The organism is Aequorivita todarodis (genome assembly GCF_028561335.1).
GTDB classification, from domain to species: Bacteria; Bacteroidota; Bacteroidia; order Flavobacteriales; family Flavobacteriaceae; genus Aequorivita; species Aequorivita todarodis.
Window position 1 is genome coordinate 1 of sequence record NZ_JAQQTG010000003.1, and the last position, 91,558, is coordinate 91,558.

The 91,558-nt window shown below is 40.7% G+C and carries 75 protein-coding genes, 2 tRNA genes and 2 pseudogenes; 36 read left to right on the forward strand and 43 right to left on the reverse strand.

What is annotated here, in order from left to right:
• The 6 genes from POV26_RS01355 to POV26_RS01380 form a co-directional block, all read left to right on the forward strand.
• Positions 1-1,956 (forward strand): hypothetical protein (locus POV26_RS01355; protein ID WP_272854700.1); only part of this gene is annotated, 1,956 nt, incomplete at its 5' end.
• A gap of 65 nt (positions 1,957-2,021) precedes the next feature.
• The gene (locus tag POV26_RS01360; RefSeq protein WP_272854701.1) at positions 2,022-9,533 is read left to right on the forward strand and encodes a DUF8202 domain-containing protein; all 7,512 of its coding nucleotides are present in this window, start codon (positions 2,022-2,024) and stop codon (positions 9,531-9,533) included.
• Between the two features lie 114 nt (positions 9,534-9,647).
• Positions 9,648-10,100 carry a hypothetical protein gene (locus tag POV26_RS01365; RefSeq protein ID WP_272854702.1) on the forward strand — a complete coding sequence of 151 codons (453 nt, stop codon included), beginning with the start codon at positions 9,648-9,650 and terminating at the stop codon, positions 10,098-10,100.
• Between the two features lie 183 nt (positions 10,101-10,283).
• Positions 10,284-11,414, forward strand: a complete 1,131-nt coding sequence (locus POV26_RS01370; RefSeq protein WP_272854703.1) for a T9SS type B sorting domain-containing protein — start codon at positions 10,284-10,286, stop codon at positions 11,412-11,414.
• Positions 11,415-11,429: 15 nt separating this feature from the next.
• A complete protein-coding gene (locus tag POV26_RS01375) occupies positions 11,430-12,359 on the forward strand; it encodes a PorP/SprF family type IX secretion system membrane protein (protein ID WP_272854704.1) in 930 nt (309 codons plus the stop codon).
• Positions 12,360-12,403: 44 nt separating this feature from the next.
• The gene (locus POV26_RS01380; RefSeq protein WP_272854705.1) at positions 12,404-14,341 is read left to right on the forward strand and encodes an OmpA family protein; all 1,938 of its coding nucleotides are present in this window, start codon (positions 12,404-12,406) and stop codon (positions 14,339-14,341) included.
• Between the two features lie 92 nt (positions 14,342-14,433).
• Here POV26_RS01380 and POV26_RS01385 read toward each other — a convergent pair.
• Positions 14,434-15,266: pseudogene (locus tag POV26_RS01385) on the reverse strand (transposase).
• A 73-nt stretch (positions 15,267-15,339) separates the two neighbouring features.
• Complete coding sequence (locus POV26_RS01390) at positions 15,340-16,929, reverse strand: helix-turn-helix domain-containing protein (protein WP_272854706.1); 1,590 nt, start codon at positions 16,927-16,929, stop codon at positions 15,340-15,342.
• 122 nt (positions 16,930-17,051) lie between these two features.
• Between POV26_RS01390 and POV26_RS01395 the strand changes: the two are divergent.
• Positions 17,052-18,059, forward strand: a pseudogene (locus POV26_RS01395) (IS30 family transposase).
• A gap of 450 nt (positions 18,060-18,509) precedes the next feature.
• On the opposite strand, the gene recQ reads toward POV26_RS01395, so the two are convergent.
• Both recQ and POV26_RS01405 read right to left on the reverse strand, forming a co-directional pair.
• The gene (gene recQ / locus POV26_RS01400) at positions 18,510-20,612 is read right to left on the reverse strand and encodes a DNA helicase RecQ (protein WP_272854707.1); all 2,103 of its coding nucleotides are present in this window, start codon (positions 20,610-20,612) and stop codon (positions 18,510-18,512) included.
• A gap of 74 nt (positions 20,613-20,686) precedes the next feature.
• Complete coding sequence (locus POV26_RS01405) at positions 20,687-21,022, reverse strand: single-stranded DNA-binding protein (RefSeq protein WP_272854708.1); 336 nt, start codon at positions 21,020-21,022, stop codon at positions 20,687-20,689.
• Between the two features lie 270 nt (positions 21,023-21,292).
• Here POV26_RS01405 and POV26_RS01410 point away from each other — a divergent pair, with 270 nt between their 5' ends.
• Positions 21,293-21,874, forward strand: a complete 582-nt coding sequence (locus tag POV26_RS01410; protein ID WP_272854709.1) for a TMEM175 family protein — start codon at positions 21,293-21,295, stop codon at positions 21,872-21,874.
• Here POV26_RS01410 and POV26_RS01415 read toward each other — a convergent pair whose 3' ends face one another.
• A complete protein-coding gene (locus POV26_RS01415; RefSeq protein ID WP_272854710.1) occupies positions 21,875-22,336 on the reverse strand; it encodes a CBS domain-containing protein in 462 nt (153 codons plus the stop codon).
• 272 nt (positions 22,337-22,608) lie between these two features.
• On the opposite strand from POV26_RS01415, the gene POV26_RS01420 reads away from it, so the two are divergent.
• Complete coding sequence (locus tag POV26_RS01420) at positions 22,609-24,972, forward strand: M28 family peptidase (RefSeq protein WP_272854711.1); 2,364 nt, start codon at positions 22,609-22,611, stop codon at positions 24,970-24,972.
• Entirely contained in the window at positions 24,969-25,778 is an 810-nt protein-coding gene (locus POV26_RS01425; protein WP_272854712.1) for an SDR family oxidoreductase, read from the forward strand. Before POV26_RS01420 ends, POV26_RS01425 begins: the two co-directional genes overlap by 4 nt.
• A gap of 52 nt (positions 25,779-25,830) precedes the next feature.
• Here POV26_RS01425 and POV26_RS01430 read toward each other — a convergent pair whose 3' ends face one another.
• The gene (locus POV26_RS01430; protein WP_272854713.1) at positions 25,831-27,897 is read right to left on the reverse strand and encodes a M13 family metallopeptidase; all 2,067 of its coding nucleotides are present in this window, start codon (positions 27,895-27,897) and stop codon (positions 25,831-25,833) included.
• A gap of 75 nt (positions 27,898-27,972) precedes the next feature.
• Positions 27,973-28,581: a hypothetical protein gene (locus POV26_RS01435; protein ID WP_272854714.1), complete on the reverse strand. Its 609-nt coding sequence runs from the start codon at positions 28,579-28,581 to the stop codon at positions 27,973-27,975.
• Between the two features lie 101 nt (positions 28,582-28,682).
• Between POV26_RS01435 and POV26_RS01440 the strand changes: the two genes are divergently transcribed.
• Positions 28,683-29,630 carry an NAD-dependent epimerase/dehydratase family protein gene (locus tag POV26_RS01440; RefSeq protein WP_272854715.1) on the forward strand — a complete coding sequence of 316 codons (948 nt, stop codon included), beginning with the start codon at positions 28,683-28,685 and terminating at the stop codon, positions 29,628-29,630.
• Between the two features lie 131 nt (positions 29,631-29,761).
• Here the strand turns inward: POV26_RS01440 and POV26_RS01445 are convergent.
• The 13 genes from POV26_RS01445 to POV26_RS01505 all read right to left on the reverse strand — a co-directional run bounded on the left by POV26_RS01445 (position 29,762) and on the right by POV26_RS01505 (position 45,732).
• A tRNA-Arg gene (locus POV26_RS01445) sits at positions 29,762-29,833 on the reverse strand.
• Between the two features lie 164 nt (positions 29,834-29,997).
• Positions 29,998-31,788, reverse strand: coding sequence for a ribonucleoside-diphosphate reductase subunit alpha (locus tag POV26_RS01450; RefSeq protein WP_272854716.1), 1,791 nt, complete (start codon positions 31,786-31,788; stop codon positions 29,998-30,000).
• Positions 31,789-33,063 carry a ribonucleotide-diphosphate reductase subunit beta gene (locus POV26_RS01455; RefSeq protein WP_272854717.1) on the reverse strand — a complete coding sequence of 425 codons (1,275 nt, stop codon included), beginning with the start codon at positions 33,061-33,063 and terminating at the stop codon, positions 31,789-31,791. It lies immediately after the preceding gene.
• A 210-nt stretch (positions 33,064-33,273) separates the two neighbouring features.
• Entirely contained in the window at positions 33,274-35,652 is a 2,379-nt protein-coding gene (gene hsdR, locus POV26_RS01460) for an EcoAI/FtnUII family type I restriction enzme subunit R (RefSeq protein WP_272854718.1), read from the reverse strand.
• Between the two features lie 162 nt (positions 35,653-35,814).
• Positions 35,815-37,260, reverse strand: a complete 1,446-nt coding sequence (locus tag POV26_RS01465) for an RNA-binding domain-containing protein (protein ID WP_272854719.1) — start codon at positions 37,258-37,260, stop codon at positions 35,815-35,817.
• Entirely contained in the window at positions 37,257-38,357 is a 1,101-nt protein-coding gene (locus POV26_RS01470; RefSeq protein ID WP_272854720.1) for a restriction endonuclease subunit S, read from the reverse strand. Before POV26_RS01470 ends, POV26_RS01465 begins: the two co-directional genes overlap by 4 nt.
• The gene (locus POV26_RS01475) at positions 38,354-38,761 is read right to left on the reverse strand and encodes an ORF6N domain-containing protein (RefSeq protein WP_272854721.1); all 408 of its coding nucleotides are present in this window, start codon (positions 38,759-38,761) and stop codon (positions 38,354-38,356) included. The genes POV26_RS01470 and POV26_RS01475 overlap by 4 nt, the downstream gene beginning before the upstream one ends.
• A complete protein-coding gene (locus POV26_RS01480; RefSeq protein WP_272854722.1) occupies positions 38,758-40,212 on the reverse strand; it encodes a class I SAM-dependent DNA methyltransferase in 1,455 nt (484 codons plus the stop codon). The genes POV26_RS01475 and POV26_RS01480 overlap by 4 nt, the downstream gene beginning before the upstream one ends.
• Positions 40,213-40,335: 123 nt before the next feature.
• Positions 40,336-40,409: transfer RNA gene (locus tag POV26_RS01485), tRNA-Asn, on the reverse strand.
• A 112-nt stretch (positions 40,410-40,521) separates the two neighbouring features.
• Positions 40,522-41,256, reverse strand: coding sequence for a tetratricopeptide repeat protein (locus tag POV26_RS01490; protein WP_272854723.1), 735 nt, complete (start codon positions 41,254-41,256; stop codon positions 40,522-40,524).
• The gene (locus POV26_RS01495; RefSeq protein ID WP_272854724.1) at positions 41,243-41,830 is read right to left on the reverse strand and encodes an RNA polymerase sigma factor; all 588 of its coding nucleotides are present in this window, start codon (positions 41,828-41,830) and stop codon (positions 41,243-41,245) included. The genes POV26_RS01490 and POV26_RS01495 overlap by 14 nt, the downstream gene beginning before the upstream one ends.
• A 302-nt stretch (positions 41,831-42,132) precedes the next feature.
• Positions 42,133-43,464 carry an RIP metalloprotease RseP gene (rseP, locus tag POV26_RS01500; protein WP_272854725.1) on the reverse strand — a complete coding sequence of 444 codons (1,332 nt, stop codon included), beginning with the start codon at positions 43,462-43,464 and terminating at the stop codon, positions 42,133-42,135.
• A gap of 336 nt (positions 43,465-43,800) precedes the next feature.
• Positions 43,801-45,732 carry a M1 family metallopeptidase gene (locus POV26_RS01505; RefSeq protein WP_272854726.1) on the reverse strand — a complete coding sequence of 644 codons (1,932 nt, stop codon included), beginning with the start codon at positions 45,730-45,732 and terminating at the stop codon, positions 43,801-43,803.
• A gap of 182 nt (positions 45,733-45,914) precedes the next feature.
• Here POV26_RS01505 and POV26_RS01510 point away from each other — a divergent pair, with 182 nt between their 5' ends.
• The 4 genes from POV26_RS01510 to POV26_RS01525 all read left to right on the forward strand — a co-directional run bounded on the left by POV26_RS01510 (position 45,915) and on the right by POV26_RS01525 (position 49,754).
• Positions 45,915-46,580 carry an SCO family protein gene (locus POV26_RS01510; RefSeq protein WP_272854727.1) on the forward strand — a complete coding sequence of 222 codons (666 nt, stop codon included), beginning with the start codon at positions 45,915-45,917 and terminating at the stop codon, positions 46,578-46,580.
• A 108-nt stretch (positions 46,581-46,688) separates the two neighbouring features.
• Positions 46,689-46,916, forward strand: coding sequence for a FeoA family protein (locus POV26_RS01515; protein WP_272854728.1), 228 nt, complete (start codon positions 46,689-46,691; stop codon positions 46,914-46,916).
• Between the two features lie 38 nt (positions 46,917-46,954).
• On the forward strand, positions 46,955-49,054 hold the full coding sequence (gene feoB / locus POV26_RS01520; protein ID WP_272854729.1) for a ferrous iron transport protein B: 2,100 nt from the start codon (positions 46,955-46,957) through the stop codon (positions 49,052-49,054).
• Positions 49,055-49,595: 541 nt separating this feature from the next.
• Positions 49,596-49,754: a hypothetical protein gene (locus POV26_RS01525; RefSeq protein ID WP_272854730.1), complete on the forward strand. Its 159-nt coding sequence runs from the start codon at positions 49,596-49,598 to the stop codon at positions 49,752-49,754.
• Between the two features lies 1 nt (position 49,755).
• On the opposite strand, the gene POV26_RS01530 is transcribed toward POV26_RS01525, so the two are convergent.
• The 10 genes from POV26_RS01530 to POV26_RS01575 form a co-directional block, all read right to left on the reverse strand.
• Positions 49,756-50,172 (reverse strand): hypothetical protein, encoded by a 417-nt coding sequence (locus POV26_RS01530; RefSeq protein WP_272854731.1) that lies wholly within the window; start codon positions 50,170-50,172, stop codon positions 49,756-49,758.
• Positions 50,173-50,273: 101 nt separating this feature from the next.
• Complete coding sequence (locus POV26_RS01535) at positions 50,274-50,642, reverse strand: hypothetical protein (protein WP_272854732.1); 369 nt, start codon at positions 50,640-50,642, stop codon at positions 50,274-50,276.
• 56 nt (positions 50,643-50,698) lie between these two features.
• Positions 50,699-52,579, reverse strand: coding sequence for an Nramp family divalent metal transporter (locus tag POV26_RS01540; protein WP_272854733.1), 1,881 nt, complete (start codon positions 52,577-52,579; stop codon positions 50,699-50,701).
• Between the two features lie 119 nt (positions 52,580-52,698).
• Complete coding sequence (locus tag POV26_RS01545) at positions 52,699-53,859, reverse strand: metal ABC transporter permease (RefSeq protein WP_272854734.1); 1,161 nt, start codon at positions 53,857-53,859, stop codon at positions 52,699-52,701.
• Positions 53,852-54,967 carry a metal ABC transporter permease gene (locus POV26_RS01550; RefSeq protein WP_272854735.1) on the reverse strand — a complete coding sequence of 372 codons (1,116 nt, stop codon included), beginning with the start codon at positions 54,965-54,967 and terminating at the stop codon, positions 53,852-53,854. The genes POV26_RS01545 and POV26_RS01550 overlap by 8 nt, the downstream gene beginning before the upstream one ends.
• A gap of 142 nt (positions 54,968-55,109) precedes the next feature.
• Positions 55,110-55,478, reverse strand: a complete 369-nt coding sequence (locus tag POV26_RS01555; protein ID WP_272854736.1) for a four helix bundle protein — start codon at positions 55,476-55,478, stop codon at positions 55,110-55,112.
• Positions 55,479-55,549: 71 nt separating this feature from the next.
• Entirely contained in the window at positions 55,550-56,290 is a 741-nt protein-coding gene (locus tag POV26_RS01560) for a metal ABC transporter ATP-binding protein (protein WP_045080508.1), read from the reverse strand.
• A 20-nt stretch (positions 56,291-56,310) separates the two neighbouring features.
• Positions 56,311-57,216, reverse strand: a complete 906-nt coding sequence (locus POV26_RS01565) for a metal ABC transporter solute-binding protein, Zn/Mn family (RefSeq protein WP_272854737.1) — start codon at positions 57,214-57,216, stop codon at positions 56,311-56,313.
• A 46-nt stretch (positions 57,217-57,262) separates the two neighbouring features.
• The gene (locus POV26_RS01570; protein ID WP_272854738.1) at positions 57,263-57,919 is read right to left on the reverse strand and encodes a metal-dependent transcriptional regulator; all 657 of its coding nucleotides are present in this window, start codon (positions 57,917-57,919) and stop codon (positions 57,263-57,265) included.
• Between the two features lie 144 nt (positions 57,920-58,063).
• A complete protein-coding gene (locus POV26_RS01575) occupies positions 58,064-58,795 on the reverse strand; it encodes a TerB family tellurite resistance protein (protein WP_272854739.1) in 732 nt (243 codons plus the stop codon).
• Positions 58,796-59,069: 274 nt separating this feature from the next.
• Between POV26_RS01575 and POV26_RS01580 the strand changes: the two genes are divergently transcribed.
• The 6 genes from POV26_RS01580 (at position 59,070) to POV26_RS01605 (ending at position 63,280) form a co-directional block, all read left to right on the forward strand.
• Positions 59,070-59,480, forward strand: a complete 411-nt coding sequence (locus POV26_RS01580; RefSeq protein WP_272854740.1) for a BrxA/BrxB family bacilliredoxin — start codon at positions 59,070-59,072, stop codon at positions 59,478-59,480.
• Positions 59,481-59,498: 18 nt separating this feature from the next.
• Positions 59,499-59,738 carry a hypothetical protein gene (locus POV26_RS01585; RefSeq protein ID WP_272854741.1) on the forward strand — a complete coding sequence of 80 codons (240 nt, stop codon included), beginning with the start codon at positions 59,499-59,501 and terminating at the stop codon, positions 59,736-59,738.
• 78 nt (positions 59,739-59,816) lie between these two features.
• Positions 59,817-60,560: a lysophospholipid acyltransferase family protein gene (locus tag POV26_RS01590; protein WP_272854742.1), complete on the forward strand. Its 744-nt coding sequence runs from the start codon at positions 59,817-59,819 to the stop codon at positions 60,558-60,560.
• Positions 60,561-60,674: 114 nt separating this feature from the next.
• Positions 60,675-61,337: an HD domain-containing protein gene (locus POV26_RS01595; protein ID WP_272854743.1), complete on the forward strand. Its 663-nt coding sequence runs from the start codon at positions 60,675-60,677 to the stop codon at positions 61,335-61,337.
• Between the two features lie 256 nt (positions 61,338-61,593).
• Positions 61,594-62,061, forward strand: a complete 468-nt coding sequence (locus tag POV26_RS01600; protein ID WP_272854744.1) for a toll/interleukin-1 receptor domain-containing protein — start codon at positions 61,594-61,596, stop codon at positions 62,059-62,061.
• Positions 62,062-62,113: 52 nt separating this feature from the next.
• Complete coding sequence (locus POV26_RS01605) at positions 62,114-63,280, forward strand: RDD family protein (protein WP_272854745.1); 1,167 nt, start codon at positions 62,114-62,116, stop codon at positions 63,278-63,280.
• 128 nt (positions 63,281-63,408) lie between these two features.
• Here the strand turns inward: POV26_RS01605 and POV26_RS01610 are convergent, their stop codons facing one another.
• From POV26_RS01610 to POV26_RS01670, 13 genes are all read right to left on the reverse strand, one after another.
• Entirely contained in the window at positions 63,409-64,479 is a 1,071-nt protein-coding gene (locus POV26_RS01610; RefSeq protein ID WP_272854769.1) for a PA0069 family radical SAM protein, read from the reverse strand.
• Positions 64,480-64,568: 89 nt separating this feature from the next.
• A complete protein-coding gene (locus tag POV26_RS01615; protein WP_272854746.1) occupies positions 64,569-64,802 on the reverse strand; it encodes a hypothetical protein in 234 nt (77 codons plus the stop codon).
• Positions 64,803-64,936: 134 nt separating this feature from the next.
• Positions 64,937-65,419 (reverse strand): Hsp20/alpha crystallin family protein, encoded by a 483-nt coding sequence (locus tag POV26_RS01620; protein ID WP_272854747.1) that lies wholly within the window; start codon positions 65,417-65,419, stop codon positions 64,937-64,939.
• 228 nt (positions 65,420-65,647) lie between these two features.
• Positions 65,648-67,468, reverse strand: a complete 1,821-nt coding sequence (locus POV26_RS01625; RefSeq protein WP_272854748.1) for a Xaa-Pro dipeptidyl-peptidase — start codon at positions 67,466-67,468, stop codon at positions 65,648-65,650.
• Positions 67,469-67,556: 88 nt separating this feature from the next.
• The gene (locus tag POV26_RS01630) at positions 67,557-69,137 is read right to left on the reverse strand and encodes a hypothetical protein (protein ID WP_272854749.1); all 1,581 of its coding nucleotides are present in this window, start codon (positions 69,135-69,137) and stop codon (positions 67,557-67,559) included.
• 106 nt (positions 69,138-69,243) lie between these two features.
• Positions 69,244-70,806: a hypothetical protein gene (locus tag POV26_RS01635; protein WP_272854750.1), complete on the reverse strand. Its 1,563-nt coding sequence runs from the start codon at positions 70,804-70,806 to the stop codon at positions 69,244-69,246.
• A 66-nt stretch (positions 70,807-70,872) separates the two neighbouring features.
• Positions 70,873-71,655 (reverse strand): enoyl-CoA hydratase/isomerase family protein, encoded by a 783-nt coding sequence (locus tag POV26_RS01640; protein WP_272854751.1) that lies wholly within the window; start codon positions 71,653-71,655, stop codon positions 70,873-70,875.
• 122 nt (positions 71,656-71,777) lie between these two features.
• Entirely contained in the window at positions 71,778-73,235 is a 1,458-nt protein-coding gene (locus POV26_RS01645; RefSeq protein ID WP_272854752.1) for a sensor histidine kinase, read from the reverse strand.
• A gap of 118 nt (positions 73,236-73,353) precedes the next feature.
• Complete coding sequence (locus tag POV26_RS01650) at positions 73,354-73,893, reverse strand: CopD family protein (protein ID WP_272854753.1); 540 nt, start codon at positions 73,891-73,893, stop codon at positions 73,354-73,356.
• Positions 73,894-73,976: 83 nt separating this feature from the next.
• Positions 73,977-75,056 (reverse strand): T9SS type A sorting domain-containing protein, encoded by a 1,080-nt coding sequence (locus POV26_RS01655; protein ID WP_272854754.1) that lies wholly within the window; start codon positions 75,054-75,056, stop codon positions 73,977-73,979.
• Between the two features lie 129 nt (positions 75,057-75,185).
• A complete protein-coding gene (locus POV26_RS01660; protein WP_272854755.1) occupies positions 75,186-76,529 on the reverse strand; it encodes an MATE family efflux transporter in 1,344 nt (447 codons plus the stop codon).
• Entirely contained in the window at positions 76,529-77,566 is a 1,038-nt protein-coding gene (hemH, locus tag POV26_RS01665; protein WP_062620141.1) for a ferrochelatase, read from the reverse strand. Before hemH ends, POV26_RS01660 begins: the two co-directional genes overlap by 1 nt.
• 90 nt (positions 77,567-77,656) lie before the next feature.
• Entirely contained in the window at positions 77,657-78,568 is a 912-nt protein-coding gene (locus POV26_RS01670; protein WP_062620139.1) for an AraC family transcriptional regulator, read from the reverse strand.
• A 192-nt stretch (positions 78,569-78,760) separates the two neighbouring features.
• Between POV26_RS01670 and hemA the strand changes: the two genes are divergently transcribed.
• From hemA to POV26_RS01745, 15 genes are all read left to right on the forward strand, one after another.
• On the forward strand, positions 78,761-80,020 hold the full coding sequence (hemA, locus tag POV26_RS01675; protein ID WP_272854770.1) for a glutamyl-tRNA reductase: 1,260 nt from the start codon (positions 78,761-78,763) through the stop codon (positions 80,018-80,020).
• 2 nt (positions 80,021-80,022) lie between these two features.
• Positions 80,023-80,997 (forward strand): hydroxymethylbilane synthase, encoded by a 975-nt coding sequence (gene hemC / locus POV26_RS01680; protein ID WP_272854756.1) that lies wholly within the window; start codon positions 80,023-80,025, stop codon positions 80,995-80,997.
• A 20-nt stretch (positions 80,998-81,017) separates the two neighbouring features.
• Positions 81,018-81,704, forward strand: coding sequence for a uroporphyrinogen-III synthase (locus POV26_RS01685; protein WP_272854757.1), 687 nt, complete (start codon positions 81,018-81,020; stop codon positions 81,702-81,704).
• A 53-nt stretch (positions 81,705-81,757) separates the two neighbouring features.
• Positions 81,758-82,786 (forward strand): uroporphyrinogen decarboxylase, encoded by a 1,029-nt coding sequence (hemE, locus tag POV26_RS01690; protein ID WP_272854758.1) that lies wholly within the window; start codon positions 81,758-81,760, stop codon positions 82,784-82,786.
• Positions 82,787-83,269: a DUF6973 domain-containing protein gene (locus POV26_RS01695; protein ID WP_272854759.1), complete on the forward strand. Its 483-nt coding sequence runs from the start codon at positions 82,787-82,789 to the stop codon at positions 83,267-83,269. It abuts the gene before it with no gap.
• Between the two features lie 48 nt (positions 83,270-83,317).
• On the forward strand, positions 83,318-84,088 hold the full coding sequence (locus tag POV26_RS01700; RefSeq protein ID WP_272854760.1) for an EI24 domain-containing protein: 771 nt from the start codon (positions 83,318-83,320) through the stop codon (positions 84,086-84,088).
• Positions 84,089-84,115: 27 nt separating this feature from the next.
• Positions 84,116-85,021, forward strand: a complete 906-nt coding sequence (gene hemF, locus POV26_RS01705) for an oxygen-dependent coproporphyrinogen oxidase (protein ID WP_272854771.1) — start codon at positions 84,116-84,118, stop codon at positions 85,019-85,021.
• 22 nt (positions 85,022-85,043) lie between these two features.
• Positions 85,044-85,607 (forward strand): type II toxin-antitoxin system antitoxin SocA domain-containing protein, encoded by a 564-nt coding sequence (locus POV26_RS01710; protein WP_272854761.1) that lies wholly within the window; start codon positions 85,044-85,046, stop codon positions 85,605-85,607.
• Positions 85,608-86,676: 1,069 nt separating this feature from the next.
• Positions 86,677-87,525 carry a hypothetical protein gene (locus POV26_RS01715; protein ID WP_272854762.1) on the forward strand — a complete coding sequence of 283 codons (849 nt, stop codon included), beginning with the start codon at positions 86,677-86,679 and terminating at the stop codon, positions 87,523-87,525.
• Entirely contained in the window at positions 87,526-88,515 is a 990-nt protein-coding gene (hemB, locus tag POV26_RS01720) for a porphobilinogen synthase (RefSeq protein WP_272854763.1), read from the forward strand.
• Between the two features lie 45 nt (positions 88,516-88,560).
• Positions 88,561-88,917, forward strand: coding sequence for a hypothetical protein (locus POV26_RS01725; RefSeq protein WP_272854764.1), 357 nt, complete (start codon positions 88,561-88,563; stop codon positions 88,915-88,917).
• A gap of 84 nt (positions 88,918-89,001) precedes the next feature.
• Positions 89,002-89,472 (forward strand): hypothetical protein, encoded by a 471-nt coding sequence (locus POV26_RS01730; protein ID WP_272854765.1) that lies wholly within the window; start codon positions 89,002-89,004, stop codon positions 89,470-89,472.
• 112 nt (positions 89,473-89,584) lie between these two features.
• Positions 89,585-90,688 carry a CNNM domain-containing protein gene (locus POV26_RS01735; protein WP_272854766.1) on the forward strand — a complete coding sequence of 368 codons (1,104 nt, stop codon included), beginning with the start codon at positions 89,585-89,587 and terminating at the stop codon, positions 90,686-90,688.
• Positions 90,685-91,161 (forward strand): methylated-DNA--[protein]-cysteine S-methyltransferase, encoded by a 477-nt coding sequence (locus POV26_RS01740; protein WP_272854767.1) that lies wholly within the window; start codon positions 90,685-90,687, stop codon positions 91,159-91,161. The genes POV26_RS01735 and POV26_RS01740 overlap by 4 nt, the downstream gene beginning before the upstream one ends.
• A gap of 123 nt (positions 91,162-91,284) precedes the next feature.
• Positions 91,285-91,449, forward strand: coding sequence for a Fic/DOC family N-terminal domain-containing protein (locus POV26_RS01745; RefSeq protein ID WP_272854768.1), 165 nt, complete (start codon positions 91,285-91,287; stop codon positions 91,447-91,449).
• Positions 91,450-91,558 lie beyond the last annotated feature (109 nt).

The following is a 91,558-nucleotide window of genomic DNA, read 5'->3' on the forward strand; positions in this document are numbered from 1 at the left end:
TCCATCTCGCAGGACACCGCTGCGGGGACGATTACCTATATAGATGAAAACGGAGACCCGACGGTATTGGACATTGCTGCCATTATCGCCCAGCACGAGACATTGACCTCGGCTACTTTCGATCCCACGACCGGTATCCTGACCTACAACGATGAGGATGGCGTGGCCACCGACCTTGACCTGGGGGCGATGATACCTAACTTCGAGACCGTTACCACATTGGTGGACAACGGCGACGGCACGTACACCTACACTTCGGAGGACGGCACCGTTACTACGGTTGATGTGCCCGCTGACATCGTCAACCAGTTTGAGGACATCGTGAACAGCGGCCCTGTTACGGTCAACGGCAATACGTACAATAGCATCGAAGAATATCTTGAGTATATGGTTACAGCCAACGAGACCGTTACCACCTTGGTGGACAACGGCGACGGCACGTACACCTACACTTCGGAGGACGGCACCGTTACTACGGTTGATGTGCCCGCTGACATCGTCAACCAGTTTGAGGACATCGTGAACAGCGGCCCTGTTACGGTCAACGGCAATACGTACAATAGCATCGAAGAATATCTTGAGTATATGGTTACTGCCAACGAGACCGTTACCACCTTGGTGGACAACGGCGACGGCATGTACACCTACACTTCGGAGGACGGCACCGTTACTACGGTTGATGTGCCCGCTGACATCGTCAACCAGTTTGAGGACATCGTGAACAGCGGCCCTGTTACGGTCAACGGCAATACGTACAATAGCATCGAAGAATATCTTGAGTATATGGTTACTGCCAATAGTAGCGACGACCAGCAATTAAGCTTTGATTCAGGAACAAACATTTTAACATTAGAAGATGGCGGTACAGTAGATTTGAGCGGTTTAGTAAACACCGACGACCAGCAAATTACAGATTTTAGTCTAGATGGAACCACAAACGTACTTACCCTTACATTAGAAGACGGAGGTACGCAATCGGTAGACCTATCTGGATATGTAGGTATAGATACAAACACCACCAATATAAGTTTAACCGAAGACGGTACAGATTTAATTTTAACAGATAGCGATGGCGGTGAAGTAAAAATTGCATTAGCAGATTTAGCTGCACAAATTAACACCGACGACCAGCAAATTACAGATTTTAGTTTAGATGGAACCACAAACGTGCTTACCCTTACAATAGAAGACGGTGGTACGCAAATGGTAAATTTAAGTGGTTTAAGTAGCAATCCTTCAGTAGTAACACCAGTTACAACAGCAGGAGTAACAGCGGGTCTTACACCGCAAACTATTGCAACACACGACGATGGTGCAGGTACTACAGAAAATATCCAAGAAACCGTAACAACCTTTAACGACCTTGATAATGATGGTATTTTTACATACACTAGCGAAGACGGTATAACTACAGATATTGCTGGGAAAGAACCTTGGTACAACCAAGATGCTGTTGGCACACAAGCTACACAAAACACCCAAAATATTTATCAAATGGGTAATGTAGGTATCGGCACAGACGATATGTTAGGGACAACAAACCCAGATGTGAAGTTAGCCGTAAATGGTTCTATTTTAACCACCAACTCTATCTATGCCGATTACGTTTTCGAGGATTATTTTGATGGTTACTCAGTTATAAATAAAGACTATAGTTTCAAATCATTAAAAGAGGTGGAAACCTTTATTAACAACAATCGTCATTTACCAGGTATAACAAATATCGACTCTTTAGCAAAAAATGAAAAGGGCGAATACCAAATAAACATTTCTGAATTGTCTGTTCAAGTGTTGGAAAAAGTAGAAGAATTATACTTGCACACTATAGACCAGCAAAAGTTAATCGAGTCCAAAGACAAGGAAATTGAGCAACTTAAAAAGAAACAAGAAGAAATGGAATCTAGAATGAATAGATTGGAAAGTTTGATGCTACAAAACAGCGATACCAAAAAATAGACAATCTTTCTTATTATGGCTTTTCTCCTTTTAAAAAAAGGAGAGAAGCTTATAAAATGAAATCTATGAAAAAATTATACTTATTACTTTTATCAACATTTTTCGCCTGTGTATTTATTCCTACTATGGATGCGCAGGGTCCGGGAGGAGTTGCTCCTGCAGCTTGGTATAAGGCGGATGCTCAAAACACTGTGTTTTCAGATGCAGGGGTAACCCAGGCTACGGACAATTCCAATATACAACAATGGAACGAATATCTCGGTGCTGTACACAACTTGAATCAATCAACTTCGGCTAGGCAGCCTTTATTTTCCGACCAAACTACATTGGTAAACTTTAACCCGACGATAACCATTAGTGGCCCAAATGATGATTATCTAGAGTATCAACCAGCTACAGGCGTTAATATTATAGACCGTACAGAAGGCACCCTATACGTTGCAGGTTATTTAAATGTTGTTGGCCCTGCGGGTATTATGGGCTTTGATGCAACTATGGATTATCCAGGGTTGCATACCTCTAATAATGGACAGAATAACTTGTTGTTTTTTACAGGTGGCCCTGGTTACCAAGGGTTGAGTACCAACTCATTCACCGATAACAACTATTTTATATCGGGAGCCAATTGGATAAATGGAGATGGGGCAAATTCTTCATATGCCTCCTCCATTGTTTCGTTGAATGGTGTTCGGTCATCGTACAACAATACTGAACTTCAAAATGCAATAATTAATAACGCTTCTCGTGACATTAGAGTTGGGCGTGATAGCAATTGGGGTGGTATGAACGGTCAGGTAAACGAGGTTATCATTTTCGAGAACGCCTTGTCTATGGCAGAAATGGACCGTGTAGAGTCTTATCTAGCCATAAAATATGGTAATACCTATGCACAAGGCGGTAGTGATTATGTAAACGCAGCAGGTGCAACGGTTTGGACAGCAGATGCTACATATAATCAAAATATTTTTGGTATTGCCAGAGACGATGCTTCTGAACTCTACCAAAAACAATCAAAAAGTACCAACCAAAACCAACAATTAGTTATTGGTGCAGGCAGTGGGCTATTCAATACCAATGCTGCAAATACTAATACGCTGACCAACGGTCAGTTTTTAATGGTTGGAGACAACGGTTTAGCACAAAGCTTAACTACGCCATTAGTATATTCAGGCGGAAACGGTGAGACCAATTTCCGTTTCGAGTCTATTTGGAAAGTACAAAACACCAATGGCGTAGGGCAAGTAACCATAGCTTGGCCTGCAGGTATTGATAATTTATATGCAGTACAGTCTAGCGACGAAACTTTTGACGGTAGCGACAATTTTACTGCTATGACTGGTACAGTGAATATTAACGGTGTAGATTATAACACCGCAACGCTTACCCTAACAAATGGACAGTATTTTACATTTACTGGTTACGCTCATGCACCAGGTGGTGTTTTATCCAATCTTTTAATGTGGCATAAAGCCGATGATGGTGTTACAACTCCTGGTCAAAAAGATATTTGGAAGGATGTATCAGCTAACGGACGTGATGTGTTTCAACCAAACAACAATGCAAACGAACCACTCTTGGTGACCGATGCTATGTATGCAGCCGATAGTAAAAACTATGGCTTCAACTTTAATCCGTTTTATTATTTTGACGGTACAAATGACTTTTTCTATAACGAAAACCAAGTATATTTCCCTACAACAGATAGCCCAGGTTCAGCCTATGGAGTTATGATGAATGCTGACGTAGGAGGTTGGAGAACGCCTTATGGATGGGGCGATGACGACCCTAATTTGGTCAAAGGAAACGATAATTATTACATAACTAGAGATAATGGTACGGCAATTAATGAAGATGTAGGTGCCAACTCTCTTCCAGCACACATTGGGGGGATGAGCTGGAGAGGAGCAACCAATGGAATTTACTTAAACGTTAACGGACAAATTTATGCTAACGAAACCACCAACATCGGTTCCATACAATCAGCAGTAAACTTTGCAATAGGCTCTGAAGGATTTGGTCTTACAGGTAATGGTAGCGAGGTATATCAAGGTGGTTTGCCAGAGGTGTTTGCCTACAGTGCAGATCACCAGAACGCTACAGGAGATGAAAAGCAAAGAATCAACTCTTACCTTGCCATTAAATATGGTATTACACTTTTAGATGACGCAGGAACAGCAGTTCCAGATTATTTAAGTAGTGCATCAGTTACGGTATGGGATGCTACAACAAATGCCAGCTACAACAATAATATTTTTGGTATAACCAATGATTATCTGTCTGATTTGCACCAAAAACAATCGAAAAGTATCAACGCAGGCCAACAATTAATTATTGGTGCAGGCGGCTCATTATTCGACACCAATGCAGCCAACACCAACACTTTAACAAACGGTCAATTCTTACTAGTAGGAGACAATGGTCTGGCACAAAAACTAACAACACCCTTAGTCTATTCCGGTGGTGCAAACGGCGATACCAATTTCCGTTTCGAAGCCATCTGGAAAGCACAAAATACAAATAGTGTAGGTACAGTTACTGTGGCTTGGCCAAAAGGCGTAAACAATTTGTACCTGGTACAATCTTCAGACGAGACTTTTACCAATACTGATACGTTTACATCAATGGCTACAGAAGTTACGATTAACGGTGTGGTATACAATACAGCTACAGTTACATTAGCAGACGGACAGTATTTTACTTTGGCAGGATTCCAATATGCGCCAGGAGGTGTTACATCTGCAGCGTGGTACCGTGCAGATGCGGTGAGTACTATGTTTACAGATTCTGGTACAACTCCAGTAACAGATGGAACAACGATACAACAATGGAATGAGTTCAACAACAAACCATTCCCATTATCACAAACCGTTAACCCTTCATATCGACCAGATTTTTCTGATGCTACCACTTTAGTCAATTTCAACCCGACGGTAACCTATACAGGTGGTCAAAAATGGTTACAGTATGACGGAAATGTAGATGGAAATATGATTGACAGAAGCAGCGGAGCACTTTTCTCAGCAGGAAGCACTACAAGCCAAGCTCCATTTATAGGGTTTGGAGTCTCAGGCGCAGGCAATGCTATGGATGATCCAGGTTTGTATAGATTCAATCCTGATAAACTTTTATTTTACCCTAGACTAGGTGAGTATGATCCAGTAAGTACTTACACCATAGATGGTCCATTTATTGGCGGAGGTACTTGGGAGAATGGCGCCGGTACTGATGGTAATAATTTAGTTGACATCACACTTGGTGGTTATCACGAAACTTTTGATAATGCTATAACTGATGTTCGTCTTGATGCCAACCGCAATGCCTTTATGGTAGGTAAGGCAGATGCAGGCTATCAGTTGGATGGCCAACAAAACGAAATGATTGTGTTTGACAGTAAATTATCTACTGACGAATTGAATCGCGTAGAATCTTACTTGGCGATTAAATACGGACAAACTTTGAGTGTAGATCAAAACAGAAATTATTTAAGTTCTACAAGTACTGTAGTTTGGGACGGAGCTGACGCCAATTATTACAACAATGTTTTTGGTATTGCCAGAGACAACATTTCTGCATTGCACCAAAAACAATCACAAAGTGCCAACGCAGGACAACAATTAATTATTGGTGCAGGTACTAGTGGTTTAGCCAATACCAATGCAGCTAACACCAATACATTATCTGACGGTCAGTTTTTATTAGTAGGAGACAATGGATTATCACAATCATTATCAGAATCGCTTGTTTATACAGGCGGTAGCAATGGCGAAGTAAATTTACGTTTCGCAGCTATCTGGAAAGCGCAAAACACCAATGGTGTAGGTGCTGTTACAGTGGCTTGGCCAGGTAATGTGCGCAATTTGTATGTGGTAAAATCTTCAGACGAAACCTTTGATGGTAGTGACAATTTCACCGAAATGACCACAGACGCGACCATTAATGGAGTAGCTTACAAAACAGCAACCATCTCATTGGCAGATGGTGAGTACTTTACCTTTGCTGGTTATGGATACGCACCTGCAGGTGTAATCAATAATTTGAGCTATTGGTACAGAGCCGATAAAGACGCTGACAATACAGGTGACGGTACAGATGTAACCTCGTGGACTGACTTTTTCTCAGGAACGGTAACATCACAACTGGGAAGTTTAGATTTACCTAAGTATGCAGAAGGGGCTGCTAATTATTTCAACTTCAACCCGGGTATCAACTTTACAGCAGTTAACCAGTCATTAGCAAACTTAAATGTTCAGACTTTAAGTAGTACCAACTTTGACATCTTTACACTTACCAAAGAAGGTCTAACCAATACCGGAGGAAATGCCTACTCTCGTATATTTAGTATAGGTATGGATAATACCACTTTTAATGGAACTAACTGGGACTCTCCTGGTCTAATCTATAATGGTAATTATATTTCGCGTAATAACACCGGAGGTGCTCCAACAGGTGCTGCTAGTGTTGGCGGAGTTGTTTTTGATGCCAATATACCTAGTATTATGTATCGATACAATACAGATACTTTTGTCAATCAAGGTTTAAATGGTGCTGAAAATGGTAGCGATTTAACTTTTTCAGCAAGAGGACAAATGATAGGAGGGCATATTTTTGGTGAGCAAAGAGATGCTGGAACCGCAAACGGTGATGACCCTGGATTTATTGGTAACCTAGGAGAAACCATCGTATATGGCGCTGGTAACTTAACAACCGAAGAAAGAAGACGTGTAGATTCGTATTTGGCAATCAAATACGGTATCACATTAGACAGAGTAGATACAGACCACTATTTAGGGTCAACTGCTTCTGCGACCTCAATTATTTGGGATGGTGCCGATAATACAGCCTTCAACAATAATATTTTTGGTATGGCAAGAGCTGATATTGGTGGCTTTGAGCAAAAAGTATCAAAAAGTGTCAATGCAGGAACTATTTTAACTCTAGCTACTGATGATGATTATACGGCAAGCAATATGGATGCTTCTAGAACAAGCTTTACCAACAACGAAGCCTATATATTGTTTGGAGATAACGAAGCAACTGGCGAATCCTCATTGGCTACGGACCCTTGTACGGGCGAAACATTAAACCCTGCTTTAATTACAACCAACAGAGTATGGCGTGTACAAAACACCAATGCAACTGATGCAGTGTGGTTACAAGCAGATTTAAGTGCCTATACATTCAATTCAGAAATTGAAATATGGATAGCAAATGATGATGCATTTACAACCAATTTAATTAGAGTTCCAGCAGCATCTTATGCAGCAGGTATTGCTAGCTTTAAGGCTAAATTCCCTAAAGATGCAGTAAGATACATCAAGTTTGCAGGTGTTGTAGGAGCAAGTAATTGCGACGTATGTACTGGCGGAAACTTTATCTTTAGAACAGGTAGAAGCTGGGATACACTTGCAGAAAGAACCAATAATGTTATTGATCAAGAAAACATAGGGTCAACAGACCAAGGAATCTTGTATGTAGATATGGATGTTGCTGACCCTGCAAATGTAGAGTACGGCCCTAACAGCACGCCAAGAGCTTACGGTAGATGGATGATTTCTAGACGTTATGATAACCAAAACGTAGCCCTTACCCATACCATTGAGCTAAACCAAGATGTGGCGGCTGCAAGTTTCCAAATTTCTAATATCAATACCTATTTAGATAATGCGAATAAATTTACCATTAAAGGGTACGATTGTGATGGCAACGAGGTAGCACCTATTATTACAGATGCATATCCGCGCTCTGCAACAACAACCTATGATATTAATGGTAATGAAGTAGTAGGTACCAAACCGTATAGAGGATTAACTTCACTATACTCAACGGCAAATGTTAGATTTAACAAGTCTATTAATAAAATAGAAATTATTGCCGAAGTAAACCGTAACAATACGAAAAACACCTTAAGATCGTTAAATATTGGCGACATCTCATTCGAGTGTATGGTGGCTTTACCACCTAACGAAGATGGTGTAAACATTGTTCAAGATTTTACACAAAGTGAAGATGTACCAACGTGTATGGACACTACTATGCGTTTACGTATTGTAAACTCTAGTTGTGAAGACAGAACCATAAATATCTCACAAACCTTACCAGCTGGTTTAGAGTTTGTAGATGATACCTATAACGATTCTGACTTTGGAGCAGGAACAACAGCTTATACCCACAATGCTAGTACATTTACATTAAATGGATTGGTGGTGCCTGCAGGTACTACAAACTACCTGTATGTTAATGTAAGAAGCACAGCAGGTACAACAACTACCTACAATACATCTAGTAGTTATACGGTAACATCCGGATCAGGAAACACCTATTCTAGTGTAGATCCTGCAGCAAACCCAGATAGTGAAGTTAGCTTTGAGGCTAGTACTTATACTACACCAGATGTAACAATTAACTATACGGCTAGCGAAACCTGTTTAGAAAGCGGTACGCCGGCAACTTACACAGTAGAATTTACAAATAACAGTGGAAGCGCTATTACCGGAGCTACTTTACAAGGATTCTATGCTTTAGGACAAGAAATTTCTTCTGTAACCCTAAATAACGGAATTACAGGAACACAAGAAATTGGCGCAGCGGGCGATAGCTATATTGAATACTCCAATGTAACTATTCCAACGGGTACAAGTTCTATTGATGTGGTATTAGATATCACCAGCGACATCTTTACCGATGCCCCTACGGCATCTAGTGTTTTCCAGCTAATTACAGCACCGGGCAACGCCTGTGCCGAAGAAAACCCAATAGTGTCTAATGTACTCACATTGGAACAATGTACTGTCGATCCTGATCTATGTGTGGAAGAAGTGGCGGGAAATACCTTTTCTTCTGAAGGAGGTGTTCCGGTAACCTTTAACCAACCAGCTACCAATTTTGGTTTCCAGTTTGATATTTATACTTTGGACAATTCCTTCAATATGGATATTAACGGCGTTCAGTTAGCTACTCAAGAAATTCAATTCCAGTCGGCTGGGACAAGTGGAATTAATGTGCGATTTGTTGATGGTGACGAGTATGAGACTAATACAGCTGCAATATGGCAGATGACCGGTAATGCTTCTGCACCACTAATACGCGTTGTTATTGCTCCTAATGGCGATGTGAGTATGTACGGAAGCAAGACTTCCGGTGGGGCATTGCACCCTTTGGAGTTGTTTAACGGCAACAGCTTTAACTCTATTGTTTGGAATGATGGAGCACCAAACACCATCGTGGCTACCCAATCGGTAGTGGGTACAACCTATATCAGTGGATATGGAAGCGGCTTAAATAAAATACCTTGCCCTTATTGTACCCAACCGGGAGCAACAGGAACGCCAACAGAGTTCACCAAAACAGGTATTTCAGACAGAGACGGCGCTGTAGGTACATGGCCAGGTAATGTGCCAAATGGTTTTATTGCCATACAATCTACAGACCAAGGGTTTGTCATTACACGTTTAACCACTGTACAAATAGACGCATTAAATGCCGTAGAAGGTATGTTGGTGTACGATACAGACGAACAATGTGTCAAACTATACAACGGTACTGTTTGGAAATGTATAGAAAGAAGTTGTAATAATTAATGCGCTATAAGGCTATAGGCTATTAGCATAAGGCCTAAAACCTACAGCATAAATCATAAACAAGAAATGAAAAAATCAATTTTAATAGCAATAGGATGTTGTTTCATTGGTAGTTTGGCTTATGCTCAAACCGCCATAGAAAAGCAAACCGTAGATGGCGATGCTGTTTTAGATTTTGCAGCAGGTACTACAAAAGGGATCATTCTCCCAGCAGTAGAAACGTTGCCAGCAACACCAGCTAATGGTACATTCCTTTTTGATAAAAACGACGCTACGGTAAAAGTGTACGAAAACAGCGGATGGATGAATTTAAGCGATGCAGGCGATGATACCAATGTGTTAGCATACACAGGCACGCCAAACAATAAGCAAACGGTAATAGGTAGCCAAAGCACAACAGTAGATGGCGTTTTGGTACTTGAGTCAACAAACAAGGCTTTAATACTTCCTAAAATAGCTTCGCCACATTTAAATGTGCCTAGCCCATATCCGGGAATGATGTGCTATGATACTGACGCCAAAGCACTTGCGGTTTTCGATGGTACTAATTGGAGCTATTGGAAATAGAATCAGAAATCAAAGTTCCTAGATTATGGAAAATGAAAGTTTTAAATAAAACAAAGTAATCTCAAAGGTAATATGAATAAGTATATATATACATTATTAACAATATCGTTCGTAAGTTTTCGATTGAGCGCTCAAATTACAAACCAAGGAGAGGCGACTGTTGCTCCGGAAACGATTGTTAGTATGGTCAGCGATTTCGACAATACTCCATCTGGCGAGTTCTTCAACGATGGAAACATCTATATTTACGGTCACTTTAACAATGATGGGGTTGTAGATTTTTATCAAAACACGGGGCTAACACAGTTTACAGGGGGTTCCGACCAGAACATTAGCGGGGCAAAAGTGAGCTATCTATACGATGTTTACTTTAACAATTCTAGCAATACTGTGCCTTTTAAAGTTTCTGGAAGTATAGATATTAGTGGCGAAGCAGATTTTTACAACGGTATTTTGGACAATGATAATTATGGAGGCAAAATAACTTTCAATACGGATGCTTTTCATATAAACACTTCAGATTACAGCCACGTAGATGGACCTGTCAATAAATTTGGAAATACAGAATTCACCTATCCCATTGGCGATGGTGGGTTTTACCGTTTCGCAGGTATTTCGGCACCTTCAAACACAGCTGCCATTTTTGAAGGAAAATTCTATTTTGAAAATTCCGACGTACTGTATCCGCACAAATTTAAAGCGGGTGTAATACAAGAAATTGACAACCAAGAATATTGGACTATTAAAAAAGAGTCCTCCACTAATGAGGAAATGTTAATTACCCTTTCTTGGCGCGATGTTACTACCCCACAACCTATGATAGATGCCGCCCAGCGCGATGCACTTACCATTGTACGGTGGAATCCAGACACCAATATGTGGGTAGACGAAGGAGGAGCCATAAATCTAGAGGCCCAAACAATAACCACAGCCGTAAACGGTTACGGCGTATTTACTTTTGGCCGTGTAAAAACGGATCTTGTCCTTTCAGGTGATATTGTGGTATATAATTCAGTAACCCCAAACGGCGATGGCAAAAACGATTATTTCTTTATTGACACCTCAAACAGCAAAGATATTTACAATCTCAATGTTCAGGTTTTCAACCGATGGGGTGTAAAGGTTTTCGAGTCTGACAATTACGGAATAGATGGCGATGTATTTGATGGGTTTTCAAAAGGAAGGATGACCGTTGACAAATCCGAACAATTACCTACAGGTACCTATTTTTATATTTTGGATTACCAATATGGCAACCCATCAGAAAATAAGCGACATAAACAAGCTGGTTTTTTATATCTAAGCGGCAATTAATAAGAAAGAAATCTCATGAATATTAAAATATCAAAATTATTTGTTTTTATGCTACTGGGATGTATGTTTTCAGCGGCTCCTGATGTTCAGGCACAGCAAGATTCACAGTTCACCCAGTATATGTATAACACCGTAAGTATAAATTCAGCCTATGCAGGTACCCGTGGCTCTTTAAGCATGCTCGGAGATTACCGAAACCAGTGGATAGGTCTTGACGGTGCACCAGAGACCTTAAACTTCTCAGTACACTCACCAATAGGTGTACAAGGTGTCGGACTTGGACTGGGTTTTACAAGTGATAAAATTGGGCCATCGGTCGAAAGTATTGTAACAGCAGACTTTTCATATACCGTAAATGTCTCGGAAGGAACACAACTATCATTCGGATTAAAAGGTGGTTTTTCATTTTTAGATATAGATCCAACCAAGTTGGTTATTTACGATCCTAATGATTACGACCTGTCAGAAAACAATTATCGCTCTCCAATTATTGGCGCGGGACTTTACTTGCACTCTGAGAATTGGTATCTGGGACTCTCCTCACCAAATTTTTTGGAAACAGATCACTATGACGATGTGCAAGTATCAACCGCGACCGAAAAAACACATGTTTACTTTATAGCGGGTTATGTGTTTACCTTGAATCCAAACCTAAAACTAAAACCTACCCTATTGGCAAAAGCAGTATCTGGTGCTCCTTTGGCAATTGATGTTTCGGCAAACGCCCTACTTTACGATCGCGTAACCCTTGGTCTAGCCTATAGATTTGATGCTGCAGTAAGTGCCTTAGCAGGGTTTCAGGTGAATGATAATATAATGATTGGCTATGCCTACGATTATGACACGACCCCATTAGGAAATTACAACGACGGATCTCACGAGATCTTTTTACGATTTGAACTAGGCACCAAGCTTAGAGCTAAGGTAAACCCGAGATTCTTCTAAAATCAAGTGATCCTTAGCCTAATAAAAATAAAAATTATCTACAGATGAAGAACAACATTACTATAACCCTCCTCTTTATATTTCTTTTGGGCTTCTTGGTGCCAATTAATGCCCAAGACCAAAAACTAACCAAGGCCACTTCCAGTTACGATCGTTTGGATTATGTGGATGCCCAAAAAATATATCTTGCCGTAGCTGAAAAGGGATATACTTCCGAAGAGCTTTTCTCCAAACTGGCAAATACCTATTACTTTAACGCACAGTATGGCGACGCGGTAAAATGGTATGGCAAACTTTTTGAACTCAATCAAAACCCAAAATCACCTATTGATTTATTGCGGTATTCACAATCCTTGAATGCCACCGGAAACCACCAAAAAGCAGCCAAATACTACGATATTTTTATCGCTAAAAACGGTACAGACCCGAAAGCCATAAAAGTTATTGACTATTTAAACTTAATACAACAAAACTCAGGAAGATATCAGTTGCATCCCATAGATGCAATTTACGATGAAGATAGAGTAACCTTCGGCCATACAAAGGTCGGCAACAAATTGGTTTATGCAGCAACCGTAGATAACCCTACTATACTGAACACTAAAAATGCTTGGGACGGATTGAGCTTTCTTTCTTTATACGAAATTGAACTCGACCAAGACAATGTTGCCACTGGGAAACCTACCAAAATAAGAGGAAAATTGAACAGTAGGTTCCACGAGTCGTCTCCTATTTACACCAAGGACGGAAATACTATGTACCTTACCAGAAGCAACCTTACTGCTAAAAACAGAAAGAACGATCAAAACTTAAAAATATACAGATCAGTAAAAAAGGATAATGTCTGGCAAAAACCCGAAGAACTTCACTTTAACAGCGATGTTTATTCTTCGGCACATCCCGCTCTAAGCCCAGATGAAACCAAACTTTACTTTTCTTCAGACCGTCCAGGCGGGTTTGGAGAATCAGACCTTTATGTGGCGAGCATTGCTACGGACGGCACCATTGGCAAACCCGTAAACCTGGGCCCAGACATAAACACAGCCGGGAAAGAAACCTTCCCATTTGTTTCGGAAGACAATGAGCTTTATTTTTCATCCGACGGACATTTTGGTCTTGGAGGATTGGATGTATTTTATGTAAAAATCAAGAATGGAGGATACGGTAACCTACTAAACGTTGGCGCCCCTATAAACTCTTATGCAGATGATTTTTCCTTTGGAATAAACAAGGAAACAAAAAAAGGATTTATAAGCACCAACCGTTCCCAGAGCGAAGGAACCTTCGTACACGATAACATATACACGTTCATAGAAACAGAACCGATTAAAGAAGTGTACCAAGCAAAAATTGATGGATACGTAACCGATAAACAAACTGGTTTACCAATTGCAGGTGCCACTGTTGCACTAACTGATTCTGAAGGCAAGCTATTTCAATCACTTACTACCAATGCAGATGGTTATTACGCTATTGAGACCAATAGGTATAATATTTACACAATCCGTGCAAGCCAGGAACTTTATGATACAGATGAAAAAATATCGAAATCTGGATTAGAACAACAGACAATAAACTTCCAATTACAAAAAAACAAAGCGCAGATTATTCCAGGGACCGATTTGGCAGAAGTGTTGAACATCCCGATTATTTACTTTGATTTTGACAAGTGGAACCTCCGCCCTGAGGCCGAGATTGAACTTCAGAAGGTATTGGAGGTGTTAAGAGAGCATCCTGCACTTAAAATAGATATCCGCTCGCATACCGATAGCCGAGGTAGTGATAGTTATAATATGACACTATCAAACAGACGCGCCAAATCCACTATGGAGTATTTTATAGCACATGGCATAGACAGGGATCGTTTAACAGCACGCGGTTTTGGGGAAACACAATTGGTAAACTACTGTGGTAACAACATTGAGTGTACCGAGGCCGAACACCAACAGAACAGAAGATCGGAATTTATTGTGAAGGAGTAAAATATTGTAAATGAGTAGAGATTAATATTTGGTTTGTTTAGGAAACTATCCCACTAAGTGTGTTAGTTTAAATTAACAGGGGTTGGACTTTTTTAAAGTCTGACCCTTTTTTCATAGATCGTTAGGAACTGATTTAAAATGATGCCCCAGTTCCTTATAGGCATTGTCCATTTTTTAGTTGCTTCACGTACTGCCAAATATACAGATTCCATTACAGCATCGTCTGTTGGAAATGAAAGTTTATTCTTGGTATACTTTCTTATCTTCCCATTTAGATTCTCGATAAGATTTGTGGTGTAAATAATCTTCCTAATCTCCACAGGGAACTCATAAAACACTGTAAGGTCTTCCCAGTTATCGCACCAGCTTTTGACGGCAATATAAATAGTCTTGTTGATGACCTTTGAATTCTCCCGTACCTTGAAGACTATACGTCCTTCCAGACAATGAGATATACGGGTTCCAATGGACGGTTCTGCTAAGCAACTATATCTCCAGATATCTTTTCTGCAATCCTTGATATGGTCGAGGTAGACACGTCAAAACCATAGACTTCACGAATCTGCTCCTCAATATCGCTGTTGCTCATTCCTTTGGCATAGAGGGGCACAATTACGTTTTCGATACCATCGACCATATTGCCCCGCATAGGTACTATCGTAGGATTGAACGAGGCATCCCGATCTCTGGGAACAGTAATCTCGGATTCGCCAATGGATGTTTTGATTTTCTTCTTGGAGTGTCCGTTGCGAACATTGTTACCTGTGGATTTTTGATGCTTGTCGTAAATCAAGTGGCCATCGAGCTCACCTTCGAGCATCTTTTCAATCCCACGTTTTTGAATCTGCTTCAAAAAGCTCGTAAGCTCTTCGTGATATTTGAATTGCTTCAGAAAATCATCTGAAATTAAATCGTCTTTCTTCATAATGTGTACATATTTAAAATTAAACAAAAAAATAGCGGGGGCCGGCCCCCGCTATTTTTTTAACTTACACGCTTTATGAGATAGTCCCTTTCTTTACTTTTTTAATAAAATAAGAAGGAGTAACATCGGTTTCTTTCTTAAACGCAATAACAAAAACTTGTGATGATGAATATCCACACTCTTCAGCAAGATAATTGATTTTGTATTCTCTATATTTCGGATCTTCAAAAAGCTTATTGGTTATGTAATTAATTCTTAACCCATTGAGATAGTCTCTGAAATTTTTCTCCGTTTTGAGCTTAATGGTTTGAGAAAGATACTTTGTGTTTGTGTTAAAACGGGTTGCTAACCAGGTTAGATTTACTTCCTTTTTAAGGTAAATATTGTTTTTTTCAAAGTTTTTTAATTTATCTAGTAAATAACTCGTAGCTTCATCATTTATTACAATGATCCCTTCTTCAGATTTCTCATCTTCATATAGTTTTTTAGCTTCTATTTTTTTTATTAAAGCTAAATATTTTTCATTGATTTTTTTATTTTTCCTTCTCCAAAAAATGAATAGTGCTATAATAATAGACAAGGATGCTATTGCAATAATGAGCGCATTCTTTTTATTGCTTTTTTTAAGAGATCCGCTTACTTCTGTTATTTTATGGGTCAATGGCACATCAATGCTGTTTTTTTCTGTAAGTGCAATACTGTCTTTTAAAAAAGTATATTTTCCTAGATATTCTTTCGATTTATCTTTCTCTCCAAGCTCTAAATAAGAACTGGCAAGAAACTCAAAAGATTCTACCCTATGGTAAGGTGCATTGTATTTTTTTTCTAGATTTAATGCTCGCTTTGCAAAGCTTATAGATTCTGAGTATTCGCCCTTTTCCATGTACAACCAACTCACCTGATTAAATAGCATGATTTCATTTCTGGGCAGAATATTGTAATTTTCATTGATTTTTAAAGCTTTGTCAAGGTATTCCTCAGCCAATTCTAGATAGCCATTTTCATCTACTAGTTCTAAAGAATGAATGGCCATGCGCATATATGCAAAAGCAATCATGTCATACTTTAAATCTTTAGATATAAGGTTGTTTCCATCTTCAATTAGATATGCTTTTTCTATACTTTTATCTAAATAAATCAGTGTAGAGTCTTTAGAAAACTCTTTGAAGTGTCTTGAATGGAATAATAAGGTGTAATTTTCATAACATAGTGAAAGAACGTAATTTTTTTGATTTACATCTTTTAAACTTTCGGCATAGTTAATGGCAGCTTTAAAATCTTTCCTACTATCATTAAGCATTCCAAGGTATCCAAACGCTAAACCATTAAGTTGATAGATGCGGGCTAATAGTAATCTAGAGGATTCATCATTTGCAGTTTGTTTTTTTAGCCGATTTCCTATTTTTATAACATTATCATTTTGCCCTAAATCGACATAGTATCGCATTAGTTTAAAGCCAGATTTTAAAATACCGTTATTGTATTCAAATTTTATAGACTCTTCCAATAACTTTTTGTACTCTATTTCTTTTTGAGCAGGATTTGTTGTGGTATCTGAAGAAATTTTAATGAATTTTTCATCGATTTTCTCTTCGCTACTTACTTCTTGAGAAAAAGTATTTGTATGAAATAAACAAAAAAATATAAAAAGTAGATAAGGCAATTTCAATATTTAAAATTTTTAAAGGTTTATATTTCCTATGTTCAACAGATAAGTGCAACTCAAAATAAAAATCATTGGGGGCTAGCCCCCAATGATTGGCCAAGTGCTAAATTTGCGTTGCAATGAAATATAAACAACTCAGCCGAGAGCAAAGATACCAAATTGGTGCATTGTTGGAGGCAGGAAACAACAAAAGTGAGATAGCCGATATCCTTGGCGTCCACAAGAGTACAATTGGCCGGGAACTGAAGAGGAACATCGGCAAACGCGTGCAGCACGCGGGCCTATACCCGCCCCGACTGGCATAGGGCAAGACCGAAAAAAGGCACAGGGCCAAGCACAAGAAGGTAAAACTGACAAAAGAGCTCAAGGACCAGGCAGCCGGGTGGCTCAGGAAGGAACGGTGGAGCCCCGAGCTCATTGCGGTCGAATGGAAAGTCCTTGGCATAGAAGGGGTTTCCCTGGAGTGCATCTATCAATGGATATGGGAATGCAAGAAAAGCAACCGAAAAGAGAACCTGCCCTATAAAGACCTTTACCGTTATCTGCGTCACGGCAGGCGGAGATCCAAGCGTGGCAACTATAAAAACAGCCGGGGCACGATAAAGGACAGGGTGTCGATAGAGCAGCGGCCAGAGGTTGTTGAGGGCCGCAGGCGCCTGGGCGATGTGGAAGTTGACCTGATGATGGTAAAGGATCACAAATCCGCCTTGTTGGTAATGACAGAACGGTCAACGTTGACAACCACGATGGATTTTTTAAAAAGCAAGGACTCAAAATTGGTACAGGAAAAAATAAATGCACAGATATCCAGAATAGGGAGCAGCTGGATAAAAACAATGACCTTTGACAATGGAAAGGAGTTTGCGGGACACACAGAAATAGCCAGCACGCACAATGTGAAGACCTATTTTACCAGACCGTACACCTCGCAGGACAAAGGCACGGTAGAGAACAGGATCGGGCTCATCAGGAGGTTCTTGCCCAAGAAAACAGACCTGAACCTAATAAGCGAAGACAGGATAAGGGAAATTGAAAGACTGATAAATAACAGAAGAGTGAGAAAGTTTGGCTACATTAGCCCAATAGAAAAATTAAAATCAACTTGGCCAGTTGCACTTATAACATGAACATGGCTTTTATTATAAGGTACGAATTTTTAAATTAGTGGCATAATTAAGTGTAATCAAATAACTTTTTAAGAAAGTTTAAATCAAATAAATTATTCTATAATACTTTTGCGCATAACCAAGAATAGATCGACTTGCTCACGGCTTACTTTTTTCTGTTTTTACAAACATACAATAATCCTGATTTTTTATCTGCTTTTAGTATTCAAATAGAAATATCTTAACAATTACCTTCAATTTTGGTTTGCTTCTACCAATCGTAATTGGGATCAAAAAGTTCAAAAATATACTAAAGTTGAAACCTACATTGAACAGATTAAAACGAATTAAATGTATTTATGCGATAGATAATTACAGCTTTAAACCCGTTGTGCTTTTTGGCCAAATAGATCAGAAATCGAATGGACATCGTTTTAACATTATGCACAACAGTTAACAATAGATAAAAACTTATCTATTGATCTCTGAATTGTTTAATAGATAAAGCCCCATTTTTATTTTCCAGTACGGCATCTTTTCCTCAAAATATTCAAAATAGGGTTTTAGTGTATCCAAATTTCCTAATTGATCGTTCGCCTCCAGGATTTTCTTAATTTCATCGGAAGAAATAAATTGTAACAGGTCAATTTCCGCTCCTCCTTCGTGCATTTTTAAGAAATGTCCATATATAGAATCTTCCGAAAGACCCCGTTTTTCAGCAATTTCAGAAGCAGAGAGCTTTTCTTCAACAAACATTTTAAAACTGCGTTCGTAGGTGGGAAGGTTGTTTTCCAAACCATCCAAATGCCGATTGATGACTTTTAGGAAATCATCTGCATATTTTTCAAGTTTCGCCTCGCCAACACCTGAAACTTCTGCAAATGCTTTACGGGTTCGCGGTTTTTTGTGTTCCATATCTTCCAAGGTAGCATCGCTGAAAACCACAAAGGCGGGCTTGTTTATTTCTTCAGCCAATTTCAATCGAAGTTTCCTTAGTTTGTCGAAAAGTTCGGCTCGTTTTCTCGACGCCCGTTCGGTTTTTACGGTTTCCACTTCTTGAATGATATTTGCCAAACGTACCTTTTTGCCTTCGAACAAAACTTTTTTGGCGAGGGGTGTGAGCAATAACCGGCCATTTTCGTGGAAGTAAATTTGCAAAACCCCTTGGTTTAAAAGTTGGATGGCATATTGCTGCAGATCGCGCCATGCAATGTTTTTGGCCGCTCCGTAGGTTTTTATGTTTTGATAACCCTTATCGTGAACCTGTGCATTTTGTGCGCCGCGGAGCACGTCGAGAACCATCCCAAGGGCTTCCTGCTCCTCTAATCGCGCCACTGCCGAACAGATTTTTTGAGCGATAAGCGTGCCGTCAAAATATTTGGGCGGTGTTTTGCAGATGTCGCAATTGCCACAATCTTCGGTGATGTGCTCACCAAAATAGCCGAGCAACGCCTTTCTACGGCAACTCAAGGCTTCGGCGTATTGCTGCATGCGCTCCAGTTTTGCCAATTGATAGGTCTCGGTTTCGGAGCCCTCGGCAAATTTCCGAAGCATAATGACATCTGCAAAACTATAAAACAGGATGGTGTGCGCGGGCTGTCCATCGCGGCCACTCCGACCAATTTCCTGATAATAGCCGTCTATATTTTTTGGCATGTTATAATGTATTACCCAGCGTACGTTGCTTTTGTCGATGCCCATTCCGAAGGCGATGGTCGCGACGATTATCGGTGAAATATCGTTGATGAAATTTTCCTGGATTTGCGTTCTTTCCTCGGAAGTCAAGCCGGCGTGGTACGCTTCCGCTTTATAACCTTTTGCCGAAAGGGTGGCCGCGAGTTTCTCGGTACTTTTTCGGCTTAGGCAATAAATGATGCCACATTCGCCTTTATGGTTTCTTAAGAAATCGAAAATCTGCTTATTGCGGTTTTGACCGGGGCGGACGTCCAAATAAAGGTTGGGCCTGTCAAAGGAAGCGATAAACGTTTCAGCGTTTGGAATAGCGAGCTGCACGGCAATATCTTCCCGGGTGGCGCGATCTGCGGTTGCGGTTAAGGCTATTAATGGAACGTTTGGAAATTGTTCCTTCAAACTTTTAAGTTGGGTATAGGCAGGCCGAAAATCGTGGCCCCAACTGGAAATACAGTGCGCTTCATCAACCGCAAAAAGACCGATTTTTATTGTCTTCAGAATAAAATTTAACTGCGGAAGACTCTCGGGCGCTACATATAGCAATTTTAAATTTCCGCTTTGTAATTCCCTTAAAACTTGCTGTTGTTCCTCGTAGGGTTGCGAACTGTTGAAAAACTGGGCCGGAACGCCATTTGCTTTTAAGGCATCAACCTGGTCTTTCATTAAAGCAATTAATGGAGAAATCACTATCGCCGTACCATCCAAGGCCAAAGCCGGCAATTGAAAGCACAACGATTTCCCGCCGCCCGTAGGCATAATGGCAATCGTGTCTTTTTGGTCCATTACATTATTTATGATTTCTTCCTGGTTGGGAAGAAAGCTGTCGTATCCGAAATGCGTTTTGAGCAGCTCGAACTTATTTAGCTGGGCAGTTGTTTCCATTTTTGTAAAAATAGCGATTCAAACTTTTAAAAATTAAGCCCCCACCAAAAGCGGGGGCTTGAATGGCCGGTCATTTATTTACTCCCCAGCATGACCAGCTCGTTGCAAACTACCTCGGTTACATAACGTTTGATTCCTTCTTTGTCATCATAGGATCTTGAGGTAAGTTTTCCTTCTATTGCCACTTCTTTTCCTTTTGTGACATAATTTTCGATGATCTCGGCGGTTTTCCCCCAAGCAACAACGTGGTGCCATTGGGTGTCCGTGATTTTTTCACCTTTTTGGTTTCTGTAGGTTTCATTTGTGGCGATGTTAAACTTGGCAAGTTTTTTTCCGCCGTCAAGATTTACGATTTCGGGATCGTTTCCCAAGTTTCCAATCAACTGTACTTTGTTTCTAAGTGTGCTCATGATTTCTAATTTTTAATGCCTGCCTGAGGCAGGCGGGTTAAACAATTGATACTATCGAATTTCATTTTATTCGACAGGACAAACGTACGATGGCTTCCAAATTTTAGTTGGTTGTTAAGTGCTTACTTTCGTTTATAGTTGTTTGTAAGCGTTTGTAAACGAATATATATTTGATAATCAAGTTTTTAATAAATGAGATAATTATAAAAATTTCTGTACTTTAAATTGTTGAAAAACAACTTCTTTTATAATTCACATAAAAAATCCGTTATGAACAGCAGCAGATTGGAAGCTTTTAGCGATGGAGTACTCGCCATAATAATTACAATTATGGTCTTGGAGTTAAAAGTGCCGCACGGAACCGAGCTAAGTGATTTGGTGCCCGTGTTGCCCGTATTCCTCAGTTACGTTTTAAGTTTTATTTATGTGGGAATTTATTGGAACAACCACCACCACATGATGCACGCCGTAGAAAAGGTAAGCGGGGAAATACTTTGGGCAAACCTGCACTTATTGTTTTGGCTGTCGTTGATTCCTTTTGTTACGGGCTGGGTGGGTGAGAACCATTTTGCCGAACTGCCTATGGCGATGTACGGTGGCGTGTTGTTAATGGCGGCGATTGCTTATTTTATTCTTCAGAATAGAATTTTGGCCGTTCAGGGAAAGGATTCATTGTTGGCAAAAGCATTGGGAAAGGATTTAAAAGGAAAGGCTTCGCCAATAATTTATATCATCGCAATCATTGGATCTTTCTTGAATCCGTGGATTGCTGGTATATTATACATATTGGTAGCATTCATGTGGTTAATTCCCGATAAACGGATAGAAATAATTTTTAGGGACAAGGAATAATTACCAAGTCTGTCCCTTTAGTTTCATAGCTGCTCGCAATACATCGCTTTGGCTAATTTGCCCCACCAACTTGCCCTTTTCCAAAATAGGAAAACGGCGGTGTTTTGATTCCAAAAATTTATTGGCCGCATCCAATACGTTCATTTCGCCATCAATAGTGTCCACATTTTTTATCATGTGCTGCTCCACTTTTACGTCTTCCATGGGATGGTTGTGGTAGCGGGCATCGCTCAGTTCTTTTAGACAGTCGCCTTCAGAAATAATACCTACCAACTCATTTTTATCATTTACCACGGGCCCGCCGGAAATTCTTTTCTTCAAAAGCACTTCCATTACTTCCAAAATAGATTGTTCTGGCCTGAATGTAACGAGTTTGCGAGTCATATAATCGGAGACCTTTATTTTTTCCGAAGAACCTTTTTGGGGCTTTGCCCTTCTGCCTATAAAACTTTTAATTCCCATAATATCAAATTTTTGCGAACTTCTAAGATAAACAATTTTATTAAATTAAATTATTGGACTATTAAGATATAAGTTAAAAGGGTTAAAACACTACTGACGGAATACTAATGAACCTTTTAACTTAACCCGATTAAAATCGTATTTTTAACCTAAATTTTTTCATCCCTGCCCTAAAGGGAGGAAAATTTCTTGAATTTTGACAAATACGTTATATATCCTGCAACCCTCAGGGCTGGGGCAACAGAATTTATAGCAAACAAAACTCCCCAACCATGAAAAAACTTGGCGCCATTCTTTCGCTCTTGCTCATAATTACATTAGTCTATTACAGCTTTTATGGATTGACACCACATTACGATGGAGACGAAACGGCTCCTGCCACCGAATTTTCCGTGGATAGGGCGCTTCAACCTTTAAGTGAAATTTCTAAAAAACCACATTATTTAGGTTCCGAGGGCCATGGGGAAGTTAGAAAGTTTTTGATTTCAGAAATGGGAAAATTGGGTCTCGATCCCCATATCCAAGAAGGATTTAGCCTAAATCCCGAATCGAAAACGCTAAACAAGCCCATAAACATTATTGGCCGAATTAAAGGTACCGAAGAGGGAAAGGCGCTTTTGCTGCTTTCACATTACGATAGTGCGCTTGTGCCTTCTTTTGGCGCCAGCGATGCCGGAAGTGGCCTGGTTACTATTTTGGAAAGTGTCCGTGCTTATCTGGCTTCGAGGGAACAGCCCCAAAACGATATTATAATCCTTTTTTCCGATGCCGAGGAAATTGGCCTGGACGGCGCCAAACTTTTTGTAAACGAGCATCCGTGGGCAAAAAATGTAGGCTTGGTGCTCAATTTTGAAGCGCGTGGCACCAGCGGCCCGAGCAATATGATTTTGGAGACCAACGGCGGAAATTCAAAATTGGTAAAGGAATTTATAGCGGCCAACCCAGATTTTCCGGTTGCCTCTTCGTTGATGTACAGCGTTTACAAAATGCTGCCCAACGATACCGATTCCACTGTTTTTAGGGAAGATGGAGATATACCCAGTTTTTTCTTCGCCTTTATTGACAGTCATTTCAACTACCACACGGCCAATGACAATATGTATCATTTAAACTGGAACAGTTTGATGCACCAAGGCAGTTATCTGCTTCCGTTGATCCATTATTTTGCCAATGCCGATCTCTCAAGCCTAAAGTCAAAAACAGATGATGTTTATGTAAACCTACCCTTGGTAAAAATGATAAGCTACCCGTTTTCGTGGATTTTGCCGATGCTCATTTTGGCAACGCTATTTTTTCTTTTTTTGATTTTTTATGGACTAAACAAAAGAAAATTGAATGGAAAAGCAATCGGCTTGGGCTTCGCTCCGTTTTTGCTTTCGCTGATTATCTGCGGGGGTGTTGGTCTTTTTGGTTGGAAATTGATTTTAATGATATACCCGCAATACGCCGAAATCCAACAAGGCTTTACCTATAACGGGCATTGGTACATTGCGTTTTTCGTCTTCCTTTCGTTGGCCATTACCTTTGCGGTTTATAAAAAATTCACTAAAAATTTCAGCGAGCCTTCCTTTTACGTTGCTCCTTTGTTTTTTTGGCTTTTGATAAACGCAGCTGTATTTATTATTCTGAAAGGAGCCGCTTTCTTCATTATTCCTGTGTTTTTTGGATTGTTGTCGTTTTTTGTGATGCTTCGGCAGGAACGCCCCAATCTTTTGGCGATGGCCCTTTTGGCGGTTCCGGCAATCTTTATTTTTGCGCCGCTCATTCAGTTTTTTCCAGTTGGGCTGGGCTTGAAAATGCTCGTAATAAGCTGCGTTTTCACCGTTTTGCTTTTTGCGTTGCTCTGGCCCGTTTTTGGATATTATAAAATGAAAGGGTTGCTTTCGGCTGTATGTTTGCTGCTCGCGGTACTTTTCTTCGGAATAGCCCATTCAAAAAGCGATTTTTCCGAAGAGCGAAGAAAGCCAAACAGCCTAATTTACTACAAAGATGCCGATACGGACAAAACCTATTGGCTTACTTACGACAAGGAAATTGACGAATGGACGCAGCAATATTTGGGCGAAAAGCCCGAAACGGCAACTGACAGTTTAGCTGAAGCACCTTATAATAAATATGGCTTTACCTATAGCTATATGGCTAAAGCGCCGGAAAAAAATATCCCGGATTTTAAGATAATTTTGGAAGAAGATACCTTGATCGAAAACCTTCGGAATGTCAAGTTCAGCATCGTGCCGCAACGGAGAGTGAACAAAATAGATTTGTACGGCGTAGGGAATCCAGCTTTTAAAACCCTGGAATTTAACGGTAAAACCATGCCGATCCCAAAAATTTCGAATGACTATCGGGGCACCAAAAATAGCGCCCTCATCAATTATTACGTTTCTGAAAACGATTCCTTAAAAGTGAAATTTTCCGTAGCGGAACATACACCAATTGTATTTAAAGTGATGGAATATTCCTTCGATTTAATGACAAACCCACAATTTGAAATAGCGAAAAGGCCAGACTATACAATGCCGAAACCTTTTGTAATTACCGATGCCGTGGCGGTAAAACGGACTTTTTCGGTAGATTCGCTTCCGATGAAAGCTCGCGATACGTTGCCGACTAATGCTGTAAATACTTTTAAATGACAAATAAAACAATCGCCATTGCGGGCCTGGGATGGCTCGGACAACCCTTGGGGTATCGTTTGGCTTCACTGGGGTACACCGTAAAAGGTTCAGTGACCACTGTTGAAAAAGCTACGTTATTGCAACAAAACGGCTTTGACGCTTTTCCCGTTGAAATTTCGGAAAACGGAATTGCCGGGGAAATTCAGGCGCTTTTAAACAATTCGGATCTTTTAATTATAATGATTCCGCCCGGACTTCGGAAAAACACGGGCGCAGATTATGTTTTAAAAATGGCCCATTTGCTTTCCGCGATAAATGAAGCTGCCGTCAGGAAAATTATTTTGGTGAGCAGTACTTCTGTTTACGCCGATTCACAGGGAAACGTTACCGAAATTGACGATCCAAGACCCGAAACCATCGCGGGAAAACAACTGCGACAAGTGGAAGAATTATTCATTAATTCGGAAGAATTGCAAACTACCGTTGTGCGTTTCGGCGGGTTGATAGGCGGCGGCAGGCAACCTGCAAAATATTTGGCGGGGCGAAAGGATTTGGCAGATGGCAATGCGCCGGTTAATTTAATTCACCGTGAGGATTGTATAAATATTTTGGTTGAAATATTAAAGCAGGATGCCTTCGGAAAAGTGTTTAATGCCGTAAACCCAAACCATCCCAAAAAAGCGGACTATTACATTCAAAAGTCGAATGAACTTGGTTTGGAACCGCCAACTTTTGCGGAAGCTGATTCAAATGAAATTTTTAAACAGGTTGATTCAGAGAATTTGAAAGCTATTTTGGATTATTCCTTTAAAACTTCAATATAAAAAAAGGAGCCTGTTACAGCTCCTTTCCATTTCAATAAAATACTTTAAAAAACTACCAAATACGAACCCTGTCTTCAGGGGCAAGGTACATGGGGTCGCCTTCCTTAATATCAAAAGCCTCGTAAAAAGCGTCAACATTCAGCAAGGGTTGCGTTGCCCGAACCATGCCCGGGGAATGTGGGTCTGTTTTCACTTGGTTGCGAAGTGCTTCATCACGAGATTTGGTGCGCCAAACCGTTGCCCAGCTCATAAAGAACCGTTGCTCTGGCGTGAAACCGTCAATGTTGTCGGGACGTCCGTTTTCCTTGTAAAAACGCTGCAAACCGTCATAGGCCCCAAGCACGCCACCAAGATCGCCAATGTTTTCGCCCAAGGTAAATTTTCCGTTGATATACACGCTGTCCAAAACTTCTACGTTGCTGTATTGCTCGGCAAGTTTATCGCCACGCTCGGTGAAGTTTTTAAGATCGGTATCCGTCCACCAGTTTACCAGGTTGCCGTTGGCGTCAAAACGGGAGCCGCTGTCATCAAAAGCATGTGAAATCTCGTGGCCGATTACCGCGCCGATGCCCCCGTAGTTTACAGCTTCATCTGCCTTGTAATCGTAGAAAGGCGGTTGCAGGATTGCCGCCGGGAATACGATCTCGTTGTTGAACGGGTTGAAATATGCATTGACCGTCTGTGGGCTCATTCCCCATTCGGTACGATCTACAGGCTCATCAATTTTATCAAGATTGTCCTTAAAATTCCAAGTTTTTACGGCAATCATGTTGTCATAAAAGGTATTGGCAGGTTTCACTTCCATGGAGGAATAATCTTTCCACTTGTCAGGATAGCCAACTTTTACGGTGAACTTGTCAAGTTTTTCAATAGCTTTCACTTTGGTGCTGTCGCTCATCCAGGTTAAAGCGTTAATTCGGTCTTTGTAGGCTGCAATCACGTTTGCAATCATTGCTTCTGCTTTTTGCTTTGCCTCTGGCGGGAACATTTCATCCACATACAGTTTGCCCAAGGCTTCGCCTACACTTCCGTTAACGGTTGCAAGGGCGCGTTCGTCAGCAGGTTTTTGTTTTTTGGTGCCTTTCAGCGTGGTTTCATAAAAATCGAAATTGGCTTTATCTATTTCAGTAGTCAACATTCCAGCGGAATTGTTCAAGGTGGACCAGCGTATTACGGTTCTCCAAGTATCAAAATCTGGCTTTGCGAATATTTGCTTCAAGGTTTCCATGTATTTTGGCTGCATCACGATAACGGTGTCCAGTTTTTTATCGATGCCCATTTGCTCAAATGCCTTTTCCCATTGAATCTGTGGAAGCATATTCTGCAATTCGGCAATGCTTCGTGGGTTGTTGAAGTTTCTGAAATCGCGGCTCGCAACCTTGTCCAATCTTGGCGTGGCAAGTTTGGTTTCAAAGGCAAGGATGGTTTCGGCCTGCTGGCGGGCAGATTCTTCAGTATCTCCAAGAAATTGAAGCATACGTGTAATGTGATCTACATATTGTTGACGGATTTTTACCGAAGCGGGATCAGTATTGGTATAAAAATCACGGTCTGGAAGGCCTAAACCGCCAGGTGTAATATAAGCCGAGTTCATCGCGCTATTGCTTGGGTTTGAAAAAGCCGCAAGCCCCAAAAATGGTTGTGAAACGGCAACGGCATCTTCGCTCATCAATTTTTGAAAATCTTCCATGCTGTTCATGGCTGCAATTTTTTCAAGCGTTGGCTTTATGGGGTCAATACCGGCCTTGTCCCTTGCAACGGTATCCAGCTTAGATTCATAGATCATCAAGGCTTTGGCTTGGTCCGTATCGGGAGCGTATTTTCCGCTTTTCTTGGCTTTTTCCAAGATGTTCAGCATGTCCTTGCTTGTTTTTTTACGCAGAATCGTGAACCCGGCCCAACTGGTTTCATCATCCGGAATCTCGTTGTTTTTCATCCAGTTTCCGTTCACGTAGTTGTAAAAATCTGCTTTCGGACTCACAGTGGTGTCCATGTTTGCAAGGATAATTCCGTGTGGTTCGGTGTCTGCTACGGCCACATCGGTTTTTTCCTTACAAGCGGTTGTGGCTACTGCAACTACTGCAAAAGCCAACACAGGTTTTAAAAAATTAGTCTTCATTATAGGGTTTTTGTTTAAGGTATTTATTGTTTTAAAATTATACTGAAAGTATAAGTTGCTCTTTCTCTTTGATTGTTACACTTTCTTGTTTTTTTTGTCCTGGAGCTCCAAGTCCATAATGGAATCTTTGTAGCGCTGTTGTTTTTTCAGTTCGGTTTCTTCATCTTCCCTTCTTTGGGAATCTATATTGTCCTTTTGAAATTTCTCGTTCAATTGCACGATCAGGTTTTTTACGGCAACGTTCAATTCTTCCATTGAATTTTGAACTTTTGAAGAGTCGATGGTGGCTTGGTGGGCAGCTTGGAACAATAATGCCGATCGGGTTTTAAGCACCAACAGCCTGCTGTTGATGGGTTTGGTGTTTAGGGTGTCGGGGATTTTTTTTAAAAGCGAATCGGAGTACTGTTTTAAAAGCTCGGAACGGTTGCGAAGGTCTTGGTAATTGCTGCCGTTGACATTTTTTGCTTCCAAAAGGAAATCTTCCAGAACGCCCCAATGTATAGCCTGCTCCTTTGCTGGCGCGGAAAGCGGCGGAAAGTCAAAACCTTTAGTGCCAAAAATTATGGAAACGTCGTTTGAGGAAGATTGGTTTTGGTTTTCTTCGGAAGAATTTCCGCAGGAAAAAATAAAACCGATACTCAATAAAAGAGGAATTATAAACTTCATAAAAAATAAAAGAGGCACAAAGATACTGGTTATTAAATAAATGGCACATATAATTTTTAAGTACCGAAAGAACTGATAATATGTATCTTTACACTTTATTTTTTGAAAACAGTAAACAAATGAAGAAGCGGATTCTTATTATAGGTGCTTGCGGGCAGATAGGTACTGAATTAACAATTTATCTACGCAATAAATTTGGAAAGAACAAAGTGATAGCAAGCGACATCCGCGAGGGCGACGAAGAGTTGATGAAAAGTGGCCCTTTTGAAATTTTGGACGCCATGGATTACAATGCGATTGAAGAAGTGGTAATTCGGCACGAGATCACGGATGTGTATTTGATGGCGGCAATGCTTTCAGCTACGGCGGAAAAATTTCCGATGAAAGGCTGGAACCTGAATATGAATTCGCTCTTTCATGTGTTGAATTTGGCAAAGGACAAAAAAATTGAAAAGGTATTCTGGCCTTCCAGCATTGCGGTTTTTGGCCCTTCGACCCCTAAAACCGATACGCCGCAGCACACCATTATGGAGCCCAGCACTGTTTACGGCATCAGCAAGCAAACGGGGGAGCGGTGGTGCGAATATTACTTCAATCGCTATGGCGTAGATGTGCGCAGCATTCGTTACCCCGGGCTTATAAGTTACAAAACCCTTCCCGGCGGTGGAACCACAGATTATGCCGTGGATATTTATCACAAAGCCCTAAAACATAAAAAATACATCTGCTTTTTAAATGCGGAAACAACGCTGCCCATGATGTTTATGGACGATGCCATAAATGCTACGGTAAGCATAATGGAAGCTGAAAGTGAAAAGATTAAAATTCGCAGTTCCTATAATCTTTCGGCCATGAGTTTTGATCCTGAGGAAATTACCCGAAGCATTCAAAAATACATTCCAGAATTTAAAATCAGCTACGAACCCGACTTCAGGCAAGCCATTGCGGATAGCTGGCCACAAAGTATTGACGATAGCGAAGCTAGAAAAGACTGGGGCTGGAAAAGTAAAATTTCTTTGGATGAAATGACTGAAATAATGCTTGAAAATTTGAAGGGGAAGTATTAAGGGGCTAATGGCCGGTAGCGATTGGAGGGTAGCATAGGAAGACTTAAGAAAGGCACGACCGAAATGAACCCTGGCTAAACTTAAATATTTAGCTCACTACTTTCCAAAGACGACCATTTACCGACTATTTGTAGCCTCACCAAGAATCGAACTTGGATCTAAAGTTTAGGAAACTTCTATTCTATCCATTGAACTATGAGGCCGTTGTTACTGGATGCAAAGTTATATATTTTTCATCTGTCTGAAGTTTTTCTGAAATAGTATCTCGTTAAAACCAATCTTAAATAAAAAAACAGGTTCAGCTATATTTGAACCTGTTTTTTATTTTTTTTGACGCTCTTTGAAGCATTATTATTAAAACTGAAAATTATGCCTCGCAACTTGCACAATCCTTTTTCTGGGCGAACTTTTGGGCGGCATTCATACTGTGTTGATAGTAAAGCGATTTCAATCCTAATTTCCACGCGGTCACGTGAATTTTATTGATCTCCTTCACGGGCATTTCAGGATGCACAATTATATTTACGGACTGGCCTTGGTCTATATGGTTTTGACGGTTGGCAGCTTGGTAAATTAAATCCATTTGATCTATTTCTGAATAGGTTTTAAAAACGTCCTTTTCCTCGTCGGTCAAAAAGTCAAGATGCTGAACGGAGCCGTCGTAATCGCGAATATTTCGCCATACCTCCAAAGTGTTCATCCCTTTTTCTTCAAGCAATTGCTCCAAAAATGGATTTTTGATAGTGGTTTTTATCTTGGCGATATCCTTCACATACACATTGGACCATATCGGCTCTATTCCCTGTGAAACTTGCCCCAAAATGAAAGCCGATGAAGTTGTGGGCGCAATGGCGTTGAGCGTAGCATTGCGCCGTCCGTAGCCTTTCAGCACTTCAGGCTCGCCAAATTGTTCAGCCAATTCTTCCGAGGCCTTATAGGATTTCTCCTTGATACGCCTAAAAATCTCGCTGTTCAAGTCATAGGCTTTCTGACTGTCCAGCGGAAGCATTTTCGATTGTAGGAGCGAATGCCAGCCCAAAACGCCAAGCCCCAAGGCGCGGTTGTCTTTTGCAAAGTTGTACGCCCTTTCCATAAACAGAAAAGTTTGGCGGTCCTCCCTACTTTCAGAGTCGCGATATGCTTCCAATTTTTCAATAAATTCGGTAATTACGGCGTCCAAGAAATAGACCATGGTTTCCACAGCATCGGTATCCTTCCACTTGTCATAATGCAACAGGTTTACTGAGGAAAGCACGCAGACAAACGACCAATTGTCATTTGATGGCAGCATTATTTCAGTACAAAGATTACTGGCATATATAGGAAGGTTTTTGTCCTTATAAACATCTGCGGCAAAATTATTGGCATTGTCCTTAAAGAAGATATACGGATAGCCCATTTCACCTCTTCGCTGGAGCACTTTTGCCCAGATGGCACGCTTTTCCTCATCGCCATCTACCATTTGCTGCATCCATTGGTTGGTTACGGTAACCCCGTGGGTTAACTCCTGGATTGGGTTTCCTTCGGTACCGATTTCCAAAAACTCCATAATATCTGGATGCTCCACTGGCAAATAGGGCGAGAAACGGCCCCGCCTAACCGAACCTTGGCTCACGACATCGACCATGGATTCAAATAATTGCATGATGTGGACAGCACCGGAAGCTTGCCCATTGTTTTTTACCTCAGCCCCGCGATGACGGATTTTTCCAAAATAGCCCGAAGTACCACCCCCAAGTTTGGACATCATGCCAACTTCAGATTGGGTGTATAGAATGTTCCCCATATCATCGTCTATATGCGATCCAAAACAACTTATGGGAAGCCCTCTTTTCTTTCCGAAATTAGACCAAACGGGTGATGCCAAAGAGAAAAAACCTTCAGACATATAGTTGTAGAACTTGTTTGAATATCCGGGAATCCCTAATATTTGTTCGGCTCTGTCTGCTATTTCGCGAATGCGTTCTTCCGCGCTAACGCCGGGGGCAATATACCCTGAGGCCAAAAAGTTGCGACTGTGTTCGGTAAGCCATTCAAAGCCAAGCTTTTCTTTTTCTCCAGTTTGATGTAGCGCTTCTTTTCGAGCGTTTACGAGGTTGTTGGTCTCTGAATTTGTTTTTGAAGTCTGGGTGTCGAGGTTTAGATTTTGTTCGTTCATTTAAAAAAGGTCATCACTGGTTATACTTTGGGTTCTTTTGCTGTAATTGATAGAGCGTTTTACGAAGAAATCGCCGTGCTTGGTGCCAATAATTTCATCGTCAAACCATTCGGTCTGTGCCAAAAGGCTTTCGTCTATCTCAAATATTTTTTCAATCCCTATGCTTTCAAGGGAATTGTTGAAGCGGTTTTTTATAAATTCATTTACGACGGCCTTGGGCAGGAAGTCAAGTTCGCCATCCTCAAAAATCCAATCCACGATTCTACTTTCAGCCGTAAAGGCTTCCCTGCAGATTTCCTGAATCATGCTGTTGTAGCCTTCGTCAAACCAATCTGGATTTTCTTCCTTGATTATTTTGATGACGTCAATTCCAAAATCGCCATGGATCTGCTCCTCTTTCGAAGTGGCCTCTACAACGTTCGAAATGCCTTTGAGCATATTTTTATACTTGTTAAAGGCCATAATGATCAAAAATTGGGAGAATAGGGAAACGTGCTCTATAAAGAGCGAGAACAGCAAGATAGATTCGGCATATTCCTTATTATCGTCGCTTTTGGCATTTTTAAGGGCGGTTTCCAAATAGTGGACCCGCATCATGATCACCGGTTTTTTCTTCAGATTCCGAAACTCCTCATTTAGGCCCAATATTTCGAGTAGGTGGGAATAGGCATCGTGATGGCGCACCTCGCTTTCCGCGAAGGTTGCGCCCACGGAGCCAATTTCTGGTTTTGGCATTCTGTGATAAATATCGCCCCAAAAACTCTTTACGGCCACTTCAATCTGGGAAATGGCGAGCATGGTGTTTTTAATGGCGCTTTGTTCCACATCCGAAAGGCGGGTTTTGAAATCCTGAATATCGCTTGTAAAGTTGAATTCGGTATGTATCCAATACGAATGACGGATGGCCGGCACATATTCGTAAAGCGCGGGATACTCATACGGTTTTAAATTTATCCGTTTTTCGAATATGTTTAACTTACGCTTTTGGGTCTGCTGATTTCGATAGAGGATGTATCGCTTTGCCACATCAAAAAACCCGCTTTCCATCAATTTGGTTTCCACAAAATCCTGGACCTCTTCAACCGTGGGAATATATTTTCCATCCAATCTTTTTCTTTCCAAAAGTGCTTTGTAAACATTCTCGGAAATGCGTTGCGCCTCTTCGGTCCCACCCTGTTTTGCAGCGGTCATCGCTTTTAAAATCGCGTCCGTAATCTTCTGTAAATGAAAGGGTTTTGTGGTTGAATCTCTTTTTATAACGTGGGTAATTTCCATGGCAATGCGAACTAAAAATTAGAATTAAATTTGAAGTATAAATATTAAAATATAATCGGCACAATTAAATGGGAGCCTAAAATTGTTGTCCAATGTTTATCAACAATTTTGAAAAAATCTGGAAAGAATGGGATCCGGTGGGTTTGTAAAGGAATTGTAAGGGATTTTTGGCAGAAGAGCGCAAGAGGCCCCAACGGATATCTTTAATAATTAAATAGCAGACGAATATAAATGCGACTGAAACCCGATAAATGCATTTCTGATTTCAGGAATACTGCCCAATTCATTTTTTGCATCTGTAATAGCGTGGTATTTTAAAACCAATAAGTTGCTCAATTTGCTTTCATCCAATTCTTCAACGCCTGTTTTTACGTATTGATCCAGTACAAAGTTGAGAAATTCCTGTTGGGCTGGGTTGTAATCATTAAAATGGATTTTTGCCTTTTCAGCTCTGTGCATTCGCAGCATTAATGATTTGTTGTAAGCTATATAGGCGAGCACGTCAAATAGATCGCTGTCTTCACCTTGTACCAATTTTCGTAAATCTTCCAACTGCGCCGTGGTATATCCCTTTTCTGACAGTTCTTCAAGTAGTTTTCTGCGCGTGCTTGGAAGGCTCCATATTTTCCGTAGCTCATCCTCACTTTTAAATAGTTGGGGGATGTCTCCAAATAAACTTCTGATAAATTCCTCGGCAGAAATAGGTTTTCCGTCAGAATTCCAGAAAGAGGTTTTTACCATTGAATCAATTTCCACTGCTTTTTTATCTGAGAGCCTAATTTTAATAAGGGCTCTTGGCGGTTTTTCGCAAACGCACGGGTCATTTTCGCAAGCATAGCAAATTGGGTCAGGTTCTTTGGCACAAATACAGGGTTTCTCTCCGCAATCCTTACAATGCTTGGATTTTCCGCCTTCCGTGGGTTCTGCGGGATCTAAAGGTTCGCCGTCCCATTCTGGATCTTGGAAATGTTTATGGGCTTTTACAAAATCATAAATGGTGAAATAATCCTTATTGTCAAACAATCGCGTGCCGCGACCCACAATTTGTTTGAATTCTATCATTGAATTAATAGGTCGCATCAAAACGATATTGCGTAGCTCTGGGGCATCTACACCTGTGCTCAACTTTTGTGAAGTAGTAAGTATGGTAGGGATGCTCTTTTCGTTGTCTTGAAAGTCCCGAAGGTGCATTTCGCCAATCTTGCCGTCGTCCGCCGTTACTCTGTGGCAATAATTTGGGTTTTTGCTAACAGCATACTGATTGATTAAATCTCTAATAGCAGCAGCGTGAATTTGGGTAGCACAGAAAACCAGAGTCTTTTGGGTTTGGTTGATACTCTCCATAAAAAGCTTTACACGATAGGCTTCACGCTCTTTAATCTCAATAATTCTATTAAAATCCGCTTCTGTATATACACGTCCTTCTTCAACTTCTCCAAATTCTATGTCATCATCATTGGTATATGTATATTCATCTAATGTTGTACTGATTTCCTTTACTTTAAAAGGGGTTAGGAAACCATCATTAATGCCTTCTTTTAAGGAATAGATATATACTGGTTCACCAAAATATTTATAGGTATCGCCATTAATATCACGTTTTGGTGTAGCCGTTAATCCCAACTGGACCGCTGGGCTGAAATATTCCATAATGGCACGCCAAGAGCTTTCATCTTTGTTGCCTCCACGGTGACACTCATCTATAATGATGAAATCAAAAAAGTCTGGCGGATATTCCCCAAAGTAGGGCGAATCGTCAGGGCCACTCATAAAGGTTTGAAATATGGTAAAAAAGATATTGCCATTTTTTGGCACCCGTTTCTTCTTGCTTATTTCAGAAGGAGCAATGCGTACCAAGGCATCTTCTTCAAAAGCGTTAAAACTATTGAAGGCCTGGTCTGCCAGAATGTTTCTATCTGCCAAAAAAAGTATGCGTGGGCTTCTGCTGCCATCCCGTTTTAAATTCCATTTGGCGTGAAATAATTTCCAGGCAATTTGAAAGGCAATTGCGGTCTTGCCTGTTCCTGTTGCCAGCGTTAATAAAACCCGGTTCTTTTTTTCGGCAATCGCCTCTACTACTTTTGTAATTGCGTTTTCTTGGTAATAGCGCGGTTGCCACGTACCGCTTCTATCTTCAAAAGGGATGGCGAAGAGACGTTCTTTCCAGTCGGCAATTTCAACTTTGTATTCTTCTTTTGGGGCGGGGAAGGTCATTTCCCATAACTCCTCTGGGGTGGGAAATCTTGAAACGTCGCCTTCCGTGGCCTCGTCCATATCTACGCCATATATTTGCAGGCCATTGGTGGCGTAGGCGTAACGGATGTTTAGGCGTTCTGCATAATCCTTGGCTTGCCCCAACCCGTCTGTATAGTATAGCTCTCTTTTTTTGGCTTCTACCACGCCAATACGCAGGTTTTTATACTCTAAAATATAATCTGCAAAAATGGGTTTGGCGCGCTTGCCGTGGCCTATTAAACGTCCTTTGGTTATGGGAAACTCCAAACGCAAGCGCGAGCCCTCAACAATGCCCCATCCGGCGGCTTGCAACGCGGGTGTAATTAGGTCGTGTTTGGTTTGGGCTTCGTTCATTTGTTTATGAAAATAATTTTCAAGATTTATCCATATTATAGGTGTTGATAACTGTAGTTAAATGTTGATAACTATCACATAACCGTCACATAAGAATACCCTTGTATATCAAGGCGTTTGAAGCCTTTCGACTTTTTAATACGTAAACGTATCACATAAAGATTATGCCCAAAAAGGAATGTAACTTGCATATTTTCTTGATTTATTTGTGGGATCTACTTCTTTAATTACGTTTTCTTCAAGGGCATCGCGGATTATTCTAGATGCAATGGAGTAATTTCTCGCTTCAATCTTAAAGCGTTCCCGAAGACTTTGGTTTGTCATTTTTTCATTGGAAACGTGTTTTAAACAAGCGTGTTGATAACAGGCTCTAATTTTTTCCTTTTTATCTAAATCATTTAACTTTTTGTAGCTGTACATTGCTACTGTAGTTCTATTTTCACTTGCTTCCACATTAATTGGTGGAAGCTGAAACAATTCATTATAATAAATTACTTTATCTAAGCCACTTCCTTTTTCCTCGCAAAAACCCAAACGACGCATCAAATCAGCTAATTTTTCATTTCTTGAACGATAGGCATCAATAAATCTATCGGGTGTTATTAATGGAATACCTGGATTAGAGATTTCAATCCTATCTGAGTAAACTTCTATCATCGGAAAACCTTTGACTGTGAAATCTTGATGTATAAGCGCATTTGCAATTAATTCTCTTATAGCGATTTCGGGATACATTCTACTTTCTGTACGTAAGACTTTCCCTATTTCTTCATTGGCGGGCAAATGGCTGTTTACCCAATTTACCAAACCTTCAAACCCTAATGCATAGCCCCGCCCTCCAATTTGTTCACGTTCTGTTTCAACTTTGTTCTTTCCTTTGTATAAAATTACTCGAACAGTTTTTCTATAAACCGAATCGAAATCCTGTAAATTTTTTGCAAACAAGACAGCTCCAAGCTGTGTGATGGCATATCCTTTATTTTTTATAACTAGACCTTCTTCAACAAACTTTTCAATTACTCCTTCTTGATTCGTTGGATACGGCAATTTCAATAAATCAAAATAGGTCTCTGTACTTAAAAGCCTTACTATATCTGCTATGGTTAAACCATCACTTGCTATTTCTTCTTCAAAAGGCTTGCTTTTTTTACGCCATATTTTAGCTTCTTTTTCTGGAAATTCTGATAGCTTTCTGGTTATGCTACCTATTCTTATATAGGCATTCTTCATAAAATCAACAGGCCTGTTGTGTGCTGCAGGAATTACAAAAACAGCAATACGCCTGTTCTCATCATAATTGAATTCGAAAATATTAAAGTCTATACGTGGATCGATACGCTGTGATAACCAATGCTCAATTTCTTCATTCCCTTTTTTATGGGTCTTGGGCTTAAATGTGGTGCCTAAAATAGTGTGTGTTTTATCTTCAACGCCAAAAACCAAATAACCAAAATCTTGATTGTGAATACAAGCACCGTTGGCCAAAGCGGAGATACGCTCGCCGATTTCCTCAACAGCGTGATAGTTGTGCTTAAACTCTACCCATTCACTCTCGTGGGGCTGTTTAACCAGCTCATTAATAAGTTCTATCAACTGTTTTTCATTCATACTTCAACTGCTTTATTTGTCAACTCTCCCGCAAAGGCTTTTTGGAGAATGGATTTTTTGAGTTCTTCTAATGCGGCTAACTTATTATTATAAGGAATTATAATTTTCTCTACTTCATTCTCTAAAAGACTTATTCTTTCTCTGATTTTTATTTGTGCTGTTATATTTTTTGGAAAATTTAATATTAAATCTTTTAGTGAAGAATTTGAAATCACGGGTTGGGCGGCTTGTCGGGCTAAACTACGAAGATTTTTATGATTGAGTAAGTATGTCAAAAACTGAAAATCAAAATCGTATTTCATATTTGTAATTTGAAAAGCGTTATCTGTAAGCCAAATGGGCTGTTCGAGGTATCGTACGTTTCCACAGAGAGCACCCACTCTACCAATAATAATTTGTTTGCCAGACAAGTTGTATTTATTGTGATATCCTGCAATACCATTACCGCCAAATACAGGATAATCGCCCTCGACCATATTTTTTGAGGTCAAGTTTTGCCCACTTTTCAATTTTATGACGTTTGCAAATTCTTGCTCCTCCCAACCTTCGCCACGCTGGCTAAAAACGGCATTTAGTTTAGACTGAAACAGCTCCTTGGCGTTTTCTATGTTTTTTTCAATATTGGCCTTGGCCTGGTCTATTGCCGCAAAGGCCTGGTCTAAAATGGCTACTATTTGGTGTTGTTCTTGGAGAGGTGGGATTGGGATTTGGATTTTTCGCATATTCCCTTGGTTCAATTTGGGAACAGTCATCCCGGATACAAAAGGTAATAAGTTCTGAAAATTTAAATTATAAATTAACCAATGATCATTTAAGATTTCTCTTTTTGGTCTCAAAACGTGGGCGTGATTATTAACCCAAGTTTTCCCATTAATAATGAATGCGCTCTTATCTCCAGATTCCCATTTAGCTCCATCTTCACCAAGCAATACGAGTTGCTCATCAAACAGATAATTTTTTACATAACTTAAAATGCCTGTTGCTCCATAATATGGATAGTCACCCTCAATCCTATCTTTTTTTGTTATAGGCTTTCTTTTATTATCGAGTATATCACACACATTTCCTAAATCTTGAATTTTCCAACTCTCTCTCATATTATTGTAAAGTCTTTGGATAATTGCAGCAATTGCTGATGGTTGCCTATTGTTTTTCGCATCTGTACAAAGGCGTTCATAATTTGGATGCTTACGGCAATGGCTATATCACTTTTTAATACTGCTGATAACATACTAACATCTTGTTCGGTGAAGACATAAGGTAACGTTCTTCTTTTTGCGGTCGCCATTTGCGACTGCAAATTATCCCACTCTGTTGTAGCAAGTTGAAACATAAATGAAGAAGGGAAACGCTTATTGTTTCTCTTTACCTGTTCATTTAGCCTTTTGGTTTTCACATTATATAGTTCGGCCAGATGATAATCCGTCATTATCTGTTCGCCCCGGCAAGTAAAGATTCTATTTTCAATTAAAACAGGCGTTATTTCATCTTTCCCGCTCATATCAACTCCTTAACAGATTCTAACAGGGTACTGGTTTCCCTATCCAAGCGTTGCATTTCGGCCAAAATAGTTTCTGGGCTTCGCAAGGGTGCTTCTTCGGGGGTGTTTGGGTTTTTTACGCTTAAATCAAAAGTGGTTTCAGCTATTTCCGCCACTTTAATATTCCACGATTTTTCCGTTTCCGGCTTTGTGGCTTGTAGGCTTACAAATTCCTTTAAATCATCATCATTTAACGGGTTGGTCTTGCCCATATTTCTGCCCGGGTCCAATTGGTAGTACCATATATTTTTAGTGGGCTCTCCCTTTTGGAAAAACAGCACGACCGTTTTTACGCCCGCGCCCAAGAACGTGCCGCTTGGCATGTCCAAGATTGTATGTAGGTTGCAGCTTTCCAGCAATTGCTTGCGCAGGGCAATGGAGGCATTATCGGTATTGCTCAAAAAAGTGTTTTTAATTACGATTGCAGCGCGACCGCCTGTTTTTAGGCTTTTTAGAAAATGTTGTAAAAACAAAAAGGCTGTTTCGCCGGTTTTAATGTCAAAATTCTGTTGTACTTCCTTGCGTTCCTTTCCGCCAAAAGGTGGATTTGCAAGGATTACGTTGTATCGGTTCTTTTCCTGTATGTCGCGAATGTTTTCGCCCAGCGTATTGGTGTGGATGATGTTTGGGGCTTCAATGCCATGGAGGATCATATTCATAATGCCTATTACGTAGGCGAGGTTCTTTTTTTCCTTGCCGTAAAAGGTGTCTTCCTGCAGGGTCTTTAGGTTGCTCGTGGTCTTGTCCATACGTTTGTACATATAGTCGTAAGCCTCGCACAGGAAACCACAGGAGCCCGCGGCGGCATCGTATATCTTTTCCCCCATTTGTGGGTTTACTACTTCAATCATCGCCCTAATAAGTGGCCTTGGGGTGTAGTATTGCCCGCCATTGCGGCCGGCATTGCCCATATTTTTAATCTTGGTTTCGTACAGATGGCTAAGTTGGTGCTTGTCCTTTGTACTTCGGAACGGCAACTCGTCCACATAGCCCAAAATCTCGCGTAGAATGTACCCGCTTTGGATTTTATTTTTAAGCTCAGAGAAAATTTCGCCTATTTTGTATTCTATGGTCTGCGGGTTATCAGCTTTCTGTTTAAAGCTTGCCATATACGGGTATAGTTCGCCGTCCACAAACTGTATTAGGTCAGTACCGGTTAGAGCGATATGGTGGTCCAAATTGCCCTGGGCATCCTTGGGCATTGCCCAGTTGTTCCACCGAAATTTTTCATCCAATATAAAACTGTATTCATTGCCCTGAAGTGCGGCTTCATCGGCTTTGTCTTTTTCTAAATCGTCCAAGTAGCGCAAGAACATGATCCACGAGGTTTGCCCTATGTAATCCAGTTCACTATCTGCCCCTGCATCCTTGAAGAGGAGGTCATCAATATTTTTGAATGTTTGCTCGAACATTGAGTTTGTTTTAAGGTTTTAAAGATATAGAAATTTTGAGGTTTTGAATAAGGAAAGATGGCTTGAAAAAGAACCAAAAACACAAAAGCCTCTACATTGCTGTAAAGGCTTTCTCTAACTAAGCTCCTCCTCTTGGGCTCGAACCAAGGACCCTCTGATTAACAGTCAGATGCTCTAACCAACTGAGCTAAGGAGGAATTTTGCGTTAGCGGTTGCAAATATACCTATTTTTTGATTCCTTCAAAATAAAAAATAAAACTTTATTGAATTTGTTTTTTATGCTTGGGAAATAAGAAAATTCAGGAAAGACTATAATGATTTTATTTCTTTAAGCAGTACTATACTGGCCGGGGAAGTACTTTTGGATAGCACTTGTTCGGCTTCCTTTATTTTGTTTTCCTTTAAAAGGGCCAAAGCTAAATAGTATAGCGCGTCTTCATAAAAAGCACCTTCGGGTTTTTCCTTTGCGGATTGCAGATATTTTTTTGCTTGGCGGGCGTTGCCATTTGCCAAATTTGCGACCCCCAAAAAATAAACCACGGTATCGTTCTCTGGATTGGCAGCATAAAGAGTCTCCCAGCTCGAAATGGCTTCGTTGTATTCCTTGCGTTTGTAGTTTACCATTCCGTAGTAAAAGTCATAATTTGAGGAAGTGCTCATGGTGGTCGGGAGACCAGGGTCTGGTTTAAAATTTGCCGCGAAGACTTTTTGGGGTGAATTGCCACTGCTTAAAATAGCCCAAGTACTTACGGAGATGAGTATTAAAAAGGAGGCAGCCAGTGCCAACCAACCGGGCGATAACCATTTTTTTTCGGGGATCTCCACGATTTCTGCATGAAAATTGTCCAGGGAATTTTTTAGGGTGTGTTCTTCCACACCTCTAATCAAGGTTTTCTGCTCCTCAACCATGGCACGAAACTCTGGGTATAGTTTCATTCGTTCCTTAAAATCTGCTTGGGCCTCCGGATCTAGAGTATCCAGCAAGTAAGCATCTATAAGCTCTTGGGTTTCCCGATTGTCTTGTATGTTGTTATTTGGGTCCATGGGGGATAATTTGGGTCATTTTTTTTAATTGTTCCTGGCATCGATATTTTGCGTTGCGGGCCGAGGCTTCGTCCATAACCAAGATCTCTGCGATTTCTTTAAAGGATTTCCGTTCAAAATAAAAGAGTTTCAGCAACAACTGGCAACGCTCGCCAAGTTGGTTTATGGATTCCATAATTAGCTTGATCTTTCTGTTTTGCGCTTCGGTTTCATCTGTGTCGGGTTCGTCATATTCTATTTCACGATTTATGAAGGTTGTGTTTTTATATTTCACCGAGCGCACGTGATCCAGCCATTTATATTTTGCAATCTTAAAAAGATAGCCGTTGATGGCGGTCTCGCTCTCAGCAGAAAATTTATCGTCTTTAACATTTCGCCACATTGCCACAAATGCTTCTTGATACACATCCTTTGCCTGTTGTTCATCGCCGCTGTTTTTAAGAACGTAGCGCTTCACTTTCGCAAAGTTTGTTTTATATAATTCTTTTAATGTGGCGGCGTCATTTTGCTTAATGAGCACTGCCGTCCTGTTTAATGGCAAATCCTTTAATTTTTGGTTATTGGTTTCTTGCATTTGTTTTAAAACAATACAGAAAGATACAATTTATCTGCAATCGTTTTAAAATTTTTGGCCAACTTAAGCTAAGTGGATATTTTTTTTCGTTTAAAGGAACCGATCCACTGCCTATTTTATTGTCCAAAAGCCGAAAAATTCAACTTTGCCATTTTAAATACATCGCGAACGGAATGGAAATGTCATCAAAGATTTCAAAAAAAATACCCCGGCTGTTGTTCCGAAGTATTTTTTGATAATGGTAATCTTTACGGGTTTTTCCCACCTTTTGGAGAGGGAAAAAGAAAAACAAGGCGCAAGCTTTATTCGAACAGCCAACGATAGATATCGTTTACGTTGGCAAAGAGCACCAAGGCTATCAAAATAAAGAAGCCGACCATCTGGGCGTACTCCATAAATTTATCGCCGGGCTTTCGGCCCGTAACGATTTCATATAAAAGAAACATTACGTGGCCGCCGTCCAAAGCGGGAATGGGCAGAATGTTCATAAATGCCAAAATGATGGAAATCAAGGCCGTGGTGGCCCAAAAGCTCTGCCAGTCCCAAGCATCGGGGAATAGGTTGCCGATGGCGCCAAACCCGCCCACTTGTGTTGCGCCCTTGGAGGTAAATACATACTTAAACTGTTTTACGTAATCTTTCAACGTATTATAGCCATAGCCAAAACCACCCACGATGCTCTCGCCCAGAGAATATTTTATTTTGGTTTTGCCCAATTGTGAAATAATGTCCTTCCCAAATGTATTCACCCCAATTTTTCCATCCTCGTTAGTGGTAACTCTTAGGGTGTCTTGCTGGTTTCCGCGCGCTACAACTATTGTGTATTCCGTGTTTGCTTCGGAACTTACTAGATTTTGAAAATCGTTGTAGTACTGTACCGGTTGCCCATTAACGGCAATAATTTTATCGCCTTTTTGAAAGCCGGCTTCAATGGCAGGATAATCGGGGATTAAGGTGTCAATAGTTGCCGATTGCCGAGGGATGAAAGGAAAATGTGTGTCGTTCTGGAACATTTTGGTGCCAGCATCTTCGGGTACTGAAATGGTTTCAACGGTACCGTCGTCGTGCTTTACCTCAACTTTTGAAACATCGCGCAGAAACATATACCGGTTAATTTCCATCACATCTTCTAACGGTTCGCCATTTACGGACAAGATGTGGTCGCCATCGCGAAAACCGTAATCCTTAAATTGTTGGGTTACCGCAAAACCTTGTGGAATGTCTTCATTGGTAGTTATATTTCTTCCGTAGAAGTAGAGAATCCCCATATAAATTACAAACCCCACAATAATATTTACCGTAACCCCACCAAGCATAATTATCAATCGTTGCCAAGCCGGTTTGCTTCGGAATTCCCACGGTTGCGGCGGCTGCGCCATTTGTTCCTTGTCCATGCTCTCGTCTATCATTCCCGAAATTTTCACGTAACCGCCCAAAGGCAACCAACCTATTCCGTAAACGGTTTCGCCTATTTTCTTTTTGAAAAGCGAAAATTTCACATCAAAGAAAAGATAGAATTTCTCGACACGGGTCTTAAAAAGTTTGGCGGGAATAAAATGTCCCAGCTCGTGCAGCACGATAAGTAATGAAAGACTTAAAAGAAGTTGTATAGCTTTAACAGCGAATGGACTCATAGTTTTTTATATAGATGTTTTAATAAATAGTCTCAATTTTTAATCACCCGTTACCAAAATCGAGCCTAAAATGACCTTGCTTGCCAATATGGCGGTTTTCAGCAAAAAATCGCACAAAAGTAACCTTTTAGAGCTTGCAAAAAAAATAAGCGGCTGTGTTCCCGCTTATTTGTGATTTATAGTGAAGATTATTTGCCACATTCACCCCAAACCCCTAAAGGGGAGCAACCTTCGAAAGCCCTTTAGAGCTGGGGATTGTTTCAGTTTTACCCCCGGCCCCTAAAGTGTATTGCTCTGATGGCTCCCTTTAGGACCGGGAAAGCATTTGTATAAAAATTATTCCTTCACAATCGTTTTATTGATGACTCCCTGTGCAGTTTCCATTTGAAAGAACAGAATACCCTTTGAAAACTTTGAGACATCAATGGTTTCTGAATAGGCTTCGGAATAAAGCATTTGCCCCAAAGCGTTGTATATGCGAACTTGGTTCACCTGCAATGCAGCTGGTTTGTGAAGATTGATAAGGCCCGAAGCTGGATTTGGATATAAAACCAACTGCTGGTCATATGCCAAATCGTCTGTGCCCAGAATAACTTGATTGTTTTTTGAGATAATATCGTGCTCTGGATCAAACTGAACGCCGTTTACGGTAAAGGGAACCGCAGGTTGAAAAGTCTGGCCATCAAAGGTGTTGTCCAAAACAATATCCAGTGTTTCACCCTGTGTTCCGTGAAGTCTCAAGGGAACGGGCACTTCAAAAAACGATACGGAAGGATTGCTCTGGGCCTGCGATATTCTCACATTCAGGCTTCCGGCAGTCGCTTGGTTCCAGGTAATGGTAAAACGCGGGTAGCCTTCCCCATAAATCCAATCGTCAAAAAATTCCGAAAGGTCCTCGCCGCTGGCATTTTCCATATTTCTGATGAGGTCCGGGGTTTTTGCATAGCCATAGGCGAGCGCCGGATCGGCCAAATAATCTTTTAAGCCCTGAAAGAAAACGGCATCGCCCAGTTTTTTCCGAAGCATATGCACCACCATGGAGCCTTTGTTATAGGTAAGCCTGCTGCTGAAAATTCTATTTACGGAGGTTGTGTCCTGTGCGGGAATATATACAGAGCCGCCAGTCTCTTGGGTAACGGAAGAAATCTGGTCCTGTTTCCAACTTCTAAAAGCTGCCTCGCCATCCAAATTCTCTATTACCATTCCGGCCAAATAGGTGGCAAAGCCTTCATTGAGCCATATATCCTGCCAACTTCCGCAGGTAACCTTGTCGCCAAACCATTGGTGGCCGAGCTCATGGGCAATAAGTCCACGGCTCAGCCCGCCCATAAACGAAACGGTAGTGTGCTCCATACCGCCGCCCCAGCCAAACTGGGCATGGCCGTATTTTTCATCGGCATACGGATAGGGCTCAAAAAGACCTGCGTATAAATTCATAATATCCACCGTAATCGGAGTGCGTTGTTGCGCATAGGCCAGATCTTCGGGATATATGTAGTTTATAATATCAAAAGGGTTTCCGTTGTTTGCGACCGTATGCGAATACACGGTATAGTTGGTTACCGCAATCGCCACCAAATAGGCGGGAATGGGGTGTTGGTGCATATAATGGGTCGTTTTGTTATTGCCATTTATTGTTTGGCCCAATTCCAAACCATTGGAAACCGCAACATACTCTTCATTGCTAGGATTGAAACGCGGCGTGGTAATATATACATCCAGCAAATCAATTTTATCTATCAAATCTTGTTTGCAAGGCCACCAGGCTTTTGCGCCAAAAGGCTCCGAAAGCGTCCACATAACGGGGTCTCCGTTGTGGGTATCTATTTCAAAAGAACCAAAACCTGAACTTATCGGGTTTCCGGAATAGCTCACCGAAAGCGAATCTAAAACACCCTGATTTTGCATCTGTGGCAGCGTGATTACAACTTCGTCATTGCTGTTTTGTGTGAAGGAAAGCGGAGTGCCGCGTTGGAGGACCTGGGATACGGTCATATTGTCCACAAGTTCAAAAGTAATCGTGCTCATATTTTCCTTCGCTTCAAAATGGGAAGTAATTGTTCCGCTGATGAAGGGTTGCGTGGGATCTACGGTCAATTCCAAGCGCGCGTATTGTATGTCGTAATTGCCGGTATTCATATTGCGCTGGGTAGTAAACAAACCCGTTGCGGCTTTGGCTTCTGCTTCGCTGATGTCGTCAGTTCTAAAATTTTGGGAAAAGGAAAAAAGGGAGATTAAAAATAAAAAGGGGAGTAGTAATGTTTTCATTGTAAAATGCTTGTTTTGATTATACGTTGCTGAAATTAACGGGTCGATTTCGGAAGATTTTTTAAGAGGAAATCGAAGAGTCCATTTCAACGTGAAATAAGGATGTTAAAAGTATTCATTTTGATAGAATTAGCACTTATTTTTGCGCCCTAATATGTGCCTTCAGTCTAAAATTTAACACGATGCTTACTTTTTTCAAGAAATATAAATTCTTTGCGGTTTTCTTTCTTATCCTTTCAACTATCATTATTACAATCATTTACCAAATAATGATACCCAAAAAAGTGTTGAAGGTCTATCAACCTGCCGATGTTTCAACGGAATTGGTAGATACCACCCTTCAATATGTGAAAAAGTACCACACTATTGCAGATTTTAGCTTGACCAACCAAAACGGAAAAACAATTACCCAAGACGATTATAAAGACAAAATCTATGTTGCGGATTTTTTCTTCACCACCTGCCAGACCATTTGCCCGATTATGACCGACCATATGGTGGAAATACAGGAAAAACTGAAAAATGATGATGAAGTTATGCTGCTTTCGCATACCGTTACCCCAGAAATAGATAGCGTTGCCCAGCTTAAAAAGTACGCCTTGGAAAAAGGCGTAAACGATGCAAAATGGAACTTGGTTACGGGCGATAAAAAGGAAATTTACGATCTGGCGCGAAAATCCTATCTCGCCGCGAAGGATATTCCGTATTCCGACAATGATCTGGTACACACCGAAAACTTTGTGCTCGTTGATAAAAAGAAGCGCATTCGCGGGTTTTATGATGGCACCGACTCTGAAGCTATTGAAAAGCTATTGGAAGACATCAAAATTCTGAAAAAGGAAAATTAACTGCCGTAAACATAATTCTTCACCACAGGCGAAAAATCCTATAAGGTCTTTTCCCACGTCCTTTTTTTCCTTTACTTTTGCCTTGTTTAAAATCAATCTAAATAAAAGATGATTACAATCGCTTCATTAAAAAAAGGGCAGCGCGGCATTATCAAGGAATTTTCAGTAGATGTTGTCCCCCTAAAGCTTTTGGAGATGGGCTGTCTTCCGGGCAACGAGGTTTCGTTGGTGCAAATAGCGCCATTCAACGATCCGTTGTACCTAAACATCAATGGCAGCCACCTTGCCATCAGAAAGGAAACGGCCAGTATGATTGAAATTGAATTGATATACTAAAATAATACAATCTGCTATTTATAGAGCGGAGCCAAAATATGGCAAAACACATAAATGTTGCACTTATTGGAAACCCAAACACTGGAAAAACCTCAGTTTTTAATAGACTTACGGGGCTGAACCAAAAAGTGGGAAACTATCCCGGAATCACGGTTGAAAAAAAACAGGGCACCTGCAAATTTGGCCGGGCCTGCAAAGTTCACGTCCTCGATTTGCCGGGAACCTACAGTTTGAACGCTTCTTCGGTCGATGAAAATGTGGTTATAGAACTGCTTCTGAATAAAAACGACAAAGATTTTCCCGACGTTGCCGTGGTGGTTGCCGATGTGGAAAATCTAAAGCGAAACCTGCTGCTCTTCACACAGATAAAGGATTTGGGGATACCCACGATTCTCGCGATAAATATGTCCGACAGGATGAAGCGGAAAGCCATTTCGCTGAACGTGCCTTTGCTTGAAGAAAAATTAAAGACAAAAATTGCCCTCATCAGTTCACGGAAAAACTTGGGTTTTGATTATTTAAAGGAATTGATTGAAGATTACAAGCACCTTTCCACAAAACCCAGTTTAAACGCTTCCAGCATTTCCCCGGAATATTTTGACCGCTTGCGGAAAGCCTTCCCAAACCAAGATCTTTACAAACTTTGGCTGGTAATTACGCAAGACGTGAATTTTGGGAAACTGGACCGAAATGAGCTGAAAGGCGTGGCCTCTTTTCAAACGGAATCCGTGAGCAATCTGAAACGGCTCCAGCAAAAGGAAACCGTGGCGCGCTATCAGTTTATCAATGAAACTTTAAAGGAAACACTTCACATAGATACGGCAAACGCAAAGGATTTAAGAAGCCGTTTGGATAGGGTTTTGACGCACAAAGTGTGGGGGTACGTAATTTTCTTTGCCATTCTACTTTTGATCTTTCAGGCAATTTTTGACTGGAGCAGTTACCCCATGGATTTTATTGACCGCACTTTCGCTTCTCTGAGCGAATGGGCCAAAACCACATTGCCGGCAGGCGATTTTACCAATTTGATTGCCGAAGGAATTATTCCGGGACTGGGCGGCATCGTCATTTTTATTCCCCAGATTGCCTTTCTTTTTCTTTTCATTTCAATTCTCGAAGAAACGGGTTATATGAGCCGGGTAGTGTTTTTGATGGACCGTATTATGCGCCGTTTTGGGCTCAGCGGGAAAAGTGTGGTGCCGCTGGTGGCAGGAACTGCCTGCGCCATTCCCGCAATTATGGCAACCCGTAATATTGAAAACTGGAAAGAGCGTTTAATCACAATTTTGGTTACGCCTTTTACCACCTGTTCGGCGCGTTTGCCGGTTTATTTGATAATTATTTCGTTGGTAATTCCCGACACCCGCGTGCTCGGTATTTTTAGTTTGCAGGGGCTTACGCTCATGTTTATGTACATATTGGGCTTTGGCGCGGCTATTTTTTCGGCCTATCTGCTGGATAAAATACTTAAAATACGTTCCAAAAGTTTTTTTGTGGTCGAAATGCCCAATTACAAACTTCCACTTCCAAAAAACGTATTGATTACCGTTGTTGAAAAAACAAAAGCTTTCGTCTTTGGGGCGGGAAAAATAATACTTGCAATTTCAATTATTCTCTGGGTCTTGGCCTCGTATGGCCCGGGCGATTTCAACAATGCGGAAGAAATTATTAAAAAGGAATACGCCTCGCAGAATCTTTCTGAGGAAGAAATTGCGATGCATGTGGATTCCTATAAATTGGAACACTCCTATATTGGCCATGTGGGGCACGCCATTGAACCTGCCGTAAGGCCCTTGGGCTACGATTGGAAAATTGGGATTGCCATTGTGAGCTCTTTTGCCGCGCGCGAAGTATTTGTGGGAACCCTCGCTACCATTTATAGCGTAGGCAGCGAGGATGAACAGACCATAAAAAGCCGAATGGCCGCTGAGGTAAATCCGGTTTTGGGCGGGCCGCTCTTCAACTTTGCGAGCGGGGTTTCGCTATTGCTGTTTTACGCGTTTGCGATGCAGTGTATGAGTACCTTGGCCGTGGTAAAAAAGGAAACCAATAGTTGGAAATGGCCCATGTGGCAACTTGTCGTGATGAGTGCAATTGCCTATGTGGTTGCTTTGGTGGCCTATCAACTTTTGAAATAATTTTAAAGGATTTGCCCCTTCCGTCTTTCAAATCGCGAAAATTGCGATTTGAAATCCACCTTCCCCTGAAAAAGGGGAAGGAACATTTACAAAATTTCACATCGAGAATCGAGGACGGAAGAAGTGGAGAATAAAAAGTATTTTTAAAATTTTTGTAGTATGCAAACTTTTCTTGTCATAATAACATTCGTACTTGCCGTGTATTTTCTTATTACGAGGTTTATTTGGAATCCTTTTCAAACCGAGAAAAAAAGAAATAAACCCGGCGACCATTCTGATTGCAGTAAGTGTAGCTTCCATTAATTGAAAGGAAAGTGTTCTTTAGAATGTGGAATTCAGATTTCTTGCTTGCTGGCTGGCAGACTTTAGTCGCGATAACTATCGGGAGAGCCGAAGAAATGTAGGCCCTCAATTCTGTTTTAAAAGTTTGGTAATTTCCACATCGTCCTAAAAATATCTCGGATTTCAGTTTTCGTTCCCCACTTCGACAAGCTCAGCACATCGCTTTGGGGGTTAGGGGGCTTTTCCATATCTTTGCAGTATGCAAACAATATTGGTTTTAATAACGTTTTCGCTTGCCACGGGCTTTTTGCTTAAAAAGTTTGTTTGGAACCCCATTTTTGAGTCACGCCAAAACTCTGGCGGTACTTTGGACGGCGGAAAAACCAAATGCGGCAAGAAAGATTGTGGTTGCCACTAAACTAATTGTTCTTCTCTTCACAAATCAATAACACATAGCCTTTATCTTTCCCAGTGCTTTCTGAGGTTGGGTATGGATTGAGCGTTAGCCCGTTAATGGAAAACGCGCTGGAGCTATAAAGATTTGTATTTTTTTCCTCTCCGGGCCTTACCTCGCCAAAAGTCAAAAGTTTTTCTTCAGATTTTCCGTTTGCGGTAACCTTTGCCTTTACAATGGCACGCCCCGCCCAGATGCAGTTAACGCCTTCGGGACAGCGGGAATCTTCAACCACTTCCATAAACTTGACGGCAACACCTTTCAAAACTACAGTTTCCCCTTTGGGAATTTTCACGCCAATTTTTGGGGTTTCTGCGGAATCTTCCTGCCCAAAGGCAAAGGTTGAAAAAAGAATTATAATGGCTAAAAGTGAATTTTTCATCGTTGTAAGTTTTTCAATTTTAAAGATACATTAAAAAATAATGCCAGAAATTTCAGAAATCTTAAAATGACTGTTTGGATTTTTCAGAATAGGTGCTTTCGTTATTTCACCTCTGTTTGATAAAACACTTCAAGATTCTCGGCCGTGCGGTTAAATTCGGCCTTTACGGCTTTCATCCCAATAAGCCCGCCGGACATTCCGGAAGAGCCGTTCAAAAGTTTTACGGTTAGTTTATTTTCTGAAACGAGGTATAAAAGTTCGTGCTTATGATAGCTCACAAAAGCACCAAAAAGAATCCGCTGGATTCGGCTGCCCTTTTCGTAACTTGTCTTGTTGCCAAAGTGCCCCAAATTCTTAAAACCTTTTCGGAAGAAAAATTCATCCGAAACTTCCTTTATTTTGTCCGGTTCGTTCCCTTCAAAATGATATTCGAAGGCAATTCCATTGTTTACCGCTTTTAAAAACTGCATCTTTTTTTTGAGGAAAATTACTTTCTTATTTTTAATTATGCAACCCCCGAACAATTCTAAACTATAAAAACAGGAATATTCACTTTATGCCGAACGCTATCAACTGTGGTTCCAAGCAATAGGTCTTTTAGCCCGGTATGCCCGTGCCCGCCCAGAATCAGCAAATCAAAATTGGCTGCGTTCACGATTTTTGGAATACTCTTTTTAGGGGAGCCAAAGCCAAGTTTCACCGAAACCTTGAAGCCTTTTGCTTCGAGTTTTTGTTTATAGGTATTCAAAAATGCCTCATCGCTTTCGGTTTCGTAATCGTCTATTTCGTCTCCGTAAATCATTGCTCCGGGCGTTTCTACAATATGAATTAGGGTGTATTCGGCATCCTTTCCGCCAAGTTGCAGTGCCGCGGAAATACTCTTTTCATCCGAGGTGGAAAAATCCACGGGAACCGCAATTTTTTTATAGGCAAGCGGTTGCGCCAGTTCATCAACCTTGGCATCGAGAATGTGCGGGACCATTTTTCGTTTTTCAGATTTTATATCCCTCACGGTAGTTTTGAAAGTTATATAAATCAGTAAAACCGCCGCTCCAATTGCCGCAGGAACTACCAAAGTCCAAATGTAGATTGGGTTGTTGGCAGTTGTGAGCCAACCGGTAATTTCATCATACACCAACTTTGCGTTCAAACCAACGATTATTAGGGTTATTACCCAAGAAGCAATCCGCAAGGGCCATTTAATTTCAAAACCGTTCATTAGTTTTTTACTGCTTACGAAATGGATCAAAGGGATTATTGCAAACCCAAGTTGCAGGCTGAGCACTACCTGGCTCAAGACCAGTAACTTTCCGGTACCGGTTTCTCCGAAATATATCACCGTGAACAATGCAGGAATAATGGCGAGCATGCGCGTAATCAATCGGCGTACCCAAGGCTGGATTCGCAAATTCAAATGCCCTTCCATTACAATCTGTCCTGCCAAAGTTCCCGTGAGTGTACTGCTCTGTCCCGCCGCAATTAAGGCAATGGCGAAAAAGGCAGGTGCTATTTTTGTTCCTAACAACCCTTCCAACAATTTATGTGCATCCTGAATTTCAGCCACTTCATACAGCCCGTTTTTATGAAAAACTGCCGCCGCGAGTATTAAAATAGCGGCATTTACAAAAAAGGCAAGATTGAGCGCTATGGCGGAATCTATAAAATTGAATCTTAAGGCCTGTTTGATGCCCTTTTTAGTGCGTTCAATCTTTCGGGATTGTACGAGGGAAGAATGTAAATAGAGGTTGTGCGGCATTACCGTGGCACCAATGATACCAATTGCAATATACAACGCGGCGCTGTTGGGAAGGGAGGGAATAAAACCGGCCATCAGATCGCCCATATCGGGCTTCGCAAAAAACATTTCAATAATGAAAGAACATCCGATGATAAAAATAAGGCCGATGATAAAAACTTCCATTTTGCGCATGCCCATATTCAAAAGAAAAAGCAATAGAAAAGTATCCAAAGCGGTTATGGAAACCCCCCAGATCATCGGGAGTCCGAAAAGGAGATTTAACCCGATTGCCATCCCGATTACCTCGGCCAGATCGCAGGCCACGATTGCAATTTCTGCCAAAATGTATAGAATGAAATTTACAAAGGGATTGTAAGCCTCGCGCGAGGCCTGGGCCAAGTCGCGCCCGCGTACCACGCCCAAACGCGCGCAAAGGCTTTGCAGCAGCAGCGCCATAATGTTGCTCATCAGCAAGACCCAAAGCAGCTTATAGCCAAATTGGCTTCCTCCCGCAATGTCTGTGGCCCAGTTGCCGGGATCCATATAGCCCACACTCACTAAATAGGCGGGGCCCAGAAAAGCGAGCAGGCGTTTCCAAGCAGATTTTTTGCCTGAGGTTTCTATTGTGCCGTGAACCTCTTCAAGGGATTCATGTCTTCCTCGTTTCATTTTTTTTAATAATAGATGCGTAGTCCGTGATAGTTTTCAAAATTTTTAGCTTCGATCTTATCTTCCCATTTCACTATTTTAAATAGAATAATTTGAGGTAGGTAGAAGTGTTTATAGTTTCAACCCCGAAAAAGGAAAAAATCCTCTTTCATGGGTTCAATTTTTTCGTCTTTGTTATTGATAATGTACTCCAGCGATTTTTCAGTAAAAGCCAAGCCTTTTTCAGTAAGGAAAACTATATCGTTTTCTATTTCCACAAGATTGTTTTTTACGGCCAAATCCAATACGGTTCTTGCACGAACGGCCTGCCAGTTTATATGCTCCTGCAAATGATTTATGTGCCTTTCACTTTCTTCCTCATGCCGATTTAAGTGAAGAAGAAATGTTATGAGTGAAACCTCGATGCGTTGTTGTTTTTGGCGGTAGAGTACCGAAATAAGTCCTTTTTTTGGAGCGAAAAGATAAACAGCCAAAAAGATAACGCCCAAGGTAGTGGCGATGGAGCCGGAGATGGAAGCATCGAGAATATTAGCTACCCAATATCCCGAAATGGCCGAAAAGACGCCAAATAATAGGGAAAGCCAAATCATTTTTTTTAAGTCCTCGGTTAGCAAATAGGCCGTGGCGGCAGGTGCTATCATTAAAGCTACCACTAATATTGCGCCCACGGCATCAAAGGCACCAACGACGGTAATGGATGAAACCGACATTAACCCATAATGCATAACCACTGGTGAAATTCCCAGCACTGAAGATAGCCCGGCATCAAAGGTGGTTACCTTTAATTCCTTGAAAAATAGTAGGAGAAGGCTTATGGTTATCATTAAAATGCTTCCCATAACCCACAGGGATTTCGGGCCCCAATCCGAGCCACCCAACATAAGTCTGTCAAAGGGCGCGAAGGCGAGTTCGCCCAATAAAACGGCGTCAACATCCAGATGCACATCGTTCGCATTTTTCGCAATAAGGATAACCCCGATGCTAAACAAAACCGGAAAAACAAGGCCTATGGCGGTATCTTCCTTTACCAATCCAGTTTTCTGGATAAATTCCACTAAAACCACGGTAATCACTCCAGTGAATGCCGCCAAAAGAATAAGTAAGGGGGAATTCAAATCCTGCGTTATAAAAAACCCGATGACGATGCCCGGAAGAATGGCGTGGCTAATGGCATCGCTTATCAGTGCCATTTTCCGAAGCACCAAAAACACGCCAGGAATGGCGCAGGCCATAGCCACAATGGCCGCAATAAGCTGTATTTCAATCTGCGGGTTACTCATTTTTTTGCTGATTATACATTTCCTGTGCCTGTTTATAGCCCTTGGGGGTCATTGCCCATTGCTGTCCCTCAATGGATATCCAGCCTTCGTGCTCTAACTTTTTAAGCGAATCTCTTGTGTAACCTTGAAAGTTGTTGAGAATACGAATGGCGTGCGGATGCGAAATATTCTCGTGGTCCTGTGCAATTCCGTACATAAATTGAAGGGTTTTCATCAGTTTTAGATCGGTACGGTTTTTACGAAAACGTATTTCGCGGAACAATAGTCCCCGCTTCGGAGAAAATATAAAGGAGAATAAAACGAATGCGCCGGCAACCAAAACGATTACAGGACCAGTGGAAAGATTGTTCTGGCTGGCGCTAATGGCCGTGCCGAATACCCCTGAAAAGGCTCCAATCAAGGCCGAGAGCAAAACCATAGTGCCCAGATTGTTGGTCCATTGGCGTGACGCGGCCGCTGGAGCAAGCAGGATGGCGCTCATCAAGACCACGCCCACGGTCTGCAGGCCTAAAACTATGGCCAATACTATTAAGAAGGTAATCAGCACGTCTATAAATTTTGTGTTGAAACCCAGGGTTTTGGTATAGTCTGCATCAAAAAGTAGTATTTTGAATTCCTTCCAAAAGAGAAGCATTACGAAAAGTGAAATTCCGGTAACGGTAATCATCAATTTCACATCACTTTCCACAAGTGTTGCAGCTTGTCCAAAGAGGTATTTGTCCAGTCCTGCCTGATTGGCGTTGGGTTGTTTTTGAATGAAAGTAAGCAACAACATCCCAAAACCGAAAAAAATGGAAAGTATCAGCCCCAGGGCCGTGTCGCTTTTTAAATGTGTTTTTGAAGTAATGCCCCGAATCCAAAAAGTTCCTATCAAACCACTCACCAACGCCCCCAACAATAGCGTTCCAGAATCTTTGGCGCCAGTAATCAAAAAGGCCAAAGCGATGCCCGGAAGAGCCGCGTGTGAAATTGCATCTCCCAATAAACTCTCCTTTCGAAGTACCGCAAAACTGCCCAACATCCCGCAAATAGCGCCCAATACCGCCGTCCCCAGCGTTATGGTGCGCAGGGTGTAATCGGTCCAGAGTAAGTTGAAATATTCTTGCATTTTTGTTGACAGTTTTTTTTAGTCGGTGGTCTTTAGTCGGTAGTCGGTAGTGGGTTTGGTCTTGGGTTTGTTATTTGGTACTTTATTATTTCAAATTTTTCTATCATCTACCGTCTACCGTCTACCGTCTACCGACTACCGTCTATTTATTTTTTTTAAGATATTTTTGGAGTGAAATCGTCATTTTCGCTAATTCTGATAGTTTTATTCTTGCGGCCTTATCATCATCTTCCGTGATAAAACCTTGCCTTTTAGCAATGGTAGAGCACACAACGCATTCTTTTGATGAATCCCAAGCCATTTGTAAATATCTGTTGAATTGCGTATCGGTATCACCAGCTCCTTCCGCTATATTTAATGGAATGGAAACCGATGCTCTTTTGTATTGCGACGTTAAACCGTACAATTCATCTTTAGGAAATTTTTTCGTAATTGAATACACATCATCCACAAAATCCAGTGATTTTTGATAAACCGTCAATTCTTCAAATTTAAATTTAGGATTTTCCATAACTGTATCTTTTTACAAATCATTAAATTCTACCGTCCACCCTCTACCGTCTATCGACTACCGACTACCAACTATTTATTAACCGCCACCTTATAATTAATCCCATACGTCTTGGTAAGGTTATCATCATTAAAAATATCCTTCACCGGTCCCGTGGCTATTTTCTTCACATTTAAAAATGTTACCCAATCAAAGTATTCGGGAACGGTCTGCAAATCGTGATGCACCACGACTACCGTTTTTCCCGCCTTGCGCAATTCCTTTAAAATATTGATGATGGCAATTTCGGTAGTAGCATCAACACCTTGGAAGGGTTCGTCCATAAAATAAATGGAAGCATCCTGTGCCAAGGCCCTTGCCAGAAAAACCCGTTGCTGCTGTCCGCCGCTCAATTGGCTTATTTGTCTGTTTTTATAGGGAAGCATTCCCACCTTTTCCATGGATTCCAAGGCAATCTTTTTCTCTTTCTGCCCCGGGCGCTTTATCCATCCCAAACTGCCGTAGGTGCCCATCATCACCACATCAAGGGCCGTGGTGGGGAAATCCCAGTCCACGCTTCCCTTTTGGGGAACGTACGCTACCAATTTTCGTTGCTTGGCATACGGTTTTCCGAATATGGAAATGGTACCCGCAATAGGTTTAATAATGCCTAAAATAGCTTTTATAAGCGTAGATTTTCCAGCGCCGTTGGGGCCCACGATTGCCATTAGCACCCCTTCGGGAACCGATAGGTCTATGTCCCACAAGACGGGTTTATAGTTGTAGGCTACGGTAAGGTCGTCTATCTGTACTGCCAGGCTTTGATTTTCCATGTTTGGTGCTGTTTATCTATTTATTTCAGCGCGTTTACGATAGTGTTTACGTTGTATTTAAACATCCCGATATACGTGCCTTCCTCGGTCCCAGGGTCGCCGAGCGCATCACTATAGAGCGAGCCGCCGATTTCTACCTCGTGGTTCTTTGAAAGTACTGCCTGTTGCAGTGCCTCGATGGTTCTTCGGGGTACGGAACTTTCCACGAAAATGGCTTTTATGTTGTTCTGAATGATAAATTCCGAAAGGTTCTGAACGTCTTTTACGCCCGCTTCGGTAGCGGTGGAAATTCCCTGCAATCCCACCACTTGAAAATCGTACGCCTTTCCAAAATAATTGAAGGCATCGTGGGCGGTAACCAAAATTCGCTTTTCCGGAGGAAGCGTCGCGATAATGGCCTTGACTTCACTTTCAAGAGCGTCCAATTTTTTCTGATAATCTTTGTTGTTTTCGAAATAGCTTTCGGCATTTTCGGGATCTGCTTTTGAAAGCTCGTCGGTTACAATTTGTGCAAACTGCTTAAAGAATTGAATATTGAACCAAACGTGCGGATCGTAATTTGAGGCGAAATATTCCGAAGAAATCAATTCCTGATTCGGCAACTTATCTCCCAGGGAAACGGTATTTTTTTGCCCTTCCATTTTTTCGAAAATATCCACCAGTTTTCCTTCCAGATGCAGGCCGCTGTAAAAAATAATGTCGGCCTCGTAAAGTTTTGACACATCGCCCTCACTCGCCTTGTAAAGATGCGGATCTACGCCAGCGCCCATCAAACCTTGCAATGAAACGTGCTCGCCGCCAATTTCAGAAACCAGGTCGGTAAGCATGGTCGTGGTGGTGACAACCTTTAGTTTGCCATTGTCTTCGGGCGCATTGTTGCAGCCAAAGGCGGAAGCAAAAAGGATTAGGACTATAAATTTTTTCATTTTTAGTTTCTTTTAATTTGAAAAAGACATTTCCGAAGAAAACCTGTTAAAGCGTTTGTACGTAAAGATTTTCCGCTATTTTATGTGAAATGAAAAACTGATCGTTCCCCACTTGGATTACCATGGAACCGTCAAAAAATTCCTTGCCCAAAACCTTGATTTTGGTGCCGATGCTTATTTTCTTTTTATCGAGATATTGCAGAAACTCGGGGCTGGATTCTTTCACGCCCACGCAAACGCCCTGTTCGTTTTTTTCGATTTCAGAGAGCAATTTCTTTTCCGTGCGTTTCAGTACGCCGTGCTTGTCTGGGATGGGGTCGCCGTGGGGATCAAAATCGGGGCTGCCCAAGTATTTGTCGAGGCGGGTAATGAGTTCGTCCGACTGTATGTGCTCCAGTTGCTCGGCTATATCGTGGACCTCGTCCCAATGAAAATGTAGCTTTTCAACCAAAAACACTTCCCACAGCCTATGCTTTCTTATCACGTTTGCGGCTATCTTTTTCCCTTTCTCGGTTAGTTGTGTCCCTTTATACCGCTTATAGATGACCAACTTTTTTTCTGCCAATTTTTGAATCATATCCGTCACGGAAGAGGGTTTGGTATCCATACTTTCGGCAATGGCATTGGTGCTTACTTCCCCAGTGCTTTCGTGCTCCAAATGAAAGATGGCTTTCAAATAATTTTCTTCGGCTAATGTAAACATAGGTACAAAGGTAAAAACATTTTTCTATATGTGTCTATTTTATTTTTAGTTATGTCTAAAAAAGTAGATTTGAAAGCTATTTTCAATTTAAGCTGAAGGCTATTTTAAGAAAAATTAGATGGAAATGAATTTGGAAAAAACCGCTTAGAACCCGCGTTCCTTTTGAAGCTGTTCATAAGCTTCCTGGACTTTTTTGAATTTTTCCTCACCACCTTTTTGGTGCGCCTCGTCCATATGCTGCAGTTTGTCCGGATGGTATTTTTTTACCATCGTTCGATATGCGGCCTTAATTTCGGGGATGGTGGCGGTTCTGTCAATCTCTAAAATTTTATAGGCACTGTCCGGATTTTTGAAGAACATCGCCTTAATACTTTCAAAATCGCGACCGTAAACGCCCAAATATCCGGCAATTCGGTTTATTTCATTTACTTCGGCCGTAGAAACGCTGCCATCGGCATTGGCAATGCTGAAAAGGAAATGGAGAATCTGCAGGCGAGCTTCGTATCGGGTTCTTTGTTGTAAAAGGCTGCAAATGTTCTGGGCCGAAATTTCACGCTTTTTTATTACTTCGTTAAAAATTCGAAAGGTAGCATTTGCCCGCTCCCGTCCGTAGGCCTGCACGAAATATTGACGTACGTAATCAAGCTCTGTTTGGCTCACATTTCCATCGGCTTTGATTACCAAGGAGGCAAGGGAAAGAAGGTTCAATTCAAAATCGGCGGGTGTTACCTGTTGCTGCGAAGTGCCGAACGAAGTTTGAAACCTACCGCCCTTTACGCTTAGGTTGTCCAGTAAGCTTCCCAAGACAAACCCGACGATAGCGCCAGGAAAACGGTACACAAAATAACCCAGAACGGCCAATAACCAACGAAGCATAGAATTGTAATTTTCTTTTTTTAAGCCGACAAAGGTAATGTTTTTAAGTGCCAAATCTCAAATTCCATCCCGATAGCTTTCGGGACCAAAAGGGACTGTTTGATTCGTTTTTGAATTTTTTGAATTTGTGGTTTGAGATTTATTTGGCCCCGATAGCCCTGTCTGCCGACAGGCAGGTATCGGGATTGTTATTTGGAATTTGTGATTTGGATTTTTCCCTTTCAAAATTAGTATCTTTGCAGACACATTTTAATAGTAATCAAAATACAAAAATATGTACCCACCTGAATTAGTAAAACCCATGCGCGAAGACCTTACAAGAGTAGGTTTTTCCGAATTACATACGGCAAATGATGTGGAAGAAGCACTGAAGAAAGAAGGGACCACCCTTGTAGTTGTAAATTCCGTTTGTGGCTGTGCTGCCGCCAATGCACGTCCCGGTGCTGCAATGTCGCTTCAAAATGATAAAAAACCCGATCATTTGGTAACCGTATTCGCGGGCGTTGACCGCGAAGCCGTGGATGCCGCAAGAGCCAATATGGTTCCATTTCCTCCCAGTTCGCCTTCTATGGCACTTTTCAAAAATGGCGAATTGGTGCATATGTTGGAGCGCCACCACATTGAAGGCCGCCCCGCACAAATGATTGCCGAAAACCTAAAAGGCGCCTATAACGAATATTGTTAAAATTTTAAATCAATCTCTATGAAATTGAGCAAGCCTTTAGTCATAATCGCGGGCATTATAGCATTGGGAGCAATAGTATATAATTTTTATGATAACCCAAAAGTGTCCCACCTCTTCGGAAAAGAAATAAACGATTGGTATTACAGAGCTTTTTGGTTGTTGATCGTGGGCCTTTGCGTATATAATTATATTGAAATAGACAGAAATACGTTAAAGGACAAATCGAAATCTAAAAGGAAACAGAAATCGAAACATTGAAGTTTTTGAAAATACGAAACTGAAAATTGCAAAAAGAAAAACCGTCTCATAAGGGCGGTTTTCTTATTTTTGAACGGAATGAAAGCACTATCAAAAATTATAAGTTATCCTTTTTCGGTTTTGTTTTACCTGCTTTTTGGTATTACGATTGTTGTTTTCCATCCCATTCAATGGATTTGCTTTAACTGGTTTGGCTACCAAGCGCACAAAAAAAGTGTGGACTATCTCAACTGGACGTTGTTGCGCTGTCTGAATGTTTTGGGAACCACATTTCATATTGACATCAATACGAGCATCCCGAACAACGTTGCGATTATAATCGTTTCAAACCACCAAAGTATGTGGGATATTTCGCCTATTACGTGGTATTTGCGAAAATACCATCCCAAATTTATTTCCAAAGTAGAATTGGGGAAAGGAATACCTTCAGTCTCCTACAATCTACGGCATGGCGGCTCCATATTGATCGACCGAAAAAATCCGCGGCAGGCTATTGTTGAAATGGTGAAGTTTTCAAAATACCTACAGAAATTCAACCGAAGTGGTGTAATCTTTCCCGAAGGAACACGCAGCAAAACCGGTATTCCAAAACCCTTTAAAAGAACCGGTTTGCAAACGCTCTTTAAGAAAATACCTGAGGGATACGTTATTCCCGTAACATTCAATAACTCCTGGAAATTGCAGCGCTGGGGGATGTTTCCGATACAAATGGGCGTCCGGCTGGAAATGACGGCGCATCCTGCAATAAAAATTGGGGATTATGAGGTGGAAACGCTGATTGACAAAGTGGAGGCAACCATCATTTCAAAAATCCATAAATAATAACTAACAAAGACCTCCTTCATTTCCCTTTGGGGTTAGGGTAAAACCCTTTAGGGTTAGGGTAAAAAATGAAGTAAATATTTGTTGTTCTTTGCTTTTTAAAAATTTTAAACTATGGCCTTATTTTCTTCGGATGAAATAATCCAGCATACAATCCAATTCGTTAAAAATGAATTGAAAAATGCCGAAGGTGGCCACGATTGGTTTCATATTGAACGGGTCTATAAAAACGCACTGCTCATTTCCGAAAATGAAAAAGTTGATAGAACCATCGTTTCGCTCGGCGCATTGCTTCACGATATTGCAGACTCAAAATTCCACAAGGGCGATGAAACCGTCGGCCCGAAAAAAGCGCGACAGTTTTTAGAATCGCAAAATATTTCAGGGAAAGTTGTAGAACACGTTATAAAAATCATTGAAAACATTTCTTTCAAAGGTGGAAATAAACCTCAAAATTTCACTTCAAAAGAATTGGAGGTCGTGCAGGATGCCGATAGGCTCGACGCGCTGGGAGCTATTGGAATTGCCAGAACTTTCAACTACGGCGGTTTCAAAAATAGAAAATTGTACGACCCTAAAATAAAGCCGAATTTAAAGATGACACCTGCAGAATACAAAGCTTCCGATGCGCCGACCATCAATCATTTTTACGAAAAACTATTGCTTTTAAAAGATAGAATGAATACTGAAACCGGGCGAAAAATCGCGGAGGAAAGACATGCCTTTATGGAAAAATTTCTGCAACAGTTTTATGCCGAATGGGAAGGGAAGAAATAAAACTTTACTTCTGCTGCACCTTTTCGGTGGAATATTTACCGCAAAGACACAGCGATATTTTCAAAATATTTTAAGCTCAAAAAAACGCAACTTATTCGTATTAATTGACTTAAAAAAATATTTTTTAACACTATTCGGGATAAATTACCTAAATTTAGTCTTTTAATAACATATTTTAAAAAAGTAATATCCTCACATTACAATTTTAATCCTCCATTTTTTTTGGAGGCTAACCCTAAAATTAATTTTGGATATTATGGCAGATTCTTCACAAAGAAAAGTTCAGATCTTCACATCCTACGCTCACGAAGATGAGGACCTTAAAAACGAAATGGACAAATACCTTAAGGTATTAAAACGCTCCGGAAAAATCGACGCTTGGAACGATAGGGCTCTTATTGCGGGCCAGGAATGGAATGATTCCATCATGAACGAATTGCGGAAGGCAGATGTAATTTTGCTCCTAATCAGTGTGGACTTTAATGCTTCAGACTTTATTTGGGACAAAGAGTTGGCAGAAGCCATGCGCCGCCACGAAGCGGGCGAGGCTTATGTAGTGCCCATTATTCTTAGAAACTGCAAATGGACCTCTTTGCCTTATGCAAAATTGCAGGCTTTGCCCCGCAATGCCCGTCCAATCTTGGACTACCCAGATCGGGATGCTGCGTTTACGGAAGTGGCAGACGGGATCGAGCGGCTCGTTGACCATATTTTGGCAAAATAATTTGCTGTATGAGTATAGTAGTTATTTAAACTAACCAATAAAATTTTTTAAAATGGCAACCAATCAGTCAGAAGTATCCACAGATACAATAAACATCTATTTTTTAGCGGCACCGGAGGATGAACAACAGTGTATTGCCGTAAAAAAATATCTTGGCCCTGTAATAAGAAATTCAAAACGGCCCATTGAAATTGAAAGCGATTTTGAAATTCCGCCAGGGCAGGATGTAAAGCAATACAAAGAGAAATTGTATCAGGCAGATATTGTACTCGCTTTTATAAGTGCCGATTTTATCAACGATGATGAAACGTATCTGCGCACGCAAAAAGTGATAGAACGGTACAACAGAAACGAAACCGTAATGCTCCCTATTTTGGTTCGCAACTGTATGTGGAAATCTACTCCGTTTGTAAACCTGCCATTCTTGCCAAAAAACATCCAACCCCTTAACAACAAGCAATTTTGGAACAGTGAAGACGATGCCTTAACGGCGGTAGTAACCGATATTTATGAGGCCATACAGAATTTCAGCTATGAGGATAAAGAGGAATCTGATTTAGCTGAAGAAAAAGTTTCTGAATTGTTGACCGAGACCCATATTGAAAGAACACCACCAGAACCTGAAACGAATGGGACGGCAAGCGATAATGAGGCACCCCATGTTGAAAAAACAAAGGAAAAAGTAGAAACCAAAAATGTTGCGCAACACCCGCCTAAAGCGAAACCCAAAAACATCCAGAACGTCGCCATGGACGTGGATTGGCGAAAAAGCTACTTCAAGGATGTGCTGTGGAAACGTGCCGTGGCCTTTATTCTGGACAATATAATCACCGCAATTCCTTCCATATTAATAGCCGTTGTATTATGGTCGCTGGTGTCGGTACTTATTACTGATGCGGAAGATGTTTCTGATACCGAGTTTACTTTTATTACCCTTTTCAGCTTTTTCTTCTACTTTATTATTTGTGCCATTTTCGAATCTTCCAAATATCGGGGCACTTTTGGCAAACAGATTATGAAACTGGAAATTACAGATAGAAATGGGCATCGGGTTTCTTTTCTTAAAGCCTTTGTGCGAAATATTTTCCGAATGCTTACAGCCATTTCCTATCTTTTGGTAATTCCTTTTATCCTTCAAATTTTCACATTTCTTAAAACCAAAAAATTCTTTCACGATCAAATCTCATATACGGTAGTGGGTGAAAAGATGAAGCGGTAAAAGATTTCTGAAATAAGCTTTTTTTCAACAGTATTTATTCGAAAAACAGAATAATTTTTAGAGGAATGGGAGCGAAAGAAATCTCTGCGGTGGAATATTTACCGCAAGCAGCGGATGCCAAGAAAATTCTAAAACAATTTTAGCTGTGGATTTTTAAGTTGCAAAAAATGTGAATTGTCCAAAGGTTCAATTTCCCTATTTTTCAAATATTTCTTTTTTGCGATTGCCATCGTGTCCTTCACTTGTTCGCTGATGGTTCCCTCGCCTTTTATGCGTCTTCCCCAATGGCTGTCGTTGAGGTTTCCGCCGTGGCATTCCGCTATTTGGTTTAAGATCCGTTCCGCTTTGTCGGGAATGGTTTTGTGTGCCCAATCCTTAAAGATCTCCGCAATTTGCCCATTCAAACGGACAATGGTATAACCAACATCCTGCGCCCCGAGTTCCGCAACTTTTTTTACCAAAGGAAGAATTTCGTGGCTATTGAGTGATGGAATTATAGGCGCCATCATTACCCGAACGGGAATGCCGTTTTCTGAAAGCGTTTCCACGGTTTTGAGCCGTTGTTTGATGCTTGTCGTGCGAGGCTCCAGCAACCGCCGCGTATCTTCGGAAAGGGAAGTGATGGAAATATTTGCCGAAATAAGGTTCAGCTCTGCCATTTCCTTCAAAATATCGAGATCGCGAAGAATCAGCGAATTTTTGGTAATGATGCCCGTGGGGTGTTTCCATTTCAGCATTACTTTTAGGCATTTTCGGGTGATTTCAAGTTTGCGTTCCAGCGGCTGATAACAATCCGTATTTCCTGAAAAAACGATAGTGTTTCCCTGCCAGTTCTTTGAAGTGATCTTTTCTTCCAAAAGTTGCGGCGCATTTCTTTTAAAAAGAATATTTCTTTCAAAATCCAATCCTGCTCCATAGCCCCAATATTCGTGGCTATTTCGGGCGTAGCAATACACACAGCCGTGTTCGCAACCTTGGTACGGATTTGCAGAAAAACCCATCCCAACATCGGGGCTTTCCACTTTGTTTACAAATGTTTTTGGAAAAACTTCAATATAGTTTGTTTTGTTTTTATCTGCTTGTTCGCCTTCCGCTTCGCAGAAATTCAAATATTCATTTAGCACTTCGTGGCTGTTTTCGAAGAAACGGTTGTGTACATTTTTTTGGGCGCCGCGGCCTTTTAGGAATTCAGCAGACATAAAAAAACTTTGAAGTTTGGATTTCTTCAAAGTTACTTATTGTTTGGAAATATTCCTATTTTGGAAGGATTATTTCCAAAAACTTAAAATCAGGCTTTGTAAATACCACCCGTTTTGAGCATTTTTACCAACCTGTTTTGATGGATTGTCTGTGTGAAACGTTCGCCGTTTTTATAATAGACACACTCCACGATGCTGTCGTTGTTAACCACCCCGGTCAGCGGGTCTTCTTTTGAAACATATTTGAGTATTTCCATTTTTGGTATATCGTCGTTGCCCTTTATTTTTACCCAATCGCCGGGCTTGAATTTTCGTGTGTTCATACCTTTTCGATTTATTGGTTAAACTTTAAAAATGGCTATTTGTTCTTTTAAGTTTTATACGTTAGGAATGAAGGGAATATAAAAGAAAAGGGGCAGCGTTTGCCCCAGATTTCTTTTGTTGAAACAGATGCTGTTTAGGAAATTTTGATGTTTCGTGGGGGCTTTTGTTTGGCCTCTTCTTTTTTTGGAAGATGGATGCTCAAAATACCCTCGTTATAAGTAGCTTTTATATTGCCATCGTCCACGGTTTCGGGAAGTGTAAAACTTCGTTTGAAGGAAGAATACCCAAATTCCCTGCGGGTGTAGTTTTCCTCTTTTACTTCGTTTTGCTCTTCCACCTCGGTGGATATGGAAAGTACTTGATTGTCAAGATCTATCTGGAAATCGGATTTTTTAAGCCCGGGAACGGCCATTTCCACGGCATATGCATCTGCGGTTTCCTTAATGTTTACTTTGGGAAGGCTCATTCCGGTATTGAAATTTTGCGAGAACACGGAAGGCAAATCCCTGTTTAAAAGATCGTCAATCCAAGAAGACCAAGTTGGAAGGTAGTCAGAACCATTGTTGCGTGTTCGTGTCAAACCTCCATTTTTAGGAACATTTACTAAAGTGCTCATAATAATTAAGATTTAGGTTAAACAATTAATTTTACCTAAATCGGACAAAAGAAATGCCAAACCCAATACACGAATAGAACCCTTGGGAATTTAAAAATTTTTTAACAAAAGAAGCGCAGTATTGTAATTTTAAGTGACAAAATAACCGTCATTTTGACATTTATAAATGACGTTTTTTCAGAAGTGATTATTTTTCAGAATATGATTTTTTGAAATTGAAAAAAACAGTTACCGGTTCACTGCTTTATCAAAAGCTTTTTTCCCGCCCACAACCGGAATTTCAACAGTAGTCTTGTCCAAATCAACGGTAAGTTCCGTTCCCGGATTGGGCAGAATTGTGAATTCACTATCGCTTGAAAAAATCATCAACCCTATTTGTTGCCCTGCCGGAATTACCTGATCGTCGGGAATAAGATTGAAGGAAAGTTCATAAAACTTGCCCGGTTTCAACGGTTCGCTTTCAGAAATGGATTTGGAATTTTGGGGGTCCGCCCAGCCTCGGGTTATTATATTATCGGTAATTTTTGCGTTCTTATCTGTATTCCAAGGCAAGGAAACCATATATACCGATAGGTTTGTCGCAGGTTTGCTACTGGCCAGTTTGATGTGCATTTTTGACAGCCCGGAAAGATGCAAATCTTCCTTTAAAATTGGGGTTACAAACAGCAATCTGTTTTTGGAGGTTGAAAGTTGCGCAAGTTTTTCCGCGGAAAAATTATAATCATCAATCAAGGTTTGGGTGCCTTGTTTTTTGGTTTTTTCAACAGTCAGCATTCCTTCGTTTTTTGAAGTTGCCTTTAAGTGAAGCGTAACGTTTTCAGCGTCCGGATTTGGATAATCTGCGTAGGGCGTAGGGTTGTCGTTTTTATCGTTTTCGCGGACAATCCACGCTTTTGGTCCTTTATCGATATCATTCTCAATTCCGAATAGATATTTCGTAAACCATTTATTCATCATAGAAAATGGCGGTGGCCCACCGTGGCCGTATTGATGGTAATAGATTTTTACGGGTAGTCCCATCGCTTCCGCAGCTTTGTAAATTCGGTAACTGTGCTCAGGCATTACGTTCCAATCGTTAAACCCGTGCGACATAAACAGGGCGGCTTTCATTGGTTTCATATCGTTCAGATAATCGCGGCCTGCCCAAAATTCGTTGTAATCGCCGGTCTTTCTATCAATGCCATTTTTTATTTCAGTATCGCGGTAAATGGAATCTCCGTAAGCGCGTTTGGTTTCGTCGCCGCTGTTTATGAAATCGTAAAGCACATCAACGTCTTCACCCAAATATCCGCCGGGCGAGCGAACCAATCCGTTTGAACGGTAATAGTGGTAATAGGAAGTATTTGGCGCGATGGGAATAATTGCTTCAAGCCCTTCAACGCCCGTGGTTGCAGCAGCCAGCGGAATGGTTCCGTTATAGGAAGTTCCCGTCATCCCAACTTTTCCGGTGGTCCAATAGGCTTTCACCTCTTCGTTCCCGTCAGGGGTTGTGTAGCCTTTTGCGCGGCCGTTCAGCCAATCGATCACCGCTTTTGGCGCGAGGGATTCATTATCGCCGCCTACGGTTGGGGAGCCTTGCGAAAGTCCCGTTCCGGGAGAGGAGGAATGCACCACAATATAACCGCGCGGCACCCAAGTTTTAATTTGGGAATTTGAAATGATGGGGCGTTCCCCAAGCCTTTTTACCGAAGGATGCACAATTTCCTTTTCTTCCGCTCCCAGTTCGTGGTGCACATCGTGAAAGGCACCTTCCACTTCGGGAGCAACGCCCGCAAAATAAGGGCTGGATTCATAAACCACGGGAAGTTTCAAGCCATCCTCTGTTTGTTTGGGTCTTGTAACGTCCACGTGCATGCGGTCTGGTTTGCCATCGCCGTCCGTGTCAAAAGTGGTTTCAACCCACAGATCTGTTCTAATCCAATCGTTTTGATTTTCAAAAGCGGATACAATTTGGGCCTCGCCGTCCTTAAACCACGGTTCGGCTTTTTCTTGGGCCAGTAAGGAAAAGTTTAATAGAATTAAAGCAATTAATAGGAAGTACTTTTTCATAATCGTTACAATATAGTTTCTGAAAGGAAGCCTATAAAGTTAAGAAACTTACTGAGCGCTTTTGATTTTTACGCGGAACAATTTAAAATTAGAAATACAATTTTACCATCATTGGTTTGTCATTGCTTTCCGCTTGCACCAAAATATCCGATCCATTCAAGAGAATTCCGAATCGCACTGCGAGTTGGGCATTAAAAATGTCTGGGTATAAAACCTTGTCATATCTAAAAGCACCGGTTTTATAAACTTTTAAGGCATAGAGCCGCGGCCCTTCCGTGAGTTCTATTTGATTGTTTTTTAAAAGCTTCAAATCTGAAGCTGCATTTACGAAATAATAGGAAACATCGTTTTTAACCGTTGCCGAATATGAAAAAAACGGAATGTTGTCCAACGACCAAGCTTTCTGTTTCTTGTTGATGTTTTTTGCCCAATTTAATCCGCCATCGTTGCTTATGTTGAAGCTAATGATGTCTTCATAAACTCGTTTTGCGTTCACATTATCGTCTGAAATATACATTTCAAACTCTTCTGCATTCACTGTAATATCGCCATTTTCCAACATAAAGATGCTACGGTATGAAAGGAAAGAATTTATTTTTTCCTTCACCTTTCCATATTTTTCCAACATAAATTCTTCCGAAAAGGGTTGGAATGATTCCGAAAGTTTTGATGAAGATTTCTTATCTAAATTTATCCGTACGGTGCCGTCATATCGAGTTGCCGTGCCGGATAGTTCAAAAAATCTTTCGGTTCCGTTTTCGGTATAAAGCCCCACTGCGGCCAATTTGTCGCCCTTTGTTGCCAATTGGAGCGAACGGATAATGTTGTAGCTTTCAATAGGAACAACAGCTTGGTTTTTTGAAACGGCGTCCGCTTTAAAAAGGACAAAATAATAGTTGGGCGTGTCTCTTTTTTCCAAGTCCCTATCGTCTGTATTGAAAACCCTTCCCAAAAAATAGACCGTGCCGGCATTGTCCAAAACCATGTTTTGGTATTCCAAAGGCAACTTTTTATTCCCTGTTTCATTGAGGGAAATTATATTCTCAAATTCGTATTCGTAAACTTTTTCGAAATCTTTGTTGAAGGTAATAACAAGCAATGCATCGCCATCTTTTGATTTTGTGAAAAGATTGAGCGTTATAAAATCTCCATTCTCAGAGGCCAAAATATCGCCCAGGTTGTTATGGTGGTGCAGATTGTATTCGGGTTCGCTGCGAATCCCGAAATGGTCATATTTGTCAAGCCTATTGCGGTCAAGCGAGTAGATCTTCTTTTCGCTAAAATTGAAATCGTCTTTTGAAGAGGTCAACGTAGCAAAGGCATATTCCTTTTCTTTATAATTATATTGAAACTGTAATAAAACCACCGAATCCTCGGTTAAAAACAGCCCTTTAATTTCGTTTCGGTTTACTTCAACTGTGGTTCTTTTCAGCAGCTTCAGGTCCTTGCTGTAATGCTCAATATAATATCCTTTCGGGTTTGAAATGCTGGAATAGTAATTTCTTACCGTAAAGATATCGCCATTAGCGTCTTCCTTAGCAAACAGCAGTGAAGTCTTGTATTTTTCATCTTTAAAAATTTCACTTGCAGCAACCTTTAGCGTGTCCTTCTGTGCATAGGTTAGGGTGCTGAAAAAAATAAAAAATAAAAGAAAGCCATTTTTCATCATCTTGGGTTATTTTAATAATTAGCCTTTCCCATAAAAAGAAAGGCTAATTACATGCGTTTTCAACTTTATAAAAATTTAAGATTCCTAAAACCGGGAAAAGGGCTTATTAAATATTAATTTTAAGAAACTGTTTTTTCGATTTTTTTCTTCCCACAAAAACCATTTCCCTGCCATCCAAGGTGGTATTGGTTCCTTGGCTTACAAAAAATGGCACTTCGGAGTCTTTATCGCCTAAAATACTCGTATAGGAATATTTGCCATCGGCATCTATTTTTATGGCAAACAATGATTTTCCTTCCTTAAATTCCAACCGATCATTACTGAGGGTTCTTATTTTATCGGAACAGTTTATAAATAAATAAGTATCGTCATTCACAATGGTTGAGGCAAAGGAAAGATATTCCGTTTGTGCGCCTGAAGTTGCCTGCCTTTTGTTGATATTTCGGGCCCAGACCAATTTGCCTTCCTCACTGATCTTAACAGTAACAATATCGTCAAAATGATAGGTAATTTTAGTGTTCATTCCCCCGTTGGGAGACATCATGGTGTGCTGGGTAATATAAAATTCTTCCGCATTTAGCACAATATCGCCATTTGGGGTAAGGTGTTTGCTCCTTAAGGTTAGGTTTCTAAGCTCTTTGTCTTTTACCTTTCCATACTTATCATTTATAAATTCTTCTGAAAAGGGTATAAACGATTTTTGCGTAATATTTAAGGAAGTAGGATCCAGATTGAAACGACAGACCCCTTTATACCGGTAATCATTTTTTTCGGAATAAAAGCCCGCACAGCTTATGGAATTCTCGCTACGCAAAGTGAAGAGTGATCCCACAAAATTAGCATCAGTCTTGAAACTGGCTTGGGTTTCCCCACTTTCGTTTATTTTATGAAGTTCATAGTGATAGTTTGCCTTTCCGTCCTTTTTGGTCTTTCGGGATTCGTTCTCGAAAACCTTTCCCAATAGGAAAATGTCTCCAGTAGTATCGTCCACGTCCACATTTTCATAAATGAAGAATTTGTCCTTAATATCTCTTTTGAATTCCTTTTGGAAAACTTGGTCCAGGTTTTTATCAAACACATAGAGCAGTTGGGTTTGCGACTCTTTATCCTTTATATCGAAATTGACGGCAAAGAAGTTTTTGTTTTTTGAAAATGTAACTTCCCCAAAGGCTCCTCGATCCATTTGGCTCCAGCCATTGTCAATAAAGAAGATACCGATGCCGACGCCAAAATAGCGTTTCACATCGGCTTCGGGCAGGGAAAAGAGGGTTTTTGGGGAAAATTGAAGGTCGGACAGCGTTGATTCCAAGACATTGAATTTTAAAATTTCGGCATCTTTGTCATAGGCCGTTTCCATAATATAGACCATGTCCCGGTCTATCATCAAACCTTGGAAGTCATTATCCTTTCTTTCAATTTCGGTTTCCTTTAAAAGTTTTAGATTTTTATCGTAATGCTCAATATAATATCCCTTGGGCATTTTCATAAAACCGCCAAAATATACGCGTACGGTTACAAAACCGCCTTGGCCGTCACCTTCGGAATACAAAAGCTCGGTATGTTTTTTATCATCCTTGAAAACCTCGCTTTGGTTTGATTCTATTGAAATTTTCTGGGAATGTGCCGTGAAGGCGCATGCTAAAAAAAGAAGGGCAAAAATTTTTCTCATTATTTAAATTGTTTAGGTTTTTACGGGCTGTAAAATACAAAAGCAAATTAAATATTTAAGAAAAAATTACCTGCCGGGAAATTCCGCTTTTCGCTTTTCAAGAAACGCCTGCGTGCCTTCCTTAAAATCCTCAGTACCAAAGCAGTTGCCGAATTCCTCAATTTCCACTTCAAATCCGTTTTCGCCATCTTCAAAGTTTGCATTGATGGCCCTAATGGCCGAAGCGATAGCGACGGAAGAATTTTTCATGATTTTTCCCGCAATTTTTCCCGCAAATTCCAGCAATTCTTCGGGAGTTGTTACGTGGTTTACCAAACCGTATTGCAGCGCTTGGTTGGCATCAATCATTCCGGCGGTCATGATCATTTCCATCGCGCGGCCTTTTCCCACCAATTGCGGCAAACGCTGTGTGCCGCCGTAGCCGGGAATTACGCCCAGTGAAACTTCGGGCAGCCCCATTTTTGCGTTGTCTGAAGCAATGCGGAAGTGTGCCGCCATGGCCAGTTCCAGTCCGCCGCCGAGGGCAAAACCGTTTACGGCGGCAATTACGGGCTTTGAAAAATTCGCCACAAAATCGAACAGTAATTCCTGTCCCTTTGCGGCAAGTTTTCCCCCTTCTTCTACTGAAAAATCTGCAAATTCGCTAATATCTGCACCAGCAACAAAGGCTTTTTCGCCGCTTCCGGTGATAATCACAACTTTTGTTTTTGACGAATCTTCGGCTTCTTCGAATGCATCGTGCAATTCCTGTATGGTTTCACGGTTCAAAGCGTTCAATTTTGAAGGGCGATTTATGGTTATGGTGGTTATACCATTTTCGGTTTCGGAAAGTATGTTTTGAAATTTCATAGATTAATTTTTTATTCAAAGTTTTTTTGCTACGAATGAACTAAATTTTAATAGGTCTCGACTGCGCTCGACCTGACATTTATTTGTGAATTCGTGGCTTATCTACAAAGCTACTAAAAACCTTAAAGCATTGCGGGAAACGAAACTTTAAAAGTGGTTTTTTCTTCGGAAGAATGTAGCGTTATTGTTCCGCCGTAGGTTTCAACTATGTTTTTTACCATTCCCAGACCAAGCCCCATGCCGCTATTTTTGGTGGTAAACTGTGGTTCAAAAATACAGGATTTGTTTTCCTCGGGAACACCAATGCCATTGTCGGTGACCAAAATATGCACAAAGGCCCCTTCGGTTTTTAACAAGACATCAATTCGTGGTTCGGCGGGATTTTTTTGTTCAATGGATTGGATACTGTTTTTAACCAAATTGGTAATTACGCGGATCAGTTGGGTGCGGTCAAAACGCGCACGTACTTCCTCTTCTTCTGAAAAGAAATAGATATAGTCCTCGTTAAAAATATCGAGTGCCAGCTTGCTTATTTTTACTACATTCAACGTTTCGTCCTGCTGTGCGGGCATTTTTGCGTAGGTTGAAAAGGCCGATGAAATAGAGCTCAGGGTATCAATCTGCTGAAGTAATGTATTGGTGAATTCGGCCATTTTGCTGTCTATTTCGGGATCTTCACGATCAAATTTTCGCTGAAAGCTTTGCACTGTTAGACGCATGGGCGTAAGTGGGTTTTTAATTTCGTGCGCCACTTGTTTTGCCATTTCGCGCCAGGCCGTTTCGCGCTCACTGGCGGCGAGTTGGGCGGCGCTGTTCTCCAGCTCATCGATCATGCCGTTGTATGAATTTACAAGCAGGGAAATTTCCTGTGGCGTGTCGCTGATATGTATTTTCTTGTTTCGGGTATCAAATCGGGTTTCGGAAAGTTTCTCGCTAATTTCCTTTAGCGAACGTGTGATATATTTTGAAAGAAAATAGGAAATCGCAATGGCGGCCATCAACATAAGGAAGTATGCAATGCCCAATCTATAAAGGTATTCGGTAAGTTCCTTGGTAATGAAACCGTCATCTTCAATGTAGGGCAGATTGAGGATCGCCAATGGCTTGAAATAGCTGTCGGTAATGTAAGTGTAGGAGGATTGGTACTTCTGTCCGCCTTCCTCAAACTCCTTTATATAACTTTTTGTAGGGGAATTTTGGAGCATTTTCAACGCAAAATCAGGCATTTTCGGAGACACGGTATCCTTAAAGAAAGAAGGCTTTGATGATTTCAGAAGATTTCCGTCAAGGTCATACAGGAAAATCTCAAGGCTATGGATGTCTTTTATTTCGTAGATTTTATCTTTAAATATCAACGGAATCTGGGCCGTTTCAACAGGATAGGTTGTGGTCTTTAAAATGTAATTGATGTTTTCGCGAATGGCGGCTTCCTTGCGCAACAAACGGTCGCGGTGGTAGTCCTGTGCCTCTTCTTTGTACTGATATACGGTAACAATAGCAATGAGGACCGAAGCTCCCAAAACCAAAAGGAACATAGAAAGAAAAATACGGGTACGAAGTGATTTTTTGTAAAAGTACATTTACATGCTTTTGAAGAAAGAAAGATAGCAATAATCGAACCTAAAAAGAAAAATTCCAAATAAAAAACCTGCCTGTCGTGCTTTTGGCAGGCAGGTCCCAAATTCCAAAAAAGTGAAGTTATTTCTCCCGTATCCGCTTATAAATTTTATAGCCCATCATAAGCAATATGGCAAAGAGGATTATGCCCACGGTGCCGTAAATCCAGTTGGTGCCATTTTTAAGAATCACCAAAAACACCACGACGAAAAGGATGATGGTGGGCACCTCGTTAAAAAGCCGCATATAGTTGGAGGTATATTTTACAGCGCCCCGTTGCAACTGCTTAAATATTTGGTGGCATTTTAAGTGATATATGATCAGTACGAACACGAACGCCAATTTTACCTGCATCCAAGCGTCGGCCAAAAAGAAGGTGCGCATAAAGAGCAACCAAAAGCCGAAAATCAGGGCGAAAATCATACTCGGCCACGTAATGATGTTCCAAAGGCGGGAGGCCATGATCTTTAGCTGTTCGCCCAAAATTTCCCTGTCTGGCGAGGGTTTTTGCGAAGCTTCAATCTGATACACAAAAAGCCGGACAATGTAAAAAAGCCCCGCAAACCAAGTGATGATAAAGATGAGGTGTAGGGATTTTATGTAGGGGTAGTATTGTTCCATGAACAGCTCTGTTTTGTAAAAACTTGGCCGTAAAGATACCTAATAATTCAAAATATGGACTGACAGTATATTGAAGCTGAAAACTAATTTTTGATGAATTTCTTCGTAATGTTCCCTTCGGAAGAAGTAATGGTTATAAAATACATCCCCGGTTTTAAGGTTGAAACATCTATTTCGTTTGAGGTCAATTTTTTTGTTGCATTTACGATTCTCCCATTAATATCTGAAATGGAAACAGAATCGAAATTGTTGGTAGTGGATTGAAGGATCAATTTGTTTTGGGCTGGATTTGGATAAATCCTTAAATCGGCCAAGCTGTTTTCGGGAGTTGCGAGCAGCACGTTGGTGAAGTGGGAGAGAAAGCCGGGGGCGTATTCCCACTGAAGATAATCATTTCCGTCATTTCCCTCATAAACACTGGTATCCAGAAGCATGCCGCCTTGAAGTTCATACAAGGCGTATTCCGCTTGGCCCGGCGCGCAATTGCTTTCGTCATTCATAAAATTATGGGGCTGCAAGGGAAACGCATAAATATCGCCATTTCCCAAAATAAATTCGCCGCTGATGGTTGCACAACTTTCAATGCCGGTAAACGTAAAATCTGGGTTTATGGTTATTTGGGGTGGATTGGGGCCGCTATAAAAAATAGGATCGCCCATATCTACTTCCTGCATAAAGAGATACCAGGTTTGAAACAGCATTGGGTTGGCTATAGGCGCAGGTTCGGTGCTATAATAGGCTGTATTGTAATTTGCGTCCCGTAGCCTTAAAAACTTAAACCCATTGTTTTCCGAATAATAATAAGTGAGCGTTTTGGGATCGAGATTTGAATTTGTCAAGACATCATAAAAGTATAAATCTTCGTAATAGCAATTAGGGTCTGTGCAATCATTTAGTGTAACGCCCAGATTGGAAAAGGCAATGGAATTTCCACTGAAAATTGCTTCAGCAGAAAATATATTTGAAATTCCATTGGCTACAACAGCATAGTTTCCGGAGTTATCAGTAATGGTAATGTTTGGATTTTCCCCATTGGGGGTCAGATATTCATTTCCGTTATATAAGGATTTCAAGCGGAAGGTTTCGTTCAATAATCCAGCGGGTTGGGAAATTGCAGTGTGAAAGCAAATGAAAGCTACGAGAAGGAGTACTATTTTTTTCATCTGTATATAATATTTGATAAAGCGGAAGATGGAATGCCCACATTATTCATCTTCGGGGGTTTGAAATATTTTAATGGGCATTTCATAATTAAAAAGATTTGGTATTTGAAAGATACCAAAAAATCCTTTTCAATCGCGAAGTGTCTTCCGAATTTCCCGATTCAAAAAATAACCTGTTACAAGGGTTGAAAGCACATCGGCTGCCGGAAAGGAAATCCAAACGCCAAGTTCGCCAAAGTAATGTGGCAGTATAAAAATAAGTGGAATAAAGAAAAATCCCTGTCGTGTTAATGTGAGCAATAAAGCAGGAACGGCTTTCCCGATGGCCTGAAAATAGGCGGAGCCGATCAACTGGATTGCTATAATTGGCGTTGCCGCAAACACCCAGCGCATATAGTGCGGCGTTTCTGAAAGAATATCGGCATCTGTCGTGAAAACCGAAACAATTTCCTCAGGGAAAATCATAATCACTGCAAAAATTAGTAACCCCAAACCGCCAGCATATAAAATGGCTTTGTTGATGCTTTCGCGAACTCGAGCAAATTTATGTGCGCCATAATTATAGCCTGCAATTGGTAAAAAGCCTTGGGTAACACCTAAAACCGGGAAAAGCGCAAACATCAACATCCTGCCAATAATTCCATAGGCGGCAACAGAGGCTTCGCCTCCCAAATTGAAAAGAATATTGTTCATTAAAAGATAGGTAACGCTCACTACAGCCTGTCGCGCAAGAGTTACGAAACCCAACGCTGACATTTCTTTAATAATGGAAGTGTTAAGTCCAAAATGTGGTAGACTTATTTGTAATTCCGACTTATTGCTTAAGAAAAACCAAAGTACATACGCAAAACACAAGCCATATGAAATGGTCGTAGCCCAAGCCGCCCCTTCCATGCCCATATCCAAAAGATTTATGAGAATATAGTCTAAAACAAGATTACCTACGGAAGGGATAATCATCGCAATCATTGCGAACTTAGGCTTTCCTTCGGCACGGATTACGTTGTTTCCCATCATACACAACGCCAAAAGGGGTACGCCGTAAAGAACGATGCGATAATAGATTTTTGCAGGTTCAAAAATGTCGCCTTTCCCTCCAAAAGCCGGAATGAGTTCATTTATGAAAATCAACCCAAAAACCACCATTGCAGTAGTAAGCAAAAGCGTTAAAGTAATTTGATTTCCGAAGGTTTTAAGGGCGCGCTCCTTGTTGCCAGCTCCTAAAGCACGAGAGATTATTGAAGAACCACCAATACCAATAGCCATTCCCAATGCAGCTATAAAAAACGAAACAGGTAAAACTACATTTATGGCGGCAATGGCAATGGAACCAATCCAGTTGCCCACAAAAATGGTATCCACCAGAATATTCAGCGACATTACCAAAATTCCAATAGATGCGGGAACGGCCTGTTTTATCAATAAGCTTCCAATGGAATCTGTGCCCAATGTGGCGCTTTGGTTGGGCTTCATTAGGCAATTGCGGTTTTTACATCTGCAATGCGCCATTGGTCAATCCAGCTGGTCAAGACTTCGGACCAATCATCACGGTCGTTTAAACAGGGAACAACAGTAAAATCCTTTCCGCCCGCTTCGTGAAAAATTTCTTGACCCTCCATTGCTATTTCCTCTAAGGTTTCAAGGCAATCACTTACAAAAGCTGGAGTTACAATCGCCATTTTTTTGGTTCCTTCAAGTGCCAAACGCTCTATGGTTCTATCGGTCGGCGGTTTCAGCCATGGATCAAAACCCAATCGAGATTGGAAGGCGTTGGAATATGTGCCTGGCTTTAAGTTCAATTTTTCGGCAACCAAAGCAGTGGTCTTTAAACACTGGTGGCGGTAGCAAAATTCATGGGCGGGCGATGGGGTTATGCAGCAACTGCCATCAATCTTGCAATGGTTTTTGGTAATGTCGCGCTTATAAATATGTCTTTCCGGCACACCGTGATAGCTAAAAATTAGATGTTCGTAATCTACATTTTCAAGTTTCTCTGAAATACTTTTTGAAAGCACTTCAATATATTCTGGCTTGTTGTAAAATGCGGGGAGTGATGTAATTTCCAAATGCGGAAAAAATTCATTTTTAAGCTCTTCCACTTTCACGTCAATGGTTTCTGTGGTTGCCATTGCAAATTGTGGATAAAGGGGAATGGTTAAAATTTCATCCACGCCTTGATCTACCAATTCCTGTAGTCCTTTTTTTAAAGTCATACTTCCGTAGCGCATTGCCAAAGCAACGGGAACGGTTGTTTTTTCCTGAATTTTTTTCTGAAGTCTTTCTGAAATAACAATCAAGGGTGAACCCTCGTCCCACCATATTTTTTGATAAGCTTCGGCAGATTTCTTTGGGCGGGTATTCAAAATAATTCCTCTTACTATAAAGGAACGCAGCCAAAATGGAACGTCGATGACCCGAGGATCCATCAAAAACTCATCGAGATATTTTTTAACGTCTTTTGGATTGGTACTGTCCGGCGAACCGAGATTTACGAGGAGGACTCCTTTCATAACTTTGGAAAATTTTAGGCAAAATTACTCTTTTATAATACAATCCTCAATACAGACTATATTTAAAAACAATGACACAATTTTTATTGCTTAAGCATTTAGCCCCATCAAAAACTTTTTTGGCGTTGTGCCAAATCTTTTCTTAAAAGCGGCAATAAAATGGCTGGAGGTGCTGTAACCCACTTTTAATCCTACCTCGTTCACGTTGTGAGAACCCGTGGCTAAAAGTTGGCGTGCAACTTCCATTTTATAATCAAATAGAAAACTAAAAACAGAATCGCCATAAACTTGTTTAAACCCCTCTTTCAATTTATTTAGTGGTAGGTTTATCTCGTCTGCCAATTGTTGCAGGGTTGGGGGTTCGGCCATTCGGGCGACCATAATCTGCTTGGCTTTTTTTATTTTGGAAACATTGTCTTCATCTGCCAAAAATGGGCATTGCTCTACATCGGCATCTGCTGGGCGGTTGAAGTATAAGCTTAGCAATTCGTAAGCCTTGGCCTTAAAATACAATGGTTTTATGGTTGGGTGTAGGTTGTAATTCATCAATTGGTTCAGCACTACGGCCATAGATGGCGAAATATGGCCATCCTTATAATACTTTCGGTCTTTGTTTTCTTCACTCAAAAAAGTGATGTAATTGGCTTCCGTAGAAAAAAGACTGTGGAATTTATTGATGGGAAGCAATACCGAGAGCACCCACGAATGCGGGTTAAGCGACAGATCCAGCGGCAAATCGCGTTGCGGATTATAGAGCAACAACGAATTCCCTTCCTGTATGGACAGTTTGTAATTTCCTTTGTTAAAAACAAAGGAAGCCGAGCCCTTTATACAGAAATGAAACTGGATGAAATTGGAACTCACTTCCCGCTTAAAATTTTGGTTCTCATCGGTTTCACTGTTGAATTTTAAGATGAAAAACCCGGGTGAAATCGTTGTTTCTTCATAAAAACCTATCTCCTTGGCGGGTAAACTTTGAGCGACATTTTTTGATGCTTCCATATCAATTCTGAATGCTTTCTATTTAGAATAGTTCTAAATTAAATAGTGTTAACTTTGTCCTGAAACCGCGAATTTAGGGGTTAAAATATGATAATTGTCATATTTTGCCCTTTTTTAACAGCCAACGACATAAAAGATACCGCTGGCGTTATTTTTTAAAAAACAATGCGCTTACATTTGCTCCTGTTTTATATGGAAAACTTGAAAACATATTCTGGCCAATCCCTCGAAGGCAATTTTTACGCCATCGGCCTAAACTACAAAAAAGCAGATGCCGAAATCCGTGGCCACTTCAGCATTAGTGATATTGCGAAGGAAAAAATACTCCTTCAGGCCAAAGCAGACGGCATTCCTTCCCTTACCGTAATTTCCACTTGCAACCGCACCGAGCTCTACGGCTTTGCACAGCATCCATACCAAATTATAAAATTGCTCTGCGAGCACACCAACGGCACGGTGGAGGAGTTTGAAAAAGTAGCCTATATCTATAAAAACCGCGATGCCGTATCGCATCTATTTACGGTTGGTACGGGGCTGGATAGCCAGATTTTAGGCGATTTTGAAATTATAAGCCAACTGCGAAATGCTTTCCGCGAGTCCAAAAAACACGACATCATCAATCCGTTTATGGAGCGTCTTGCCAATGCGGTCATCCAGGCCAGCAAGCGTATAAAGAACGAAACGGAGATTTCCTCCGGCGCTACCTCGGTGAGCTTTGCGGCCGTGCAATACATAATGTCGCGCGTGCCCCATATTTCCGAAAAGAACATATTGCTCTTCGGTACCGGGAAAATAGGTAGAAATACCTGTGAAAACCTGATCAAGCATACCAAAAATGACCATATCACCCTTATAAACCGCACCAAGGAAAAGGCCGAAAAGGTGGCCGGCAAATTCAATTTGGTGGTGAAGGACTATGCCGATATACAAAGCGAAATAGCCCAGGCCGATGTGCTTATCGTCGCTACCGGCGCGCAACAGCCTACTATTTCCAAAGAGCTTCTGTACTTGAAAAGACCGTTGCTTATCCTGGACCTCTCGATTCCGAAAAACGTTTCCGAGGATGTCCTGGAGAACGAATTGGTTACCCTGGTGCATATGGACCATCTATCTGCGGTAACGGACAATACACTTGAAAAACGGGCGGCCCAACTTCCGCAGGCGAAGAAAATAATAGCCGAAATAGAAAAGGAATTCAACCAGTGGGCCGACAACCGAAAGTTTGCGCCTACCATTAAGGCCCTTAAAAGTAAGCTGTTGGAAATCAAGGAAGGGGAAATTGACTATCAGCGCAAAAAGATTGATGGATTCAACGAGGCCCAGGCCGAAATAATCAGCGACCGTCTTATCCAAAAAATAACTACACATTTCGCCAATCACCTGAAAGGCGAGGAAGGCGCTGCCGAAAGTATAGAACTCATCCGAAGGGTTTTCCAACTTGAAACTGCCTAATCTTGAAAAAAACAATCCGAATTGGCACCCGCGACAGTGAACTTGCACTTTGGCAAGCCAACACCGTAAAATCCAAACTTGAGGCTTTGGGCTATACCACCCAGTTGGTTCCCGTAAAGTCTGAAGGCGACTTGGTGCTGGACAAGCCCCTTTACGAAATGGGCATTACCGGCATTTTTACCAAAACGCTGGACGTCGCAATGATAAAAGGCACGGTGGACATTGCCGTGCACAGTATGAAGGACGTGCCCACGCAATTGCCCAATGGTATCGTGCAGACCGCTGTTTTGGCGCGTGCCTCTTCCGAAGATATTTTGGTACAGCCCCCCTTAATCCCCCCGAGGGGGGAAATTGACCCAGAGCAACCCTGTACCATCGCAACGGGAAGTTTGCGTCGGCAGGCACAATGGCTTCACCGTTACCCACATCATAAAGTTGTGGATCTGCGCGGAAATGTAAACACCCGTCTTCAGAAATTAAAGGACAACAACTGGCAGGGCGCAATTTTCGCGAAAGCTGGTTTACAGAGATTAGGATATGTGAGTGAAGCGAACATAAAAAGCCCCTCCTTTGGAGGGGTTGGGGAGGCTTTTTGGGAGGTTTTAGACTGGATGCTCCCCGCCCCGGCACAGGGCGCAATGGTTATTGTAGCTTTGGAAAATGATGATTTTTGCAAGGAAGCCACTTCAAAATTGAACGATCCCGCTTCCGAAATCTGCACCCATATAGAACGCGAATTCTTAAGAACCCTCGAAGGTGGCTGTACCGCGCCAATCGGTGCGTTTGCTGAAATAATTGAGGACAAGGTCCTCCTTAAGGGCTGCCTGTTTTCTTTGGACGGAAAGGAAAAATTGGAGATTGAAAAGACTGTGGACAAAACCGATTACCTACATTTTGGAAAGGAATGCGCCTTGCAGATATTGAAAAATGGCGGCAGCGAATTGATGGCGCAAATCAAGAGCCAGATCAATAAGTAAGTATTTTAAATTTCATTGAAATGAAAAGCGTTCTCTCAACAAAAAAATTGAGTCCTTCTCAAAGGGAACTGCTCGTAAACGCCGGAATTTCCCTCGTAGATTACAATGCCATAAACATTGAATTTGTTCCTTTTAAAGCCCCGAATACTGTGGAAAATGCTATTTTCACAAGTCAAAATGCTGTAAAGGCCTATTTAAATGAAAAAGACCAACTCCCCTCTCCTTTGGAAGGAGAGGGGTGGGGGGTGAGGATGTTTTGCGTGGGTGAAAAGACGAAATCGCTTCTGGAGGAAAACGGGTTCAAAGTGGTCAAAATGACCGAATATGCTTCCGAATTGGCTTCGTATTTAGTTGAAAACCATAAAAATGATTCCTTTCACTTTTTCTGCGGAAACATCCGAAGCGATGAAATTCCCTCAAAATTGAAGGAAAACCATATCGCTTTTGAAGAAATTGAAGTATATAAAACAACGTTGAATCCGAAGAAATTTGAAAGGCAGTTTGATGCAATCTTGTTTTTCAGTCCAAGCGGCGTGCGAAGTTATTGCGAGGAACGAAGCAATCTTACTAATGATGAACCAACATTCGTTTGTATTGGCACAACAACTGCTTCCGAAGCAAAAAAATATACCGAAAACGTAGTAATTGCAAATGCCACAACCGTGGAAAGCGTAATTGCCAAAACGGTCAAAAAATTAAAAACATAGAAATTATAAACCTAACAGGTTTTTAAAAACCTGTTAGGTTTGAACTAAAGCTTATGATAAAGAACGATTTATTCTTAAAAGCCCTCCGCGGCGAAAACGTGGAGCGACCGCCTGTTTGGATGATGCGCCAGGCCGGAAGATACTTGCCCGAATTTCAGGAGATAAAAGCGAAATACGACTTTTTCACCCGTTGCCAAACCCCCGAACTTGCAAGTGAGATTACCGTGCAGCCCATCCGCAGATACGGCATGGACGCTGCTATATTGTTCAGCGATATTTTGGTAATTCCGCAGGCAATGAACATTCACGTAGAGATGAAACCCGGCGTTGGCCCCTGGTTGCCGGATCCAATCCGCTCCGCAAAAGATTTGCAACGAGTAATTGTGCCGGACATCAACGAAACCCTCGGCTATGTAATGGAAGCCATAAAGATGACGAAAGAAAAACTGAACAACGAAATTCCGTTGATTGGTTTTGCGGGTAGTCCGTGGACCATTCTTTGTTATTGCGTGCAGGGGCAAGGCTCCAAAAACTTTGATAAGGCGAAGGAGTTCTGCTTTACCCAACCCGTATTGGCCCACGAACTGCTTCAAAAAATAACCGATACCACCATTCTATATCTAAAGGAAAAGGTAAAAGCTGGCGTAAATGCCGTGCAGGTTTTTGACAGTTGGGGCGGCATGCTTTCGCCCACCGATTATCAGGAATTCAGCTGGCAATATATGCAGCAAATAATTGATGCCCTAAAAAATGAAACGCCCGTTATCGCTTTTGGGAAAGGTTGCTGGTTCGCATTGGACACCATGGCAAAAAGCGGTGCATCGGCTTTGGGGGTAGATTGGACTTGTTCCCCAAGAAACGCTCGCTATTTGACTGGCGGAAAGATTACTTTACAGGGAAATTTCGACCCCACGCGCCTTTTCAGTCCGCCATCCGAAATAAAAAAGATGGTAAAACAGATGATTGATGAATTCGGGAAAGACCGCTATATCGTGAATTTGGGCCACGGAATCCTGCCCAATATTCCGCTGGAAAATGCAGGCGCCTTTATTGAAGCGGTGAAGGAATACAAGCAGGAATAGATGCTTTGGCGGATTGTAAGAAATCTGGATTTCGGGCAGCTCTTTGGGTTGCTTGGTCTTTTTCTTAGGAATCCGTTGTACATCTTTCCGACCATTTTCGCCACAAAGAAATGTATGACAATTGCCGAACGGGAGTACGGCAGCAAGCATCATTTGGGAAATCCCGCGAATGCATTCCGGCATGCGCTTTGGGTAATTTTGATAACCAAAAAATGCCTGAAATGGCAGAACAACGAACAAAAGGTAAAAGCCTGGGCAAAGCAGTTTACCGATTGGCACGAGGATTTTTCGCCCAACAAAGCGTTGGAACGCGCCATGGATTTGCACAATAATGCAATGGGACTTCGTTATTTTGAGCAGATAAAAGACAGAAACGAAGCAGAAACGGTTTCATTTTTAAAACAAAGAGCTTCGGAAGCGGTAAAAGTTTTAACGGTTGAAGAGGTTAAAAGTATTGAGGATAAATTAGTTTATATCGATTGAAAAGAACCTAACGGGTTTTCGGAACCTGTTAGGTTTGGATTTAGGAAAATGGTCAAAAACATTCTAAAAGGTATAAAAGCATACGGAGGCACTTTCAAGCTAATAGGCAGACTTGGACTTTGGAAGTACTTCGGCATCCCGATGGCCATTAGTTTTTTGACCGCTGTTTTGATAGGCTTTTCCGCTTGGGGCTTGAGCGATAATCTGGGAGCCTTTATTTCAAAAATCTGGTTTTGGGAATGGGGCGCCGAAACATTCCGGACCATCAGCGATTTTATTGGCGCATTAATTATCATCGCTTTGGGACTAATTCTTTACCGTCATATCGTGATGGCATTGAGCGCACCCTTTATGAGTCCGGTTTCAGAAAAAATTGAAAAGCATTTTTATGGCGAAAACCATTCCCATAGAAATACTTCAAACGCGGAACAGCTTTGGCGTGGCATCCGAATAAACGTTCGAAATTTACTGATGGAGCTATTGCTCACACTCCCGATAATCTTGATAGGGTTTATACCCGTTGTGGGAATAATTTCTTCGGTACTTTTGTTTTTGGTGCAGAGCTATTACGCGGGGTTCGGGAATATGGATTATACGTTGGAAAGGCATTATAAATATGCCGAAAGTATCGAGTTTGTTAAAAGAAACCGCGGCTTGGCAATCGGCAACGGCATGGTTTTTATGCTGATGCTGTTGATTCCGGTAATTGGAATTATTTTGGTATTGCCCCTTTCGGTGACTGCGGCGAGTACGGAGACTTTAAAGGTTTTGGAAACGACCAAGCAAATTGGTTTTAATAGAAATTTGGATAAAAATTAAAAGATACCCGCCTGCGCGGGCATGGTAATGAAAGAAAAGTTTGTAGCATATATAAAGAATTTACAGAACGGAATCACTTCCGCTTTGGAGGAAATTGACGGTAAAGCAAAATTCAAGGAAGACAAATGGACACGTGCGGAAGGCGGCGGCGGCCAAACACGAGTGATTGAAAATGGCGCCGTTTTTGAAAAAGGCGGGGTAAACATAAGCGAAGTCCACGGAAAACTTCCGGAGAGTATGCAGCAATATTTCGGCGTAAAAGATGCCGATTTCTTTGCATGTGGCCTCAGTTTGGTGCTTCACCCAAAAAGTCCGATGGTGCCAACGGTACACGCAAACTGGCGTTATTTTGAAATGTACGATTCCGAAGGTAAAATCGTGGACAGCTGGTTTGGCGGCGGACAGGATTTAACGCCTTATTATCTTTTTGGGGAAGATGCGAAGCATTTTCACAAAGTCTGCAAAACCGCTTGCGACAAGCATAATCCCAAATTTTATAAAACCTATAAAAAGCGCTGCGACGAATATTTTTGGAACGCGCATCGCGAAGAAGCGAGAGGGGTTGGCGGTCTTTTCTTTGATTATTTAAAGGAAACGGATACGATGAAAATGCAGGATTGGTACAATTTCGTAACCGAAGTTGGCAATAGTTTTTTGGAATGCTATCTCCCCATTGTTGAAAAAAGAAAAAACCTTCCCTATTCCGAAGAAAACAGAACTTGGCAAGAAATACGCCGTGGCCGTTATGTTGAGTTTAATTTAGTTCACGATAAAGGAACGCTTTTCGGCCTAAAAACCAATGGCCGTATCGAAAGTATTTTGATGAGTTTGCCGCCCCACGTTCAGTGGCGCTATGATTTTCATCCCGAGAAGGGAAGCGAGGAAGAAAAATTATTAGAGGCATTAAAAAAACCACAAAATTGGATTTATTAATAATTATAACGTATATTTAGCTATGCTTAAGTATAATGAAAAGATTTTAGTTTTTGAATATATCATTCATAAACTTAAAGATTGGTTTGTAGAAGTTAACGCATTAAATTCTATTGGTGAATTTAATAATGTTAATGATTTCAGTATTTTGAAAGTTGTAAAACTACATTTCCTAGTAATTGCTGTAAATAGTAATGAAAATGACTTGCTTTTAGTTAATCATAAATTTTATGCAATGCCCTATGGACCTGTAGAAACAGATATTTATAATAGATTAAAAAGCGGTCAACCTTTTACTGAATTTTCTATAAATAATTTTAAAACTGCATTTAATGAAAATTCTCAACTTCCAAATATAGCCCCAAATTATTCCACTCAAATTAAAAATTCAATTGAAAAATTGAGAACTATTAGCCCTATGCTCATTAATAGTGATGCTGGTTATCTTGTCGATTTAACTCATAATTGGACCTCTTGGAAAATAACTTATAGTAAAGCCCGACACATGGGAACCTTTTCAATGCCTATTGAAAGTGAACTAATTCGCAATGACAATAAAATATTAAATACTAGACTGGTGTTTTAATAAATGAAATGGCTTCAAAAACTTCATGACGAGATATTATCATCTTTTAGTAACCCAGAGTGGGTGAATGATTTACTATCTGAGTCCGAAAAAAATCCAGAGAAATTTGCCGAAGATTTAAAACTTAAAGAGAGGCTTTTATTAATTGATTTTTCGCAATATCTAAATTATTCTGTTTTAGAGGGAGAATACGTTTATGACCAAGATAAGTTTAATAAATTAATAGAAGAACTTTTAAGACTTTTAGGGGCAATTCAAGTTCAACAAATTGCGGATGATGAAGATTTTAAATTCACGTCCATCTATGAAAATGAAAGGTTTCTTTTTACATTAAAAAAAGCGATACAGTTCTATAAAAGGATTTCAAATTATTTTCATAGAATCATAAATAATCCTCATAAAAATATTGTCTTTGACTTTCACAATGTCCTTAATGAAGACGAGACAACTAAATATCTTAAAGAACCTGGCAAAGATTTAGAAATTAGTTTATTAGAGCTATTTAAGGAATGTCTCTACACCTCATTAGATGGTTTTAAATTAAGAAATAATATCGCGTATTTTCAAGCAATAATTCTTAGAAAAGATTCTTTAGAATCTATTAAGGATAATTTACAATTTGAAGGTTCGGATATTTATCATAAAACTATTGATTTATTAAAGGAAATAAATACTTTCTTTTTGCGAAAAATAATTATCCGAAGCAATCAAATAGACGATACTTATAATGAAAAATATGTATTTAAAGGTGAAGAATATCATTTTGCACTCAGTGAACATCCACTAGCAACTCCGCTATTTAATCATTGGGATAATTATTCGCAATTACATTTTCTAAGCGAAGATAATAATGATAAAAAAATTTTTCTAAAAAGGAATGCTGAAGAATTATTAAAGCAAAATAATCAACATATAAGTAGCTATGAAGAAGTTCATAAATTAATAAAGTATTATAAAGATATTTCTACGAATCTTGAAAGTTTAAAACAATTGAAGTTTTTTTTTAAGCCACAAGATGAAAATATAGTATTTAATAAATATGCATTTAATANTTTCAAGAAACTATCTTATGAATAATATTCTTTCCTTAAGAATAAAGAAAGAATTAAAATTATTAAGTAATACCAATGATATTTCTCCCACTATTTCAAATCTTGAATCTGAAATTGAGAGTTTACATAAAACCTCATTAGTAAATAACTTTTTTCCTTATCACAAATTATGTGAGTTTTTAAAAAAATTCATTGTTAAAACTATCGCAAGCGAAAATATTAAAAGTAATAATGCTGATTTAAAAATTTCAAGTGCTGAAAATGCATTGAATAAACTTAAAAAATTATTGAAAATTTATAAAAAGAACCTCAAGTGGTCTAAAACTCATTTGTTTAATTCATTTCAAAATCCTTTTAGTGAATGTGTGTTAAATTATTCACTAAGTGATAATATTGATTTGAAAATATTTATTGCATCCAGCTTTTCGCTACCCATTGATTATAAAAAATATGATGAAAAAACCGCTTCTTTGGATAGTTTTGTTGTCAGTGTAAATAATGAAATTAAAAGTCTCAAAAATATCCTGTCACTTACAAATATTCTTGAAAAAAAAGAAAAAGAAATTCAAAGTAATATTAATGATAATCTTAAAAAAAATATTGAAATATTAGGTATTTTCAGCGCCATAATTGCATTAGTATTTGGGGGTATTTCCACTATAAATAGTGACAAAATTTTATTTGAACAACAATTTATAATTCTTGTTACTTTATTCATAATACTGTTCTCTTTTATTACCCTTCTTAGGAGTTTTATATATAAAGAAAAAAATTGGTATTCTGTTTTAGGTTATTTTGTCGTCTATTTAATATTTCTTATTGTAATAATTATTCTATTATCACTTGTAGTAAAAATTAATTCATAAATGTACCCACTAAGAAGAAACCGAAGATTGCGAACCAATGAAAGCATGCGAAGCCTGGTTCGTGAAACCATTATAAGCCCCAATGATTTTATCGTGCCGCTTTTTGTGGTGGAAGGAAAGGGCGTAAAGGAGGAAATTGCCTCGATGCCGAACTATTACAGGTTGAGTTTGGATAATCTTCAAAAAGAAGTAAAAGAGCTTTGGAAACTCGGTTTGAAGTCGGTTTTGCTTTTTGTGAAAGTTGATGATAAACTGAAGGACAATAGCGGAAAGGAAGCCTTAAATGCCGATGGATTGATGCAACGCGCCATTAAGACCGTAAAAAACGCCGTGCCGGAAATGATTGTAATGACCGATGTGGCCTTGGATCCTTTTTCAGTGTATGGCCACGACGGAATTATTTCCGAAGGAAAAGTTTTGAACGACGATACCAATGCGGTCTTGGCAGAAATGTCTTTAAGCCATGCCATTGCGGGAGCAGATGTTGTCGCGCCCAGCGATATGATGGACGGACGCATTTTTGAAATCAGAACCCTTTTAGAGGACGAAGGTTTCTGCGATACCGCGATTATGGCTTACAGCGCCAAATATGCTTCGGCATTTTACGGGCCGTTCCGGGACGCGTTGGATTCTGCTCCAGTGGATGTGAAGGATATTCCGAAGGATAAAAAAACCTATCAAATGGATTACGGCAACCGCGAGGAAGCCATCCGAGAAACCCTGATGGATATTGACGAGGGCGCAGATATTGTAATGGTAAAACCCGGACTTTGTTATTTGGACATCGTCCGCGAGATTAAGGATGCCGTAAATGTTCCCGTGGCGGTTTATCAAGTAAGTGGCGAATATGCCATGCTAAAAGCAGCGGCCGAAAAAGGTTGGCTTGACCACGATGCGGTTATGATGGAACAACTTACGGCCATTAAGCGCGCAGGAGCAACAATGATTGCAAGTTATTTTGCAAAAGATGTTGTAAAACTGATTAATTAATAAATTTTTTCAGCGCTGAATTCAATTTTCGCATACATTTGCGGCGTGAAACATGTTGAAAAACATATAGGTAGGTTGCTGGTCTCGATTGCCATTTTATTGGTTTTCGGGAATTTGGCTTTTGCTGGAGAAACGGTAGTTAAGAACAAAACCACCAAAATTTCAGCTTTACAACACAACGATCACAGCAAACCTTTTGTTTTTAATGAGATCGCTGTTGGCGAGCTTTCGCAAACGGTTTCGCAGAATGAATATTTGGGGCTCGGGTTGTTTGGAACATTTTATTCCAGTCAGGATTTTTCTTTTGCCCGCGTTTCTTCAGCAAATAATTCTTCTTATTTTATAAAAGACAAACGGGAGCTCATCTTCCGGCATTTGTTTCCCTTCCACTTTTTTTGGTGATTTTTTGATGGTTTTTTGGCTGTGTTTGGATTGATTTTCAAACGCTTATTTATTCAAAATTATTCATCTTAAAATTTATTCAATATGGAATTTAGTGCAACCCTTGTGGGAATTATTATCGTTTTATTAATGTTGGTGCCAGTAGCTTTTTTGATAATGAGCACTTCTGGCAAAGACAACAAAGTGAAGAAATCTGTAAAACAGCTGTCGCAGACCAATGGTATCCAGTTAAAAAGCATTGATGTTATCGGCAATTGCGTGATTGGCGTGGATGAGATTTCAAAAAAGTTGGTTTATACTTCAAAAAGAAATCCTTCCGCAGATTTTAAAATCGTAAATATGGAAGAAGTGAAGGACTGTCGCGCAAAAACTATCAAGCAGTCCGAGAAAACCCTTGACTGGGTTGGGCTGGAACTGGTGGAGAAAACCGGCAAACGCGAAATACCATTTTATAACGAGTATGATGAAAACGAACTTTCAAAAGATCCTTTTGTGTGTCTTCAAACTGCCAAACGTTGGGAAAGTACGCTGCGGCCGCTTTTAAAAGCTTCGTAAAAAATAATTTAAAAAAACCGTCCCCTGTGGCGGTTTTTTTGTGCAATTAACAAAGTGTTTCGACGAAAACAGTTTGTAAATCTTTATTTTAGGGGAAAATTATTTCAACCCTATGACCTTACTTATTGTTTATGCCGTTCTTTCAATTCTAATTTCCTTTTTATGCTCTATTTTGGAGGCGGCATTGTTAAGTTTTACGCCAACCTACTTGCGGATGAAAACCCAGGAGGGAAAAAATTATGCCACGACCCTTACCAATTTTAAAAAAGATATAGACAAACCCCTAATAGCAATCTTGACGCTAAATACCATTGCGCACACCGTGGGTGCAATCTTGGTAGGGGTGCAGGCCGAAAAATTGCCTTACAAAGTAGAACTTTGGGGAATGAACATCGTGGGCATTGTTTCAGCGATTATGACGATGCTTATTTTGGTGGTTTCAGAAATAATCCCAAAAACAATCGGCGCCACCTATTGGAAAAAGCTCGGCCCTTTTACGGCGATGTTTTTGAATCTTATCATATTTCCCCTAAAATATACCGGGATTTTATGGCTGTTGATGTTGATAACGCGACTGGTGGGAAAATCTGCACACGTAAGCACGATGAGCCGCGAGGAATTTATCGCCATTACCGATGCTGCGGAAGAAGAGGGCGTGTTTGAGGAAAGCGAAACAACGGTAATCAAAAACCTATTGGTTTTTAAAAGCGTGCAGGCCAAGGATGTGATGACGCCCTTTACGGTGGTTACGCTGGAAGACGAAACCATGAGTTTGGAAAATTTTCACCAAAGCCACAAAAGCTTGCGGTTTTCGAGGATTCCGGTGTATAAGGGGAAAAGCCACAATATTACCGGGTTTGTGCTTCGGGATGATATTTTGGAGGAAATCGTGGAAGACCGCGGCGACAAACTGTTGAGCGATTTGAAGCGGGAGATTTTTGTGGTTTCTGCCGATAAGCCCATTCCGGAACTCTTTGAAACGTTTATAAAACAACGCGTACACATTGCTTCGGTGGTCGATGATTTTGGAAACACCATAGGCGTGGTAACGATGGAGGATATTATTGAAACCCTTTTGGGGCTTGAAATTATGGACGAGAGCGACAGTATTGAGGATATGCAGCTGCAGGCCCGGAAGAACTGGGAAAAACGCGCCAAACGGATGGGAATACAATTAAACCAAATTGTTGAACCAAAAGAAGAAAACGAAGAATGAAAACCGCATATATAAACACTCCCGTTGGGCTTTTGGAATTGAAGGGCGATGCCGAAGGTTTGGCATCGGTTCTTTTCAAAGATGTTGAAAATGTTGTTATCTCTGAAAAAATACCAACAGAATTGAGGGATGCGGCTTCGCAACTCTGGGAATATTTTGAAGGGAAGCGGAAGGAATTCAACTTAAAACTTTCCCCGGAAGGGACCGATTTTCAGAAGAAGGTTTGGGAACAATTACAGCAGATTCCTTTTGGAAAAACCATGAACTATCAACAAATGGCGAACAAGTTGGGCGACCCAAAAGTGATTCGGGCAGCGGCTTCGGCCAATGGGAAGAACCCGATTTCTATCATTATTCCCTGTCATCGCGTAATAGGCAGCGATGGCTCGCTTACTGGTTATGCAGGGGGGCTTCACCGTAAAAAATGGTTATTGGAATTTGAAAGTCCCGCGCCACAGCAAACTTTGTTTTAGAAATTTTCACAGTTTAAATATTTGTGCATGTACTTTCTTATATGCACAAAAAATCTAAAAAATTGTGCACAACAATGATAACGCGCACAAATATTCCGTATTTTTATGTGTAAAAATTTTTATATGAATATTGAAATCCTTCCCATCCCTCCAGAACCCAATTGTGAAACAATAGCAATTTTAAAAGCATTATCCCAAGCAGGACGTGCTCTAGGAGAATTAAAAGGAGAGGTAAAACGAATCCCAAACTCTCAAATTTTAATAGATACTTTTGTAAGCTTCCCTTAAAACCGAACTGTTTAAAAGTAGAATAATTATCTTAATTTTAAACAGTATTATGAGACGAAGTAAATTTTCACCGCAACAAATTGCAAAGATTTTAAAAGAATTCGACAAC

Bases quoted from the DNA above. Each gene is read 5' to 3' on its own strand.
- POV26_RS01360 (WP_272854701.1), top strand. From the start codon at position 2,022: ATGAAAAAATTATACTTATTACTTTTATCAACATTTTTCGCCTGTGTA.
- POV26_RS01370 (WP_272854703.1), top strand. From the start codon at position 10,284: ATGGTCAGCGATTTCGACAATACTCCATCTGGCGAGTTCTTCAACGAT.
- POV26_RS01375 (WP_272854704.1), top strand. From the start codon at position 11,430: ATGAATATTAAAATATCAAAATTATTTGTTTTTATGCTACTGGGATGT.
- POV26_RS01380 (WP_272854705.1), top strand. From the start codon at position 12,404: ATGAAGAACAACATTACTATAACCCTCCTCTTTATATTTCTTTTGGGC.
- recQ (WP_272854707.1), bottom strand. From the start codon at position 20,612: ATGGAAACAACTGCCCAGCTAAATAAGTTCGAGCTGCTCAAAACGCAT.
- POV26_RS01405 (WP_272854708.1), bottom strand. From the start codon at position 21,022: ATGAGCACACTTAGAAACAAAGTACAGTTGATTGGAAACTTGGGAAAC.
- POV26_RS01410 (WP_272854709.1), top strand. From the start codon at position 21,293: ATGAACAGCAGCAGATTGGAAGCTTTTAGCGATGGAGTACTCGCCATA.
- POV26_RS01415 (WP_272854710.1), bottom strand. From the start codon at position 22,336: ATGGGAATTAAAAGTTTTATAGGCAGAAGGGCAAAGCCCCAAAAAGGT.
- POV26_RS01420 (WP_272854711.1), top strand. From the start codon at position 22,609: ATGAAAAAACTTGGCGCCATTCTTTCGCTCTTGCTCATAATTACATTA.
- POV26_RS01425 (WP_272854712.1), top strand. From the start codon at position 24,969: ATGACAAATAAAACAATCGCCATTGCGGGCCTGGGATGGCTCGGACAA.
- POV26_RS01430 (WP_272854713.1), bottom strand. From the start codon at position 27,897: ATGAAGACTAATTTTTTAAAACCTGTGTTGGCTTTTGCAGTAGTTGCA.
- POV26_RS01440 (WP_272854715.1), top strand. From the start codon at position 28,683: ATGAAGAAGCGGATTCTTATTATAGGTGCTTGCGGGCAGATAGGTACT.
- POV26_RS01450 (WP_272854716.1), bottom strand. From the start codon at position 31,788: ATGAACGAACAAAATCTAAACCTCGACACCCAGACTTCAAAAACAAAT.
- POV26_RS01455 (WP_272854717.1), bottom strand. From the start codon at position 33,063: ATGGAAATTACCCACGTTATAAAAAGAGATTCAACCACAAAACCCTTT.
- hsdR (WP_272854718.1), bottom strand. From the start codon at position 35,652: ATGAACGAAGCCCAAACCAAACACGACCTAATTACACCCGCGTTGCAA.
- POV26_RS01465 (WP_272854719.1), bottom strand. From the start codon at position 37,260: ATGAATGAAAAACAGTTGATAGAACTTATTAATGAGCTGGTTAAACAG.
- POV26_RS01470 (WP_272854720.1), bottom strand. From the start codon at position 38,357: ATGAGAGAGAGTTGGAAAATTCAAGATTTAGGAAATGTGTGTGATATA.
- POV26_RS01475 (WP_272854721.1), bottom strand. From the start codon at position 38,761: ATGAGCGGGAAAGATGAAATAACGCCTGTTTTAATTGAAAATAGAATC.
- POV26_RS01480 (WP_272854722.1), bottom strand. From the start codon at position 40,212: ATGTTCGAGCAAACATTCAAAAATATTGATGACCTCCTCTTCAAGGAT.
- POV26_RS01490 (WP_272854723.1), bottom strand. From the start codon at position 41,256: ATGGACCCAAATAACAACATACAAGACAATCGGGAAACCCAAGAGCTT.
- POV26_RS01495 (WP_272854724.1), bottom strand. From the start codon at position 41,830: ATGCAAGAAACCAATAACCAAAAATTAAAGGATTTGCCATTAAACAGG.
- rseP (WP_272854725.1), bottom strand. From the start codon at position 43,464: ATGAGTCCATTCGCTGTTAAAGCTATACAACTTCTTTTAAGTCTTTCA.
- POV26_RS01505 (WP_272854726.1), bottom strand. From the start codon at position 45,732: ATGAAAACATTACTACTCCCCTTTTTATTTTTAATCTCCCTTTTTTCC.
- POV26_RS01510 (WP_272854727.1), top strand. From the start codon at position 45,915: ATGCTTACTTTTTTCAAGAAATATAAATTCTTTGCGGTTTTCTTTCTT.
- POV26_RS01515 (WP_272854728.1), top strand. From the start codon at position 46,689: ATGATTACAATCGCTTCATTAAAAAAAGGGCAGCGCGGCATTATCAAG.
- feoB (WP_272854729.1), top strand. From the start codon at position 46,955: ATGGCAAAACACATAAATGTTGCACTTATTGGAAACCCAAACACTGGA.
- POV26_RS01525 (WP_272854730.1), top strand. From the start codon at position 49,596: ATGCAAACAATATTGGTTTTAATAACGTTTTCGCTTGCCACGGGCTTT.
- POV26_RS01530 (WP_272854731.1), bottom strand. From the start codon at position 50,172: ATGAAAAATTCACTTTTAGCCATTATAATTCTTTTTTCAACCTTTGCC.
- POV26_RS01535 (WP_272854732.1), bottom strand. From the start codon at position 50,642: ATGCAGTTTTTAAAAGCGGTAAACAATGGAATTGCCTTCGAATATCAT.
- POV26_RS01540 (WP_272854733.1), bottom strand. From the start codon at position 52,579: ATGAAACGAGGAAGACATGAATCCCTTGAAGAGGTTCACGGCACAATA.
- POV26_RS01545 (WP_272854734.1), bottom strand. From the start codon at position 53,859: ATGAGTAACCCGCAGATTGAAATACAGCTTATTGCGGCCATTGTGGCT.
- POV26_RS01550 (WP_272854735.1), bottom strand. From the start codon at position 54,967: ATGCAAGAATATTTCAACTTACTCTGGACCGATTACACCCTGCGCACC.
- POV26_RS01555 (WP_272854736.1), bottom strand. From the start codon at position 55,478: ATGGAAAATCCTAAATTTAAATTTGAAGAATTGACGGTTTATCAAAAA.
- POV26_RS01560 (WP_045080508.1), bottom strand. From the start codon at position 56,290: ATGGAAAATCAAAGCCTGGCAGTACAGATAGACGACCTTACCGTAGCC.
- POV26_RS01565 (WP_272854737.1), bottom strand. From the start codon at position 57,216: ATGAAAAAATTTATAGTCCTAATCCTTTTTGCTTCCGCCTTTGGCTGC.
- POV26_RS01570 (WP_272854738.1), bottom strand. From the start codon at position 57,919: ATGTTTACATTAGCCGAAGAAAATTATTTGAAAGCCATCTTTCATTTG.
- POV26_RS01575 (WP_272854739.1), bottom strand. From the start codon at position 58,795: ATGCTTCGTTGGTTATTGGCCGTTCTGGGTTATTTTGTGTACCGTTTT.
- POV26_RS01580 (WP_272854740.1), top strand. From the start codon at position 59,070: ATGTACCCACCTGAATTAGTAAAACCCATGCGCGAAGACCTTACAAGA.
- POV26_RS01585 (WP_272854741.1), top strand. From the start codon at position 59,499: ATGAAATTGAGCAAGCCTTTAGTCATAATCGCGGGCATTATAGCATTG.
- POV26_RS01590 (WP_272854742.1), top strand. From the start codon at position 59,817: ATGAAAGCACTATCAAAAATTATAAGTTATCCTTTTTCGGTTTTGTTT.
- POV26_RS01595 (WP_272854743.1), top strand. From the start codon at position 60,675: ATGGCCTTATTTTCTTCGGATGAAATAATCCAGCATACAATCCAATTC.
- POV26_RS01600 (WP_272854744.1), top strand. From the start codon at position 61,594: ATGGCAGATTCTTCACAAAGAAAAGTTCAGATCTTCACATCCTACGCT.
- POV26_RS01605 (WP_272854745.1), top strand. From the start codon at position 62,114: ATGGCAACCAATCAGTCAGAAGTATCCACAGATACAATAAACATCTAT.
- POV26_RS01610 (WP_272854769.1), bottom strand. From the start codon at position 64,479: ATGTCTGCTGAATTCCTAAAAGGCCGCGGCGCCCAAAAAAATGTACAC.
- POV26_RS01615 (WP_272854746.1), bottom strand. From the start codon at position 64,802: ATGAACACACGAAAATTCAAGCCCGGCGATTGGGTAAAAATAAAGGGC.
- POV26_RS01620 (WP_272854747.1), bottom strand. From the start codon at position 65,419: ATGAGCACTTTAGTAAATGTTCCTAAAAATGGAGGTTTGACACGAACA.
- POV26_RS01625 (WP_272854748.1), bottom strand. From the start codon at position 67,468: ATGAAAAAGTACTTCCTATTAATTGCTTTAATTCTATTAAACTTTTCC.
- POV26_RS01630 (WP_272854749.1), bottom strand. From the start codon at position 69,137: ATGATGAAAAATGGCTTTCTTTTATTTTTTATTTTTTTCAGCACCCTA.
- POV26_RS01635 (WP_272854750.1), bottom strand. From the start codon at position 70,806: ATGAGAAAAATTTTTGCCCTTCTTTTTTTAGCATGCGCCTTCACGGCA.
- POV26_RS01640 (WP_272854751.1), bottom strand. From the start codon at position 71,655: ATGAAATTTCAAAACATACTTTCCGAAACCGAAAATGGTATAACCACC.
- POV26_RS01645 (WP_272854752.1), bottom strand. From the start codon at position 73,235: ATGTACTTTTACAAAAAATCACTTCGTACCCGTATTTTTCTTTCTATG.
- POV26_RS01650 (WP_272854753.1), bottom strand. From the start codon at position 73,893: ATGGAACAATACTACCCCTACATAAAATCCCTACACCTCATCTTTATC.
- POV26_RS01655 (WP_272854754.1), bottom strand. From the start codon at position 75,056: ATGAAAAAAATAGTACTCCTTCTCGTAGCTTTCATTTGCTTTCACACT.
- POV26_RS01660 (WP_272854755.1), bottom strand. From the start codon at position 76,529: ATGAAGCCCAACCAAAGCGCCACATTGGGCACAGATTCCATTGGAAGC.
- hemH (WP_062620141.1), bottom strand. From the start codon at position 77,566: ATGAAAGGAGTCCTCCTCGTAAATCTCGGTTCGCCGGACAGTACCAAT.
- POV26_RS01670 (WP_062620139.1), bottom strand. From the start codon at position 78,568: ATGGAAGCATCAAAAAATGTCGCTCAAAGTTTACCCGCCAAGGAGATA.
- hemA (WP_272854770.1), top strand. From the start codon at position 78,761: ATGGAAAACTTGAAAACATATTCTGGCCAATCCCTCGAAGGCAATTTT.
- POV26_RS01685 (WP_272854757.1), top strand. From the start codon at position 81,018: ATGAAAAGCGTTCTCTCAACAAAAAAATTGAGTCCTTCTCAAAGGGAA.
- hemE (WP_272854758.1), top strand. From the start codon at position 81,758: ATGATAAAGAACGATTTATTCTTAAAAGCCCTCCGCGGCGAAAACGTG.
- POV26_RS01695 (WP_272854759.1), top strand. From the start codon at position 82,787: ATGCTTTGGCGGATTGTAAGAAATCTGGATTTCGGGCAGCTCTTTGGG.
- POV26_RS01700 (WP_272854760.1), top strand. From the start codon at position 83,318: ATGGTCAAAAACATTCTAAAAGGTATAAAAGCATACGGAGGCACTTTC.
- hemF (WP_272854771.1), top strand. From the start codon at position 84,116: ATGAAAGAAAAGTTTGTAGCATATATAAAGAATTTACAGAACGGAATC.
- POV26_RS01710 (WP_272854761.1), top strand. From the start codon at position 85,044: ATGCTTAAGTATAATGAAAAGATTTTAGTTTTTGAATATATCATTCAT.
- POV26_RS01715 (WP_272854762.1), top strand. From the start codon at position 86,677: ATGAATAATATTCTTTCCTTAAGAATAAAGAAAGAATTAAAATTATTA.
- hemB (WP_272854763.1), top strand. From the start codon at position 87,526: ATGTACCCACTAAGAAGAAACCGAAGATTGCGAACCAATGAAAGCATG.
- POV26_RS01730 (WP_272854765.1), top strand. From the start codon at position 89,002: ATGGAATTTAGTGCAACCCTTGTGGGAATTATTATCGTTTTATTAATG.
- POV26_RS01735 (WP_272854766.1), top strand. From the start codon at position 89,585: ATGACCTTACTTATTGTTTATGCCGTTCTTTCAATTCTAATTTCCTTT.
- POV26_RS01740 (WP_272854767.1), top strand. From the start codon at position 90,685: ATGAAAACCGCATATATAAACACTCCCGTTGGGCTTTTGGAATTGAAG.
- POV26_RS01745 (WP_272854768.1), top strand. From the start codon at position 91,285: ATGAATATTGAAATCCTTCCCATCCCTCCAGAACCCAATTGTGAAACA.